Genomic DNA, 115,343 nt, shown 5'->3' on the forward strand with positions numbered 1-115,343 from the left:
CGCCCTGGCCTGCCCCACAGCCTGGTCGAGCTGGCGCCGACGACACCAACACCGCGCCCGCACCAGCCACTACCAGCGCCAGGAAGCAACCCTCAACTGGCCATAACGATCTACGGCTGGAGTACTAGGGAGCGTCCTCGAAGCCGTTCGGCCTGGCCTGGTTTGATCTTGAGTTGTGGTGTGCAGGCACGAGTTGACCGACGAGCAGTGGCAGGCGGTCGAACTCGACTATCGTCACCACCATCGGCCGTTCGATGGTGCTGCCCCCGAGGCTCCGACCGCGACCGGCGCCCGTCGGCCGCGGGCGGATCCGCTGCGTGGGCCACGGCGATCCGGTCCCGGCCGGGGTCCGGATCGGACGACCTCGACGTCCGTCCCGATGACGAAGGAGCAGCGACATGACGACCGTCGCGGCGGCCCCCCTCACGCCGCAGACCTGGGCGGACTTCGAGAAGGTCATGGGATCGAACGGCGGGGCCCGGGACTGCTGGTGCATGCACTGGCGGCTGTCCTTCGCCGAGTGGGAGGCCGGCCGGGACGGCGGGAACAGGAGCGCGCTGCGGGCACGTGCCGAGCAGCAGCCGCCGCCCGGCCTGGTCTGCTACGTCGACGACGAGCCGGTCGGGTGGGTCGGGATCGGTGACCGCTCCGAGTACCCCCGCCTGCAGCGCTCGCCGGTGACCAAGGCGCTCGACGACACGCCGGTCTGGGTGATCACCTGCCTGTACGTGCGGCGCAGCCACCGCCGGCAGGGCCTGCAGGCCGGGATGATCGAGGCGGCGTGCTCGTTCGCCGCCGAGAACGGTCTGCGGACGGTCGAGGGCTTCCCCGTCGAACCGGCACCGGGCACGAAGGCCGGCGCGGACAACGCCATGACCGGGATGGCGTCCGCGTTCGTCGCGGCCGGGTTCACCGAGGTCGCTCGCCGGAAGAAGGACCGGCCGGCGATGCGCCGCGACGTCGGCCGGAAGGGGTGAGGGCGGCGATGGAGCCGCGCGACCGGCGGGCCCGCCGAGCGGACACGCTGACCAAGCCGGCCACCCCGGCGATCGACGTCCGGGTCTCCAGCGCCCTCCGCGGCCGGCTACGTGTTCCTCGTGCTGCGCCCCTGTCCGCGGGCAGGCCCGCGTGGCGCCGTCGCCGGTCGTCGAGCTGAACCGCGCGGTCGCCGTCTCGATGGCCGACGGTCCGGCGGCCGCCCTGGAACTGGTCGACGGGCTGGGCGGGCGCTTGCGCGACTACTACCTGCTGCCGAGCGTCCGCGGCGACCTGCTGGCCAAGCTGGGCCGCGCGGCCGAGGCCAGGGCCGAGTTCGAGCGGGCCGCCGGGCTCACGGCCAACGAGCGCGAGCGGGACCTGCTGCTCGCCCGGGCCCGCGAGTGTGCGTGAGCAGCGTGCAGCGGGACGCCGTCGCCGAGGCGCCCGTGTGGCCGGGCGGGCGCATCGGACGAGCCGGGCTCGGGGCTGGACGCGGTTGCACCGACGCCCCGCCCGCTGCACAGTGGCGCCGGTGCGACTCGAGAACATCGTCTGGGATGCCCGTGACCCCCACCGGCTCGGCCGGTTCTGGGCGGCCGCCCTCGGCGCGGAGTCGATGACGAACGAGCCGGACCTCTTCGAGGCCCGGCTGCACCTCAGCGACGAGGCGTTCCTCGATCTGTGCTTCCAGCGGGTCGCCTCGCCCTCCACCTCACCGGCCCGCCTGCACCTCGACCTCGCCGGCGGACCGCGCCAGCAGGAGGTCGCGCAACGGCTGCTCGACCTCGGCGCCGAGCACGCCGACATCGGCCAGGGCGGGGTGCCGTGGACGGTGCTCAGCGATCCCGACGGCAACGCCTTCTGCGTGATGGAGGACCGCGAGGTCTACCGCGGCACCACCGGGCCCATCGCGGCGCTGCCGCTCGACAGCGCCGATCCCGACCGGGACACCGCGTTCTGGGCCGAGATCACCGACTGGGTACCGCGGGCGGGGACGACGACGCTGCGCCACCCGTCGGGTGTCGGCCCGCTGCTCGAGCTCTGCCCCGAGCCCGAGCCCAGCCGCGGGAAGAACCTGCTGCACCTCGACGTGCGCCCCGACGCCGGCGACCACGACATCGTCGAACGCGTCCTGGAGCGGGGGGCCACGGCGCTCTCCGACCCGTCCGACCACCCCTGGCGGGTGTTCGCCGACCCCTCCGGCAACGAGTTCTGCATCCTGGCCCGGCAGTCCTGAGGCCGCGCTCAGCCCGTGGGGGCGTCCGAGGAGCGCAGGCCGTGCGAGAGCCGGCGCAGGAGCTCGTCGAGCGCGTCGGTGTCGGGGCCGAGGATCTCCCCGAACTGCTCCCGCACGGTCGCCGCGGCGACGTCCCACACGGCCAGGGCCTGTCGGCCGCGGGCGGTGGCGAAGATCAGGACGCGCCTGCGGTCCTCCTCGTCGACGCGGCGCAGCACGAGGTTGGCCGAGACCATCCGGTCGACGAGCTTGGACAGCTTCGGGGCGAGCAGGAGGGCGTGCTCGGCGACCGCGCTCATCGGGCAGCCGCCCCGCTGCGTGAGCAGCGACAGGATGCGCCACTGGTCGACGTCGCCGCCGGCGGCGCGCAGGGCGTCGTCGAGGCGCTGGGTCGCGGCACGTTCGACGAGCGAGAGCAGGCGCAGCGATTCGTCGCTCACTCGACCCGTCCTCCGAACGGAGCAGTCCGCGAACTGCGGATGTGGCTAGCGTGGCCGGATGGCCCGCTACGAGGCCCCTCAGCATCTCACGATGCCGCCCGTCCGCAGCCGCGACGTGTTGAACATGGCGCTGGTCATCCCGTTGCAGGGGCCGGCGGGCATCTTCGGGCCGTCGTGCGAGAGCTGCGCCTCGCTGGCCGTGGAGGAGATCAACGCTGAGGGCGGCGTGCTCGGCCGCGAGCTGAACCTGGTCCCGGTCGACGGCGGCGCCGCCCCGGCGACGGTGGCCCGCGAGGTCGACGCGCTGCTCAAGGCCGGCTCCGTCGAGGCCGTGACGGGCTGGCACATCTCGGCCGTCCGCGAGGCCGTCGCCCCGGTTATCGACGGCCGGGTGCCCTACGCCTACACCGCGCTGTACGAGGGCGGTGAGCACCGGCCCGGGGTGTTCCTCACCGGCGAGACGCCCGACCTGCAGCTGGGCCCGGCGCTGGACTGGTTCGCCGCGTCGGCCGGGGCCCGGCGGTGGACGATCGTCGGCGACGACTACGTCTGGCCGCGCCGCTCGGCCGCGGTGGCGCGGCGCTACCTGCGCCGCATCGGCGGCACGGTCTGCGACGAGGTGTACGTGCCGCTGGGCACGACCGAGTTCGGGCCGGTGCTGCGGCGCGTGGAGCGCAGCGGCTGCGACGCCGTGCTGATGCTGCTGATCGGCGCCGACGCCGTCGAGTTCAACCGGGCGTTCAGCGCGCTCGGCCTGGACCGCGACATGCTGCGGTTCAGCTCGCTGATCGACGAGAACGTGCTGCTCGCCTCCGGCGCGGAGAACACGCGTGGGCTGATGACCTCGGCGGGCTACTTCGAGGACCTCACGACGGCGTCGAGCCTGGACTTCGCGACGGCGTACTTCCGCCGCTTCGGCGCCGAGGCGCCGGTGCTCAACAGCCTGGGCGAGTCGTGCTACGAGGGCGTGCGGCTGCTCACGGCGCTCATGCGGCGGGCGGGCTCGGCGGAGGTCCCGCCGATGACGGCGGTGGCCGAGGGGCTGTCCTACGAGAGCCCGCGCGGCACCGTCCAGGTCCGCGACCGCCACCTGCGCCAGCGCGTGTTCCTGGCCGCCGCGGACGGCCTGACCTGGGATGTCATCCAGCAGCTCTGATCCAACCCGACCGTTGACACCCCCGCGCCCGACAAGTACTTTCCTGAGAAATAGTTTCCGCACCGGCCGATGACGACCGTGAGGGGCCCCCGATGGCGACGTACACGTACCGCTGCGACGCCGACGGCCCGCTCGACGTCCGCCGACCGATCGGCACCGCCCCGGCGACGGTCCCGTGCCCGACCTGCGGCGCGACCGCGCCGCGGATGATCACCGCGCCCATGCTGGGGCTCGCCGACCGCGGCCGGATGGCCCTGATCGACCGGACCGAGGCCTCGCGGACCGAGCCCGCCGTCGTGTCGACCATCCCGGGCGCACCCCGCCCTGGTCGCGCCGCACCCGCGCCGCGGCTGGACCCGCGCACCCGCCACCTCCCCCGCCCCTGATCCCAGCCCGATCCCGGCCCCCCGGGGCCGCGTCCTCATCGGCCCGTCCGTCGGACGGGCCGCGATCGACCGTGCCACCGAGAAGAGGTGCTCCCGCATGCCCGAGCTCGTGTTCCCGCTCGACTCCGAGAAGAAGTTCACCGAGCAGCGCATCGTCGGCCACAACCGCTGGCACCCCGACATCCCCGCGCAGGTGCGCGTCAAGCCCGGGGACAGCTTCCGGGTGCACTGCCGCGAGTGGTTCGACGGCGCGATCCACAACGACGACTCCGCCGAGGACATCCTCAACGCCCCGCTGGCCGGCGTGCACGTGCTGTCCGGCCCGATCGCCGTCGAGGGCGCCGAGCCGGGCGACCTGCTCATCGTCGACATCCTCGACGTCGGCCCGATCCCGCAGGAGGACTCGGGGCCGCTCGCCGGCCAGGGCTGGGGCTACACCGGCGTCTTCGCCACCCGCAACGGCGGCGGGTTCCTGACCGAGCAGTTCCCGGACGCCTACAAGGTCATCTGGGACTTCCAGGGCGGGAAGGCGACATCACGGCACGTGCCGGGGGTGTCGTTCACCGGCATCGTGCACCCCGGGCTGATGGGCACCGCCCCGTCGGCGGAGCTGCTGGGCCGGTGGAACGCCCGCGAGCAGGCCCTCATCGACACCGACCCGGACCGGGTGCCCCCGCTGGCGCTGCCCCCCAACCCCGACTCCGCGGTCCTGGGCAGCCTGAGCGGCGACGACTTCACCCGGGCCGCGGCGGAGGGCGCCCGCACCGCACCGCCGCGCGAGAACGGCGGCAACCAGGACATCAAGAACCTCACCAAGGGTTCGCGGGTGTTCTACCCGGTCTTCGTCGACGGCGCGAAGCTCTCGATGGGCGACCTGCACTTCTCCCAGGGCGACGGCGAGATCACCTTCTGCGGGGCGATCGAGATGGGCGGGTTCATGGACCTGCACGTCGACGTCATCAAGGGCGGGATGGCGACCTACGGGGTCAGCGAGAACGCGATCTTCATGCCGGGCAACGTCGACCCCCGCTACGACCAGTGGCTCGCGTTCTCCGGCACGTCGGTGACGCTCTCGGGCGAGCAGCGCTACCTCGACTCGCACCTGTCCTACCAGCGGGCCTGCCTGCACGCCATCGACTACCTGCAGAAGTTCGGCTACAGCGCCATCCAGGCCTACATGATCCTGGGCGCCGCGCCGATCGAGGGCCGCCTGTCGGGCGTGGTCGACATCCCGAACTCGTGCTCGACGGTCTACCTCCCGACCGCGATCTTCGACATCGACGTGCGGCCGAGCGCGAACGGGCCGCAGCAGGTCGACCCCGGTCAGGGCGTCCCGATGGCGAAGGCCTGACCGACTCCGGGCGCCCGGCACCGCCGGGCCCCCTGCGGTGACGGGCGGCGCGAGCGCGGCGCCCGTCACCGATCACCCGTGTACCCCGAGAGAGGGACGAGCCATGGGATCGGTCGGACTGCTGTTCGTCGGCGCCGTGCTGTTCATCAACGGGGCGATGCTGCTGGGCTGGGTGGACGCGACGTCCGCCGCGCCGATGAACTTCTTCGTCGGCGCGCTGCAGATCATCACCCCGACATACCTGATCTTCACCGCGAACGGCGACGCCGACACGATCCTGTCGGCGGCGGGGCTCTACCTGTTCGCCTTCACCTACCTCTACGTCGGGTTGAACCTGACGTTCGGCCTCGACGGCACCGGGCTGGGCTACTTCTGCCTGTTCGTGTTCGTCTCCGCGCTGGTCTACTCCGGACTGAACTTCACCCGGCTCGACGACCCCGGCTTCGGCGTGATCTGGCTGCACTGGGCCTTCCTGTGGCTGCTGTTCTTCCTGGTGCTCGGCCTGAAGCGGGAGAGCCTGAGCCGCTACACCGGGGCGGTCTGCGCGATCCAGGGCTGGGTGACGGGGTGGGTGCCCGCGCTGCTGCTGCTCACCGGCACCTACGCCGCGCTCGCGGTCCCGCTGGCCGTGGCCCTCGCCGTGTTCGGTGTGGTCGTCTTCGGGGGCCTGTACGTCGTCATGGTGCGGCGAGCGGGGCACCCGGACGCGCCGGTCGCACCGGACCGGCACGTCGCGGCCTGATACGCCGCCGATATGCCCCGGTCGGGAGGATGGGGGGCATGCGGGTGCTGATCGTCGAGGACGAGCCCTTCCTGGCCGAGGCCGTCCGCGACGGCCTGCGGCTGGAGGCGATCGCCGCCGACATCGCCGGCGACGGCGACACCGCCCTGGAGCTGCTGAGCGTCAACACCTACGACATCGCCGTCCTCGACCGCGACATCCCCGGCCCGTCGGGCGACGAGATCGCCGAGAGCATCGTCGCCTCCGGCAGCGGCACGCCCATCCTCATGCTCACCGCCGCCGACCGGCTCGACGACAAGGCCTCCGGGTTCGGGCTCGGTGCCGACGACTACCTGACGAAGCCGTTCGCGCTGCGGGAGCTGGTGCTGCGGCTCAGGGCGCTCGAGCGCAGGCGCGCGCACAGCAGACCACCGGTGCGGGAGATCGCCGGCCTGCGGCTGGACCCGTTCCGCCGCGAGGTCCACCGCGACGGCCGCTACGTCGCGCTCACCCGCAAGCAGTTCGCCGTGCTCGACGTGCTCGTCGCCGCCGAGGGCGGTGTCGTCAGCGCCGAGGAGCTCCTGGAGCGGGCGTGGGACGAGAACGCCGACCCCTTCACCAACGCCGTGCGCATCACCGTCTCCGCCCTGCGCAAGCGCCTCGGCGAACCCGCGATCATCGCCACCGAGACCGGCGTCGGCTACCGCATCGACACCGAGCGGGGCTCGTCGCGGTGATCGGCGGGGCTTTGCGGACGGGCGCCGGTCGGTCAACCTGGTGGACGACAACGCCGTCAGCCAGGGAGAGCCATGATCGATGGACCCGTCACCGGTGGTGACCACGGCTGGGCCTTCGGCCGGCCGGTCGTCGACCTCGCCGAGCACGGCTACGTCGAGGAGGAGTTCTTCCTCTCCGGCGACGCCACCACCTACCGCCGGATAGAGGGCACTGGGTGGGGTCGCGACGGGCGGTGGCACGCCGAGCCGAAGGGCACGCAGCCGTTCACCACGCGGATGCTCGTCTACCGCCCCGCCGATCCGCGACGGTTCAACGGCACCGCGGTCGTCTGCTGGAACAACGTCACCGCGGGCTACGAGCTCTTCCACGGCGAGACCCCGGAGATCCTGGAGGGCGGGTACGCCTTCGTCGGCGCCACCGCGCAGCGCGTCGGTGTGCACGGCTTCGCGGCCGACCCGCAGGGCCTCGCCGCCTGGGACCCGCAGCGCTACGGGATGCTCGACATCCCGGCCGACGAGTGCTCCTACGACATCTTCGCGCAGGTCGGACGCGCGGTCGGCGCGGACCGCGACACCTCGGGCGTCGATCCGCTCGGCGGGCTCGACGTGCGCAGGGTGATCGCCATGGGGGCCTCGCAGTCCGCCGCCCGGCTGGCGACCTACGTGAACGCGATCCACCCGCTCGGCCGCGTGTTCGACGGCTTCCTGCTGCAGATCTACTTCGGGGCCGGCGCCCCGCTCGAAGGCGGCGACCGCACCGTGTCCCCCGCCGCCGGCCCGGGCCCGGCCCGGCTGCCGCGCGGCGCCAACCTGCTCCGCGAGCTCGACGTGCCGGTGATGGTGGTCAACTCCGAGCTGGAGGCGATCGCCTGCCACGGCGTGCGCCAGCCCGACACCGACCGCTTCGTCACCTGGGAGTCGGCGGGCACCACGCACGTCGCGGTGCAGGCGCAGGCGCTGCGCAACCGGAAGTACGAACGCGAGTTCGGCGTCGCGCCGCCGCTGTCCGAGCGGATGAACCGCATCGCGATCACGCCGTACTACGACGCCGCACTGCACCACCTGAACCGCTGGGCCGGGGGCGGCGCCCCGGCGCCCGGCCAGCCGAAGATCGAGTTCGCCGGCGACGAGCCGACCGTCGTGCGCGACGAGCACGGCATCGCGCGCGGCGGGGTCCGGCTGCCGCAGGTCGAGGCCCCGGTGGCCACCAACAGCTCGGTCCCGGTGAGCACCGACTTCGCCGGCGCGCTCCGCGGGTCCAACCGGCCCTTCACCCCCGAACAGCTCGACGCGCTCTACGGCGACGAGGCCGGCTACCTGGCGCGGTTCGAGGCGGCCACCCAGCGGGCCGTCGAGGCCGGCGTCCTGCTCCCCCGCGACGCCGCCCCCGCGGTGGCGGAGGCCGCCGCGGAGTACCGGCGCGCCCGGGCCGCGCACCGCACCCCGATCGGCGGGTAGGCGGTGCGGTCGCGGGTCGGCGGCCCCGATCCGCGGGGCGCCACCCGCGGTCGACGCGACCTACCGGGCGCGGCCCACGCCGTCGGTCCGGTGCCCAGCGGGCGCCCTGCCGTCGCCCGGCACCACCGCGGCGCCGGCGAGGTACAGCAACCCGGCCGGCAGGAACGCCACGCCGATGCCCAGCGCCAGCAGCAGGCCCCACCCGCCGACGACCGCACCGGCGAGCAGGTCGACGACCCGGGCCGCGACGCCGACCCGCGGAGCCGCCAGCGGGAGCAGGGCGGCGACGACGGGCACACCCAACAGGTAGATCGCCGCGGAGCCGGAGTCCTGCACCGTGGACGGCGCGAGCAGCCCGGCGGTGAGGACGACGATCGCCGCCCCGGCCGGCCGGACGATGCGCCGCGCGTCGGCGGGCCTGCCGATCAGCAGGGCGGCGGCCACCGCCACCACCGCCACGAGTGCGGTCACCACTGCAACGCCGAACACGGGCACCCCCTGCGGCCGTCGCACCCTGCGAGTCGTCCCGGACGCAGGATAGCTCCGGACGGCTCCCCGCCCCTCCCGCTCGCCCGTGCCGACGACGTCCGCGACCACGCCGCCGAGCCGGTGCTGCGCTCCGCGGGCCGGGCTGTAACCAGTCGCTCACACTCGGTGATGATCAGGAGTGACCCGCTCCCCGCGACTCGCCCTCGTCCTCCCCCCGCTCGTGCCGGCCGGCTGCGCCGGCGCCGCGCCGACCCCCGCCGAGGCCCCGCCCGCCCCGCCGGCCCCGGCCGCGACCGCCGCCCGACCCGCGACCGGACCCCTGACTCCGCCGGAACAGCAGTTCGTGGAGCGGCTCGCGGCGGTCGAGCCGGCGCTGGCCGAGCAGCCCGAGCAGGCCGTCGGCCGGGGCGAGAGCATCTGCTTCGGCCTGCAGAACGGCCTGCCCGAGGACAAGCCGGCCGCCAACGCGGTCGAGCGGTTCACCGCCGGCGACCGCCGGCTCTCCGAGGCCGACGCCGCGCAGGTCGTCGAGGCCGCGCGCGAGACGCTCTGCGCGGCCACCTGACCAGCCGCTCGCCGACCGGGTCGGCCCGCGGGCCGCGGCCCGGCCGGATCGGCGCACCCGCGCGTCAGCCCCAGAGCCGCAGCACCTGCTCGGCGAAGGCCTCCGGCGACTCCAGCGGAGGCAGGTGCCCGGCTCCGGCGATCGCCGCGCTCGTACCGCGCGGCATCGCCGCGGCCGCGGCCGCCGCCCGCTCCGGCGACCAGATCGGGTCCTCGCCGCCGGCCACGAACAGGGTCGGTGCGGTGATGCGCGGCAGCCGCTCGCTCAGGTCGGGGCGCTCCAACATCATCGCCGTCATCACCCGGTGCAGGCCGGTGCGGTCGGCCCCGGCGAACGCGTCGGCCACCAGCTGGACGGCGGCCGGGTCGTCGGCGCGGGTCGCCGGGCTCAGCAGGCTGGCCTGGACCGCCGCGCGCAGCGGGCGCGCGGCCCCGGTGACCTTGTAGGCGGCCACGAGCAGCGCGATCCGCTTGTGCTGGGCGGGCGGCAGCGGCGTGGGCGGGGCGGCCACGGCGGTCAGGGTGCGCACCCGGTCGGGGTGCCGGGCGGCGAAGGCCAGGCCCACGTGCCCGCCCCAGGCGTTGCCGACCCAGTCGACGTCGGCCGACCCCAGCGCGTCGAGGACCTGCACCGCGGCGGCAGCGCAGGTGTCCAGGTCGGTGCCGTGGGGCGGGCGACCGCTGCGGCCGTGGCCGGGCCCGTCCACCAGCACCAGCGTGCGGTGGGCACCGAGGCGGTCCCGCACGCGGTCCCACTGCCGGGAGTCGATCAGCATGCTGTGCCACAGCAGCGCGGGCGGGCCACTGCCGACGGTGCTGACGTGCAGCTCTCCGGCGTCGGTGGGGATCGATGCGGTGGTGGCGGGGTTCGTCGGCACGGCTGGTCTCCTCAAGTACTACGGAATCCGAAGTTTCGGCTTCCGTAGTATCATTCCGGGCCATGGCATCGTCAAGTCCGGTCCGCCCGCTCCCGCAGGACCGCCCGGCCGTGGGACAGCTGCTGGTGCGGCTGCTGCACCGGTTCCGGCGGGAGGTCTTCGAGGTCGCGCAGGAACGCGGGTTCGGCGACATCCGGGAGGCCCACCTGCAGGTGTTCGGCAACGTCGGGGTGGACGGCATCCGGCTCACCGCACTGGCCGCCCGGGCCAACCTCAGCCTGGCCGCGGCCGCCGAACTGGTCGACGACCTGCAGCGCCGCGGCTACCTGGAGCGGGTGCCCGACCCCACCGACGGGCGCGCCCGGCTGATCCGGCCCACCCCTCGCGGCCGCGAGGCGCTCGCCGTGGCCGGGCACCGGGTGGCCGAGATCGAGACCCGCTGGGGCGACATCGTCGGCGCGACGGAGTTCGACGAGGCCTGCCGCACCCTCGACCGGCTGCTCGCGGTGCTCGACGCGGAGGCCGACCGGCCGGACCGGCCGCGGTAGGACGCCCCCTCCCCCACGCGGCGCCGAGCGGCCCGGCCGGGCCCGTGCCACGACCCTGCTGGACGGGAGGCGCCGCCGCGCACCTCGGACCGGCGACCGACGATCACGGTCCGTCCGAGTCCGAGTCCGAGTCCGGGTCCGAGTCCGACCACCGCGGCCGGGCCCAGGGCAGGATCGCCACGTCCTGGAACAGGGCGTGGTACACCACGGTCGCCCCGGGCTCGACGCTGAACAGCGGCATCGCCACCGCCTCCCGCAGCTCCTCCAGGCTCAGCAGCCGCAGGTCGCGGTCGAGCACCCGGTGCACCAGCCACCGCTCGTCGTCGGTGATGCCGGACGCGAGGTCGCCGGTGATGACCCGCTCCCACCCGCCGCTCCCGGCCTCCGCGGACCAGGGTGGCGGAGTCGGTGGGCAGGCGACCGGCGACTTCGTGCGCCGACCGCCGCGGGCTCAGCCCGCGCCGTGCGCGACGGGGAGGTCGACGGGGATGTCGAGGACGGCGAGGAAGGCGGTCGCCGCGGGCGAGCAGCCGTCGCGGCTCCAGGCGGCGTACTCGACCCGGACCGGTGCGTCCACGACCTCGACCGTGGTCACGCCGGTGAGCTGGGGGACGTAGGCGGACGGGAGCATGGCGACGCCCAGGCCCTGCTCGACCAGCCGGGCGATGAGGTGCGCGGTGGTCACCTCGAAGGCGACGTCGCGGCTGAGGCCCGCGGCCGAGAAGGCCTGGTCGGACTGGGCGCGCCCGGCCGTCCTGGCCGGCAGGTCGACGAACACCTCGGTGGAGAGCCTGCGGAGGTCGACCGCCGGTTCCCCGGCGAGGGGATGGTCCGGTGCGACCACCGCGACGAGCCGGTCGCGGGCGAGCTCGCGGGCGTCGACGCCGCGGGGCCGCGCCGTGGTCGGCAGCCCGAGGAAGGCCACGTCGACCGCACCCTGCTCCACCTGCTCGACGAGTTCCTCGCTCGCCCGCACGCGCAGGCTGATGCGCACGTGCGGGTACCGCCGGCGGAACTCGCGCAGGGCGCCGGCGACGTCGATCGCGGCGACCGTGGAGATCAGGCCCACGGCGAGTCGCCCGCGCACCTCGCCGACCGCGGCGGCGACCTCGGCGGCGGCGCGCTCGGCGGCGTCCAGGCACTGGCGGGCGGCGGGCAGGAACGCGGCGCCGGCCGGCGTGAGGCGCACCCGGCGGCTGGTGCGCTCGAAGAGCCGGGCGCCCAGTTCCCGCTCCAGGCGCGCGATCTGGTGGCTGAGGGCGGACTGCACGACCAGGCACCGCTCGGCGGCCCGGGTGAAGCTGCTCGTCTCCGCGACGGCGACGACGTAGCGCATCTGCTGGAGCTCCACGGATTCATCGTTCATCGAGATCGATGGGATGACAAGCATGTATTGGATTCATCGCTCGCCTTCGACTGGAATCGCCGGTGACACCCAGCGGACGAAGGAACCACATGGAAACGCAGGAGCGCCGGTACTCGACCCGGAGGGGCTGGTCGGGCGTCGCGGCGATCACGGCCAGCCTCTTCGTCTTCCTCACCACCGAACTGATGCCCATCGGCCTGCTCACCCCGTTGAGCACCAGCCTGGGCACGTCGACGGGGACGGCCGCGCTGATGGTCACCCTGTACGGCATCTCGGCCGGACTGGGCGCGCCGTTCATCGTGGCCTGGACCAGGCGCCTCGACCGGCGCGCGCTGCTGACGGCGCTGCTGGCGGTGCTGGCACTGGGGAACGTGGTCACCGCCGTCTCCCCGGACTACCCGCTGGTGCTGCTCACGCGGCTGGTCACCGGATTCGCCAGCGGCGTGTTCTGGGCCATCGGCGTGAGCATGGCGATGCGCATCGTCCCGGAACGACACGCGAGCAGGGCGGCCGCCGTCGTGATGTCCGGCATCTCGGTGGCCGCCGTCGTGGGCATCCCCTTGGGCACGGTCGTCGAGAGCGTCACGGATTGGCGGAGCACGTTCCTCATCTGGGCCGGTCTCAGCGTGCTGGCGCTCCTCGCGGTCGCCGCGGCGGTCCCGTCGCTGCCCCCGCAGAACACCGTGACGCTCCGGGAGGTCTTCGGGCTGCCGCGGCGGAACGCGCGGCTGCGCCTCGTCCTGCTCGTCGTCGTGCTGTTCGTGCTCGGCCACTTCGGGGCGTACACGTTCGTCCGCCCCTTCCTGGAGGGCGGCGCAGCGGCCACGCCCGCGTTCATCACGGTGTGCCTGGTGGTCTTCGGGGTGGGCGGGGCCGTCGGGAACGCCATCGCCGGGTGGACGGTGCCCAGGAGCCCGCGGACCGGCTACGTCGTCGGCGGCTCGGGACTCGCGGCGACCCTGCTGCTGCTCGCGGTCGGCCGGGGCGAGGTCGCCCCGGTCGTCCTGCTGGCCCTCTGGGGCATCTCCTACGGCATCACCCAGCTCAGCCAGCTCACCATGACGCAGGCCGCCGCACCCGGGACCTTCGAAGCCGCCATGTCGCTCAACACGCTGGCCTACAACACCTCCATCGCGATCGGCGCCTTCGTGGCCGGCCTGCTCGTCGACGGCCTCGGCGTCACCAGCGCCGTCTGGTTCGGGGTGGCGCTGACCGCGGCGTCGGTGCTCGTCGCGCTCAGCACCCGCCGGACGACGTCGGACGAGCCGGCCCCCACCGGGTGAGCCGTCGCCGCCCCGGGCGGTGCGGCCCCGGCGGCGGGGACGCGGACCTCAGCGTGCCCGGATACCGTCGACGATGAGCGAGATGACGCCCTCGGACTCCGCTTCGACCTCGGGGGAGCCCCATTCCGCGACGTGCCTCGGATCGTGGAAGCGGCTGGTCGCGTTCAGGACCGCTCGCGCGATCACCTCCGGGTCGCCCCCGGCGAATGCGCCGTCGGCGATGCCGTCGACGACGACGGCGCGGATCCGGTCGAGCAGGAAGGCGATGTGGGCCGACGACACCGCGCTGTGCTCCGCGGCCAGCACCTGGAAGGTGGCGAACAGTTCCGGGTCCTGGCGGGCCTTCGCCCACTTCGCGGCGAACACCGTGACGAGCAGGCCTCGCAACCGGTCGGCAGGAGCCGTCGCGGGGTCCCCGGCCGCCGCGGCGAGGTCCTCGCGCACCCGGTCGAGCCAGCGGCGGGTCACCGCCTCGCGCAGCGCCGCCTTGGACGGGAAGTGCCGGTAGACGCTGCCGTGGCTCACCCCCAGCAGCCGTGCGACGTCGACCACGGTGGCCTTGTCCGGGCCGTGGCGGCGCAGCACCTCCTCGGTGGCCGACACGATCGCCTCCGCGTCGAGCGGCTCCGCGCGCATCCGGTCTCCTCGTCACTGGCCCGCCGACACGAACGTAAGCCACTGCCCTGACAGATGTCGAACTCTGTCAGGCGAACTGGCGCACACTGACTGACAACTATTGACATCTGTCATTCCACGCACGAGGGTCGACCACGCGACGAACACGAGCGTTCGTCCCGATCACCGAGGAGACCCGCCATCAGCACTCCCACCCGCACCGCCGCGATCGCCGGCCGCGCCGTCGCCCGGATCGGCTACGGCGCGGCCCAGCTCGACCGCCTGCACGACCGCCGCGACGAGGCCGTCGCCCTGCTGCGCCACGCGGTCGACGCGGGCGTGGACCACGTCGACACCGCCGAGTTCTACGGCTTCGGCTTCGCCAACGCCGTGATCCGCGAAGCCCTGCGCCCCACCGACGACGTCATGGTCGCCACCAAGGTCGGCGCCGACCCCGACCCCGGCGGGCGGCTGCCGCTGCGGACCGCGCAGCGGCCCGAGGAGCTGCGCGCCAGCGTCGAGGACAACCTGCGCAGCCTCGGCGTCGACCGCCTCGCGGTGGTCAACCTCCGCCGGCTCGACTCCGGCCCCGGGATGCGCCCCGAGGGCGACCAGGTGGTCGACCTCGACGACCAGCTCGCGGTGATGACCGCCCTGCGCGACGAGGGCAAGGTCGGCGCGATCGGCCTGAGCGGCGTCACCCCCGACGGCCTGCGCCGCGCCCTGCCCGCCGGCATCGCCTGCGTGCAGAACGCCTACAGCCTCGTCGCCCGCGACGACGACGACCTGCTGGGGCTGTGCGCGGCCGAGGGCGTCGCGTGGGTGCCGTTCTTCCCGCTCGGCGGGGCGTTCGCGGGGTTGCCCAAGGTCACCGAGGAGCCCGCCGTCCACGTCGTCGCCGACTCCCTCGGTGTCACGCCCGCCCAGGTGGGCCTCGCCTGGCTGCTGCACCGCGCCCCGAACGTCCTGCTCATCCCCGGCACCGCCGACCACGACCACCTCGACGCCAACCTGGCGGTCGGCGGGATCACCCTCGACGACGCCGCCCTCGCCACCCTGGACGCCGTCGAGTCCCGCTCCACCGACGTCCGGCTCGGCTAGGACCGCCCTCGCCCGTGGTCCGACCGGCGCAGCGACCCGCCGGGGCGGGGATCACCCACCGGACCGGAGTCCTGCGTGCGCCCAGCGCGGTGGTGGGGGTTGCGCTGACCTGCGGACGTGGGGCGTGTTCCCGGGCATCACCGCGAACACCCGGACCAGCCCGTTGAACGCGTGGCTGCTGGCCGCCGGGATGGTGGTCGTCGACCAGCCGCTGCTGGTCGCGAGCGCGGTCGCGGTCGCGTGCCTGGCCGCGGGCGCAGCACGCTGGTGCTCACCGACCGGCGCGGGTGACGCCGGGGGCTCAGCGCAGGGCCGCGTCGAGCGGGACGGCGGTGGGTCGGGGCAGCGGGGCGGCGCCGTCGGCCCGGAACGCCTGCAGCAGGTAGGCCACGAGACGGCGCGACGCGGCCGCGGTCAGCTCCGCCGTCCCGGCCCGCACGCCGCCGTTGGCCAGCAGGATCAGCGACAGGTCGGCCGGGTGGAAGTCGCGGCGCAGGCCGCCCGCCTCCTGCGCGCGCCGGACGAGCTCGGCGAAGCCCCGCTCGGCCCGCTCGCGCAGCGCGCCGAACTCGGTCGTCCTCTGCGAGGCCGTGACGAACGCCGCGGAGAACCCCCGGTCCCTGGCCTGCATCTCGCACAGCTGCGTGACCATCCAGCAGAACGCGCGCCACGGATCGGGATCGGCGAGCGCGGCGTCGAGCAGGCCGGCGCACTCGTCCAGCTGTTCGGTGAAGGCCTCCGCGACCAGGTCCTCCTTGGTGGGGAAGCGGCGGTAGAGCGTCGCGACGCCGAGGCCGGCGCGGTGCGCGATCGCCGTCATCGGGACGTCCAGCCCTTCGGCCGCGAACGCCTCCCGCGCGACCTCCAGGATCCGCGCGCGGTTGGCCGCCGCGTCCGCGCGCAAGCGAGGCAATGCTGTCGGCACGCCTCCCACTTTAGGTCAAGTGGAAGGCACCGTCCGCTTCCGCTGCTAGAAGTGGACCATGGCTTCCACGGCGACTCCCACGACGACGAGGCTCGCGACCTTCGACCGGTACGGCCCACCCGAGGTCCTGACCGTGACCACCGCTCCCGTTCCGCGCCCCGGCCCGGGCGAGGTACTGGTCCGGGTGCGGGCGGTGTCGGTCAACGGGGGCGAGCTGGCGCTCCGCGCCGGGCGGCTGCGCCCGTTCAGCGGCTACCGGTTCCCCAAGCGCATCGGGATCGACCTGGCCGGTGAGGTGGTCGAGCCCGGAAACAGCAGGTTCGCGGCGGGAGACTTCGTCTGGGGGTTGCTCGGGCGGACGATGGGATCGGCCGCGGAGTACGTCGCCGTGCCGGCCCGCCGGCTCGACCACGTCCCGGCCGGGCTCGACGCGGTGCGGGCCGCCGCGCTGCCCGTCGGGACGACGGCGATCACCGCCCTGCGCGACGTGGCGGCCCTCGCGCCCGGCGAGCGGCTGCTCGTGCGGGGGGCCAGCGGCGGGGTCGGCTACGTCGCCGTGCAGCTCGGCAAGGCCATGGGGGCGCACGTCACCGGGCTGGCCGGCGCGGACAACCTCGACCTGGTCACGGAGCTCGGCGCGGACGAGGCGATCGACTACCGCGGCCCGGCCGACCTGGGCCGCTTCGACGTCGTGCTGGACACCGTGGGCAGCGCCCTGCCCTCCTTCCGCCGGGTACTCACCCCGAGCGGGCGGATGGTCGCGATCGCGTTCGACCTCGACCACCCCCTCCGCTCGCTGGGCTTCATCGCGGCGCACGCGCCGCGGCGGCGCCGCTGGGTCCGCTTCTTCAGCGGCAACCCGACCACCCCGCTCCTGGCCGAGCTCGGCCGCTGGGTGCGGTCCGGAGCGCTGCGCCCGCAGGTCGACCGCGTGTTCCCGCTGGCCGATATCGCCGGCGCGCACCGGGCCCTGGAGCGGGGCGGGGTGCGGGGCAAGATCGTCGTCGAGCTCCCCTGAGCCGTGGCGGTCGGTGCCCGCCGCCTCCGGACCGGACCTCAGCGCCGCGGTCCGGGCCCGTGCCGCGGGCCGGACGCGGTGAGGGCCGCGGCGATCCACTGCTCGCTCTCCCCCGGGTCCTGCGGGTCCGGTTCCGGCGGCGGGTTGATGGTGGCCATCAGTGAGATGTAGGTGCCCAGCAGGTCGGTGAACTCCGACACCACGCGATCGGCCTGCTGGTGGGCGGCGCCGGCGGGGTCGGGGGCAGCCATGGAGCGCCGCAGCTCGGCGATGTCGGGCTCGCCGAGCGGGCCCCCGCTCGCGTCGGCGAAGAGCTCGGCGACCGTGGCCAGCAGCCGCTCGGCGATCTCCTGCGCCCGCGGGGAGTCCGGCGGCAGCCCGGCCCGCTGCGCCTCCCATGCCTCGACCTGCACCCGGCGGCACTCCTCGATGAGGTCCAGCCGTCGGGGCGCGGTCAGCTCGAGCGACCGGGGCGAGGAGAAGGCGGTGCGGAAGAACCGGCGGACCTCGCGGCGGAAGGCGTCGTCGCGCACCAGGTCGGCCAGTGCGATCCAGGCCTGGAGCTGCTCGGTGGTCGGTTCCTCCGGCAGGTCGGGCCGCATCCGGTGCAGGTGCTCGACGAACGCGGGGTGCACGGTGAGGCCGTCGGTGATCTCGTCCCAGAACTCGTCGAGGAGCCGGTTGCGGTCGTCGTCGGACATGGAGACGAGGTCGTGCATGAGGGCCACCCGTTCGGTCGTGGTGTGCTGGTCGGCGACGGTCCGCAGGACGGCCCGCCGGGCGCGCAGGTGGCGCAGCTGCCGCTCGACGAGCGCCAGGTGCGTCGTGGCCAGGTCGCGCAGGGTCGTCTCCTCGGCCAGCAGCCGGCGGATGTCGTCCAGACCCGCGCCGAGCTCGCGCAGCGTGCGGACGATCTCCAGCCGCGCGATGGCGTCGACGTCGTAGAGCCGGTGACCGGCGTCGTTGTGGCCGGTGGGCGCGATGACGCCGTCGTCGGCGTAGTACCGGATGGCGCTCACGCTCAGCCCGGTCCGGCGCGCCACGTCCCCGATGGGGTAGAGCTGGTTGTCCTCCACGGCGCCCACTCTGGGGTCTCATGCGGCTTGAGGCGCAAGCCCCTGGCAACGCCGTCGCGGGTCGCGGTGCCACCGGTGGTCCGAACGGTCAGCGGGTGCCGTCGTCGGCCAGGGTGCCGGCGGTGCCGGTGACGCCCTCACCGATCTGGCGCTGCACGGTGACGTCGCTGACCCGACACCGCCGAGTGAAAGGCTGTCTACGTATCGTGACGGCTGCCCCGCCGTTACACGTCCGACACAGACCTCCGCCGGGCCCGGTGCCGCCGCGGCCGGGACGGCGATCACATGCCGCAGCAGGGGGCGATCCCCCAGACTGGGCCGATGGCCGTCGACCCCACCGGCGCGGACCTCAAGGCCTTCCTCGCCGAGGCCCCCGATCAGCCGGTCACCATGCTCAACCTGCTGCGGTTCGCCGACGGCGGCCGCGCCCGCTACGACGAGTACATCGCGCACTTCCACCGGACCTCGGCCCGCTTCGGCGCCGAGGTCGTCTACTACGGCTACGGCCACACCCCCGTGGTGGCCGAGTCCGGGCAGGCCTGGGACGCGGTGCTGCTGGTCCGCTACCCCAGCCGGCGGGCGTTCGCGGACATGGTCCGCGACCCCGAGTACCAGACCGGCACCCACCTCCGGTCCGAGGCGCTGGTGGAGGCGGTGCTGCAGCCGACGACCGCGGCGCCCTGACCGGCGGGGCGCGTCAGGCGCCGTCCAGCAGGTGGTCGAACTCGCGACCGCGGGCGCCGTCGAGCCACGCGGCGAACTCGGCGCGGGTGAACCGCAGCACCGGGCCGCCGCGGTCCTTGGTGTCCCGCACCTCGATCATGTCGTCGTGCGACCGCATCTCGACGCACGAGCCTTCCTCGTTGCTGGCGGATGCCTTGATCCATGGCGTCGTCACGTCGGCCACTCTCCAATCGGTACCGCTCGGTCCATCAAGATCGACCAGACCTGCTCGTAGTGGGCCCAGTCGTGGGGCTTGTCGAGGTAGCGAGCGATCCCGTCGCCCTCGATGTAGACCAGGGACGGGTCGTCGGCGTCCTCGAACGCGAGCAGCGCCCACGACGAGCGTCGCGGCGATGGTCCGGCCCGGAACGGGAGGACCCGCACATCCGCGGCCGACGATCGGAGGCTCTCCAGCTGTGCGGCCATGACCTCGGGCGATCCGGCCACCAACCGGAGCGCCCCCTCGCCCATGATCACTGTGACGCCGTCCATGGACCGCTGCTGTCGCTCCATCCGGAACCGGACCCGCTGCTCGATGATCTCGGGCGCCAGGTCCGGGAGTACCCCGATGACGGCTCGCGCGTACTCCTCGGTCTGCAGCAAGCCGTGCACGAGCTGCGGCTCGAAGCACCTGATCTCGCGCGCTGTGGACTCCAGACCGGCGTACAGACCGAACCACTCGGGCACGACACCCGGATCGGCCTCCCACCAGTCCTCCTGCTGGGTGCCCGGCGCCAACGCCGCGAGGGCGTCCGTGGTGGCGGGGTCGGCGCCGTACAACCAGCACAGCGCACGGATGTCGGCCATCTTCACCGGTCCCTGACCGGCCTCGATCCTGGACATCTTGGCCTTGCTGGCGATGCCCGCCTCGATCACGTCGGTGACCTTCTTGCCGGACGCCAGGCGTAGCTGACGCAGCTTCGAGCCGAGTTGTCGTCGCACGACGACGGATCCGCCCCCGCTCATGACCACCTCCGAAGTGTTTCACGGTGAGCCCCTGGTCTGCGAGCGCCGCGCACGGCAACGTACAGCGGCGAATCGCTGAGCGGTGAGAGTTCCACAGAGAGACCTCGCATCGCCAGTAGTTCCACTGCAATCTGTGACTGTGCGGCCACGCGCATCACGGAAGGGGAACCAGAGCGTGATCACTTACGAGGTCCAGGGACGACGGACGGAGCGCGACGCCGGCGGCGGGGTGCGGGACGTCGTCCGCCTGCGGTCCACCCCGAGCAGGGCCGCGGCGTTCGACATCGCCGAGACCATGACGGCAGAGCGCCTGACGGTGTGGGTGTTCGCGGCCGAGCGGCGGGAGGGGAGGCCGACCTACGTGCTCCTCGGCGTCGTGCCCGCCGCCGACCCGCGGCCGCGGAAGGCATGAGCCGCCTCGGGCCCGGGCGGTCGTTCGTGCTGGTGCGCGGGGCCGACGACGGCATGGCGCACCTCGTCGGGTACCGCCTCTACGAGTCCGGGCTGATCGGCGGCGAGGGCCGGTACCTGGCGGTGTGCGGGCGCACCGTGCTCGCCGCGGCGATGGCCGCCGAGCCCGGTCGGGTGTGCCGGCTGTGCCGGGCGCAGCTCACGCCCTGATCACTCCGGCGGCGACGGGCCGCCCCTGCGCCCTCCGACGGTCAGCGGGTCGCGGTCTCCAGCAGTCCGGCGTCGGCCAGGACCCAGCGCGCGTCGTCGAGCCGGTCGTCGGGGACGAGCAGCCGGGGCTGCGACCCTCCGACCGGCGGGTCGCCGTCGAGCCGGCCCGCCACCTGGTGGTCGATGCCGGATCCGGTCAGCAGCGCGCGGGCGAAACTCAGCATGACCTGGTCCGCGGTCCGCAGCAGTTCCACCATGTCTCGACCGTACTGATGCCCCGCCCCGCTGTCGTTGGCCTTTCCCCACAGCGCCGACCGCCGACCTCAGCGGCACGGGGGTTGACTTCCGCCGGCCGGCCGTCACCGCGCCCTGGCGCGCAGGGCCCGGACCAGCAGCCAGCCGCCGGCGACCAGGGCGAGCAGGCCGATCACCAGCCACAGCCGGGAGCCGGTCATGAAGCTGCCGCCGACCAGGCCGGCGCCCTGCAGGGTCCAGACGACGCCGACCACGGCCAGGACCACGCCGAGGGCGGGGAGGAGGAAGCGCATCCCCGGGATGATGCCCGCCGGCCGCCGCACCGCGCGGTGCCGCGCGCGGGCAGGCTCCCGGGCCCGTCCTCGCAGACTCTCCATGCTCCGCGCAGGTGCGGTGCGCTCTGCGAGGAGCACGCCGCCTCTGCGACGACGCGGTGCCACGAGCCGCGGCCGGCGTTCCGCAAGCTCAGCGCCCGGTCAGGCCGTCGATCTGCTCGCGGAGGATGTCGGCGTGCCCGGCGTGGCGGGCGGTCTCCTGCAGCAGGTGCGCCAGCACCCAGCGCAACGTCGGCGGAGGACCGCTCCCGGGATCGCGGCAGACGTCGTCGAGGTCGGCGCCCTCGATGACGGAGTCGACGCGCGACCACCCGCTGCGATAGGCGTCGAGCGCGGCGGTGACGGTGTCGTCCGGGCCGACCTCGTCATCGGCGACCACGGCACCGCGGCCGGCGAACCGCACCTCCACCCACCACGATTCGACCCACGCCATGTGCCGCACGAGCCAGAGCAGCGAGGTCCCGCTCGGGACGAGTGCGCGGCGGGCGTCCCATTCGTCGACGCCGTCGACCTTGCGGGCCAGCGACTCCCGTTCGTACCGCAGCAGGGTGCCGAGGATCCGGCGGTCGTCGCCGTCGAGCCGCGGGGGACTGGAGTCGGCCACGGACCGGACGCTACTGGCCCGCGGCACCCGCCGGGGCGCTTCGCCGGGATGCGGGCGGATCTTCGCCGGAAACGCGACGCGCCCCCGCGGTCGCGGGGGCGCGTCGGTGTGCGCGGAACGGCGGAACGGTCAGCGGGCGGGACGGCGACGCGAGTAGCCGCGCACCCTCACCGGCCCGCTGCCCACGCCCGCGAGGTGCAGCGCCAGGCAGAGCAGACCGGCCAGCATCAGGACCTCGGCGGTGATGATCGAGAGGCTGATCCCGAAGAGGGCGAAGAGCAGTGCGAGACCGAACAGGACGGCGGAGATGATGGCGGTCACGGGTTTCCTCCCGGTCGGGGGCCACGGCGGCCTGGAACGCTCGGAGGCCGAGTGCCCGTTCCGCCCGACGCTCAATCACGCTCCGTGCATGACGGCGACGGGCCGACCGGGCCGCAGCGCGAGGTGCGTCCCGGGCTCGTTGACAGCTTCTCCGCGGCGCTCGTACGTTTCGCGCTGGTAGGCCCCCCGCCCTCGTCCCCGAGGAGTCCCCGTGCCGATCCCTCCCCCCGACGCCGCCCGTCTCGCCGCGCTGGGCGAGCACTACTCGTTCCGCCTCACCCCCGACGACCTGGCGGCGTACGCGCCTGCGGTCGCCGCGACCCTCGCCGCCTCGGAGCGGGTGGCGGAGCTGTACGCCGCGGGCGCGCCGCAGGCGCCGGAGCGGGCGTGGTCGGAGCCCGCCGACAACCCGCTGGGCGCCTGGTACGTCACGACGTCGATCGAGGGCGCGGCCGAGGGGCCGCTCGCCGGGCGCACGGTCGCGATCAAGGACAACGTGGCGGTGGCCGGGGTGCCGATGATGAACGGCTCCCGGACGGTGGAGGGCTTCGTGCCCTCCCGCGACGCCACGGTGGTCACCCGGCTGCTGGCCGCGGGCGCGACGATCGCCGGCAAGGCGGTCTGCGAGGACCTCTGCTTCTCCGGGGGCAGCTTCACCTCGCACCCCGGGCCGGTGCGCAACCCGTGGGACCCGTCGCGCAACGCCGGCGGGTCGTCCAGCGGCAGCGCGGTGCTGGTGGCCACCGGGGAGGTCGACCTGGCGCTGGGCGGCGACCAGGGCGGGTCGGTGCGCATCCCGAGCGCGTTCTGCGGGACCGTCGGGCACAAGCCGACCCACGGCCTGGTGCCCTACACCGGGGCGTTCCCGATCGAGCAGACCATCGACCACCTCGGCCCGATGACCCGCACGGTCGCCGACGCCGCGCTGATGCTGGGCGTGCTGGCCGGCGTCGACGGGTTCGACCCGCGCCAGCCGACGACCCTGCCCCCGGTCGACTACGCCTCGGCGCTGGCCGAGTCCACGACCGGGCTGCGGATCGGCGTGGTCGGCGAGGGCTTCGGCACGGCGGTGTCCGAGCCCGGCGTCGACGAGGCCGTCCGGGCGGCGGTCGACGTGCTGCGCGGCGCGGGGATGACGGCGCAGGACGTGTCGGTCCCCTGGCACGCCGACGCGATGGCGGTCTGGAACGTGATCGCCACCGAGGGCGCGGCGCTGCAGATGCTCGACGGCAACGGCTACGGCATGAACTGGCAGGGCCTCTACGACCCGGAGCTCATCGCGCACTTCGCGCGGGGCCGGGCGACGCACGGGGCGGAGCTGTCCAAGACGGTGAAGCTGGTCGGGCTGTCCGGGCGCTACACGTTCGAGCTGGGCGGCGGGCGGTACTACGCGATGGCCCGCAACCTGGCGCTCACCCTGCGCCAGGCCTACGACGACGCCCTGACCACCCACGACGTGCTGGTCATGCCGACGCTGCCGTTCGTGGCCCAGCCGATCGTCGGGCTGGACGCCCCGCTGGAGCAGTACCTGCCGACCGCGCTGTCGATGATCGGCAACTGCGCGCCGTTCGACGTGACCGGCCACCCTGCGTGCACGGTGCCCGCGGGGTTGGTGGGCGGTCTGCCGGCCGGGTTGATGATCATCGGGCGGCGCTTCGACGACGCCACCGTGCTGCGCGTGGCGCACGCGTTCGAGCAGGCGGTGGGCGGTTTCCCGGCCCCGCGACCGGCGGCGGCGAACACCGCCTGACCGCACATACGTGCGGATGCGCAAGATCTGCTCGCCCGGAGCCCTCGTGACGGACCGGGGTGATCTGCGACACTCCGTGCGAACGGGACGCCGGTCCGGCTCCGCGGGGGTAGTCGGTGGCGTCCCCGGACGCGCTAGGAGGCGCGGTGGCCGAGAAGACCCAGACCACCCTTCCGAGCAAGTACCTACCGCCGGTCGACTTCCGCGACCTGCCCGAACCGGTTCCCCTGCGCAAGGTCGCCGGGGCGAGCGTCATCATCCTGGCCACGGCCATCGGCTCCGGCGAGGTGATCCTCTGGCCCTACATCACCTCGCAGGTCGGCTTCATCTTCATCTGGGCCGCCGTGGTGGGTTTCGGCATCCAGTTCGTGCTCAACATGGAGATCGAGCGCTACACGCTGGCCACCGGTGAGTCCGCCATCACCGGGTTCGCCCGGTTCTGGAAGCCGTGGTGGTGGCTGTTCGTGGTCTTCGCGCTGCTGCAGAACCTCTGGCCCGGCTGGGCCACCGGCGCGGCCACCACCGCGACGTTCGTGTTCGGGCTCGGCGATGACGCGCCGATCGTCCCGATCACCATCGCGGCGCTGATCGCCATCGGCCTCACGTTGACCCTGTCGCCGGTGGTGTACCAGGCCGTCGAGAAGATCCAGGGCGTCCTGGTGGTGCTGATCATGCTGTTCGTGCTGGTCGCCATCCCGACCGCCACCACCGGGGCGTCGTGGGGCGCGCTGGTCACCGACGGCGTCGGCTTCCCCGTCGGGCAGTCGGACCTGACCATCGCCCTGCTGCTCGGGGCGCTGGCCTTCGCCGGCGCGGGCGGGGCGAACAACCTGGTGCAGAGCAACTACATCCGCGACAAGGGCATGGGGATGGGCCGGCACATGCCCCGGATCGTCTCCCCGATCACCGGCCACGAGGAGGCCAGGCCCTCCCTGGGCTACATGTTCCCGACCGACGCCGAGAACATGCGGCGCTGGCGCGGCTGGTGGAAGGTGGCGAACTGGGAGCAGTTCATCACCTTCTTCCTCATCGGCGTCGCGTCGCTGGTCGTACTGGCGGTGCTGGCGCACTCGACGCTCGGCGTCGGCCAGGTGCAGGAGCGCGACCTCGCCTTCCTTCGGTTGGAGGGCGAGGTCCTGTCCGAGACCGTGGCGCCGTGGTTCGGCATGGCGTTCTGGATCGGCGTCACCATCGCGCTCTTCACCACCAACCTCGGCATCCTCGACTACACCAGCCGCCTCATCGCCGACCAGTTCAAGATCAACGCCCTGCGGGACAGCGCGGTCTGGACCGAGAGCCGGATCTACGCCGCGACCGTCTGGCTCATGATCGCGGTGGGCTCGACGATCCTGCTGGTGGGCGTCGACCGGCCGTTCCTGCTCGTGGTGATCGCGTCCTCGATCGCGGGCGTGCAGATGTTCATCTACTCCGGGCTGCTGATCATGCTGAACCGGCGGGCGCTGCCGGCGGAGCTGAAGGTCCGCGGGTTCCGACTGGCCGTGCTGGGGCTGTCGTTCCTGTTCTTCGGCTTCCTGTCGGTGCTGCTCGTCCTCGATGAGCTGGGGCTCGCCGGTTGACGGTGCGGCAGCTGTGGCTGCGGGTGCTCACGGCCATGACGATCTGGCTGGTCCTCATCGGGCTGATGTGGCTGGTCGGGATCATCTGACCGGCCGGTCGGGCCGGGCGCGCGCGTGCGCGCCCGACCCGACCGGGTGACGGGCGCGCCGCTCAGATGCCGCCGAGCGCGGCGAACTGCCCCGAGCTGACGACGACGCCCGGGCCGACCTGGATCGGGATGGCCACCTCGGTGACCAGGTTGCCGGCCGAGACGACCTCCAGGCTGTTCGCGTTGCCCTTGATGTAGTCCAGCCCGACCCCGCCGCCGTTGCCGCGGATGGCGTTGCCGGTCACCGCGACCTTGCCGTCGCCGTAGTTGCCCTCGACGCGCAGGAACGTGCCGTCACCGTCGTTGAACTTGAGGATGCGGTTGTTGGAGATGGTGCTGGCCGCGTCGCCCTGGACGCGGGCGATGAGCCCGACGGTGCAGAAGTCCTCGATGTAGTTGTCGCTGATGCCCGTGCCGTAGATGCGGTTGGCGCGCAGGCCGTAGTTGCCGTCGACGCCGGCCGCGTTGTCGAGCGAGACGCCGTAGCCGCCGGTGCCCGCGACGTAGTTGTCGGCGAACTGCCAGTCGGTGACGGAGTTGCCCGGGTCCTCCACGTACAGCCCGCTGCCGCCGGAGTCGTTGATCTGCGTGCTGGCGATGCGGCCGTTGACCTGGGTGTTGGTGATCCGGGTGCCGTTCTGCGACAGGCTGGTCACCCGCACCCCGTGGCGCCGGCTGCCGTTGATCTCGATGTCCTCGACCTGGGTCTGCCAGGAGCGGATGACGATCGAGTCCTTGGCGGTCGGGTTGTTCTCGGGGTTGCCGTCGACGGTCAGCGTCCGCAGCGCGAACGGCAGGCCCGTGGTCGTGGTGTTGTCGAGGTAGCCGTCGCTGGCGAAGATCGCGTCGAGGTTCGCCCCGTCGGCCTGCTTGATGACGGTGCCGGTGCGCGAACCGCCCCGGTAGGTGCGTCCGCCCACCAGCTTGATCGTCTTGTTCACCAGGCAGGTGCCGTCGAAGACGGTCTCGTCGCCGGGCCGGCTGTTGGCGATCCGGCGGTTGATCAGGTCGGCGTCGCGGAGGCTGTTGCGGCACGGCACGGTGCGCTCGGCCAGCGAGAGCTTCTGCGGCCCGTCCAGCGGGACCGGGGGCAGCGGTCCGGGCGGGGGCTGCGCCGGGGAGAAGGTGAGCGCCGCCGCGACGACGGCGGTGGCGAGCGCAACGAGGCTTGGCACGTTCGGTACTCCCGGTCGGTCGGTCGCGCGCCCAGGCCGGGACCGGTGCCGTGGGGCGCCGGGCTGGGGGTCGCTGGGGAGCGGCCGGACCGGGAGCGTGGAGCTGGCCTCGACCGGGTGACGCGCGCCCGGTCGGTGAGACGCGAGCCCCGCGACGGCGTCCCTCCCGACCGGTGTGCGACCGACCGCGCGCGGGCTCACCGAGCACGGGCTCCCCGCGTCATCCCCGACGTGACCGATCGAGAAGCCGACTACGTATCGTCGTGGCCCCTCCGCGCTGACAACTCCGCGTGAAGATGTTCTCACCGCTGGTCACTGCGGGTTGCGGGATTTACCCCGATCGTGTCGTCGACGCGACCGGTCGACCACGGGGGGTGCCGTACGCTCCGGCTGCCCCGCGGTCCGCGGACGGCACCCCTCCCGCCGCGCCGAACAGGAGCACCCGATGACGGCGACGAGCCCCGCGCTCACCCGCCCCGCCTCGACCCCGGCCCAGACCGCGCGCCTGGCGCTGGGCGCGTTCGTGCTGGCCAACCTGCTGCTCGTCGAGGTCCTGTTCGTCGTCTACGGCACCGGCAAGAACGGCGTGCTGACCATCGCCAAGTTCTTCGGGCTGCACGCCGGGCTGGTGATGATGGTGCAACTGGTGCTGATCGCCCGGCTGCCGTGGCTGGACCGGCGCATCGGGATGGACCGGCTGACCGCGTGGCACCGCTGGGTCGGGTTCGGGCTGTTCTGGACCGTGCTGCTGCACTTCTCGTTCATCATCGCCGGCTACGCCACGCTCTACGCGATGACGCCGGGGGCGACGTTCCTCAGCCTGGCCGTGGTGCCCGCCTCGCTGTTCGGCATGGTCGCCGCCGCGATCATCGTCGTGGTCGCCGCGACCTCGGTCCGCTACGCGCGCAGGCGCATGTCCTACGAGACGTGGCACGCCGTGCACTTCCTGCTCTACATCACGATCGCCCTCGGGGTGACCCACCAGCTGCTGGAGGGCACCACGTTCCCGGGGTCGCCGATCGCGGCGGGCTACTGGTGGACGCTGTGGGCCGTCGTGATCGCCGCGCTGCTCGTCGGGCGGGTCGGCGTGCCGGTGTGGCGCAACGCCCGCCACCGGTACCGGGTGGCCGCGGTCGTGCCGGAGTCCGACGACGTCGTGTCCGTGCACATCACCGGGCGCCACCTCGAGCAGCTGCCCGCCAGGGCGGGCCAGTTCATGATCTGGCGCTTCGTCGGGCACAACCCCTGGTGGCAGGCCAACCCGTTCTCGCTCTCGGCCGCCCCCGACGGCCGCTCGCTGCGGCTCACGGCCAAGGCCGCGGGCAAGACGAGCGCCGGGCTGCGCAACGTCCCGGTCGGCAGCCGGGTCTTCATCGAGGGCCCCTACGGCGCGTTCACCGGGATGCACCGGGTCCGCCCCGGCGCCCTGCTGGTCGCCGGCGGGGTGGGCATCACGCCGGTCCGGGCGCTGCTCGAGGAGGGCACCGGGCCCACGGTGGTGCTCTACCGCGCGCGCAGCACGACCGACGCGGTGCTGCTCGGCGAGATCCAGGAGCTGGCCCGGTCGCGGGGCGCGCAGCTGCACGTGCTGACGGGGCGGACGGTGCCGGGCAACTCCCCGTTCGACCCGGCCAACCTGCTGGCCCTGGTGCCCGACATCGTCGAGCGCGAGGTCTTCGTCTGCGGCCCGCCCGCCATGACCGAGGCCGTCCTCAGGAGCGTGCGCGCGCTGGGGGTGCCGAACCGGCAGGTGCACGCCGAGCGCTTCGGCCTCGGGTAGCGCCCGACCCGCCACGCGCGCATAGGATCGACCGGTCCCTCCGCCCTGCCCCCGCGGGAGATGCAGCCGTGGTGCGCGCGGAAGGGTGCGGATGAGTGGGGTTTTCGACGTCGGCGATCTCGCCGACGTCCCGGGACCGGGCAGGCGCGGGGTGCTGCTGACCGCCCGGGCCGACCTGGACATGGCCACCGAGGAGGTGGCCAGGGCGCAGATCGCCGCGTCGGTCGGCGCGTCGACCGGCGCCGTGCTGCTCGACCTGGCGCTCGTCTTCGTCGGGGCCGCCGCGGTGCGCTGCATCGAGGACGCGGTCGACCGGGCGCCCGCGGTGGCCGTGGTCGGGGCGCCGCGCTGGCTGGCCGAGCTGGTCGGGGCGGGCATCGGACCGCTGCCGTTCACGCGGACCGTGCGGGAGGCGGTCGCGGTGCTGCGGGCCGCAACCCGGGGACCCGTCCCGCCGGCGGGGCGGACCGCGCCGGTGCACCCCACCTGCGGCGCGCGGCGGAGCACCGACCGCTGAGCGGGGCGGTCAGCCGCCCGCGGCGACGCGCAGGGCCGCCGGCAGCTCCCGGTCGAGCGCGGCGTCGGCCAGGGCCGCGCCGAGCACCGGGGCGAACTTGAAGAGGTTGTCGCCCCACACGACGACCACCGGCCCGGCGACCGCCGCCGACACGCCGTCGCCGAGCCCGGGCGGGGCGGCGCAGTACACGGTCTCGACGACCTCGGGCAGCGCCCCGGTCACGTACTCCTGGACGTAGGCGGTCACCAGCTGGCGCGAGCGCAGCTCGACGGCCTCGCGACCGGACTCCCAGCTCTCGTCGAGCTGGTCGGCGTGCGCGCCGATCGCCCACCGGCCCGGCCCGGCGAGCTGGCCGTAGCTGCCGAACCCGGGCCGCCAGCTCGCGGAGCGGTCGATCCAGGCCGGTGGAACGCGTGCGGGGTCGCGCAGGGGGAAGGTGAACCGGTGGTGGTGGACCAGCGCGTCCGGCACCGCGACGCCCAGCGGCGCGGCCAGCCCCGCCGTCCCCGCGCCCGCCGCGACCACGGCGGCGTCGAAGGTCGCGGTCCCGGTCGTGGAGGCCACCTCGACCAGCCCGCCGGACACCCGCAGGTCCGCCACGGCCTCGCCGACGAGCGCGGCGCCGACGACGTCGAGCAGGAAGCGGCCGGTGTCGGCGGCCCGCACGACGCCACCGCCCGGGTCGAGCAGGAACGGCCCGCCCGGCGCGGCGGCGGGGAGCTCGGGGCGGGTGTCGGTGACCTCGAACGGCGCGCCAGCCGCGGACATGGCGGCGGTCCAGGGGCCGATGTCGCCGCCGACCACGGCGCCCTCGTCGCCGACGAGGGGCCGGCCGGCCCGCTCGCCCCACGCCCGCCACCGCTCGCGGGCCCGTGCCGCCCAGTCGACGAGCTCGGGGCGCTGGTGGAGGAGGCGGAAGATCCGGGTGTCGCCGACCGAGCGGGCCGCCATCGGGGTGTCCGCCTCGTAGCAGCGCACTTCGTGCCCGCGGTCCAGCAGCTCGGTGGCGGTGGCCAGCCCGACCACCCCGGCCCCGACGACGGCGATCCGCACAGGGGGACGATACGCGCCGGTCGTGCCCGTCCGGATGGTTCGACGTCGGCCGCCGCTCACCGAACGTCACCGTCCTGTGATCCAAGCCACAGCGGCGTCAGTGGATGTCGCATTCACCACACCGACGCAACCCGGGCCCGCCCCGAGGACTCTTCACCTTGTCGAAGAGCAGCTCTCTAGGCCGAATGAGCCATTCGCCGACGCTTCTCGTCGATCGTCGGCAATGACGGCGCGCACACCACCCACTACGGAACGTTCCTCTCCGCAGGCCGGTGGATTGGTGCGAGCGCACAGAAACCGGACACCGCGGGCTGTTGCGCTGAACCAGTTCCCCGACCCGGAAGTAACGCCTCGGCGAACGACCGCCTCCCGGCAGGTTGCTAGAGTCCGGCGCCATGACGACGGCGGAGCGGCAGGTCGTGGTTCCCGCTCCCGGCGCCACACCTCGACCGGAGACCCGCGGACGACCCTTGGCGCGCCTCGCCCCCGCCCACCGCGACGGGCTCGCCCTGGTGCTCAGCTCGGGTCTGACCTCGGTCGTCGGCCTGCTCTACTGGGTCATCGCGGCGCGCTTGTTCCCGCCGGCCGTGCTGGGCGTCAACCAGGTCGCGCTGAACACGATGATGCTGCTCGGCAGCGTGGCGCACCTGAACATGACCTACGCGCTGCTGCGGTTCGTGCCCGTCGCCGGCCTGGCGGCCCGCCGCCTCGTCGCGCTGGGCTACCTCGCCGCCATCACGTTCGCCGCACTGGTCGGCGGGGTCTTCGCCCTCGGCGCCGAGATCTGGGCGCCCGAGCTCGTCGAGGGCCTGGGCTACGGCAGGCTGGTCGCCTTCTTCCTGATCGCGACGCCCGTCTGGTCGCTGTTCGTGATCCAGGACTTCGTGCTCACCGCGGTCAAGAAGGCCACCGCGGTACCCGTCGAGAACGCCGTCTTCTCGGTGCTGAAGATCGCCCTGCTGGTGGTGGCGTTCGTCGGCGCCGTCCCCGGCGGCATCGCGATCTCCTGGGTCGTCTCGACGGCGGCCGTCGTGCTGGCGATCAACGCCTGGCTGCTGCTGAAGGTCCTGCCCGCGCACGGTCGGGCGACCGTCGCCAGCGCCACCCCGATCACCCTGGGGGGGTTCACCCGGTTCATCCGGGCCGACTACGCGGGCGCCGCGCTGTGGCAGTGCGCGCTGTTCGGCCTGCCGCTGCTGGTGCTGGCCCGGCTGGAGGCCGAGTCGGCGGCCGTCTACGGCATCGTCTGGACGATCTCCCAGGCGCTCTACACCGTCTCCTCGGGCATGGGCCAGTCGATGGTGGCGCACAGCGCCTCCGACCTGGCCGGCCTGGAGAAGGCCCGCAAGGCCATGGTGCGCCGGGCGATGATGCTGGTCGTCCCGGTGGCCGCCGTCGTCTCCGTCGGCGCGCCGCTGTGGCTGCTGGTGTTCGGCGAGCACTACGCGGCCAACGGCTCGATGGCGCTGATCCTGGCCTCGCTGTCGGCCATCCCGAACGTCATCACCGCCTCGACGGTCAACGCCGCGCGCGTGCGCCAGCGCATGGGCGTGCTGTTCGGGGTGCCCGCCACCCTCGCCCTCGCGGTCATCATCGGGTCCTGGGCGCTGATGCCGCACCTGGGCATCACCGGCGTCGGCCTGTCCTGGCTGGTCGCCCAGACCCTGATGGCGATCGGCATCCTGATCGCCACCGCGCCGTGGCTGCCGCCGCTGCTGAGCACCCGCATCGACGCCGTGCGCAGCGCGGCGCTGGTGCGCCGGGTCCGCCCGCTGGCCCACGAGCACAACGCCTCCTCGCCGGAGGAGTGGGGGCTCGGCGACCTGATCGCCGGCAAGTCCGACTCCATCGTCATCGACTTCAAGAACCTCTCCGGCGGCACCGGCGCGCTGCTCAAGGCGGCCGACAGCGTCGCGGGGCGCTCGCAGCTGCTGCGCCAGACCGAGGTCCTCGACCGGCTGCACGCCGACACCCGCCTCGGCGGCTGGCGCGCGCTGATCCCCACCATCGAACGGGCAGGTCACGTCGGGGGCAGCTACTGCATCGTGGAGTCGCGGCTGCCCGGCGAGCGCGGCGTCGGGGCGCTCTACGACCTGACCCGCACCCGCCGGTTCCGCTCCAGCGCGATCGCCACGATCTCGGAGTTCCACCGGCTCACCTCCACGCCGGTGGTCGCCGGCGACGCCCAGCTCATCCGCTGGATCCACGAGCCGATGGCCGAGGTCGTCGGGGCGCTGCCCAAGGCCCACCGGCCCGCCGCGCTGGCGCTGGCCGACCAGCTCGCCGAGCACGTCCGCGGGGCCGTGGTGGCCACCGGCTGGGCGCACGGCGACTACACCCCCGACAACGTGCTCACCGACCAGGCCGGCCAGGTCATCGCCGTCGTCGACTGGTGCCAGGCCGACGAGCTGGGCATGCCGCTGATGGACGTCAGCGGCTTCCACCTGGTGTCCACGTTCATGGTCACCAGCGGCGCGGAGCTGGGCGCGACCGTGCTCAACCGGCTCACCGACATCCGCCCCGACGACCACCAGCTCTTCGCCCGCACCCAGCGGATGCTCGGCAGCGACGTGCTCGACAGCCGGGTCGTGATGGTGCTGGGCTGGCTGATGCACGTGGCGCACAACATCGAGAAGTCGCCGCAGTTCGCGGCCAACCCGCTCTGGGTGCGCCGCAACCTGGTCACGGTGGTGCAGGGGGCTCCGGAGCTGCTGTCGCGCCCGGTCCGCCCGACGCCGCGCCACCGGCCGCGGCAGCGGGTTCTCGTCCCACCGACGAACGGCCGTGTGTCACGCTGACGAGGACCTGCCGGCCGCCCGGTGACCCCGGGTTGCCATGATGCCCCTCCCGCACAGCACCGGCGCGCTCCCGGCCGGGCCCGGACAGAAGGACCCGGCCTTGTCGCTGCTCCCCCGCTCCCGCCGGTCCTCGACCCCGGAGCGGAACGGCCCCGTGCGCGACGAGGTGGGCGACGAGCCCGCGGCGGCGCAGCCCTCCGCCCCTGAGTCCACCGACGGCGAGGCCGAACCGACCGCGGGCGGGGAGCCGCAGCGCCCGCGCCCGCCGGTGCTGGTCGCGCTCGGCCGGCTGCTGACGGCCCTGGCCGTGCTGCTCGTGCTGGTCGCCCTGCTGGTGCCGGGCCGGTTGGCCGAGCTGACCGTCGGCGCCTTCCTGCGGCTGCCGGCCGAGGCCATCGCCTGCCTCGCGGTGCTGCTCCTGCTGCCCGTGCGGGCGCGGCGGGTGCTCGCGCCGGTGCTGGGCTTCGTGCTGGCCGTGCTGCTCATCCTGCGGATCCTCGACCTCGGCTTCCTGTCCGTGCTCGACCGCCAGTTCAACGTGCTGGTCGACTGGAAGCAGCTCGGCGACGCGCTCAACGTCCTGCGCGACTCGATCGGCGAGACCGGCACGACCGCCGCCACGGTCGGCGCCATCGCCCTGGCCGTCGCGCTGATGGTCCTGCTCCCGCTGGCGGTCGACCGGCTGACGCGCCTCGCCGGGCGGCGCCGGCCGCTCGCGCTGCGGGTGCTGGCCGTCGCCGCCCCGGTGTGGCTCGTCTGCGCCCTGCTCGGCGTGCAGGTCGTCCCGGGCGTCCCGGTCGCCTCGGCCAACGCGGCCGGGATGCTGACCGAGCGCAGCGTCCAAATCGTCGGCAGCATCCGCGACCGCTACGTCTTCGCCGACGAGATCGCCGTCGACGCCTACCGCGACACCCCCGGCGACCAGCTGCTCACCGCGCTGCGCGGCAAGGACGTGCTGTTCACCTTCGTCGAGAGCTACGGGCGCAGCGCGCTGGAGAACCCCGAGTACGCCCCGCAGATCGGTGCCCTGCTCGACCAGGGCACCCATCGGCTGGCAGCCGCCGGGTTCACCGCCCGGACGGGCTACCTGACGTCGTCGACGACCGGGGGCAACAGCTGGCTCGCCCACGCCGCGCTGATGGCCGGGCTGTGGACCAACGACCAGCAGCGCTACAACCAGCTCGTGCAGACCGACCGGCTCACCCTCAACAAGGCGTTCGGCAAGGCCGGGTGGCGCACCGTCGGGGTGATGCCGGGCATCACCAAGGAGTGGCCGGAGGGGCGCTTCTTCGGCTACCAGCACCTCTACGACAAGCCCACGCTCGACTACCACGGCCCGAACTTCGGCTGGGGGCCCGTCCCCGACCAGTTCACCATGCAGCGGCTGCAGGAGGGCGAGTTCAGCTCCCCCGACCACCCTCCGGTGATGGCCGAGATCGCCCTGGTGTCCAGCCACTGGCCGTGGGCCCCGCTGCCGCGCATGGTCGGCTGGGACGAGCTGGGCGACGGCTCGATCTTCAACCCGCAGATCGCCGAGGGCCTCACCTACGAGGAGGTCTGGGCGGACGAGGCCCGGGTCCGCACCGAGTACCGGCGCTCGCTGGAGTACACGCTGGAGGCGCTCCTGTCCTACGTCGAGACCTACGGCGACGACGACACGGTGATGGTCGTGCTCGGCGACCACCAGCCGGCCCCGAACGTCACCGGCGAGGGCGCGAGCCGCGACGTGCCGATCACGATCCTGGCCCGCGACCCCGCGGTCCTCGACCGGATCGCCGACTGGGGGTGGCGCGACGGCCTCGCCCCCGCCCCGGACTCCCCGGTGTGGCGGATGGACGAGTTCCGCGACCGCTTCCTCGTCGCCTACGGGCCGCAGGACGGGACCGACGGCCCGCGCTAGAGCACCGGCCGGGACCGGGCGGTCACGCCACGGCCCGCTCGGGCACCGCGGGCGCCCGCGCCCCGGTGCGCTCCGCGCCGATCCCCGCGGCGACCACGAACGCCAGCCCGACGACCGCCGCCGCCCCCGGCACCTGGTGCAGCACGACCAGCCCGACGACCAGCGCGATCCCCGGCTCCAGGCTCATCAGGGTGCCGAACGCGGCCGTGGTGAGCCGGCGCAGGGCCAGCAGCTCCAGGCAGAACGGGATCACCGGCAGCAGCACCGCGATGCCCAGCCCGGCCACCAGCAGCTCGACGGTCAGCTCGCCGAACATCGACGGCCCGGCCACCGCTGTGGCCAGCAGCCCGGCGACCGGCATCGACACCGCCAGCCCCCGGACCCCGGTGACCTCGTCGCCGACCCGCTGGGTGAGCAGGATGTAGCCGGCCCAGCAGACGGCGGCGGCCAGCGCGAAGGCCACGCCGAGCGGGTCGGCGGTGCCGTGCCACGGCTCGGTCAGCAGCAGCACCCCCACCGCGGCGAGCGCGGGCCACAGCAGCCGACGCGCTCCCCCGCGACCGCGGGCGACCGCCACCGCCAGCGGCCCGAGGAACTCCAGCGCGCTGGCCGTGCCCAGCGGCAGCCGGGCCACCGCGGCCATGAACAGCATGGTCAGCGCGCCGGTGACCAGCCCGAGCGCGACGCAGGCCAGGAAGCTGGAGCGGGTGAACCAGGACGGCCGGGGCCGCACCACGACCGCCAGCAGCACCCCGGCCCAGGCCAGCCGCAACCAGGCGACGCCGTCCGCGCCGAGCTGGTCGAGCAGACCCACCGAGGCGGCCAGCCCCAGCTGGACGCAGGCCATCGCGGCGATGGCGAGGGAGGCGCCGGTGCGGGAGGAGGTGGCGGTCACCGGCCCAGTACACGCACCACCGACCGTCCAGGTCCACGTGCTCATCGTGGACAAACCGTTCACCGAACCTGAACGATGGCGCCGTGGAGACCCGTCGCCTGCAGTTCCTCCTCGAACTGGCCCGGCTCGGGTCCATGCGCGCGGTGGCCGACGAGATGCACGTCACCACGTCGACGGTCTCCCAGCAGATCGCGGTGCTGGCCCGCGAGGTCGGCGCCACGCTCGTCGAGCCGGTGGGGCGCCGCGTGCGGCTCACCCCCGCCGGGCGCAGGCTCGCCGAGCACGCCGTCACCATCCAGGCCGCCGTCGAGGCGGCCCGGCTCGACCTCGACCCGGGCACCGAACCCGCCGGCACGCTGCGGGTGGCCGGCTTCGCGACCGCCGTGCGCGGCACCCTGCTGCCCATCGCCGCCGACATCGCCGTCGACCGCCCCGGACTGCGGCTGCTGTTCCACGAGCACGAGCCGGACGAGGCGTTCGCCCTGCTCGCCGGCGACCGCGTCGACCTGGCCCTGGTCTACGACTACAGCCTGGCCCCCGCGCCGTTCGACCCGGCGCTGGCGGCCACGCCGCTGTGGACGACCCCGTGGTCGCTCGCCGTGCCCACCGGCGCTGCGACCCCCACCGGCACCGCGCCCGCCGTCTTCGCCGCCCACCGCGACCGGGACTGGATCGTCAACTCCCGCGGCACCGCCGACGAGCGCGTCGTGCGGACCATGGCCTCGATGGCCGGCTTCGAGCCCCGCATCGTGCAGCGCATCGACAGCCTCGACCTGGTCCAGGACATGATCGCCGGCGGGTTCGGCGTCGGGCTGCTGCCCGCCGACCAGCCGGTCCGGCCGGGGGTGGAGCTGCTCCCCCTGCACGACCCGGACGTCGTGCTGCGGTCGTACGCGGTCATCCGCCGCGGCCGGGCCGACTGGCCGCCGCTGGCCCTGGTCCTGCGCCTGCTCACCGGTCGTGCGCTCGATGTCGGCGGCACCGAGCGCGGTCACCTCCGGACAGCAGAGCGAGGCCCGGCCTCGTAGTTCGAGCTGCGGTTGGCGGGCCGGGGTGGACGTACTTCCGTCTGTCCTTTCGTGCAGTCACGTTGTGGTCCCGTTGCGCAGTAGTGCCGGTGGCGGAGCCGTCCCGGCACTCAACCCTCGCGCACGACCTCCAGGAGGCCGCGCTCGCGGACCACGCCGAGTGCGAGGGTCTTGTAGCCGACGTCCTCGAACATCACCGTCAGCTCGGCGGGGTCGGAGGAGACGACGACGCCGGCGCCCCACTCGGCGTGCTGGACGGCGCTGCTGACCGGGAACTCGTCGCTCTCGGGCTGGACGTCCTGGGACGTCCCGGCGTCGCAGGTGTCGCAGTCGCCGCAGCGGCGGGGCAGGGACTCGCCGAAGTAGCCGAGCAGGAACCGGCGCCGGCAGTCGGTGGTCTCGGCGTAGCCGCGCATCATCTCGATCCGCGACCGGACCAGCCGCTGCCGGGTCTCGGCCACCTCGATCGCATCGCGCACGGCGTCGGCCGGTCGGGTGTCCTCGTCGAGGTACTCCAGCCTGCCGTTCTCGGTGGTGGTCAGGGCGCCCGCCTCCTCCAGCAGGTTGACCGCGCGGGTGCGCTTGACCGGGGTCGCGTCGACCTCGTGCTTGAGGTCGGCGGGGCGCACCGGGCCGTCGGCCCGCTCGACCGCCCGGGCCACCTCCCGCAGGGCGTCCTCGGGGGCCTTGGCCGCGGTCAGGAAGCGCTGCAGGTTGAGGTCCTCCGGGCGGTAGTGCAGCTCGACGACGGCCGGCTCGCCGTCGCGGCCCGCCCGGCCGACCTGCTGGTAGTAGGAGTCCAGCGACTCGGGGGCCGAGGCGTGCAGGACGTAGCGCACGTCGGGCTTGTCGATCCCCATCCCGAACGCCGACGTCGCCACCACCACGTCCACGCCGTCGTCGAGGAAGCTCTCGTGCACGCGCCGGCGGTCGGCCTTGCGCATGCCGGCGTGATAGGCCTCGGCCCGCAGCCCCTCCGCGGCCAGCGCCTCGGCGTAGTACTCGGCGTCCTTGCGGGTCGCCACGTAGAGCAGGCCACCGTGGGTGGCGGGGTCGGCGTCGAGCTCGCGGACGCGGGCGACCACCTCGCGGCGCTTCTCGTCGTCCCCGCCTGCGGGCACCACGGCCAGGTGCAGGTTCGGGCGGTCGAACCCGGCGATGACCTCGCGGTGCTCGCGCAGGCCGAGCCGGTCGACGATGTCGGCGCGGACGGGCAGCGCGGCGGTCGCCGTCAGTGCGATGACGGTCGGGTGGCCGAGGCGCTCGATGACGTGGCCCAGGCGCAGGTAGTCGGGCCGGAAGTCGTGGCCCCACGCCGAGACGCAGTGCGCCTCGTCCACCACGAACAACGAGATGCCCAGCTCGGCGAGCCGCTCCACCGTCTCGTCCTTGGCCAGCTGCTCGGGCGCCAGGAACAGGTACTTGGCCCCGCCCTCGCGCACGGCGCGCCACGCCTGCTCGCGCTCGGCGGCCCGCTGGGCGGAGTTCACCGCCACCGCGTCCGGGGCCCGGGTGTCGTCGATGCCCTCCAGCTGGTCCTGCTGCAGGGCCAGCAGCGGCGAGACGACCAGCGTCGGGCCGTCCTCCAGCAGGGCGGGAACCTGGTAGATCGCGCTCTTACCGGCCCCCGTCGGCAACACCACCAGCACGTCGTGGCCGTCCACCACGTGCTCCATGGCCACCCGCTGGTCGTCGGTCAGCCGCGACCAGCCGAAGGTCCGGTCCGCCACCCGCTGCAACTCGTCGTCACGCCTGGACACGGCGGCGATCTACCCGGGGCCCCGGGCCGGAAACCGCCGCGGCGGTCAGCGGGCGGTCCAGCCCGTCCAGCGGATCGGCGTGACCACCAGCACCGCGCCCCTGGGCGGTGCCGCGGCGTAGGGCCGGTACTTGCCGACCAGCGCGGCCAACGCGCGGTCGCGCAGCTCGCCGTCGTGGTGGACGGCGGCGGTGCCGTCCACCCGCACCCACCACAGCTGCGACCAGTCGTCGGCGTAGTGGTCGACGACGAGCCCGGCGCGCGGGTCGCGCTCGACGTCGGCCAGGCGGGCCAGGCGGACGGTGCGCTTGGGCTTGACCTCGTCCACCGCCGAGCACACCAGCCCGTCGACCAGCACGAACGTCACCGGCACCAGGCGTGGGGCGCCGTCGGCGCGCAACGTGGCCAGCCGGGCCACCCGGGCGGCGGCGAAGCGGGCGAGCCGGGCGTCCGGGTCGAGGTCGGGCACCGGTCCAGTGTGGCCGCCGGTGGCGGCGAAACGGGGTTGGAACGGCCCGTCGCCATCGTCCCCCGACGATTCCCCCGCAATCGGGCCGTTCCGCGGCGGACGCTACACCGACGGGGAGATCGGCGAATCCGGGTTACCGGCGCCGACCGGACCGCTCGACCCCGCCGGACGCCCGCCCGCGCGTCAACGACGGGCGCTCGGCGCAGCGGCGCCGCTGCGCCGCAGGTCGCGGCCTTCCCACCGGTTGGCGCAGACCCGCCAGCCGCAGCAGCGGACCGCACAGCGGCGGTCGCGCACGGCGCTGCGATGCGACCACCGCCGCCGCGACCACCGCCGCGACCGCCCCGCCTCAGCGGGCGCCCGTCTCGTCGAACAGCTGCGGATCGGGCAGCAGCCGGTCGAGCAGGTCCTGCATCGTGACCATCCCCAGCAGCCGGTCGCCGTCCTCGACGAGCGCGAACTGGTTGCGCCCGCGGCGCAGCGTGCTCAACGCGTCGTGCACGGGCACGTCGGCGGGCAGGGTGGGCACCGGGCGCATCAACCGCGCGGCGGTCGCCCCCGGCTCGACGGCCAGCGTGTCGCGGACGTGCACGACACCGACCGCGTCGCCGCCCCGGCGCACCAGCAGCCGCAGGTGCCCGCTCTCCCGGGAGACCTCCCGCACGCGGTCGACGGTGTCGTCGGCGTCCACCGCGCTGATCTCCGCCGCCGGCCGCACCAGGGTGCGCAGCACGGCGGTGTCCAGCTCCAGCGCGGCGAGCAACTGGTCGCGGCGCTCGCGGTCGAGCGCACCGGCCCGCGCGGAGTGGTCGACCAGCTCGCGCAGCGTCTCCGGGTTGCGCCCGGCGGCCACCTCGTCCACCGGTTCCACCCCGACGGCCCGCAGGCAGCGGTTGGCCAGGCCGTTCAGCGCCACCAGCAGCGGCCGGGTGACGACCATGAACGCGCGCATCGGCAGGGCCAGCAGCGTCGCCGAGCGCTCGGGGTGCGCGATGGCCCACGACTTGGGCGCCATCTCCCCCACCACCAGGTGCAGGAACGTCACCACCAGCAGCGACAGCACGAACGCGAGCACGTCGGAGGTGGCGGCGGGCAGGCCCCAGCCCTCCAGCAGCGGCACGAACAGGTCGTGCACCGCGGGCTTGGCCACCGCGCCGAGCCCGAGCGTGCACAGCGTGATGCCCAGCTGCGAGCCGGCCAGCAGCAGCGACAGGTCGCGGGAGCTGCGCAGCGCGGCGCGGGCCGACGCGCTGGTCTGCGCGGCCTCCTCCAGCCGGTAGCGGCGGGCCGCGACCAGCGCGAACTCGATCGCCACGAAGAACGCGCTCAGCGCGATGAGGGCCGCGCCGACCAGCAGCGACCCGACCGGTCCGATGCCGCTCACGACCGGCTCCCCTCGGTGACGCCCTCACGGGCGGAATCGCGCTCGGGGTCGGGGTCGAGCCAGCGCACCTCGAGCGTCTCGGCGACGCGGCGCTGCACCGTGCGGACCGTCAGCCCCAGCACCCGCTCCGGCTCGTCGGTGGCCCCGCGCAACGGCACCTCCACGGTGTCGCCGGGCTCGGGCAGCCGACCGAGCCGGCTGGTCAGCAGGCCGCCGATGGTCGTGTAGTCGCCCTCGGGCAGGTCGTGGTCGATCAGCCGCTCGACCTCGTCGACGTGCATGGAACCGGACACCTGCCACCCGTCGCGGCCGGTCTTCGGCCCGGTGTCGACGCCGGCCGGGTCGTGCTCGTCGGTGATCTCCCCGACCAGCTCCTCCGCGACGTCCTCGACGGTGATCACGCCGGCCAGCCCGCCGTACTCGTCGAGCACGCAGGCCAGCTCGTCGCCGGTGTCGCGCAACTGCTCCAGCACCGCGGGCAGCGGCAGCGACTCCGGGACGAACACCGGCGGGCGCATCACGTCGCGCACGGTGCGCTCGGCGGCCTCCTCGGCGGTGAGGGCGAGGACGGCGCGCAGGTGCACGACGCCGATGACGTCGTCGACGCCGTCGCCGGTGACGGGGTAGCGGGAGTGCCCGCGCGCCATCTGGGCCACCAGGTCGGGCAGCGGCACGTCGGCGGCGACGGTGCCCACGCGCGGGCGCGGGATCATGGCCTCGCGCGCGGTGCGGTCGGTGAAGTCGAGGACCCGGTCGAGCAGGGTCGACAGCCCCACCGGCAGCTCGCCCTGCTCGCGGGACTCGTCGATGATCGCTTCGAGGTCGCGCGGGGTCGCGGCGTGCTCGACGTCGTGCACGGGCTCGATCCGCACGGCCTTGAGCAGCAGGTTGGACGCCGCGTCGAAGACGTGGATGAGCCAGCCGAGGACCCGCAGGTAGATCAGGGTGGACAGGGCCAGCGCCCGGGCGACCCGCTCGGGGCGGGCGATGGCCAGGTTCTTGGGGAACAGCTCCCCGAGCACCATCTGCACGACGGTCGCGAGCAGCAGCGCCAGCACCGTGCCGATGGCGACGCCGACAGCGGTGGGGACGCCGGCCACGCCCAGCAGCTCACCGACCCCCTCGCCGATCATCGGCTCGGCCACGTACCCGACCACCAGACCGGTGACCGTGATGCCCAGCTGGGCGCCGGAGAGCATGAACGAGGTGCGCTTGGTGACCGCCAGCGCCCGGCGCGCGCCCGCGTCGCCGGTGGCCGCCGCGGCCCGCAGGCGGGACCGGTCGACGGCCATGAAGCCGAACTCCTGGGCGACGAAGTACCCGGTCAACGCGCTGATGGCGATGACGACGAGCACGCCGAGCAGGATCGTGAGAACGGTACCGGTCACCGCGGCGCCCCCACGGGCCGCGAGCCGTCAGATCGGTGGTGCGTCCGGCGGCTCGCGCCGGTACTGGGGGGATCGTCCATGACCTCTTCCGAGTGGGTGTTCTGTCCGTTTTCAGATCTACCACAGACGGTGGTCGGCAAAACCCCCACCGGGCACAACTCACTCACCGCTCACTCCGTCGAGAACGACGTCGTCGTGATCGACAGGTGCGGACGATCAAGGCGAGATCGTCCTCGACGGGGCCTAGGGTGAGCCGGTGAGCGCGCAGACCATCGACGTCATCGAGCCGGCGACCGAGCAGGTGCTGGAGACCGTCGCGACGACCGATCCCGGCGAGCTGGACGCCATCGTCGCCCGGGCCCGCGCCGCCCAGCGGGAGTGGCACGCGGCCGCCCCGCGCGACCGGGCGCAGGCGCTGCGCCGCATCGCCGACGGGCTGGAGGCCGAGCTCGACGAGCTGGCCCGGCTGGAGGCCCGCAACGTCGGCATGCCGATCGGCGACGCGCGGTTCTGCGTGCAGTCCGCGGCCGACACCTTCCGCTACTGCTCCGCCGGGCCCGAGCGGCTGCTCGGGGAGACCATCCCGGTCGCGGGCGGGGTGGACATGACGTTCCGCGAGCCGATCGGCGTGGTCGGGCTGATCACCCCGTGGAACTTCCCGCTGATGATCGAGAGCTGGAAGGTGGCGCCCGCGCTGGCCGCGGGCAACGGGGTCGTGCTCAAGCCCTCGGAGCTGACCCCGCTCACGGCGCACGCGCTGGCCCGCATCGGCGCCGCCGCCGGGCTGCCCGACGGGCTGTTCACCGTCATCCACGGCGAGGGCCCGACGGTCGGGCGCGCGCTGGTCGACCACCCGGGCATCGGCAAGATCGGGTTCACCGGGTCGACCGCGGTGGGCAAGGACATCGCCCGCCGGGCCGCGGAGAAGATCGCCCGCGTCACCCTGGAGCTGGGCGGGAAGTCCGCCTCGGTCGTCTTCGCCGACGCCGACCTGCGCGCCGCCGCCGACGGCCTGCGCGGCGCGGTGTTCGGCAACTCCGGCCAGGACTGCTGCGCCCGCTCGCGGGTGTTCGTCCAGCGCCCGGCCGTGGAGGAGTTCCTGGGGCTGCTCGACGAGGTGGTCGCCGGCACGGTCGTCGGCGACCCGCTCGACGAGGCCACCCACATGGGCCCGCTCATCTCGGCGAAGCAACGCGACCGCGTCCGCGGCTACGTCGACGGCGCCCCCGTGCGCACCACCGGCTCCGCGCCGGACGGGCCGGGCTACTGGTTCGCCCCGACCGTCCTGCACCCCATCGCCGACGACCACCCCGCGGCCCGCGAGGAGATCTTCGGCCCGGTCGTGTCGGTGCTGCCGTTCGACACCGAGGACGAGGCCGTCACCCGGGCCAACGACTCGGTGTACGGGCTGGCCGGCTCGATCTGGACCGGCGACGCGCAGCGCTCGCTGCGGGTGGCCCGCCGGATCGACGCCGGGGCGCTCGCGGTGAACTCCTACAGCGGGGTGCGGGTGCACACGCCGTTCGGCGGGTTCAAGCAGTCCGGGACCGGGCGCGAGCTGGGGCCGCACGCGGTGGAGAGCTACACCGAGGTCAAGAACGTGTTCTTCAGCACCGGGACCTGAACGGACGTCCAGGCGGTCGGCCCATCGTCGGGGCCGGTGCCCGGTGCTTGTATGAGGGCATGGCAACTCCAGCGGTGGAACCCGGGTCCGGCACGTCCGCGCACTGGATCGGCGGCGAGCGCGTCGCCGGCGGCGGCGAGGTCATCGAGGTCGTCAACCCCGCCGACGGCTCGATCGTCGGCACCGTGCCCGCCGGCACCGCCGCCGACGTCGACCGCGCGGTCGCCGCGGCCCGGGCGGCACTGCCCGGCTGGGCGGGCACGCCGGTCGAGGAGCGGATCGCCGTCGCCCAGCGCATCTCCCAGGGCCTGCAGGCCCGCGCGGGCGACATCGCCGCCTCGATCACCGCCGAGATGGGCTCGCCGATCTCGTTCTCCCGCACCGTGCAGGTCGGGCTGCCGATCGGCTCGTCGGCCACCGCGGCCGGGGTGGCGGCGAGCTTCCCGTGGACCGAGGAGATCGGCAACTCGCTGGTCGTGCGCGAGCCGATCGGCGTGGTCGGCGCGATCACCCCGTGGAACTACCCGCTGCACCAGGTCGTGGCCAAGGTCGTGCCCGCGCTGATCGCCGGCAACACCGTGGTGCTCAAGCCCACCGAGGTCGCCCCGCTGACCGCGGCGATCCTGGCCGAGGTCGCCGCCGAGGCGGGGCTGCCCGCCGGCGCGTTCAACGTCGTGCACGGCACCGGCCCGGTGGTCGGCGAGGCGATCGCCGCGCACCCCGACGTCGACATGGTCTCCTTCACCGGCTCCACCCGGGCGGGCAAGCGCGTCTCGGTGGTCGCCTCGGACACCGTCAAGCGGGTGGCCCTCGAGCTGGGCGGCAAGTCCGCGAACGTGATCCTCGACGACGCCGACATGGGCAAGGCGGTCAAGGTCGGGCTGGCCAACGCCTGGATCAACGGCGGGCAGACCTGCACCGCGTGGACCCGGATGCTGGTCCCGGCGAGCCGGCACGACGAGATCGTCGAGCAGGTCGTGGCCGCCGCGGCGAAGTACTCGGTCGGCGACCCGACCGAGGAGAAGACCCGGATCGGCCCGATGTCCTCCACCGCCCAGCAGCAGCGGGTCAACGGCTACATCGAGCGCGGTGCCGCCGACGGCGCCACCGTCGCGTTCGGCGGCCCGGGCGCCCCCGAGGGCCTGGAGTCCGGCGCCTACGTCCGCCCCACGATCTTCGCGAACGTCGACCCGAACGCCGTCATCGCCCAGGAGGAGATCTTCGGCCCGGTCCTGTCGGTGATCCCCTACGCCGACGAGGAGCAGGCCGTCGAGATCGCCAACAGCACCGTCTACGGCCTGGCCGGCGCGGTGTTCGGCGAGCAGGAGCACGCCATGGCCGTGGCCCGGCGGCTGCGCACCGGTCAGGTCGACGTCAACGGCGGCACGTTCAACATCGCCGCGCCGTTCGGCGGCTACAAGCAGTCCGGCAACGGCCGCGAGCTCGGCCGCTTCGGGCTGGAGGAGTTCGTGGAGACCAAGTCCATCCAACGCTGACCCGCTCACGACCCCCGCAGCAGGTCGGTGGCGTCCTCGGCGAGCTGCCGGTAGGTCCGCACGCGGTGCTCCAGGGCGGCCCGGGTGAAGCGCTCCGGGTCGGCCCGGCGGGTCTGCCGGCTGCGCTCGGTCCAGAACGCGGTGTCGGGCAGCTCCGCGGCACCCTCGGGCAGGAACCGCAGCACCTCCCCCGCGACGTCGACGGCGAAGCGCCAGGCCAGCAGCGCCTCCTCGCGCAGGTCGTCGCGGCCACCCGTCACGGCCATCTCCGCCTCGACGGCCTGCTCGACGTAGACCTCGGCCATCTCCAACCACTGGCCGGCGTCGATCAGCGTGGACCGGCCCGGACCGAACCGGACCCCGGTGCGGCGGGCCTCGGCGAGGTCGGCGTAGGCGATCGTGATGCCGAACGGCGCGAACCGCCCGCCCGCGCCGTCGGCGCGCAGGATCCAGGAGATCGGGCCCTCGACGAGGGTCGTCCAGCCCTCCGGGTCGCCCGGGTCGTCGGGGCCGAGGCCGCCGTCGGCGCGCAGCAGGTCGAGGTAGAGGTGCGCCTCGACGATCGTCCGTGCCCGCAGCTCGCCCATGCTCCCCCGTCCGACGGGCCCAGTCTCCCCGTCCCGGGGCCGGTGGCGCCCTCCGGGTCAGGGCGGGCGCGCCGGCCCCGGGAGCAGGAGAGCCACTGGCGGGGCCGCCCGCGCCTACGGACGGCTCGGGCCCCACCGGTACCCGACGGCCGTCCCGGAGAAGGGCAGCTCGACCGCGCCGGTCAGCTGCGAGGAGAACGTGCCCGGACCGCCGGCGGGCCGGTCGATCGTGACGGTCAGCTCGCGCACCGGCCGACCGGAGAAATCCAGGCCCAGCTCGGCGGCGTGGGCGGCGGTCAGCTCCAACGCCCGGTCCGCGTCCCGCACCAGGTACCGCCCGAACACCCGGCCCGACGCCCGCGCGTCGGTGATCGGGTGGTGGCCGAGCACCTGCAGGCCGTCCGCGGTGCCCAGCACCACCAGCACCCCGACGGCGGTGAGCCTCCCGTCGGAGTGCGACTCCCGGGCGAGCAGCACCGCGATGTCGGGGTGCAGGGCGGCCACCGCACGGAGCGCGGACAGGTCGCGCAGCGGCGCCTCCGCGTGCACCCGCGCCTCGGACCAGTCCGGGTGCGCGGCGTGGGTGAGCTCGTGGCGCCACAGCGCGCCCAGCGCCACAGGGTCGAGCACCCCGTTGGCCAGCGCTTCCCACACGCGGTCGTCGACGTGCACCCGGCGGTCCGCTGTCGTCCACATCGCGACGTCGGCCGGACCACCCGAGGACGCCGCGCGTTCGGTGAGATCGCGGTGGACGCACACCTCCTGGCAGCCGGCGCGGTCGAACTCCGCCGGGTCCAGGCCACCGATCCGGGCGGTCAGCTCCTGGCTGCCCACCGCCACCGTCGAGGCGGGGGTTGCGCGCCTCAGGTAGCGGTCGACCGCGAGCGCTTCCCCACGGGTGGGCGCGCGGCCGGAGAACAGCGCCGCCCCACCCCGCGGACCCGCCACCGGCGGGCCACGACCCGCCACCGCACCCACCGGGCGACCGGCCGCGCCGGGCCGGTCGCCGGAGCGCAGACCCCCTCCGGACCGGGTGGCGGGCCGAGCCCGCCCGCGCCGCTGCTGCAGGAGCGAGTCGACCACCACGGCGGTGACCTCCGGCCCGCCCTGGCCGTGCACCGACGTCACGCCCTCCTCATCCAGCATCCCGCCGGTGAGCAGGCTCACCAGCTCGCCGCGGGAGTTGACCACGGCACCGCCGGAGGCGCCGCCGTAGGACCAGCCCAGGAAGCTGAAGTCCTTCAGGTCCGGCCGGTCGTCCGCGTCGAACGGCCGGAACGGGCTGACCGGCCCACCGGCCACGGTCAGGAACTGCGCGGTGTCCGAGGCACCGGGGTAGCCGATGCTCATCACCGGCTCACCCGGCGCCGGACGCACCCGGGCGACCGGCAGGAACGGCAGCGGCCCGCGGTCGTCGTCGAGGGTGAGCCGCAGCGCGCCGATGTCGACGCCGTCGGCGTCCTCGCCGGTGAAGCTCACCGGCCCGGACAACCGACCCGGACCGTGCAGCCGCTCGATCCGGCGCTGCACCGCCTCGGCGTCGGGCATCTCCAGCACCCGCGTCCCGATCGTGCGCCCGTTCCACAGCTCGGCCACGATCGCCTCGCCCTGCTCGCGGGCCCCGTCCAGGACGTGGGCGGCGGTCAGCACCGTCCCGGACGGGTCGACCAGCACCCCGCTGCCCAGGCTGCGGCCCCCGGCCAGCCGCAGCCGCACGACCGCCCGCGTCACCCGCTCGACCAGGTCGCCGGCCAGCACCGGTCCCGCCCCGACGGCACCCGGGGCGGCCGCGGCGTAGTCGGCGGGCACCCGTTGCGACTGCACCAGCCACGCTCCCAGCTCGGTGCGCACCACCAGCAGAGCGACCGTGTGCTCGGACATGCCGGCCCTGTTCGCCGAGGTGGTGAGGTAGGACTCCAGCGCTCCCGCGCGGGCGTAGGGCCGCTCCGCGCGGTTCTGCCACGCCCCCGCGATCTCCAACGGCGTCGCCGACTCCCCGAGGACCCCGGGGCTGAACACGTCGGGGACCAGGTACCGGGAGAACGTCAGGCCGCGCAGCTCGTCGAGCAGCGACATCACCGGGTCGGCCGCCACGCCGATCAGCAGCTCGTCGCCGCGCGCGTCGGGCAGCGCCAGCAGCTCACCGCGGCCCGCCACCGCACCACGGGACACGAACCCCTTCTCGGTGAACTCCGCGGCCAGCTCCCGCCGCTCGGCCTCCTCCTCGCGGACCGCGGCCGGGTCCCGCAACGGCAGGTAGTCGATCACCATCGGCGCGCTGCCGCGCACTCCGCCCAGGAGCACCGCCGCGGCCACCCCGGCCGCCCACCGCCGCACAGCCCGCCACCGGGTCGCCTGCCGGGTCGCGGCATCCGGCGCGGGGTCGGCCGTCGCGGACGCGAACGGCGCTCGGAGGAGGAGCGCCAGTCCGCCGACCCCACCCGCCACGGCCACCGCGATCGCCATCCACCCGCCGGGCCCGGAGGCCTCCGGCGCGGCCGCGGCACCGGCCGACGCCGCCGCGGCCGGGACCGGGTCCAGCACCGCCGTCATCGCTGTCACCGCCGCGAGGACGAGTGCCCGAGCGATCCGCCCACCCCACCCGGTGGCGACCGACCCGGTCCGTGCACCGGGTCCGACAGTGGGCGCATCGGCACCGCCGGTCGCCGGTGCCGATCCACCGGCCTCCACGAGCTGGAACGCTTCCCCTTCGACGGTCACCACCGTTCCGAGCGGCACCGCCGCGACCCCCGCGACCGGCTGCCCACCCACCAGCACCGGCGGTGCCCGAGGCATCGCGGCGACGTGCCAGCCGTCCGCGCGGTGCAACAGCAGCGCCGACACGATCTCCGAGCCGCGGGAGGTCCGGACCGCGGCGGCGACCGACGCGCCGACCGACAGGATCGGCGCGTCCACCGGCTCACGCGTCCCGTCGGCGAGCCGGACCAGCGCGGTCCCGACCGGTGGGGCGATCACGTCGTTCGCGTCGACACCCGCCGGGACGGCCACGACCCCGCGCATCCGGTCGTCACCGTCGGCACCCGGCCGGCCGAGCACCAGCCGCGGCGAACGCTCGGCCGCCGCCAGCACGTCCTCCTCGGCCGCGCCGAGGGGGAAGAGCTCGTTGCCGACCAGGTTGGCGAGCAACGACGAGCCGCCGTCCCGCGTCAACCTGACGACCAGGTCGTGCGCGAGCCGGTCCAGCTCCTCCGGTCGCAGGCCCACGCCGACGACGTCCGCACCCGTGACGCCGCTCGCTCGGGCATACCCGCCCACCACCGGCCCGTCGACGACCCCGGTGAACGGTCCGCGGTGGGGGAACAGCGACAACGGCCTGGCCGGCAACGTCCCGTGGTGGAGCGCAACGATGGTCGAACCGCTCGCGGCCCGGCCGACCCGGCCGACCGGGCCACCGGAGCTGCCCTGCACCGCCCACGGGTTGCCGTCGAGCCGGAGCCCGACGGACAGGTCCTGCCGCTCCTTCGCCACCGCTCGGGCCGCGCTCACCAGCAGGTGGGCGGCACCCGTCGCGAGGTCCGCGACAGCGCCGTCCGGACCGGAGGCCGGGATCACCGTCTTCGGGAACCCGACCACCGCGGCGGCTTCACCCGCGTCGAGGCGGTCGAAGGACAGCGGTGGGAGCTGCATGCCGGTCAGCTGCGGGTGCACGATCCGGACCAGCGCCAGGTCGAACTTCCCCCGGTCGATCTGCCAGCGCGCGTCGCGCAGGTCCACCGCCGCGCCGACCGCGACGAGCGCGGCGGCGAAGTCCTCGTCCTCCGGCTTCGCCACGACCCAACCCGGCACCCGGAGCACCCCGGAGGCGGTGGTGACCTCGACCTGGAGCCTGCCGCCCCGCTTGCCGACCACGTCGGCCACGACGTGCCGGTTCGTCAACACGTACCCGGTGACGCCGTCGACCCGGTGGAGCACCCCGGAGGCGACGAACCGCTCGCTCCGCCCGCCGTCGGCGGGCGGCACGGTGCTGGTGATCCGGACGGTCCGGGCCACCAGCGGGTGCGGCTCGGTCCCCAGCTCGGCGCCCTGCCACGCCGACTCCGCACGCCCGTCGTCGATCTCGACGAAGTGCCGGGGCCGACCGGCGACCGGTGCCACCGCGCCGAACCGCCAGACCACGCGGTTCGAGGCGGACAGGGTCAGCACCGCCTCGAACTGCGCCCGTCGGGCCCCCGCATCCACAGCGCTCGCGGCGGTGCCGGCCCGCGGGTCCAGGTACGCGGTCCCGTCGAGGACGCCCACCGTCGCATCGCGCGGGCCGCCCGCCGCCGCCACCGCCTCCGCCAGCCCGTCGACGACGCACAGCCCGAGGCATCCGGCGGCGCGCAGCTCGTCGCCGGTGAGACCGCTCAGCGCCGTCGTGGCGGGGTCGCCGACGTCGAGCCGGTGCACACCCGCTCGACCGTGTTCGACCTCCGCCGCCAGCCCGGACACGACGTGGGCGACGACGGCGGCGTCCTGGGCCCGGGCACCTTCGAGCAGCCCCAGGATCCGCTGCGCGTCGTGGCTGTGGCCGCCGCGTGCGGCGCGGAGCAGGTGGAAGCGCCGCTCGTGCCCCAGCACCTCGTCCCACAGCCCGTACCGCAGCAGCTCGGCGAACCGCTCCGCCGGCACCACGATCACACCCAGGCCACTCACCCGGTCGCGCCAGCTGAACGCGTACATCCGGGCGGCGAGGTCCACCGCCCGGGCCGGGTCGGCCCCGACGGCGCGGAACGCGCTGACCAACTCGTCGAAACCGACCTCCAGCAGCCGCTCGTCCGACTGCAGCCCCGCCTCCGGCGGGCCGCGCCCCGGCACCGAACCCACCGGAGCGGCCGCCAGCCGGTCCGCCCACCACTCGGCCACCGCCTGCGCGACCAGCGCGTTGTCCTCCGCCTCGTACCCGTCCTCGGCCAGCGCGCCGGGCCGTGCCACGGGCGGCCCGGCGGCGTCCAGCTCCGCGACGCGGCGGGCCACCGCCGCCGACACCGCGGCCCGGATCTCGGCCTTGGTGACCGCGACGTGGAGCCCGGGGCCGTCGCTCGCCGGGGTGAGCCGGTGCACGGCCACCCCCGCCCGACCGACTCCGGGGTAGCGGCTGCGGAACTCGGCCAGCGGTACCGGGCCCCCCGATCCCTCCCACTCCACGAAGGCGGCGTTGATGCGGCGCAGCTTCTTCTCGCTGATCTGGGGGACCATCGCCTTGACCGAGGCCTGCAGCTCGTCGAGCGAACTGGCGGCCATCAGGTACAGCCGATCGAGCAACTGCTGCTCGTGCGCCTGGCGGTACTTGCCCGAGTCGAGCTTGACGCTGACCGACGCCCGCGCGCCGGCCGGACCGACGATCAGATAGTCGATCTCGGCGAGGTCGGCGCCCACCTTCCCCGACTGCGCCAAGGCGAACAGGTGCACGTTCTTGAGCACCGCGTCCGCCGGCCCGGCCAGCTGCTCGACCTCCGGGCGCGCCAGCTCCTCGAGCACCGCCCCCGCGACCTGCCCCACCCAGCCCTGGGCCGTGGTGTAGCGCTGCGGATCGGCGTGGTACTTCGCCCGCTCCGCCGCGGCGAGCAGCACCCCGCCGTACTCGCGAACCTCCGCGTCGGCGATCCCGACGAGCCGTGCGGCACCGGGCGCGAGGGGCGGACCGCGCGGACTGTCCAGCTCGGCGATCCGCTGGGTCACCGCCGGGGCGGCGGCGGTGGCTGCGGTCGGCGCACCGCCGACCGCAGCCCTCCCCTGCCGCCCGATGATCCGGTCGGCGTCCGCACGGTGCTCGGCGCCGTGCGGGTCGTCGTGTCCCCGCAGGTGGAAGCGCCGCTCGTGCTCCAGCACCTCGCCCAACAGGCCCGAGCGCCGCAGCTCGGCGAACCGCTGCGCCGGCACCACGATCACGCCCAGACCGGTCGCCCGATCGCGCCAGCTGAACGCGTGCATCCGGGCAGCGAGGTCCACCGCCCGCACCGGGTCGGCTCCGACGGCGCGGAACGCGCCGACCAACTCGTCGAAGCCCACCTCCAGCAGCCGCTCGTCCGACTGCAGCCCCACCTCCGGCGGGCCACGACCCGGCACCGCACCCACCGGAGCGGCCGCCAACCGGTCCGCCCACAGTTCGGCCAGCGCCTGCGCGACCAGATCGTTGTCGGAAGCCCCGTACCCGCCCTCGGCCAGCGCGCCGCCGCCGCTGAAGCTGCCGGTCGAGGCCGTGCCGCCCAGGTGGGCGCTCGGACCGGGACCCCAGCGGGGCGCCGGGAACGGCGTCCCCTCCGCCCGCGGCACCTCGACGGCGTGCGCACGCTCGCCGTCGATGCCCCATCCGGTGCGGCGAAGACCGGCGAGGTCGTTGGCGAAGGCCGTCAGGTACGCCACGCCCTCCACCAGGTCCGGCAGCACCCGCTCGCTGATGGTGCGGGAGGCCGCGCCGCCGCGGACGACGACCCGGCGCACCGTCAGGTGGTACAGGACCGCGGCCGCGATGGTGCTGGCCGTGCCCTGCTCGTACACCGTGGTCTCGTAGCGCAGCCCGTGCACGGAGTTGCGGCCGTGGCTGGACTGGTCGAACACCGCACCGCCGACGCTCAGCGCGGTCGGGTCCGCCCCGAGGCCGCCCGACAGCGTCGGGAACGGCAGGTGCGAGGTGCCACTGGCCGTGTTGACCTGGTCCTGGTCGCGGAAGACCGTGCGGATCTCGACCTTGCCCCGGTCCAGGACGATGAACCGGTCGGCGCGCAGCTCGGCGCGCAGCTCCACGTCGACGAACTCGCCGGGCCAGCCGGGCACCGGGATCCGGGCCATCCGCACCCCGTCGGGCGTGGCGATGCGGTCGAGGAACACGCTCAGCGCCACCGGGGCCAGCACGTGCTCCAGCAGGTGGCGCTGGTCCGCGGCCACTCCAGGACCGAGGAGGTCGCGGCTCGACAGCGCCTCGACCAGGGGCGCGACCAGAGCGGCGCCCCGGGCGTCGATGCGGACCTGCGCCGGCAGGGTGAACGGCACCCGGGCCGCCGGCTGGGTGCGCCTCCGGGCGGCCTCCGCCTCGGCGACAGTCGTGGGTTGGACCAGACCGTCGGGCAGCAGGCGGATGATCTCGCCGTCGAGCGCGCGCACGACGGCTTGCGTGGGCCCGGCCCGGTGGACCGCGGCCGCGGCCCCACGCCGCAGCCACGCCGGCAGGGTGCGCGGGTTCGGCGTCTCCTGCCACACCTGGAGGCTGAGGGTCACCTGCTGGCGGACGCGGTCGGCGCCCTCCCAGGACGCCACGCCGCGCAGCGTCGTCGCCTGGGCGGACGGCGACGACGACCGGGTGCGGTCGCGGCCGGTGCCCAGCCCGGCGCTGGGGCCCAGGACCGGCGAACCCCACGCCGAGAAGCCCGTGTCGCCCCCGATCTCGGCCCCGGGCCCGCGCGTGTGCCGGCGTGCGGCGTCGCGCTGCTGGTAGGCGTAGTCCTGGATGATCAGCCCGACGGTGTCGGTGCGCCCGGCCAGCGTGGGCAGCCCGGTGAACCGGGCGTCGACCGCGATGTGCAGCCGTCGGGTGCGGGGGAAGAACGCGCCCAGGCCGCCGGTGCGGGTCCGCACCGGCACGGTCAGCTCCATGCCGCCGGAGCTGAACATCCGGTCGAGGTGCCCGCGCCAGCGCTTGCCGGTGAACTGGTTGGACAGCCAGTTCCACAGCATCTGGTCGTCGAGCAGGCCGGGGACGGCCTCGTCGACCGCGCCGACGATCTCGTCGAACAGCTCGGTGTGCCGGCCGCCGTGGTGCAGGTCCGCACGCTCGACGACGGCCTCGCCGACCGTGTCGCGGAACTGCTCGGGCACGTCGACCACGAGCTCGGCCTTGGTCAGCGCCGCGGCGGAGCGCAGCACGTTGCCCAGCGCCAGCGCGCCCGGCGCGTCGCCCGGCACGTTCGGGAGTTTCGCGTCGCGACGGCGCTTGAGCTCGTCGTTCACCTGCTCGACGACGTAGTCGCGCAGGCGGTCCGGCTTGTGGTCGACGGCCATCCGGCCCGCGCCGGCGCTGTCGTCGAGGTAGCGGCGCAGCACCTGCCGCGTCGTTCGCAGGTCGAGCAGGAGGTCCTTGGCGAGCATCCGTTCCACGGCGTCGGCCACCACGTCGATCGGCAGCTCGAACGGCTTGCCGTCCTCGTCGCGGGTGGCCCGTGCGTAGTTGTCGATCACGTCGCGCTCGGGGATCGCGTGCACCAGGTTGACGTCCACCGCCGGCCGGGAGCTGACGAACTCGTCCCCGACCGCCACGTCGATCGACATGTCCATCGTGCTGATGTGGTGCTTGCCCAGCTCGATGCTGAGGAACTCGCGGCCCCAGATCCCCAGCGACGACCAGGAGGCGCTGCGCCCGCGCCCGTAGGTGCCGCCGGGCTTGAACCCCCAGCGGGGCGGCAGCAGCTGGCTGAACCCGAATCCGAACGACCCGCCGGCGCCACCGCCGACGGACCGGCCCTGCTCGGCGCCGAGCGAGTTCAGCGTCAGGTTGATGTCGCCGGTCAGCAGCGACGCGACGGTGAGCAGCTTGCTGTGGCCGTAGCGGCCGCGCAGCGTGACGTCGACCCACTTCGTCCAGCCGATCGGCGTGCGCATCGGCACCCGGACCCGCAGCCCCGACGTGGTGAGGTCGAGCAGCGACGCGCGCAGTCGGTCGGGACCGGCGAGTTCGTGCAGCAGCTGCTCGCCCTCGGGGCCGAGCGTCAGCAGCGGGTGCTTCCTCCTCAGCGCGGCGCGGATCTCCTTGTACAGCCCGCGGGCGTCGAGCGAGAGCGGCACCAACCGGGTGCGCGCCCAGTCCGGGAGCGCCTGCGGGGTGCTCGAGACGTACCCAGGGCTGTCGGGCAGCAGGTCGGCCGCCACCATGATCGACGCGTTGAAGTTCCACCGCGGGTCGCTGAACCGGTGCACGACCTTCCCGTGTCGGCGCACCGTCACCGTGACGACGTGCTCGACCTGGAAGCCCGCGGTCGCGCCCATGCCCTCGACGAGGGTCACGACGTTGACCGTGGTCCCGATGCTCTGGCCGGCGCTGCGGCCCCGGCCGATCCGCGCGTTCAGACCGATGCTGCGGGTGCCCTCGGTCTGCATCCCGGGCTCGGGGCTCTGGTCGAGCCCGACGCTCCCCGCCCGGCCGGCGTCGGCGCTGTAGCCGCTGCCCCACGACGATCCGGCCGACTGGCCCGAGGTGTTGGACTGGATGTCCAGCCCCACCTTCGTCCAGGAAGTCGTGTAGCCCTGGTATCTGGCCCCCTCGTTCCGGACCCCCCACAGCGGTTCGAGCTCGACGACCACCTGCACCCGCTGCGCGGTGCTCAGCCGCAGCCACCGCGACCGGGGCACCTCCAGCGTCATCGCGAGGCCACTGGTGACGGCCTGGTCGTAGCCGGTCTCCCAGCGGTCCGGCGAGATCAGGTCGCGCAGGTCGCGCAGGTTGGCCTGCTGGATGGCCCGCACGGACTTGTTGGGGACCGGCCCGCGGCCCGGGAGGAGACCGGTGCCGCGCAGCTTCGCCTCGACCGCCGCGCGCACCAGCTTGATCTTGTCCCACGGAACGTCGCGGACGAGCCCGTGACCGACCGTGCGGACCTGGCCGACGCCGTTGCCCAGGAAGTCGGGCGCGCGGCCCTCCCGCCCCGGGGGCGCGTCCTTGATCAGCTCGCCGCGCAGTCGGACGGACCCGCCCGTCTTGTCCGCGGCCGCGGGGTCGATGGGCAGGCCGTGCATGTAGGCGTCGTACTCCGCCATGCGCAGCAGCACGTCACCCTTGCCGTGCACCTCCTGCGACGACCCGCGCCGGTTCAGGTGCTCGACGCGCACCGTGTACTTCCAGGGCACCGAGTAGGCCTGGGAGTACCCGGTGTAGCGGTGCACACCGGGGCGGATCGCGGTCTGGTTGCTGCTCAGCCCGGTCGACGCGGTCGTCGACCAGTTGCGGCTGACGCCCGCGGACGGCTTGTACGGCGACGCGTCCTGCAGCGCCGCCCCCGCGAGCTCCGCCGAGAGCGCGTGGGTCCAGCCGGTCGATGCGCCCGCCGACACCGTGGCCGCGACCGTGGAGAACCAGACGTGCAGGTCCTCGAGCAGCTCCTTGCTGGAGGCGCGGCCGACCATCCGGGCGTTGGCCAGGTCCGGCGCCGCCGTCACCACCAGCTGCGCCTTCGGCCGCCCGAGCCGGTCGGTGACCTCCATGCGCAGGTCGTCGGCGTCGGCGGTGTCCAGCCGCGCCCCGAACTCCGCGATGAGGAAGGCCCGCAGCTGGGCGCGGGTCAGCCCACCGACGCGCGCGCCCCGGCCGAGCTTGGCCGCGACCGCGTCCACCAGGTCCTCGAGACCACCGACCGAGATCGGCGCGTAGGCCGGGAACGTTCCGAACCGCGTCCCCGGCGTGTCCTTCCACTCCCGCTGCGGCGGGCCGCGCTCGTCGTAGGCGTGCGACACCCACAGCGTGGTCATCTCGGCCTGGCGGGCGGCGTCGGTGTAACCGCCCTTCAGGGTGGCAGGGCGCGCATTGCCGATCGATGCGACCTGCTCCCAGGTCCGCTCCTGCTTGCGCGTCGTGCGGATCGACAGCTGCCACTGCGCGTCGACCTCGTACAGCGATGACGGGCCGCGGTTGTCGGAGACCCCGCCGCCCAGTGCGTAGCTGCCGGCGGAGATCGACCGCGAGTGGTTGCTCGACCGGTTCTGGGTGAGCGAGAACGTGACGCTCACGGCCTCCCGCAGCTCGGCCAGCCTGCCGTGGACCAGCAGGTCGGCCATGGCGAGCAGGTCCACCTTCGAGGTCACACCGCCCCTGCGCTGGCCCGAGGTGGAGGCGCTGGCCAGCCCACCGCCCTGCGGCATGCTGCCGATCATCAGCTCGGCGGCGACCCGGCCCCAGGCCTGCGCGGGATCCAGCACCGCGCTCCAGCCCAGCGCCTTCCACACGACCTTGATCTCCGCGGCGACTCCGCCGAACACGGGAACCCCCGCCGGCCACTCGAACGCCGGGACCGGCAGCACGAGGCCCTCGGGGGTGGCCGCCCGCCGGAACTGGGCGCGGACCGCCGCGTCCAGATCGGCCTGGGTGTAGCGGTGGCGCAAGCCGCGCTGCTTGAGCAGCGCGTTGACCCGCTTGGTCAGCTCGTCCAGCCGCGGCAGCCGCCCGGTCACGATGCCGGTGGCCAGGGCGATCTCTTCGGGCCTCGTCGCGGCCAGCAGTTCGCGGTACTCCTTGACCCGCTCGCTCGCCGTCTCGGCCAGTCCCACGGCCTGGTCCGCGGGGGCCGCAGCCAGCCGCACGTAGGCCTGCTGCGCGGGCTCCAGTCCGGCGATCGCCGCCTCGTGGGCCGCGACGATGCGCGTCGCCCTGGTCTCGACCTCCTTGGCGAGGTCCAGCTCCGCCTCGGCCTTGCGCACCCCCTCCTTCTGGCTGCGGTCCTTCTTCCCCTTCGCCTCCTTGACGGCCTCCTCCTTGGCCTTCTTCTCCTTCGCGGCCTCCTTCAGCTCCTCGTTCCGGGCGGCGAGAGCCGCTGCGAGCGCTTCCTCCTGAGGGGCGCCCAGCAGGTCGAACATGCGGTCCACCTCGGCGGCCAGGCGCTGCGCGGCGGCGGCGGGGTTCGATCCGGTGAGGTCGCCGGCCGCCTCCTTCACCGCCGAGGCGTCGGCCTCGAGGTCGCGGCGCAGCGCGGCGCGGTGGCGGGCCGCGTCGCGCGCGGCCAGCGTGTCGGGACCGGCGAGCTCCAGGAGGCTGGTGGCCTCGGGGATCAGCGCGCTGTGCTCGGCCGACCGCGCCGACTCCTCGGCGAGGAGTTCGCCGGCCGCGCGGGTGCCCGCCTCGAGGAGGTGCGGCTGGGCGTCCACCTGCTCGGCGAGGGTGTTGAGGGCCGCGACCACAGCCGGCACGTCCTCCGAGCCGACCAGGAGGCCCAGCCGGGCGAGGGCGTGCACCGTGCGCCGCTGCTGGGCCGCCGCCAGCTCCGTGGGGTCGGTCAGCTGCGGCTGCCCCGGGGGTGGGGTCAGGAACGTCGTCGCGGCGACCACGTCCTCCATGGGGACCGTCCACTCGTCACCCGTCGGGACGTACCGGTCGAACCAGCCGCTGCGGGGGCGGACCAGGAGCTGGCCGGGCTTCCAGGACAGCTCCCAGTCCACCGTGACCGCGGCGTCGCGCAGCGCGACCAGGCCCGGCCACCAGCCGCCGGCCAGCGCCTCGGCGTCGACCAGCAGCACGTGCACGCGCTCGAGCAGGGCGCCGCGGAACCGGTGCCGGTCGGCCCAGGCCGCGGTGAACTCGGCCTCGAGCGCGGCCAGGACGCGGTCGCGCTCGGTCGTCGGGCTCGCGTCGGACGCCGGTGTGGCGAGCAGGCGCATCGTGAACGCGTACTCGGCGATCAACAGGTCGACGGTGGCCTCCGGCAGGTAGACCGCGCCGGCGATCCGGTCGATCGCCACGCCGGTCTCCGCGACCCGGTGCATCTGCTCGGAGAGCGGCCAGCGCGTCCCGGCGTCGCCGATGTCGTGCGTGCGGCGGTACTCGGTGAGCTCGGCCAGCGCCGCACGCTGCTTCGCGCGCGCCGCCCTGGCGGCCTTCCACCGCGGCCGGGCCTCGATCAGCCACTTGACGCTCCAGCGGCCGGCGCGCCACGCCAGGTACGCCGTGCCGACGCCGATCGTCCACCTCTCCAGCCAGGCCGCCCAGCCGCCGCCTTCGTCCGCGGATGCCGCGGGCGGGGCAGGCGCGTCCGTGCCCGACGGCGCGGGCGCGGTAGGCGTCGTCTGCTCGACCGAGGTCGTGGGGTCGCCCGACGGCGCAGGCCCGCTCGCCGGAGCCGGCGTGTCCGCCGGAGCCGGCGAGTCCGAGGGGACCGGCAGGCCCGACGGGGCCGGCGTGCCGGTGCCCGACGGAGTCGCGGTGCTCGACGGCGTCGCCGTGCTCGACGGCGCACCCGGCTCGACCGGCGCGTACGCGAGGACGGCGCTGCTGGTCTGGGCCGCCGCTGCGGGGGTCATGAATCCGGATGCCACTGCCGCCACCGGCGAGAACGCCAGGGCGAGGAACATCGCGGCGACGGCGGACCGTCGGGCGAGGGCCGCGGGGGGACCGCGGGCCAGGGCCGGCGCCCACAGCTTGCGCAGCGCGGGAGTCGCGAGGACGACGGTCCCCGCGCCGAGCAGCGCCGGTCCGACGACGGCCCCGGCCGGCAGCACGGCCAGCCCGCCGCCGACGAGGGCGATCGCTGCGCCGGTGGCGACGACGGCACGCGGTCCCTGCGGCCGCGGTGAGCCCGGCGTGCCGTCCGTCCGGCCGGTGCCGGCGCCGGCGTCCGTGCTGGAGTCGGCCGGTACGGCGGCGGCCGGCCCGGCGGCCGCGACCACCTCGGCGATCAGCGCGGCCGCGGCCAGGTCCGAGTAGCCCGCACCGAGGTGGCGCAGCGCGCCCGACGCCTGCTCGACGACGGCGGCGCGCTCCGCCTCGGTGAGCGCATCGGGATCGTCGCGGACCCGACCGAGCAGACCGGTGGCCGTTGGCGAGAGCACCAGCATCCGCTCCACGCCGCTCATCTGCATCAGCGTCGGGACGTCCAGCCCGGCCTGCTCGACCAGGTCGGCGGTGTCCGGCCCACCCAGCCCGAGCGTGCCCAGCAGCACCTGGCGCAGCCCGGCCTCGGTCCACGCCGGCGTGTCGGTCAGGTCGGCGCCGCGCTGCCAGCCGGCCGCGATCCGGTCCCGCTGGGTGGGCCGGCCGAGCAGGGCCCGCACGGCGGCGAGCGCGGCGGCGTCGAGGCCCGCGGCGCGCAGGCCCTCGTCCGTGGTCCCCCGCACCTGGGTGCGGGTGGTCAGCCCGGCCGAGACCAGCGCGGCGTAGACCCCCTCCCGCATCGCCGGCGGCAGCTGGCCGACCATCTCCTCGACCCGCTCGCCGCGGTTCCACAGGGGGCGCTCAGCGCCGTATAGCCCGTCGTCCTCGGCGGTGCGGAGCCGGTCGCGCGCCTCCGCCCACTCCGCGACGAGGCTGCCGGCCTCGGCCGCCACCTGGTCGCGAACGCCGGCCTCGGTGCGCACGCCCCGTCCGTCGCGGGTGCGCAGGAGCTCGATGGCGGTGTCGACGTACCAGGCGACCGCCTGCACGTCGACGCCCATGCCCGCGGCGATGCCCTCGATGTCGACGCCGCGGGCGTAGTCGTGGAAGGCCCGCAGCAACCGGGTCTGCAGCGTGTTCAACCGCAGCGGCTCGCCGTCGGCCGGTCGCTCGGCGGCCGTCGGCCGGGCCCGCCAGCCCTCGCCGCGCTCGTCGAGCAGGCGACCGGCGATCGTCACCGCGGCGGCCACGTCGGCCAGGTCGCTCGCCAGCCGCTCGGCCAGCTCGCTCGAGCGCTCCAGCTCCCGGAACGCCTCCTGCACCTGGGCCATCTCGGTGGTCAGGGCCGCGATGTCGGCCTCGGTGACCGGCTGCGCGACCAGCCGCGGCGCCGGGATGAGCTCGCCCAGCTCCTGGGCGGCCAGCGCCCGCTCCGCCTGCAGCGCGTCGGCGAGCACCGTCTGCGCCAGCGTCCGGGCCCGCTCCAGCTCCGGCTCGGACAGTGACGACAGGGCGGGCACGGGCTCACCGGCGACCAGCGCGGCGAGCGCGGCAGCGTCGAGGTCGGCGGCGTACCCGAACGGCATCGCGTCGAGGTCGGCGAGCCGGTCGTGGGTCAGGACACCGGGCTGCACGTCGGACTCGCGGCCACCGCTGCGTGTCGTGGCGGCCGCCAACCGGGACGCCGTGATCGCGTCGGACTGGGAGCGGGCCAGGTCGAACAGCACGCCCACGGCCGGGGCGTCCATCGCTCCGGCGTAGCCGCCCGCGGGCCGCTCTGCGGTCAGCTCGACCTGCGCCCGCTCGCGCAGCACCTGGTCCTCGAGCGAGCGGTGGATCCGGGTGGTGCCGTTGGCGCCGTTGCGGCCCGACCGCCCGCGCAGTTGCTCCTCGATGCGGGCGTTGCGGGCCGAACCGATGCCGATCATGTGCAGGCCGCCGCCCTCGACATCGAGCTGCGCCCGCTCCGCGGCGATCTGCGCCTTCGCCTGCCGGGTCGCCGCCTCCCGCGCCCGCGCGTAGGCGGGGCCGGCGCTCGGACCCTGGTAGTCGCGCAGCATGATCTCGTCGCGAACCGCCCGGACCTCACCGCCGAGCTTGACGTCGACCGCGCGCCCGGCGATGTCCGTGGCGACCGTGACCGCGCCCCTGCGCCCCGCCCCGGCGGTGATCTCGCTCTCCCGCGCCAGGTGCTCCGCCATCGCGGTGAGCAGCTGCGGCTCGACGCCGTGCCGGCGGAGCAGCGCCTCGACGGCCTTCGCCTCGGCCACGGTGGAGACCCGGATCAGCACCGGATAGCCCTGCTGGTGGGCGGCCAGCGCGTCGACGACCGCCGCCTCGCGCGCCTGCGCCGTCGTCGCGTGGGTGATCGGGTCGAGGTCGATGCGCTTCGAGGCGCGGTACGGCCACACGTGGGTGACCTGCTTGCCGTAGGTCCGCGCGAACAGCCCGCGGCCCGCCGCCCCGCCGACGGTGCCGGTCATGCCGGTCCACTCGGCCTTCTCGAGCAGCTCGTGGGCCTTGATCGAGTCGATGATCCGGGTCGGCGCGCCGACACCGCGTTCGCCGAACTCCTTGAACTCGATCGCCTCGTGCAGCCCGTCGCCCAGCCTGCGCCCGACCAGCGGCCGGTTGTCCTCGGCGAGCAGGACGATCGAGCCGTCCTCGACGAGGTAGTCGTGGTTGCGCCGCTTGCCGTACTCGGCGATCAGCGCGTTCTCCACGCGACGGCGCATCCCGGCGTTCTCGGCCTTGCGCAGGTCGATCGCGCCGCGCTCCAGCCCGGCGATGTGCGCGACACCCGACTCGGTGAGCTGGAAGGTGCGCGGGTCGTAGTGGCCGTTCGGGTTGTCCTTGGAGACCGGCTTGAGCCCGGAGCGCGCGGCCCAGCGGGCCGCGTACAGGTCGGCCAGCGGCCGGACGGCGTCGGGAACCTGCTCGCTGAGGATGAACGGCACGGGGCCGTCGTCCAGCAGGACCAGGTCGATCTCGTCGATCAACCGGAACGCGATCTCGCGCTTCGGCACCACGACGTTCTGGGTGCGCTCCCGCAGCACGTCGAACGCGAACTCGCTGACCGCTCCCACGACGATGTCGGCGCGGTACGCGGCGGCCTTGCCCTCGGCCGACCGCTGCCCGGTCAGCAGCTCCACCTTCAGCCCGAACTGCTCGGCGATGCGCCTGACCTCGGGCACGACGTCGGCCGCGAAGCGGTCGTTCGGACTCCACCACTGCACCGAGGTGCCGTTGCGGCGCTCCAGCAGGGCACGGGCCACGAGAGCGATCGACCCGGTCAGGGTCTTGCCCTCGCTGGTCAGCATCTCCACCACGCGCGCGTCACGCGCGAGCGCGATGGCACCGACCACCTGGTTCGGCCGCGGCGTCCGCTCGGGCTGGTCGCGGCGGGCGACCTCGCAGACGACGGCCACGCACTCGAGCATCGCGTCCGCGACGGAACGCTCCCCGCGCTCGACCTGCTCGGCGAGCCTGTCGGGCCGCTGGCGCAGCGCATCGTCGGTCCACTGGCGGAACTCCCGCCCGTAGCCCGCCGCCGCCCGGAGGTCGGCGCGGTACTGCGCGCGGGCCTGACGCCACTGCTCGATCGCGTCGCGGACGCGCGCCCCCACGCCGGCGGCCTGGGTCGGCGCCTGCGGGGTCGAAGCCGTGTCGTCGGGGATGGCACCGGCGGCTGGTGGGCCGCGGGCGCTGGTCCCGCCGGCGTGCGGGGCCGGGGCCTGCTCGGCGCCGTTGGGGCGCGCCGGAGCGGACGGTTCCAGCGTGCGGCGCGGGGGCAGCGGACCGGTGACGCCCGGCTCCCCGCCGCCGCTGCCGCCCGGCGACGCGGCGGTGCGGCCGCCTGCGCCGACGTTCTCCACCGGCGGCACGGTCGGCTGGCCGTGCGGTGCCCGGCTCGGGTCGCGCGGCGCCTGCGGGGCGCCGCCACCGGAGGGCTGTTCGGGGCTGCGGCCGCCGGGTGGCGCCGCGGCCGGATCGCCGGCGGGAACGCGACCGGTCGGGCTCGCCGACGGCTCGCCCGCCGGGGCCCGGGCACCGGACGCGTCCGCCGCAGCGGCCTGCGCCGACGCAGCCGGTTCGGGCGCTGCGCTCGCGGTCGCGCCGTCAGCGGAGCGCGCTCCAACGGGCTCGCTCGGGCTCTGGACGGTCGGCTCGGCCTCGGCCCGCAGAACTCCCGCCGGAGCGGTCGAGCCGGCCGCGCGACCGTTCGTACCGGCCACGGGCTCCTGCGGCCCGGCGGGGCGGGCCGGCGCGGCCGGCCTGATCGGCCTGACGACCGGCTCGGTCACCGGGCCCGCACCGGCGGCGGCCGGGTCGCCGATCCGGGCCGTCGGGGCAGCCGGCCGGACCACCGGAGCGGCCGGCGCACCGGCGCGCACGGGCGCCGCAGCAGGACCGGCGGCGGGCTGGACGACCGGCTCACCGGCACCGGCGGCCGGGGCCTGCACGCTGCGGGAACCCGGCTGGACCACCGGCTCACCGACAGCCGCGGGAGCCCCACCAGCACGAGCACCCGGCTGGACGACCGGCTCACCAGCGGCCACCGGAGCCGCACCAGCACGAGCGGTGGGCTGCCCCACCGGCTCGGTGGCAGGCGCAACCCGGCTCCCCGCTGCGCCCACCACCGGCTCACCGGCCCGGCTGCCCGCGGAACCGGACGCCGGCTCACCGCCGCGGACGGGGGCGACCACCGGGTCGGCGACCGGCGCGCCGGCCTGTGCGTCGCGGCCGGCGGCCGCGGGGCGCGCGACCGGCTCCGCCGCCCCGGCCTGGCCGGGGACGGGCTCGGTGGCCCGCACCGGGACGTCGCCGGGTCGTCCGGCCGTCTCCTCCGCCATCCGGGCGCCCGACGCGGCAGGCTCGGCTGCCGGGGCTCCGCGCACCGGCGCGGTCGTGGTCGTGTCCCGCGCACCCGTCGGCTCGGCTCCGGGCTCGCGGCCGAGGACGAGCTCGTCGGGAGCCAGCCGCTGCGCGGGGCGCGGCTCCTGCCGGCCCGCGGCCTGCGCCGCGACCTGGACCGGCACGGCGTCGCCGGAGCCCGCGAGCGTGCGGTAGGCCCAGTCCAGCCTGCCCAGGCGCACAGCCGCCATGCGCTCGGGCCCGAACACCTTGGAGGCCACGGAGCTGGGCCCCATGAGGTCGGCGCCTCGGGCCAGGACCTGACCGCCGCGGTAGGCGCTGGTGATCGACCCGGGGCTCGCGTCACGGCCGACGCCGAGCACTGCGCCGGCCGCCTTGGTCGTGACCAGCCCGGTGAGGCCGCGAGTGCCGTAGGTGCCGGCCGTCCAGGCCGCCGAGTCGAGCACTCGGGCGGCCTTGGGCAGGCCCGCGGTCGAGGCGGCCTTGGCCATCGGCGCCAGGGTCGAGGACGCGCGGTTGGCCAGTCCGCGGGTGGCGACGCCCCACGCCCGGTAGGGCATCGACACGATCTGCACCGGCACGTTGATCACTGGCGAGCCGGCGATGCCGGCGAAGCGCTCGGCACGCGCGGCCAGCTGCCCCGCCCGTGCCCAGTTCTGGGCGGCCAGGGCCGGCGTGGCCGCGCTCCGGGCCGCGTTCATGGCAGCCGCGGTGCCCGCGGTGGCGCTGCGCCCCAGGGCCTTGGCCACCAGGCCCGCACCGGCCAGCGGCAGCGTCGGCAGGGCCAGGTCCTCCAGCAGCGCGGAGACCGGCGCCTCCCCGTAACCGTTGAGCCCCCGCTCGGGCGCGCCGTGGACGAGCTTGTCCGTGTCGCCGTGCATGACCAGTGGCTGCCAGCGGTGGTAGGAGTTCACTGCGGCGGTGGCGAACATCCCGGTGAACGGGGCGACGCGCTCCCACTTCTCGCTGAACGACTCGCCCGCGATGCGGTCCTCGGTCCACGGCTTGCCGGTGACCAGGTTCCAGGCGTCGACCGGGATGCTGCCGACCATGTGGGCCAGGCCCTCGGGGGCGAACGTGACCACCCGGACCAGGTCGTCTCCCGCCTTGTCGACCCAACCCCTGTCCTCGGCGGCGATCGGGTCGGTTCCGCTGATCTTGGCCGGCAGGTCGTAGTTCAGCCACTCGTACGCGCCGTAGACCTTCTTCCCGCCCTGGTGCAGGCCGTTCATGAACCAGTTGGGGCGCCCGTCCTCGAAGGCCTTGTCCAGGGTGCCCATCTCGCCGGCGTTGCCCTTGACGTAGTGGGTCGCTCCGTCCCACCACTCCGGGTGGTCGCGACCGTCGCCGAACAGCTCGGTGAAGCGCTTGTCCCGCTCGTAGCGCTGTCGATCGGTGAGCTCCTCCTCCGGCTCGCCCCAGCCGATGCCGGTCAGGTACGACTTGACTTCGTTCGCGGTGTCGAGCTGCGGGCCCTCCCACTGCTCGGCGGTGGCGTAGGCGGCGATGTTCGCCCGCATGTCCGGCGTGAGCTTCGGGTTCCCCCAGTACGACGTCTCCTGCCCCTCCAGCTTGGTGCCGAGGAGCTTCAGGTCCTTCTCGTAGGTCGGCAGCCGGACTGCGGCGTTCTGCGCGTAGACGACGTCGGGCCTGCCGGTCGAGGGCAGCCACAGGTCGCCGAGCGTGTTGGTGCCCGAGCGCGGCCCGCGGGCGATGGAGTCGTAGACGGTCTGGGCGTGGCCGCCGAACTCTCCCAGCTGCTCGGCGGCCTTGCGCTGGACGGGGTCGCCTGCGGCCATCGCGGTGGCGAGACCGTTGACCCGCGTCAGGGTCCGGTTGGCGGTCTGCAGGTTGGTGTAGAGCCCGGGGTCGGCGGCGTGGTGGGTGAACGCGAGGTCGAACGCGCGGCGCTCGGCCTCGGTGGCCGCCGCGTTCTCGGCCGGCGCAGGCAGGTTCTCGCCGATCCGCGTACGGATCCCGTTCATCGCCGCGACGCGGTCGTTGTAGGCCTTGAGATCGGCGTTGAAGGCCTCGGTTTCCTCCTGCGTGCGGCCGGGCGTGGCCTCCAGCGCGGTGCGCCGGGCGGCGATCACGTCGCCGTCCGCGGCCAGCGTCCGCTCCGGCATGATCAGGCTCAGGTCGGCGAGGTTCGCCGCGGCCGACCCGGCCTCGGCCGTGGTCAGCGGCACCCACGGGGCGTTCGGGTCGGCGTCGGGATCGATGCCCAGGTTCTGCGCGACCTTCGCCCGCGCCCGCACCAGCTTCTGCTCGGGGGTCTCATCGGGCAGCGTCGGGCCGACCAGCTCGTCGACCAGGCCGGGCGTGCCGGCGAGCTTCTGGTTGACGTCGGTGATCGACGGGGACGTGTAGGCCGCCCGATCGATGCCGTCGACGATCTGGTGCGCCGCCGCGAGGTCCTTGCCGACCACACCGGCCGCCTCGAGCTGCTTGAACTGCGGGTCCAGCGCCTTGCGCTCGGCAGGCGTCAGCCCGCCCTCGTTCGCCTTCTCGATGGCGTCGAGGCTCTTGTCCAGGCCGGGGTAGCGGCCGACGAGCTCGTCGACGAGGCGGGAGCGCTCGGACTGCTGGCCGACGCTGAGCAGCGCGGCGTCCACGACCTGCTCGTCGGTCAGCGCCTTCAGGCCGGCGTCGTAGCGCTCCTTCTCCTCCGGCGACAGTCGCGCGTAGTCGCTCTTGGTCAGCGGCGGGAGCTGGGCGTTCTCGTCGACGCCGAGGATGCCGGCGAGCTTGCGGTCCATCTCGGTGCCCAGTGTCGGGCGCTTGTAGGTCGGGTCGACGACCGACATCCACGACGGGTCGGGATCGCCCTGCCAGCGCAGCTCCCGGGTGCCCGTGCTGACCCCGCACTTGCCCTCGCCCGCGCGGCAGGCCGCACCGTGGTTCTTCTTGCCGTCCGCGGTCGGGTAGAGCAGCACGCCCTCCCCGTCGAGGGACTCGCCTGCGACGTTCGTGCTGCGGCAGTCCTCACCGAGGCAGAGCGCGCCGCCGCCGGGGCCGTAGTGCATGCCGATCGAGCAGCTGCCCGACCCGGGGGTGCAGGTGGTCGCGTTGCCGTACGGGTCGACCCACCGCTGCGGGTCGAGGCCGCCGACCTTGACCGTCGCCGCCCGGTCCGTCGACTCGCCCTGGCGGATGATCGGCTCGCTCAGGATGCAGTTCGCGCACCGCGGAGTCTCCTGCGCCCAGCTCGGCCGGGTCAGGGTGCAGTCGCCGGTGCAGCCGATCGTGCCGCCGTCGCCGTTGCCGTCCGGGGTGACGACCGTGATCTCGTTGCCGGCCCCGACGACCATGTCCGCCGGGATCCTGATGCCCTGCGCCTGGGCCAGCTTCCGGTCGAGGAGGTCCATGCCGTTGGTGGGCAGGTTGTTCTTGATGGCCGTGCGCAGCTGCTCGTCGGTGTAGTAGACGTTCTTGGCCGCCTGGTTCTGCACGATCGTGTAGCCCTCGCGGGTCAGTGTGATCGCGCCGGTCTGCCCGTCGGCGATGCTGAACCGGCCGGGGTTGCCGAAGGCGTCGCGCGTCGTGACCTTCGTGAGCGCCGTCGAGGCCTTGGTGCCGTCGCCGTTGGCCGTGATGATGTCCAGCTCGTCGGTGACGACGGTGCCCTTGCCCTGGAAGTCCAGGATGGCGGCGTTGCCGAAGCCGTCGCGTCCGCGCAGCAGGTTCGGCGAGTCGACGATGTTGACCGCGTCGCTCCAGGTGCCGCGGCCGATGTCGGGGCTCTTGATCGCGCCGTGGCAGCCGCCGTTGCAGGTCGTGGTGAACGGCGAGCCTGCCGGGCTGGCGAAGTTGCCGCTGTTGTGGGCGTTCTCGTCCCCCTTGTCGGTGTAGGTCAGGGACGAGCGGCTCACCCCGTCGGTGACCGTGCCCTTGCCCTGGCCCCACCAGGTCCCGTTGCCGGCGCCGTCGCGGGCGAGGCCGCAGGCGTGGTCGAGCGTGCAGCGGTCCTGGCCGACGACCTTGCCGTCCTTGCGGGCCGGGTTGTTCGCGGCGGGGCCCTGCTCGGTGATCTGGAACCCCTGGCCGCCCTCGCCCTGGACCTTCGCGTTCGTCGAGTCGATCGAGCACGGCGCCGGGCAGGTGTGCTGGACGAGGGGCTTGTCCTTGTCCTTGACCGCGATCGTGACGCTGCCGTCGGGGTTGACCTGGTAGGTGATGGCGGTCTGGTCGGGACCGAGCTTCTTGATCTCGGCGAGCGGGTCCTGGCCCCGCTCCTGGGCCGCCTTGGCCTGCGCCGCCATCTGGTCGCGGATCGACGGCATCAACGCGGTGAACTGGTTGGAGCCGCCCTGCTTGAACGCCGAGCAGTTGCCCGTGCAGGTGGCGTACCCGCCGTCACCGTCGCCCGGCACCGCGTAGGCGGTGACTCCGCAGCCGCCGTTGCCCGAGCCCGAGCACTGGCCCCAGTGCCGCGCGTCGTGCCGGCCGCCCGGGGTGTCCCACGTGGGACCGACGGTGGCGCTGCGCTGGTCGTGCGCCTCGGCGAAGTAGTCGGCCGAGCAGTTCGGTGCGCCCGAGCAGGAGGCGCTGGCCTCGGCGTGGTTGCCGGCTGCGAAGGCGCGCGCGGAGACCGCGACGCCGCCCCCGCCGACTCCGCCGCCGCCGGAGCCGTGCGCGTTCGCGTGCGCGTTCGAGCCGGTTCGCGGGTCGCGGGCCGAGGCGGAGGCGCTGGCCTCGTAGCGGTGGCTGCAGCGCACGCCCGCCGACCCGCTGCAGGACGCGGACGCGCTCGCGGAGCCCGGAGCGGCGCTGGCCTGCGCCATCACCGAGACGCCACCCGCGCCTTCGCCGCCGCCACCGGACCCGCGTGCCGAGGCGTTGGCGGAGGCGCCCGGTGCCGAGGCCGACGCCTCGGCACCCGCCGAGTACGAGTGTCGGCAGTTGGGCGCTCCGCTGCACGAGGCCGAGGCCGACGCCTGACCCGGGGCGGCTGTCGCCTGCGCGGCCACGGCGACCCCACCGCCGCCCATGCCGCCCTGTCCTGAGCCGCTGGCGGAGGCCCGCGCCCACGCCCCGCGAGCGTAGGCCTCGTCGGAGGCCCGCGCGGAGTACGCGTGGCGGCAGTCGGTCCCGGGGGTGCCCATGCAACTGGCCTGCGCCTGGGCCTGGCCGGGTGCGGCCGCGGCGCCCGCGGCGACCACGACCCCGCCTGCGCCCGCCGCACCGCCGCCCGTGCCCGCTGCCGACGCCTTCGCCTTCGCGCCCGGCGCCGACGCCTTGGTCTTCACCGAGGCCGCGTAGTCGTGCTCGCAGGTGACCCCGGCGGTGCCGGTGCAGCTGGCCTGGGCCTGCGCCTGGGCCTGCCCGTTCCCGGCCACGGCCATGGCGCTGGTGGCGACCTGGCCGGCGCCGGTGGTGCCCTTGCCCTCGCCCGACGCGGACGCCTCGGCGGCCTTGCCGGCCTTGTCCTTGCTCTGCGCCTCGTAGCTGAACCGGCAGCCGCTGCCGGCGCTGCCCTGGCAGCCGCCGGCGGCCATGGCCTGGGTGTCGGTGGTCTCGGCGACCGCGGTGGTCTGGCACCAGCCGTCGCCCGCGCCGCCGTCGCTGCCGCAGCTCGCCTCGGCGGTCGCCTTGTTCCCGGCGGTCCGGCTGGTCTGCTCGCTCGCGGCGGCGATCCGGTGCCGGCAGGCCGACCCGTCCGAGCCGGCGCACTCCGCGGCGACCTGTGCGGCGAGCTCGCTCGCCCCGACCTGGGTGCTGCCCGCGCACTGCCCGGCCGCGCCGGTGGCGGTGCAGGCGGTGTCGGCGGTGGCGGTGTTGCCGTCGTAGACCGCCTCGCCCAGGGTGCTGGTGGCGCAGTCCGCGCCGGCGCACTGCGCGGCGACCTGGGCGCTGTGGTCGGCGGTCATCCCGCTGGTGCCGGAGTGGCAGCCATCGGTGGAGGCGCAGGTCGAGGAGCCCAGGGCCTGGCTGGTGCGGGGCAGGGCGGCGACCGGGCCCGCGGCCAGCTCGGCGGCCTTCTTCGCGGCCTCGCCTGCGGCCGAGTCCGCGGTCTGCTGGGCCCGGCGGGCGGCCTGCTGGGCCTGGTCGGCGGTCTGCTGCACCTGGGCCGCCCGGGCCGCGGCCTGCTCGGCGGCCAGCTCGGCGGCCTCGACGGCGGCCGGGTCGGCGTCGGCGGTCTGCGCGACCCGCGCGGCCTCGGCGGCAGCGGCGGCTTCGGCGGCGGCGGCCTCCGCGGCGTTCTCGGCGGCCGCCTCGGCAGTGGCCTCGGCGGCAGTGGCCTCGGCGGCAGCGGTCTTCGCGGCGGCTTCCGCCGCGGCGGCCTCGTCGGCGTCGTTGTAGGCGGCGTGCAGGGTGGCGCCGATGGTGGCCGGGTCGTCGGTGCTGATGGTGTGGCTCGACGTCGCCGTCGGGCACCCGCCCGCGGCGGTGGTGCAGGCGCCGTCGGCGGTCGCGGTGGTGGTGGCGAACCGGCCGGTCTCGATGTCGCCGGTCGTCGTGGCCGACCCGGAGGTCTGGATCGCCGCCGCGCAGCCGGCCTGCCCGTTGCAGTCGGTCTCGCCGTGGGCGACCGACACGCTGGTCGGGTCGACCTTCGCACCGTTCAGGGCCGGCGCGCCGGGCTCGGGGGCACCGGGCGCGGTCGCTGCCTTCGCGGCGTCGATCGCGGCCGCGGCGCCGCCGTCGGGGGAGGCGGCGGAGTAGGTGTCGCCGGTGACCTCGCCGGTGCACCCACCCGCGCACTGCAGGGTCGCGCCGGCCGACGTCATGCCCGTGACCCCGGCCACGGGCTCCTTCTCGCCCTCGGCGGTCATCCCGGTGGTCGGCTCGGTGGCCGCCGTGGCGTCCGTCCCGGCCACGCAGCCGGTGTCGCCGTCGGCGCACACGCTGCGCGCGACCGAGGTGCTGACCGCGGCGTCGCCCAGACCGGTCGTGGTCGAGGTCGCCTCGGCACCTGCCGCGCAGTCCGCACCCAGGCACTCGGTGATGCCCGTGGACTGCGAGTACGTGATCGGGAACGGACCCTTCGGCAGCTCGACCGCCTGGTCCGCGTCCTTCTCGTCCTTGTCCTGGTCCTGCTCGCTGGTCTGGCTGGTCTGGCTCGTCTGGGCGTTGCGGGCGGTGATCCCGATCCCGGCCGCGGCTTCCACCACGTTGCGGGCCATCAGGTAGTCCACCCCGGCACCGGCCGCCGCGGCGGACCGCGACTGGGCGATGCACCCGTCCGCACCCGTGACGCAGGTCGAACGGAACGTGGTCGTGCTGGTCGACGGGGGACCGCGCACGCCCGTCCCGCCCGGCGGCTCCACGCCGGGAGCGGCGCCGTCGGAGCCGGTGGTCGTCGTCCACGTCCCGCCCATGCAGTCCGCGGCGCACTCGCCGATCGCGTCGGCGTCCGACAGGCTCGACGGACCGCCCGCCGACCCCGCGCTCGCCCCGCCCACGACCGTGACCTGCCCGCTGCGCCCCGGGGCCGGGGTGACCGGCGACGGGCCGTCCTGCGCATCCGACACCGCCGCGGTCGGACCGCCGTCGATGCCCTCGGCCAGCTTCCCGTCGGTGGCCAGGCCCAGCGCCGGCAGCAGGTCGGCGACCGTCGAGTCCGAGGTCGCGGCCGAGCGGGTCGTGCCCTGGCAGGTGCCGGTGCCCATGGCGCAGCCGGCGACGCCGGAGGAGCCGCGCTCGGAGACGCCGTCGGCGCCGGTGGCGTCCGTCGTGACGGTGCCGTCGCAGCCGTCGGCGCAGTCGACGTAGCCGGTCACCACAGCCGCCGCCGACGGGCCAGGCTCGACCTTCGGCTTCGCCTGCCCCGGCGCCGCCGGCTCGCCGGTGCCCCCTGCCATGCCCTGTCCGGCGCCGGCCGCCGCGGCCCGCGCGCCGTCGACGGCCGGGCCGCCCTGCGCGAGGGTCGCCGGGTCGACCGGGCCGGTGCCCAGCCGCTCGCCGAGGATCTTCGCCGCGCCCGGCGAGGCCGAGGCAACGGCCAGCGCCTCGCCCCCGCAGGCGCCGCCGTCCAGCGCGCAGGTGACGGTGCCCGTGGAGGCGCGGGGCTTGCCCGCGACCACGGCACCGTCGGTGCCCTCCGCGGTCGCCGTGGCGGTGCCCCGGCAGCCCTGCGGGCAGTCCAGCGCCGCGCTCGCATTCGCCACGCTGCTCGGCCCCGCGGTGGGCTGGCCCGCCGCCGGACGGCCGGTGGCCGGGTCGATCACCGCGTAGTCCGGCGCGGAGGAGGCGGCCGAGGTCGCCTGCCCCTGGCAGCCGCCGCCGTCCACCGCGCACTCGACGGTGGCCGTGGTGGCGCGCCGCTGCGCGGTCACCCCGGTGTCGCCCGCGCTCGTCTTCGCGCTCGCGGTGCCCCCGCAGGTGCCGCTGGTGCCGTCGCAGGCCACCGCGGCGTCCGCCGAGGAGGTGCTGACCGGACCGGAGACCGGCTGCGGCTCACCCGCGGCGACCGCGACCGGGGCCCGGTCGGCCACCTCGGTCCCGGCCTGGGCCCCGCAGGTGCCGCCGGTGCCGTTCACCGCGCAGGTGGCGGAGGCGTTGCTGTCGCGGATGCCCGTGACGTCGCCGGAGGCGGCCCCGGAGGTCGCCGCGTTGCCGGCGGCCTCGCAGCCCGCGACCGCGCAGTCCGCGGCGGCGGTGGCACCGCTGCTCGCAGCGAGCTCCCGACCGGCCGTCGTGCCGGCCATGGCGCGGACGGTGTCGGCGCGCTCGGCGACCTCGTCCGACACCTCGGAGGTGGCCTCGACGTCGCAGCCGCCTGCGCTCGCCGTGCAGTCGGCGGTGGCCGCGGTCTCGCGCACCGGCGCCGCGTCGCCCGCCTCGGCCGGGACACCGGTCACCTTGCCGGTGGTGGCGACCTTCGCGGTGCCCGTGCAGTCGACGTCGTCGTCGCAGCCGACGCCGGCACCGGCGGTGCTGGTGGCCACGCCGTCGCCGTCGGTCAGCGCGGCGGGCTGGTCGAGGCCGGAGTAGTCGCCGGTCGCCGCGGCGCGCTCCCACGCGGCCCGCTGCGCGGTCCGGTCCTCGGTGAGGGTGTTGTCGACGTCGGTGGTGGCGTGCGCCTCGCAGGAGCCGCCGTCGGCCAGGGTGCAGGACCCGGTGCCGGAGCTGGTGCGCCCCGCCCCGGCGCGCAGCCCGGACGCCGACCCGGAGGTCTTGGTCTGCCCGGCGCCGGTGCATTCCCCGCCGTCGCCCTCGCAGCCGACCTCGACGGCCCCGGCGCCGTGCGCCTCGACCCCGAGCTCGGAGTGCTCGACCTCGGTGCCGCTGCGGGCGTCGCAGCCGCCTGCGGTGACGGTGCAGCTGGTCTCGGCGCTCGCCTCGGCCTCGGGCGCGGCCTTCGCCGTCGCGGCGGCCGCGGTGGCCGGGGCCGGGACGTCGGCGGCCTTGCCGACCGTGCGGGTGTCGGCCTGGCCGGTGCAGCCCGTCCGGGGGCAGTCGACCTCGGCGTCGGCCTCGACGGCCCGGTCGGTGCCGTCGCCGTGCAGGGCGACCGAAGCACCGGTGCGGCAGCCGCCGCCCGCGGTGGTGCAGGACGACCCGGTGGTGCCGGAGGTCTCCACGGCGGAGCCGGGCGCGGTGGCGGCGACCGCACGGGTACCGGCGGGGGCCGCCTGGTCGGTGCGGACGGACTTCCCGGTGCTCTTCGTCGACGCCGAGCCGGTGCAGTCGTCGCACTCGACGGCGGCGGCCGCCTCGACCTCCTCGGCCTTCCAGCCGTCGTCGTCGCGGTGGCCGTGCTCGTCGCCGAGGTCGACGGCGGCGCGGGTGGAGCAACCGCCCGCGGTGCCGGTGCAGGTGGCCGTGCCGTCGCCGGCCCGGGCGCGCTGCTCGTCGGCGGCGCCGTCGCCGGTGCCCGCCTCCAGGGCCCGCTCGCCGGCCGCAGCGGCGGCGCGGGCGGACTCCGCCGTCCGCGCTGCCTTCTCGCCCTCGTTGTCGGCCTTGCCGGTGGCCGCGCTCGTGCAGGTGCCGGCGGCGGTGTCGCACTCGGCATGGGCGCCGCGGCGGTCGGCCTCGCCGCCGAGCTCGCACCCGCCGGTGCAGGACGCGGTCGCGGCGGTCCGGTCGGCGTCGTCGGGCTGGGCCGGTCCGTTCGCGGTGCCGCCGCACGTGCCCGCCACGGTCGCGCACGCGATCTCAGCGCCGTCCGGCTTGGCCCGGCTGCCCTGCTGGCACTCGATGGCCGCGCCCTCGCACGTGGTGCTGGCGGCGGTCGTCGTGGTCCTGCCGGTCCTCTCGTCGACCTTCTTGCTCGACGTCGAGCTGCTGCAGCCCTGCTGCGCACCGGTCAGCGTGCAGGAGGCCGAGCCCTTGTTCTCGCCCGACGACGTCGAGACCGAGCAGCCGGACGACACCCCGCTGATCGCCACGCACTTGTCGGAGTCGCGCTCGCCGTCGGCGTTCTCGCTCGCCGCGCCGCAGGCGACGAACACCCCGCTCGAACCGCACCCGGCCGACGCGCCTTCCCCGTGGGTGTCGGAGTAATCGGCGGCGTTGTCGGTGGCGTCGGCGAGCTGCTCGGTGGCCTCGTACACCTCGTCGCGCTTGGTCTCGTACGCCTTGGTCTTCTTGGCGTACGCGTCCTTGACCTTCTTGCTGGCGCCCTTCTCGGTCGCCTTCTTCTTCTCCGCCGCGAGCGCCTTCTCCTGGGCGGCCAGGTCCTTCTGCCCCTCGACGACCGAGTCGACCAGCTCGGACTGGTCCGACGAGAGCTGCTCCTTGTCCTGCTGCAGCTGCCTGACGAGCTTGTCGTGCGCCGCCTTGTCCTTGGCGTAGGCGTCCTTGGCCTTCTTGGTCGCGCCCTTCTCGGTCGCCTTCTTCTTCTGCTCCGCCAGCTTCTTCGCCGAGCTGTCGACCTTGATCTGGTTCTCGAGGACCTTCTCGGTGTGCTCCGCGGAGTCCTCGTAGTCGAGGTTCTCCTCGTCGCCGTCCTCGGAGTCGTCGCCCTCGTCGGTGGAACCCTTCGGCGGGCCGCGGGGGGCGTCCTCGTCGGCATCGGCCGAGAGCAGCTTCGCGGTGGCCCCACCATCGGTGGCGTCGCCCTTCGCCGGCTCCATGTCGTCGATGGCGCCGAGCACCCGGGTCCACGTGACGTCGTCGACGTCGGCGGGCTTTCCGCCCTTGCCCTTCTTCTCGCCGGCCTTGTCGCCGGCCTTCTTGTCGGCGGCCTTCTTGTCGGCCGCCTCGTCGTCCTTCGCGTCCTTGCCGGTCGACTTCGCCTTCTTGTCGCCGGCCTTCTTCTCGGCGGCCTTGTCGCCGGACTTCCCGTCGGCCTCGCCCAGGTCGGTCAGGACCTGCTTGACGATCGCCAGCCGCGCCTCGTCCTGCTCGTCGCCGTCCTCGGAACCGGCGGCCTTCTCCAGATCGTCGACGTGCTTCTCGGCGAGAGTCGCGAGCTGCGCGCGAACCCGCTTGCCGTCGCCGTCCTCGCCGGCCAGATCGGCGACGAGCTCGTCGAGTTCGCCACCCTCGTCATCGGCCTTCGCGGTCGTCGCCTTCTCGGCGCCGGTCTTCTTCTCCGCCTTCTCGGCCTTCTTGCCGGCGGGCTTCGCGTCGGCGTCCTTGCCGGACTTCTTGCCGTCCTTCTTGTCGTCGGCCTTCTCGGGAGCCGCGGCGGCGGTGTCCTTCGCCGGGGGCTTCGTACCGGTGTCGGCCAACAGTCGAACGTCCTCGTCGCCGTCCTCGCCGTCCTCGGCGGTATCGGCGTCCTTCTCCGGAGCGGACTCCGCGTCGTCGTCGGACTTCGGCTTCGCCTTCTCGTCCTTCTTGGCCGCGGGCTTGTCGGCGTCCTTCTTGGCGGGCTTGTCGACGTCCTTCTTGGCGGGCTTGTCCGCGTCCTTCTTGGCGGGCTTGTCCGCGTCCTTCTTGGCGGGCTTGTCCGCGTCCTTCTTGGCGGGCTTGTCCGCGTCCTTCTTGGCGGGCTTGTCCGCGTCCTTCTTCGCGGGCTTGTCCGCGTCCTTCTTGGCGGGCTTGTCCGCGTCCTTCTTCGCCGGCTTGTCCGCGTCCTTCTTGGCCGGCTTGTCCTTCTTCTCCCCCGACGAATCCGCCCCCGACTGGCCGGATCCCTCGGAGCCCTTCTTGCCACCGGCGGGCCTGGCACTGCCTCCCTTCGCCAGGCCCTGCGCGGCGGCCGTCACCGGGACAGCCGCGGAGGCCGGCGAGGCGGCCAGGAAGGCCGACCCGAACCAGAGCACCACGACGATCCCGGCCACCCACAGCATCCACCGCAGCACCGCCCACATCCGGTCCCGGACCGAGAGCCGCAGCTGCACGGACACGTCGGAACGCACGTCGGGACCACAGGGCCCCGCGTGCGTCTCGACCGGCCGGCTCATGCTGGAGGACTCCCTGATTCGGAAGGGGGAGGGGATGGCGCGGCTCGTCCAGCGGGCGAGAAACCCGCTGGTGGCACACTCCGAAGACGTGCAGGAACACCGGGCCTGCGCACGTCGCGCCTGGGGCTGCGACCTGCGCCGGACGGTCGTGTACACGTCCAGCGGCCCTGCTCCGGCGACCGGTCGTTGCGGCGACTTCAGCAGCGACTGTCTTCCGGTGAACCCCGACTGCACACCTGGAGTTCACCGGGAACGTAGCAAGGGCCACCCGATCCGGGCAAGACCCACTTCGCCGTATCCCGCCGAGTACCCCACCCGCAGCCGCTCCGAACCCTCCACCGGCCGGGCCCGCGACGCCTCCCGCCTGCGCCCCGAACCCCTCCACCGGCGCCGGCGGGAGCGGCCCGGCGACGCCTCCACCCCTCCGCCGACACCGCCCGCGACGCCTCCACACCGCTCGGGCACACCATTCAGAAGGCCGCAGCGGAATCTGCTCGGCAGCCAGGCCGTCGAAATAGGGGACTGCCGACCACCACACGAGCCCGGCCACAGGCACCATTCCGTGCCGTCCACGTGTCCGCGAGCGCGTCCCGACTGGTGGCTCGACCCGGCCCCACACCCACATGGCCACCCCTCGGCCGGCGCCACCGTCCGATACGTCGACTCGCACCACCCAGGACATGCGGGAGATCGACGGACGCCTCCGGCTCGATCCGGTACCGCCTCCCCGGCGCTGAGGCCCGCAGCGCGGGGAAGTCGGGAATCGCCGTCGGCGCCACCACCTGACTCGACCCGAGGCATCGGCCGAGACGCCGCGGGGGCGCGACGACCGCGATACCGGAGATGTCGACCCGTCCGGCGCCAGACGGGCGCGCGAATCGTCGACGACCGGCACGTCCGACGAACACGGTGCGAGCCCACTCCGGATCGCCCAGTTCTCGACTCTCCGTAGGGCGGCCGCGACAACTCCGGCCAGTCGTCGCACCGCGAGCCACACGGATCGACCGACCGGCAGAGCACAGGAACGATCGCGACCGCACAGCGCCGGTCGCGATGTCACGACCGGATGCTCGCGGGCTCGAACCAACCAATCCCCCAAGGTTTGCAGTCGGACGCATCGGTCACGCATCGGCGACACCACGCGGATCCGTTCCGCCTCGATGCCGTCCGCCGCACCGGCAGCCCGCGACGCGGATTCTCTGCTCCCGCGTGCAGTCGTGTCGTCATGCGGTGCCGATGTCCGCCGAACCACCCGCCGGGCCACACTCCCCACACCGCGAGGAGCGCTCGGCATCTCGATCCGACCCGATCGGCCTCCGCCCTTCCACCCCTTCCCCGACCGACCGCGCGGACGTTCCGATGCGAGCGGGATCCCGCCCCACTCCACCGTCCGAGATCACGCCTATCCGCACCCTCTGCTCTCCTCCGCCCCCTCTCGGTTCAGGAAAGCCACCTTCGTGAACTCGCAGGTTCAGGAAGGTGGCCTTCCTGTCCCGTGAGGACCTGAAGGTGGCCTTCCGGAACTTCCGGGTTCAGGAAGGTGGCCTTCCTGAACTCCGGGCGGCGGGCGCTCACCGGGTCGGAGATCCGCAGACGCATGGGAGCCACCTCGTGAGCGAGTGCAGTCGCGTGAGGCGGTGAGGCGGTGGCGTTCCCGGGCATCTCAGCAGGAGACAGGGCGCGATCGCCGACTCAGTTCGGGAGGTCGCGCGCCCGCTTCGGGTCAACCATCGTTCCGCAAGCGGCGCCGCCGATTTCCCGTCGCCGCACGGCACGGGTCCGGCGCCGACGGGGGCTCCGGGCCGACCCGAATGCCACGGCGGTCGACCGACTCCAGCACACCGCACTCGCATACCGCGGCGAGAACAGCGGTGAGCATCGGCGTGCGCCGGCCGCGGCACGGAGGACGAGCGGTCCGCGAATGTCGACGCGCGCCCAGATCACCCACCTCCGGCGGGGTCGATCCGGCCGGGCAGGACCGGCCACGACTCACCGGCGAGCACCCGGATCGAATCCACGAGCCGCCCGTCACCCTCCACCGGGATCGCCCCACGGTTCGACCTGCGCCATGCGCGCGCCACGTCGGTGTTGAGCGTGGCCGTTCGACCTCGGTCGGGCCGGCGGGAATGGCGTACACGCGACTACGTCGAGAAGCCCACGGCGTCTACCGTCGTCAGGCACCCGTTCGGCCGTGCGCACGGTCGTGCCAAGCCGGCGGCGCGCACTGCGCGAGGGGTCCATCCCCCGGTTGATACCTCCACGCGGACCTTCCCACTAGCAGTCAGCACAGACGGTCAGTGCCGGGCCGGTCACGCACCGCAGTACGATCGATGCCTTGCCGGGGATCGAGAGGGGAACGACGCGGTGGCCGACGACTGGTCGGGCGCGGGTGACCCTCCGCCGGTGGACGTCACCCGGCCCTCGATGGCGCGGGTGTTCGACTACCTGCTCGGGGGCCGGGAGCACTTCGCCTCCGACCGCCGCGCCGCCGAGGCGGTGCTGGAGCGCTTCCCGCGCGCTGGCGAGCTGGCGAAGGACACGCGCGATCTGCTGCGCCGCGCGGTCGAGCACCTGGCAGGCTCGGTGGGCATCCGGCAGTTCATCGACCTGGGGTCGGGGTTGCCGTCCACCGGGAGCGCGCACGAGGTGGCGCACCGGATCGACCCGACGGCCCGCGTCCTGTACGTCGACCGGGATCCGATGGTCCTCACGCACGCCCGCACGCTCGGCACCGACGAGGCGACCACGGCCGCGCTGTCCGCCGACGTGCGCGACACGGCCGCCGTGTTCGACCACCCGCTCACCCGCGGGTTCATCGACTTCGACCGGCCGTTCGCCGTGCTGGCGTCGGGGATCCTGCACCACATGAAGGACCCGGCCGCCGCGGCGGCGGCCGGCACGATCGTGGATCGCCTGACCCCGGGCTCGTACCTGCTGGTGGGCCACTTCGTCGACGACGGCGCCTCCGGGGGCCCGCGGATCGAGGCGGCGATCAAGAACATGGGGCTGGGCACCTACCGGTACCGCACGTGGGAGGAGCTGCGCCGCTTCTTCGACGGGCTGGAGCTGGTCGAGCCGGGCCTGGTCTACGGCAACGCGTGGCGTCCCGACGAGCGCACCGCGACCGACAGCCCGAGCCACACGCTGTACGCGGCCGGGCTGGGGCGCAAGCCCGGCTGAGCCGGGCCTCAGTACCGGGAGGCGAGCAGGTCGCTCACCGCGGTGCGCGTCTGCGCGGGGGTGAGGGCCTGGACGCTGACCTGTTCGATGACGCCGAGGTAGTCCTCGACGTCCTCGCGCTTGTCGACGTAGACGGCGCTGTTGAGCTGCTCGAGGTAGACGACGTCGGGCAGGTCGGGCTCGGCGAAGCGCAGGATGGTGAAGGGCCCGCCCGCGGCGGCGTGGCTGCCCGCGGTGAACGGGAGCACCTGCACCGTCACGTTCGGCAGGGCGGCCATCTCCAGCAGGTGCTCCAGCTGGCCGCGCATGACGTCGACCGAGCCGAACGGCCGCTGCAGCGCGCCTTCGTCGATCACCGCCCAGAACTGCGGCCCGCCGGGCTCGGTGAGCATCTTCTGCCGGTTGATCCGCAGCTGGACGCGCCGGTCGACCTCGTGGGCGGACTCGGCGCCGTGCCCGGCCAGGATGACCCGGCGGGCGTAGTCCTCGGTCTGCAGCAGGCCGGGCACGAACTGCACCTGGAAGCACCGGATGGAGCGGGCCTCCTGCTCGAAGCGCAGGTACATCTCGAACCAGCTGGGCAGCAGGTCGCTGTCCTGCTGCCACCAGCCTCGCTGGTTGGCCGGGGCCACCATCTCCTGCAGGGCGGCCCGCTCGCGCGGGTCGGTGACGCCGTAGAGGGTGAGCAGGTCGCGCAGGTCGCGCTCCTTGACCCCGACCCGGCCCAGCTCCAACCGGCTGATCTTGGCGTGCGAGGCGCGGATGGCCTCGCCCGCGTCCGCCCGGCTGATCCCGGCGATCTCGCGCAGCCGGCGCAGCTGGGTGCCCAGCATCATCCGCGCCGCCGTCGGACCGCCGCCCTGCTGGGTGGCGACCACCGGCGGGCGGGGGTCGGTACTGCTGTACTCCTCGGTCAACGGCTCAACCTTCACGACGGGTCCGTCCTCACGACCGGTCACCGGGGCGACCACCCGGAGCGACCGGCCGGCTGCGGGGAGCGCCGGCGGACAGGAGCATAGCTCCGTCGTGCGGCCCGCGGGACCCCGTCCGGGCCATCCGCGTCCGGGAATCCGCACAGGCGGTCGGTGGCGCGCCTCGGAAGTGCGCCGCGGGGCCGGGATGACCCGGCCCCGCGGCCCTCCGAGCGCCTTGGCTGCGGCCTCAGACGCCCAGGTCGTCGAACTCCCCGGCCTTGGCCCCGGCCAGGAACGCGGCGATCTCGGCCGGTGTGTAGATCAGTGCGGTGCCGTCGGGCTCGCGGGAGTTGCGCAGGGCCACCGCGCCGCCGCCGAGGGCGGCCAGCTCCACGCAGTCGCCGCTGGGGTTGCTCGCGGTGCTCTTTCGCCAGGCCACGTCGCCGAGGGCGGGAGCGGGGAGGCTGGTCAGCCCGCCGATCCGGTCGTGTCCGGGGAGGATGTCGACTTGCAGGTCCACGTGCGTTCTCCGTTGTCGTGCGTGCGTCCTGAAGTGGGACGCGAGTGCAGTACACAGGGGGCGTACATCTGCACGTGCATCTGCAACCACACCTGTACTTACGGATGCTGTTGCAGAGGGGCTTGCGGATGCAACACTCTGTGGGCAGACTGGGCCAGGAGGTAGCGTGTGCGAGACCAGCGGAACGGCGCGACTCCGTCTGGCAGAGCTGCGGAATGGGGAACCGTGAGCAGAGAACACCGACAGTCGCCACGTGGGCAGCTGTTCGATGCCTCCATCAACGATGCGCGCCAGCCGGCTCCGATAAGGCCGCCGTCGACGACGATCCGCATCACCTGCCTGACCGACGGGCTCGCCCACGACGTCCCCGACGCCCAGCTCGCCGCGGCGGCCAACGACCGCGCCGGCTGCTACATCGCCGTCTGCGGGCACGTCGTCACCGCGGCGTCGATGGTGGAGCCCGACGGCAAGCGCTGCTCCCTGTGCGACGAGGTCTTCGGGCTCAACCGGCCGCCCCGGCGCCGCCGCTTCTTCTGACGGCAGCTCCGGTGCGCTGATCGCCCCCAGCGGGTCCGCACCGTTCCGACGCCCCGACCCTGCCCCGGGTCGGGGCGTTCCCGCGTGCTGAGGGCCCGCGCGTCAACCGCGCTGGTCCTCCCCCGCCCACGCGGCCCGCACGAGCCGCCGCAGCGCCCCGCCGCCGACCGGGACGGGGTTGTCGGCCGGCACCGCGGGCTCGGTCAGCCGCGCGGCGTCGTCGATGTCGGACTCGGCCATGCCGAGCTCGCGCAGCCCGCGCGGCACGCCCAGCTCGTCGGCCAGTGCGCGCAGCCCGCGCACCGGGTCGGCCGTGCCGAGCGCACGCGCCGTGCGGGCGACGGCCTCGGGCGCGCCCGGCGCGTTGAGGGCCAGCACGTGCGGCAGCACCACGGCGTGGGTGCGCGCGTGCGGCAGGTCGAAGGTGCCGCCCAGCACGTGGCAGAGCTTGTGGTGCAGCCCGGACCCGGCCACCGCGAACGCGGCGCCGCACAGCCAGGCCCCGCGCAGCAGGTCCGCCGGGTCGTCCGCGCGCAGACCGGACGCCAGCGCCGCGATCCCCTCCTCGGCGATCACGCTGCTCACGGGGTTGCGCCGGGGCGCCCAGAACGCCTCGACGCCGTGCGCCATCGCGTTCAGCCCGCTGGCCACGGCCAGCTCGCGGGGCAGCGACGCGGTCAGCTCGGGGTCGTAGACGACGACCCGGGGCAGCACGGCCGGGTCGACGCCGGTCGTCTTGCGGCCGTTCTCGGTCATCCCCCAGATCGGCGTGACCTCGGAACCCGCGTAGGTGGTGGGGACGGCCAGCACGGGGATGCGGGTGGTCAGCGCGACGGCCTTGGCCGCCCCCACGGTGGACCCGCCACCGATGCACAGCACGGCGTCGGCGTCGGCCCGGGCGGCCGCCTCCCGAGCGGCCTGCGCCGTCTCGACGGGAACGTGCTCGCGGACCGCGTCGAACGTGCCCGCGATCCGCCCGCGGAACGGCTCGACCATCGCCGCCACGACGTCGGCGGAGCGTCGCGAGGCCACCAGCAGCAGCCGCCGCGCCCCCAACCGCTCGACCTCGTCGGCGAGCCGGGTGCGCGCGACGCCGGGCCCGAACACCACGCGACCCGGCAGCGCGTCGTAGGAGAACTCCACCACCGCGCCACGCTCACCCATCGGCTGCCGTTCGTCAAACACGGGACCGGGACATCAGCCGGCCCAGCACGGCGAATGTCCCCACCACGATTCACACCCGGCCGAGCGAGCCCTCCTCGCTCGACACCGCCGAGCGAACGGCGCCCCCGCCCAACGAGCCCCGGCCCACCGCGCCACTCGCTCGCCAGGCGGGACGAGAGTCGCGCTCGCTCCACCGGACGCAACGAAAGTCGCGCTCGCGCCCCGGCGAGGCGGCGCCCAGCGCCGCGAGCCGGGGCAAGCCCCCCGGGCGCGCAGCGCCCACCCCACCCCCAGACGCGAGCGACTCCCGCCCGCGCGACGCCAGTGACCACCCGGATTGCACCGCCCGCCCGCGGCACCGGCTCGTCGCAGAGGCGGCGTACTCCGCGCAGACGCCACAACACCTGCGAGGAGTACGGAGAGTCTGCGAAGACGGACCCCGAACCGGCGGGACGATCACCTCACCGGCGCCGCCACCGCATCAGCTCGCGGCGAACCGCCGCAGGCGCAGGCTGTTGGTCACCACGAACACCGAGCTCAGCGCCATCGCGGCCCCGGCGAGCATGGGGTTGAGCAGGCCCGCGGCCGCGATCGGCAGCGCGGCGTAGTTGTAGGCGAACGCCCAGAACAGGTTGCCCTTGATCACCGCGAGGGTGCGCCGGGACAGCCGGATGGCGTCCACCGCGGCGGTGAGGTCGGCGCGGACCAGGGTGAGGTCGGAGGCGTGGATGGCGACGTCGGTGCCGGTGCCCATGGCCAGGCCGAGGTCGGCCTGGGCGAGCGCGGCGGCGTCGTTGACGCCGTCGCCGACCATCGCCACCGTGCGGCCCTCGGCCTGCAGGCGGGCGATGACGTCGACCTTGTCGGCCGGTCGGGCGTCGGCGATCACGGTGTCGATGCCGACCTCGTCGGCGACGGCGCGGGCGGCGGCCTCGCCGTCGCCGGTCAGCAGGACGGGCTCCAGCCCGAGCCCGCGCAGCCGCGCGATCGCGTCCTTGCTGGTGGGGCGGGGGGTGTCGGCCACGACCAGCACCGCGCGGGCCCGGCCCGACCAGGCCAGCAGGGCCGGGGTGCGGCCCTTCGCGGTGGCGTCGTCGAGGGCCTCGCGCAGCTCGGCGGGGAGCTTGACGCCGCTGTCGAGGACGGTCTGCGGGCGCCCGATGACGGCCTGCCTGCTGCCGAGCACGCCGCGCGCGCCCAGGCCGTCCAGGCCGGCGGGGCGGGTGACCTTGGGCAGCGCGGTGAGCCGCTCCCGGCCGTACCCGGTGATCGCCCTGGCCACCGGGTGCGTCGACTCGGCCTCCAGCGCCGCGGCCACCCCGAGGACCCGCTCGAGCTTCTCGCCCGCCGCCGGCACGACGTCGGTGACCGCCATCTCGCCGGTGGTCACGGTGCCCGTCTTGTCGAGCACGACCGTGTCCACGGCCCGCGTGGACTCCAGCACCTCGGGCCCGGTGATCAGGATGCCGAGCTGGGCGCCGCGCCCGGTGCCCACCAGCAGCGCGGTGGGCGTGGCCAGGCCGAGCGCGCACGGGCAGGCGACGATCAGCACCGCGACGGCCGCGGAGAACGCCACCGTGGGACCGGCGCCCGCGCCGGCCCAGAAGCCCCCGGCGATGGCGGCCAGCACGAGCACGCCGGGCACGAACCGGCCGGAGACGCGGTCGGCCAGGCGCTGGACCTCGGCCTTGCCGGTCTGGGCTCGCTCGACCATCGCGGCCATCTGGGCGAGCTGGGTGTCGGCGCCGACCCGGGTGGCCGCCACGACCAGCCGCTCGCCGACGTTGACGCACCCGCCGACGACGGCGTCGCCGCGGGTCACGTCGGCCGGGACCGGCTCCCCGGTGACCATGCTGGTGTCGACGGAGGACGCGCCGTCGACGACCGTGCCGTCGGTGGGGATCTTCTCCCCGGCCCGCACGACGCACCGGTCGCCGACGACGAGCTGCTCGACCGGCACGCGCCGCTCGGCCCCGTCGCGCAGCACGGTGGCGTCCTTGGCCGCGAGGGACAGCAGCGAGCGCAGCGCCTCCCCGGACCGCCGCCGCGCCTTGGCCTCGGCGTACCGGCCGGCCAGCACGAACGTGATGACGCCGGCCGCGGTCTCCAGGTAGATCTGGGAGGTGCCGTCGGACCAGCCGAGCGAGAAGTGGAAGGGGTGGGTGAAGCCGGGCGCGCCCGCCCCGCCCAGCAGCAGGGCGTAGAGCGACCAGCCGAACGCGGCCAGCGAGCCGATCGACACCAGCGTGTCCATCGAGGCGGCGCCGTGGCGCAGGTTCGTCCAGGCGGCGCGGTGGAACGGCTCGGCCCCCCACACGACGATCGGCAGGGTGAGGGCCAGCGAGACCCACTGCCAGTACGGGAACTGCAGCGCCGGGACCATCGCCGTGGCCACCACGGGCAGCGAGAACGCGGCGCAGAACAGCATCCGGAACCGGTGCTCGCGCAGCGCCTCCTCGGGGCCGTCGTCGGGCTCCGCGTCGGGGGACGGCGGCAGCGCCGCGGTGTAGCCCGCCGCCTCGACGACGGCGATCAGCTCGGCCGCGCCCAGCCCCGCCGGGTGGGTGATGGAGGCCTTCTCGGTGGCGTAGTTGACCGTGGCCCGCACCCCGTCGAGCTTGTTGAGCTTGCGCTCGATGCGGTTGGCGCAGGCCCCGCAGGTCATGCCGCCGACGGCCAGGTCGGTGGTGGCGGGGGTGTCCGCGGTGGTGGCGCGGTCGATCGCCGGGGCGCTCACGGCGTGCCGCCCACGTGGTGCTCCTGGTGGTCGACCTGGCTCGCGTCGACGCCGAGCTGCAGGCTGAGCAGCCGGCCCGCGCCCCACGCCGCGCCGGCGGCCAGCACGAGCACCAGCACGAACAGCGCGATCCGCAGCCGGGCCTCGCGCGCCGCACCGGCCGCTGCGCTGCCTTCGGGGACGGCGCGCGGCGGCGCGGACGGGGAGGGAGCGGGGGCCACGGAGAAGGACCCTAAGCAAGACCGCCTCCGGGGGGTTGTCATGCTGAGGGCAGCAGACGGCACGCGCGGCCCCGAACGCGCCGAGCGGCAGTCCGCCACTCCCCGAAAGCAGTAACGACTACTCCAAATGCCGGGACGCGTCTCAGGTTCGGACCGTCCGTCGCCGACGGGCGCCGTTGGTCGCGCCCGGCTGAACCCCACCACGGCGGTGGCCGTGTCCAGGGGCGGAACGTCGAGCACCACTGAACTACGAGTGACGACCCTGCGGCCGGGACCGTCCGGCCGGGATCCGGAGGTTTTCCATGTCACGCGCCCCCGTGCTGGCCGCGGTGGCCGCAATCGCGGCCCTCGCGCTCACCTCGTGCAGCAGCGAAGGCGACGGTGTGTACAGCGGAGGCGGGAACGGCCAGGCGCCGGTGCTCAGCGCACCCAAGGGCGTCTACCTCAGCTCCAACAGCACCGGCCAGCTGGGCACGACGGTGATCGACGCGGTCGGCTTCACCGTCTACCGCTCGGACAAGGACAGCGCCGACCCGCCCACCTCGAACTGCGCCGACGCCTGCACCCAGACCTGGAAGCCGATGGTCTACGAGGAGCCGGTCGTCCTGGAGGGCGTGCAGCAGGGCGACGTCGGGCGCATCACCCGCGCCGACGGCGTCGAGCAGGTCACCCTGGGCGGCTGGCCGGTCTACACGAAGGTCGGCGAGCAGACCGGCGCCACCACCGGGCACGGCCAGGACGGCTGGTTCGCGGTCCAGCCCGACGGCGACAAGGCCGCCAAGAGCTGACCGCGGCCGCGGCGGGTCCCCGCGGGGAACCACCGCCGCGGCCGCCGAGTTGGACGGGTGTGGTCACCGAGCTGGTCGCGGGCGCCAACCTCGCGCTCCCCGGCGCCCGCGCCGGCTTCGCCGTCCCCGGCCCGTTCGACCTGTCAGCGCTGGTCCTGGGCGCGGACGGGCGCGTGGCGGGCGACGGCGACATGGTCTTCTACAACCAGCCGTCGGCGCCGGGCGTCGGCCTGCGCGGGGCCGCGATCGACGTGGCCACCGACCGGCTGCGCCCCGGCGCCGAGCGGGTGGTCGTGCTGGCCAGCCCGGAGGCCGCCGGACTCGCGTTCGGCTCGCTGCCCGCCCCCGAGCTGACCGCCACCGGGCCCGACGGTCGCCCGTTCGCCCGGTTCCGCGCCGGCGGCCTGCGCACCGAGACCGCCGCCCAGCTCGTCGAGGTGTACCGGCGGGCGGGGCGGTGGCGGTTGCGCGCCATCGGCCAGGGCTACGCCGACGGCCTCGGCGGCCTGGTGCGCGACTTCGGCGTCGACGTCGCCGAGGAGCCGCCTCCGCCCGCGCCCGCTCCCGGTGGGGGTCCCCTCGCCGAGGTGGTGGCCGCCACGAACGTCGAGCGCGCCCGCCACGGCCTGCCCGCGCTGACCGTCGACGCCCGGCTGGGCGCCGCCGCCCAGGACCACAGCGACGACATGGTCCGCCGCGCGTTCTTCAGCCACGACAACCCCGACGGCGCCCAGGTCTGGGACCGCGCCCTGGCCCGCGGCTACCGCTACCGCAAGGTCGCCGAGAACATCGCCGCCGGCCAGCGCAGCGCGGCCGATGTGGTGGCCGGCTGGATGGACAGCCCCGGCCACCGCGCCAACATCCTCGACCGCGAGCTCACCCAGATCGGCGTCGGCCACGCCCTCGGCGGTGGCTACGGCACCACCTGGACCCAGGTCTTCGGCACCCCGCTCTGACCCGGGTGAGCGTGGCCGCTGACTGACCAGGCGGTGCAGGGCGAAGCGCGCCAGCGGCGGGTACGCCACCAGCACCACCGCCGGGCCGTGGGCCGTGAGCCACGTGCGGGTGCCCGGCCCGTCCGGGTCGACGCCGTGGCGCAGGTGCAGCCGGATCGGCCCGCCCGCGCGTCCCACGCCCACCGCCGCGCGACCTCGTCGACGGCGGTGATCATGAACCGGACGGGCAGCCCCAGCGGCCCGCGGACCGTTCCGGTGACCCGGGGGCGATCCGCGCGGCCGCCGTCTCCACGCCCCGGATCTGCGGCGCCCACCCCGGCCACCGCGACGGCTGCGCGTACCGCTCCCACACGACCGGTACCGGCGCCGGACCGCTCGCCCGCGTGCTCGCCTCCACCGCCCCATCGTCGACGACGCCCCCGTTCCCGCGCGCCGAACGACCCCCGCCGGCCGGTCAGGCGGTCCGGTGGGCCAGGAACACGAACTCCCGGCCGGGGCGGTCGGGGGCGTCGCGGACCTCGTCGAGGGTGAAGCCGTGCGCGGCCAGGTCGGCCTCGACCTCGGGGCGCTCGCGGAAGCGCAGCGTCGAGTCCGAGGTCAGCACGGTGCCGTCGACGGCGAAGACGTACGTCGAGCGGAAGGTGACCAGCGGCGGGTCGACCGCCACCACCTCGGGCCATGCCTCGACCACGCCCGCGCCGGGGACCTCGACCGACCGGTACGACCGCTCCCGGGTCCACTCCTCCCACGCCCGGCGGGCCGGGTCGCGGGTCTCGAACACGAGGTGGCCGCCCGGGCGGAGGGCGCGGTGGGCGCCGCGCAGGGTGATCGCCCAGTCCGCGGGCTCGACGACGGCCTGGGCGACGTTGCCGGTCATGACGGCCAGGTCGGCGGCGAGGTCGGGCACCGCGGCGGCGTCGCCGTGGACCCAGCGCACCCGCTCGCCCCCGGGGCGCTGCCGGGCGTACGCGATCGACCCCGCGGCTGGGTCGACCCCGGTCACCTCGCGCCCGCCCGCGGCCAGGGCCACCGCGAGGACCCCGGTGCCGCAGCCGATGTCCAGCACCCGGCGCGCGCCGAGCTCGTCGGCTATGGCGGCGTAGGCGCCGAGGTCGGCCCGGTCGGCCTCGAGGGCGTCGTAGACCCCGACCAGCCGGGGGTGCTCGTAGTGCGCGTCGGGCATCGGCCGACGCTAGCCCGCCGGGCCGGCGCGCTCACCCGGATTCGGCGTCCTCGCAGAGGCTGTGCGGTCCGCGCAGAGCCCACGGCACCTGCGAGGACCCGGCGCTACTCGACCCCGGTGTCGTGCGGGTCGGTGGCGGCCAGGGCGGCCAGGGTGGCGAGCGCGGTGTCGAGGGCGGCGGTGGTGGGGCTGCCCAGCGCGAGCCGGACCGCGTTCGGGGCGTGCGAGGCGCCGACCGCGAACGCCGCGGCGGGGGTGACGGCGACGCCGCGGCGGGCGGCGGCGGCCACGAACGTCTCGGCCCGCCACGGCGCGGGCAGCTCCCACCAGCAGTGGTAGGCGGCGGGGTCGGCGCGCACGGTGAAGCCGGCGAGCCGGTCGGCGACCAGCCGCTGGCGGGCCGCGGCGTCGGCGCGCTTGTCGCGCTCGATCCCGGCGACGGCACCGTCCGCGCTCCACCGGGTGGCCACCTCGACGGCGAACGCCGTGGCGGCCCACCCGCCGCCGCGGACCGCCGCGGCGACCCGGGCGACCAGCGGGGGCGGCGCCACCAGGTAGCCGAGGCTGAGACCGGGGGCGACCCGCTTCGAGAGGCTGTCCACGACGACCGTGCGCCGGGGCGCCCACACCGCCAGCGGCGGCGGGTCCGGGCGCAGGAAGGCGTTGACCCGGTCCTCGACGGCGGGCAGGTCGAGCTCGTCGAGGACGGCGGCGATCTCGGCCCGGCGCCGCGGCGACATCGTCGTCCCGAGCGGGTTGTGCAGCGTGGGCTGCAGGTAGACCGCGCCGACCGGGCCGCAGGCGGCGAGCGCGTCGGGGCGCATGCCCTCGGCGTCGACCGCGACGGGCACCAGGTCGACGCCGAGCCGGGCGGCGATCCCGCGGACCACCGGGTAGGTCAGCGCCTCGACGGCGATCCGCCCACCCGGTCCGACCAGCGCGCTGACCGCGGCGGCGACCGCCTGGCGGCCGTTGCCCGCGAACACGACGCCGTCGGGGTCGGGGCTCCAGCCCGGGACCGACAGCACCCCGACCGCGGCCGCGCGGGCCGCCGCGGTGCCGGTCACCCCGACCGCCCGCAGTCCGACGTCCAGCGCGTCGGCTCGGAGCAATCCCCGCACCGCCCCGAGGAGCTGCTCGGCCTGGCCGGGCAGGATCGGGAAGTTGAGCTCGAGGTCGACCGCGGACGTCACGGGCTCGGTGGGCACCGGCGCCGGGTCGCCGCCCCCGGCCCGGACGAACGTGCCGCGGCCGACCTCACCGACCACCACCCCGCGCCGGACCAGCTCGCCGTACACCCGCGACGCCGTCGACACGGCCACTCCCCGGTCGCGCGCGAACCGGCGCTGGGTGGGCAGCCGGTCGCCGGGACGCAGCCGCCCCGCGCCGATGTCCTCGACGACGGCGTCGGCGAGGCGGCGGAAGTCGTCCACTATTGCTCCGAGAACATTGTCGTCATTGAGTTTCCAGAATGCACGGATGATGATCGGAGCGTCAACACCCGGAAGGACGCCCGTGCGCACACTCGCCCTGCCCGCCGCCACCCTCGCCTACGACGACCTCGGCCCCGCCACCGACGCCGCGCCGCTGCTGCTCGTGCACGGCCACCCGTTCGACCGCTCGATGTGGCGCGGCCAGCTCTCCCGCTTCGCCTCCCGCCGCGTCATCGCACCCGACCTGCGCGGCTACGGCGCCAGCACCGGCTCCGTCGAGCGCTGGTCCGACCTCGCCGACGACCTGGTCGACCTGCTGGACGCGCTGCGGGTGCCGCGGGCGGTGGTCGTCGGGCTGTCGATGGGCGGCCAGATCGCCCTCGACCTCGCGGTCCGGCACCCGGCTCGGGTCGCGGGCCTGCTGCTCGCCGACACGATGGCCGGCGCCGACCCCGACGCCCCCGGCCGCCGGGCCGCGGCCGACCGACTGCTGCGCGAGGGCATGGACCCGTACGCGGTGGAGAACCTCTACCGGATGGTCCGGCCCGGCTCGCCGGCCGCGGTCGCCGAGCACGTCCTGGCGATGATGCGCGAGACCGACCCCACCGGCGCCGCGGCCGCCCAGCGCGCCCGCGCCGACCGCCCCGACCTGCTGGCGGCCCTGGGCCGGCTGGACCTGCCCACGACCGTGGTGGTCGGCGCGGACGACGCGTTCACCCCCGTGTCCGACGCCCGCGCCATCGCCGACGCCATCCCCGGCGCCGAGCTCGTCGTGGTCGCCGGCGCCGCGCACATGCCCAACCTCGAGCAACCCGCCGCCTTCGACGCCGCCCTCACCCGCCTCCTGACCCGCATCCCCTGACCCCGCCCACGCCTCTCCCCGCCTCTCCCCGCCCCGCCCCGCGCTCGCCGCCGCCGCCCCCGAATGTCAGGAAAGCCACCATCAGGACGTCTCGTGTCCTGATGGTGGCTTTCCTGACATGGGCGGGGCGGGTGGGGGGCGGGGGGACCGGGTGGAGCGGGACCCCGGGCGGATGGGGTGGGGCGGCTAGCGGGCCAGGACCTGGGAGAGCACTCGGGAGAGCTCGGCGGCCGGGTCGTCGGAGGTGCCGGCGGAGCGCCACGCCACGTGCGCGTCCGGGCGGACCAGCACGCAGCCGGCCTCGTCGACCTCGCGGGCCCGCGCCCAGTCCTCGTACAGGTCGATGTGCTCGCGGCCGGGGCCGATCACGTGCGCGACCAGCTCGATGCCCAGCTGCTCGGCGACCTTGCCCGCCGCCTCCGCCCACGCCTCGCCGGCGATGCCGGTGAGCAGGCAGAACCGGCCCTTGCCCGCCAGGTCGTGGGTGGAGACCTTGCGGCCGTCGCGGGTGCCCAGCCAGGCGTGCGGCAGCCGGGCGCCCGGCCAGGTCGTCGGGTGGTAGTACAGCTCGGGGTCGCGGTCGAACGCCGGCTCCGGGGTGCCGTCGGGCACGACGGCGTTGGACGCGTAGCGCTGCCCGAGCTCGACGCCGTGCGCGTTGAACTCGTAGTCCTTGAGCTCCAGGGCCTTGCGCAGCGCCTCGCGCTGCCCGGCGGCCTGCGGGGTGTTGTCGGCGCGGGCGGCGATGTGCTGCTGCATGAGCTCGGGGTCGCCGCCGTCGACGCCGAGCGCGGCGAAGATCGGCCCGAACTCCTCGATGCTCTTGTTCGCCCGCAGCACGATCTGCTTGCCGATCGGCGAGCGCTCGGCGTCGTAGGAGTCCAGCAGCGCCTCGCCGGCGGTGCCGCGCAGCACGTATGCGAGCTTCCAGGCCAGGTTGTAGGCGTCCTGGATGGAGGTGTTGGAGCCCAGCCCGTTCGACGGGGGGTGGCGGTGGCAGGCGTCGCCCATGCAGAACACGCGCCCGGCCCGGTAGCGGGTGGCGTACATCTTGTTGTTGCCCCACAGCGAGGTGGAGCGGATGGTCACCGGCAGCTCGGGGTCGCCGACCAGCTCGCGGACGATGCTGATGGCCATGTCCTCGTCGACGTCGGGCGGCGGCTGGTTGATGTCGTAGCCCCAGACGATCAGCCACTCGTTCCACGGCCGGACCATGCGGACCAGGCCCAGGCCGATGCCGCCGACGTCGCTGCCGGGCTGCAGCACCCAGTACAGGACGCTGGGCCGGTGCTCGACCAGGTGCGACAGGTCGGCGTGGAAGACGATGTTCATCGAGCCGGCGATGTCCATCTGGCCCTCGAAGGGCAGCCCCACGTCGGCGGCGACCTGGCTGCGCCCGCCGTCGGCGCCGATCACGTACTTGGCGCGGATCGTGTACTCGTGGCCGGTGACGCGGTCGCGGACCAGGACGTCGACGCCGTCGTCGTCCTGGGTGAGGCCGACGTACTCGGTGTCGAACCGGATCCGGCTGCCGTTCGCGGCGGCCTGCCCGACGATGATCGGCTCCAGGAAGGTCTGCGGGATGTCGCAGTGGGTGGAGGGGCTGGCCAGCGTGTAGTCGGCCTTGCGCGCCGGGTGGGTGCCCCAGGTGCGGACCCGGCCGATCTCGTCGCCGGTGAGGCTGGTGCAGAACACGGTGTCGCCCATGAGCTCGTTGGGCGTGCCCTTGGCGATCACCTCGTCCTCGATGCCGAGGTCGCGGAAGATCTCCATGGTGCGCTGGTTGGTGATGTGCGCCCGCGGCGTGTTGGCCGTCCACCGGTACTTGGTGATCACCATGTGCTCGACGCCGAGCGACGCCAGCGCGAGCGCCGCGCCGCCACCGGCCGGCCCGCTGCCGATCACCAGCACGTCGGTCCGCAGGTCCGTTGCTCCGGTGGTGCTTGATGCCGTCACTGAGTGTGCCTCCACCACGTCTCGCCCCACGGGGGGCGGGTTCGCCTCACCCCTGGCGCAGCAGCTTGCCACTCGGCCGGCACGCAGCGCGATGGGCCCGGACCCCGCGCTCCACCCCCCGGTGAGGTGCGCGAGGCCCGGGCCCGGGTGTCGTGCGGGGCCCCCGACCCGCACGACGGGTCACGCGGAGGTGCGCCGCAGGACCAGCCAGCCGGCCCCGCCCAGCAGCGCCGCCAGGACCAGCGGGTAGCCGGTGGTCAGCGCGAGCGGGGGCTGGGCGGCGAGCCACCGCGGGATCGCCGCCCAGCCGTCGGCCAGGGTGATGAGCACGGCCGACCCGCCGAGCACGACGGTCAGGCCGATCACCAGCCCGTAGACGCCGGGCGCCGCCCACCGCGCGAACACGGCGCCGACGAACGCGCCGGCCGCGGCCAGCGCCACGAACGGGACGGCGTAGGCCAACCAGTGCAGCAGCGGGCCGGCGTCCGCGCCGAGGTGCCCCGGCCCGAGGAGCTCCAGCCCGGTCCCCCACCCGTCGGTGGCCTGCTCGACGAGTCGCAGCACGCCGAGCAGGGCGCCGTACCCGGCCGCCTCCAGCACGGCCAGCACCGCGACGGCGGTGGCGAACGCCCGCCGCGTGACCCCCATGCCCAGCACGAACCGGAAGGTCTGCGTCGCGATCTGCAGGTACCCGGTGCCGACGGTGAGGTAGAACGTGAGCCGCGCCGAGGTGTAGGCGGTCGGGTCGGTGCCCGGGCCGTTCGCCGCGAACATCGCCAGGTTGATCGCCATGACCGCGCCCAGGACGCCGAGCGGCACCAGCACTCCCAGTCGGAAGTTGAGCAGCTGCAGCCGCACGACACCGAGCACCTGGTCCATGGTCCCCACCTCCCTACGGGGTCGCCCGGCGGATGGCCAGCCAGCCGCCCGCGCCCAGCAGCAGCGCCAGGACCAGCGGGTAGCCGGCGAGCAGGGCGGGCACCGACTGGGCGGCGAACCAGTCGCCGACCGCGGGCCACCACTGGCCCCAGGTGGCCAGCACGGCCAGCCCGCCGAGGAGCACCCCGGTTGTGGTGCCGACCGTCCACAGTCCGGTCGAGCCCCAGCGCTTGAAGACCACCCCGACGAACACGCCCAGGAACGCCACCGCCACGAACGGGACGGCGTAGACCAGCCACTGCCGGAGCGGGTCGCCGGCCAGCACGAAGTCGATCGCGAAGAACCTCAGCCGCAGCCCCCAGCCGCCGGTCGCCCGCTCCAGCAGGTTGAGCAGCCCGAGCAGCACGCCGAAGCCCGCCGACTCGACCGCGACCAGCAGCGCCACGGCGGTGTAGAACGCACGCCGGGTGACGCCCATCCCCAGCGCGAACGGGAAGGCCTGGGTCATCGTCTGCAGGTACCCGGAGCCGAACACGAAGTAGATCGCCATCAGCCCGCCGGTCGTGCGGCCGGCCGGGGGCACGGCGTCGGCGAGGGTGGCGAACAGCGCCCAGTTGAAGAACCAGACCAGGAAGAGGATGCCCAGCGGCATGCCGAGGGTGATCCGGGCGTTCACGAACAGGACGCGGATGACGGCCGGCACCTGGTTCACCGTCGTCCCCCGTTCCCGTTGCCCGCCCCGACCGGGCCGTCGTCCCTGGTCCGGGCGGCAGTGGCGGCGCGCCGGCTCTGCGCGGTGCGCACCACCAGCTGCTGCAGCGACACCGGCTCGAAGGACAGCCCGGCGAAGTCCGGGCGCTCGCTCACCCCGCGCACCGTGACCCGGGCCATGCCGCCCACCTCCTCGCGGTGCAGCACGTCGTACCCGGCCACGAAGGTGCTGACCGCACCGGAGGGCCCGCTCACCGTGACCGCGTCGCCGCGCAGGCTCTCGGCGTCGCCGTCGAGCAGGACCCGGCCGCGATCGAGCAGCACCACGTGCTCGATGAGGTCGCTGACCTCGTCGATCAGGTGGGTGGACAGCACGACCGTGCGCGGGCGCTCGGCGTAGTCGGCCAGCAGCCGGTCGTAGAACAGCTGGCGGGCGACGGCGTCGAGGCCGAGGTAGGGCTCGTCGAAGATGGTCAGCGGGGCCTGCGCGGCCAGCCCGATCACCACGCCGACCGCGGACAGCTGGCCGCGGGAGAGCTTCTTGATGCGCCGGCCGAGCGGCAGGTCGAAGTCGGCGACCAGGTCGGCGGCGAAGCGCGCGTCCCAGTTCGGGTAGAGCAGCGCGGCGGCCTTGAAGGCGTGCCGGACCGCGAACCAGTCGGGGTAGCGCTGGCTCTCCTTGACGAAGCAGACCCGGCGCAGCACGGCGGCGTTCTCGTAGGGGTGCTCCCCGAACACCCGGACGTCGCCGCCGGTCTCGAAGGCCTGACCGGTCAGGATGTGCATCAGCGTGGTCTTGCCGGCCCCGTTGCGGCCCAGCAGCCCGTGGATCGTGTCCGGCGCGAGCTCGATGCTCACCTCGTCCAGCGCGGCCACCTCGCGGTAGCGCTTGGACACCCCGGTCAGCGAGACCGGGTTCGCGGCGATCATGACTCCTCCTCCCCCCACACGTCGATCATCTTCTTGACCTGCTCGACGTCCATGCCGAGCTTGTGCGCCTCCGCCATCAGCGGGGCCAGGTACTCCTGCGCGAACTCCTCGCGCCTGCGCTCGACCAGCAGCGCCCTGGCGCCCGCCGCGACGAACATGCCGATCCCCCGTCTCTTGTAGAGCACCCCGTCCGCGACGAGCTGGTTGATGCCCTTGGCCGCGGTGGCCGGGTTGATCCGGTGGAAGGCGGCCAGCTCGTTCGTCGACGGGGCCTGCGCCTCCTCGGGCAGCGTCCCGTCGACGACGGCGTTCTCGATCTGCTCGGCGATCTGCCGGAAGAGCGGCCGCCCGTCGTCCTTCACCCCGACCACCCGGCCGCCCGGCTCGTCGGTTCATTACTCATGTAGCTAACCATGCAACCCAGGAAGGGCCGCTGTCAAGCCGCCGGGGTGCCGCCGGATCAGCGGCGGGTGTCGACCCACCAGCTCAGCAGGGCCGCCGCGCCCGCGGCGGCCAGCCCGACCAGCGCGGGCCCCACCGGGATGGCGCCGCCCGAGCTGAGCGCGCGCACCGCCGCTCCGACGGGCGGCAGCCACGGCTGCACCGCCGTCACCACGACGACGGTCGCGGCCAGGCAGAACGACCAGCCGACGCGGCGCACCAGCGGGCGCGCGCACAGCAGCCCGACGGCCGTACCGGCGCTCGCGCAGGCCAGGTGGGCCACCGCGCCCATCGCGACGGTCGCGGGCGGGTACGCGTAGCGGCCGACGACGAGCGGCAGCAGCACCGCCATCGCCACCATCAGCAGGTCGGCGGCCAGCGCGACGAGCACCGTGGCCGTGGCGACGATGCCGCGTCCCCCGGCCGCGGTCACCGTGACCGCCCGCTGGACCGGGTCCTCGACGTTGGCCACGACCAGCGCGACCCACGCCGCGGCCGGGTAGATCGCCAGCGCGGACGCCGCCCACGGGGTGGGCGGCGGGCCGGGGTCGCCGCCGAACAGCACCCCGAGCACCGCCAGGAACGCCACCGGCGGCAGCAGCACCCGCTGCTCGCCGACCAGCAGGGCGAGCAGGTACCCGACCGCGGCCCCGGTGCGGCGCAGCGGGCCGCTCACCCGGCCTTCCCGACGCTGACCACCGAGCAGCCCATGGCCAGGGCGGCGGCGAGCAGCGCGTCGCCGTGGGCCGCGGCCACCCGCAGGCCCAGCAGGCCGTCCTCGTCCCAGGAGCAGGCCACGGGGGGCAGCGCGGCCAGCGTCCGGGCCGCCGGGCCCGGGCAGCGCAGCACGACCGTCGCCCAGGCCTCGGGCCCGCGCGGCGCGGCCGGCTGCTCGACCAGCACCCCGTCGGCCAGCCGGTGCGTCCGCGCGCCCGGCAGCTGCCCGGCGCGCCCGGTGTGGTCGGCGACCAGCAGCGGGCGCCCGGCCGCGACCCAGCCTGCCAACCTGCGCTCCAGCGCGACGGCGGCGCCCGCGTCGAGCGCCGTCCACGGCTCGTCGAGCACCAGCAGGGGCGGGTCCTGCGACCCACCGGCCCCGGCGCAGCCCAGCGCCTGGGCCAGCCCGACCTTCTGCAGGTTGCCGGTGGACAGCGCGGCCAACGGCCCGGCCCGGTCGCCGGTGAAGTCGAGGTCGTCGAGCACGGCGGTGGCGGCCGCGGGACCGGCGCCCGTGCCGTGCATGGCGGCGTGGTGGCGCAGGTAGGCCAGGACGGTCATCCGGGCCGGCGGGGGCATCGACTGCGGCAGGTAGCCCACGACGGCGGGGCGGCCGTCCACCCGTCCCGCGCTGGGCGATGCGCAGCCGGCCGCGATCCGCAGCAGGGTCGACTTGCCCGCGCCGTTGCCGCCGACCAGGCCGACCGGGACGCCGGGCACGATCTGAAGGTCGATGCCGGCGAGCACCTCGCCACGGCCCCGGTAGCGCTTGCGCACCCCGGCCAGCCGCACCACGCGGCCATGCTCCCGCACGCGAGCGCCCCGCGACCCGACGGGTCGCGGGGCGGATCCGGCGTGCGCGCGGTCAGGCGGCGGACGGGGAGGCCAGGTCGGCGACCCGGTCGAGCAGCTCGGCCGGGCCGAACGGGACGGCCAGGAAGGCGTCCGCGCCCGCCTGGAACGCCGCGACCCGGTCGGTGCGCGACCCGACGGTCAGCGTCGGCACCGCGGCGCCGCGCACCCGCAGCACCTGCACCAGCTCCAGCGCGTCGCGGCTCATGTCGGTGATCAGCACGTCGGGGCGGACCGCGCCCAGCACGGCCAGCGCCTGGGCCGGGTCGGGCACCGCGGTGACCTCGAGCCCGGCGGCCCGCATCGCCGCGGCCTTCGCGCGGCGGCCGTCGCCGTCGCCGTCCACGAGCAGGACGCGGGACGCGGAGCGGGGGCGGTCGGCGGGGCGGTCGAGCAGAGCGGTCGCGACGGTCATCGGGGTCTCCCGGGTCGGTGCCGATGTGGGTGGCTGGAGTTCGAGGGGCTGCTGAACTCCACCCTGTCCGCGCCACCTGAGAGGAAGCCGTGAGCCGTCTGGTGATCGGGTGAGAGGGTTGTGCGCGCCTTGTGAAGATCGTCGCGGGGCGCTTCTCGCCGTCAGATCTCGGCGCGCCGATCGACCAGCGTCTGCGCCACCTGGGAGAGCTTGACGTTCAGCGACTGGGACGCCTGGCGCAGGATGTCGAAGGCCTCGTCCGCCGACACGCCGCGGCGCTCCATCAGGATGCCCTTGGCCTGCCCGATGACGTCGCGGCTGCTGATCGCCTGCCGCAGCTGGGCCAGCTCCAGGTCGGCGGTCGAGTGCGCCATGGTCGCGCTGAGCGCGGTGGAAGCGTGCGCGGCGAGCACGAGGGCGAGGTCGCGGTCGAGCTCGTCGAGCCCGCCGACCTCCCGGGAGTAGATGTTGAGCGCGCCGTACCGGGGCGACGCACCGCCCGGGAACAACCCCACCGCCAGCACGCTGCACACCCCGAGCGCGGCGGCCTCCGGACCGAAGCGCGGGTACTCGCGGCCCGCGCCGAGGTCGGCGGAGAAGGTGACGCCCATGCCCGGGGTGCGGGTGGCCTCCACGCAGGGACCCTCGTCGAGGCGGTACTGCACCTGGTCGAGCCGGTGGGCGAGCTCGTCGGTGCGGGCGGGGGTGTGGAAGCCGTCGTCGGCGCGGAGGGTGACGCTGACCAGGTCGGCCCCCGGCACGGTGACCAGCGCGGCCTCGCAGACCCGGCTCAGCACGCCCTGCACGCTCGTCGCCCCGGCCAGGTTCTCGGCCAGCCGGACGAACTGCTCGGCGAGCGGTCCGACCACCGTGGCCAGGTCGTCGACGCTGCCGATGGGCGGGACGACGGCGAACCGCACCCGGTCCTCGCCCCATTCCTGCTCGCTCGCCACGTGCCCACCCGTTGTCGTCCGACAGACCGCGCGGAGCTTCGCGCCAACCGGGCCCGGAAGGCAAGCCCCGTCGCGACGACCGGTGGGCCCCGGCTCAGCTGCCGGCGGGCTCCCGGCTGCGGACCTTGCGCACGATCAGCACGATCAGCCCGACCACCAGCAGCCCGATGACCACGTAGCTGACCGGCCCGAGCCAGCGCTCGACGCTGTCCCACCGCTCCCCCAGCAGCCAGCCCAGCGCGACGAACGCCGCGTTCCACACACCGCTGCCGAGCGTGGTCAACGTCAGGAACTTCACCAGCGGCATCCCCACCACACCGGCCGGGATGGACACGACGCTGCGCAGGAACGGCACGAACCGGCCCAGCAGCACGACCTTGCTGCCGTGGTCCTCGAAGAACTTCTGCCCGCGCTCGAGGTCCTTCTGGCTGGTGATCACGAACCAGCGGTGCCCGGCCAGGCGGTGCAGCCGGTCGTAGCCGAGCCAGGCGCCCAGGCCGTAGAGCAGCGCCGCGCCGACCACGGAGCCTGCCGTCGACCAGATCCACACGGCGACGACGTTGAGCGCGCCGGTGCTGGCCCGGAACCCGGCGAGCGGGAGCACGACCTCCGACGGGATGGGGGGGATCAGGTTCTCCAACAGGATCAGCAGGCCCACGCCCACCGAGCCCATGCGGTCAACGATCGAGAACACCCAGTCGGCCACCTGCCAGATTGCCCGATTCCGCTCCGCCTGAACCTCGACGTTCGGCGAAGACCGCCAGTGGGCACTATCTGCGCGTGCGCAGTGTGGGGGTCGAGGAAGAGTTCCTGCTCGTCGATCCGGAGTCGGGGACTCCGGTCGCGATGAGCGAGGCGGTGCTGGCGGTGGCCGAACGGACCGGGGACGGGGAGGTCGAGGACGAGCAGGGCGCGGGGCTGACCAAGGAGCTGCAGCGCGAGCAGCTGGAGACGGGCACCCGCCCGTGCACCGAGCTCGACCAGCTCGCCGCCGAGCTGCGGGCGGTGCGGGCCACGGCGGTGGCGGCGGCGGGCGACACGGGCACCGCGCTCGTCCCGCTGGGCACCTCGCCGCTGCCCGTCGAGCCCACGCTCACCCCGGCGCGCCGCTACAACGAGATGGCCCGCCGGTTCGGGCTGACCGTCAACGAGCAGCTCACCTGCGGCTGCCACGTGCACGTGGCCATCGACTCCGCGGAGCAGGGGGTCGCCGTGCTCGACCACATCCGCCCGTGGCTCGCCCCGCTGATCGCGCTCAGCGCCAACTCGCCGTTCTGGCAGGGCGAGGACTCCGGGTACGCGAGCTTCCGCAGCCAGGTGTGGACGCGCTGGCCCTCCGCCGGGGTCTACGAGCCGTTCGGGTCGGTCCAGGGCTACCGCGACTTCGTCGCGACCGCGCTGGCCACCGACACACTCCTCGACGAGGGCATGCTCTACCTCGACGCGCGACTCTCCCGCACCCACCCGACCGTCGAGGTCCGGGTGGGCGACGTCTGCCGCGACCCCGACGACGCCGTCCTGCTGGCCGCGCTGGTCCGCGGCCTGGTGGAGACGGCCATCGCCGAGTGGGGGGCCGGCACCCCGCCGCAGGCGGTGCGGACCGAGGTGCTGCGGCTGGCGACGTGGCGCGCCGGCCGCGACGGCGTGCGCGGCGCCCTCCTGGATCCCCGCACCTGGCGCCCGGCCCCGGCCGGGGAGGTCCTGCCGGCGCTGGTCGACCGGGTCGCCCCGGCCCTGGAGGCCTACGGCGACCTGGGCCCGGTGCGGGAGCTGCTGCGGGCGACGCTGGAGCGCGGCTCCGGCGCGGACCGCCAGCGTGCGGTGTTCCAGCGGACGGGCTCGCTGTCCAAGGTCGTCCTGGACGCGCTGCCCGGCGCCTGACGCGGTCAGCCGAGGAGTTCGGCGACCGCTTCCACCGCCTCCTGGCGGTCGGCGCCGTACCGGAAGTGCCCGGTGCCGGTGGCGCCGCGCTGGCAGACGTTGTCGTCGCGGTTGCAGAACGACACGACCGAGTCGGTGAACCGGCCGAACGCGCCGGTGGCCCGGGGGAGGACACCGTTGGTGCCGGCCCGGAAGCTGCCGGTCACGAACGGCTCGCGGCTGTTGAAGGCCGGGTCGCCGAACATCGCGATCGCGCCGATCCGATCGGCGGCGGGCACGGTGCCCGACGACAGCGCGTCGCCGATGACGTCGGCGCCCTGCGAGTAGCCGATCAGCACGAACCGCGTGTCCGGGCAGGCGGCCGAGGTCTGCTGCAGCCGCGCGCGCAACGCGGTGACGCCCTGGCGCTTGCTGCTCTGGTAGGCGAACGACGCAGGGTAGACCAGGTCGTGCGTTCGCACGGTCTGATCCAGTTGGTCCTGCAGTGCGGAGGCCAACGGGCCGGCGACGATGCCGCCGCCCTGCCGCTCGGTGGTGCCGCGGACGGCGATCGTCTCGACCTCCGCGCAGCCGTCGGCGGGCGCGTCGGCGACGAGTTGCGGCGCGGCGACGACGGTCGGCGCGGGGGCCGCGGCCGGCGCGGGGACGACCACGACGGCCAGGGTCCCGGCGCCGATGGCGACGGCCGCCCCGGTCAGGAGGGTGGCCAGACGGCGCCGCGGGTGGGGGGAGCGCTTCATCTTCTGCAGACCTGCTTCCTCGGTCGAGCCGCCGCGCTCTGTGCGGCGGGCCTACCGAGAAGTACGCACCACCACTGCAGCTTTCTCGGCGGTGGCGGCGATGCGCCCGTTCATCACGGACGCGTAACACCGACGGCCCGCGTTCCGATGGCGCAGGAACGCGGGCCGCCGGCTACCCCGGACGGGTCAGGCCGCAGCGACCTGAGCGGCCCTGGAGCGGAGGCTGTCCGGCACCCGGAAGCGCTCGCCGTACTTCTCGGCCAGCTCGTCGGCGCGGGCGACGAACCCGGCGACCCCGCCCGGGTAGCCCTCGACGTACTGCACGACGCCGCCGGTCCAGGCCGGGTAGCCGATGCCGAAGATCGAGCCGATGTTGGCGTCGGCGACGGCGGTCAGCACGCCCTCGTCGAAGCACTTCGCGGTCTCGATGGCCTCGATGAACAGCATCCGCTCGGACAGCTCGTGCAGGTCGACGTCGTGGTTGGTGGCGCCGAACCGCTCGCGCAGCCCCGGCCACAGCCGCACCCGCTTGCCCTCGGCGTACTCGTAGAACCCGGCGCCGCCGGACTTGCCCGGCCGCCCGGCCTCGACCAGCCCGTCGATGATCCGCTCGGACGGGTGCGGCTGCCAGGTGCCGCCGGCCGCCTCGACCGCGGCCTGGGCCTCCTTGCGGATCTTCTGCGGCAGGGTGAGCGTCAGCTCGTCCATCAGCTGCAGCACCGGGGCCGGGTAGCCGGCCTGCGCGGAGGCCTGCTCCACGGTCTGCGGGTCGATGCCCTCGGCGACCATCGCCACGCCTTCGTTGATGAACGTGCCGATGACCCGGCTGGTGAAGAAGCCGCGGCTGTCGTTGACCACGATCGGCGTCTTGCGCATCCCCAGCGTCACGTCGAACGCCTTGGCCAGCGCGGCGTCGGAGGTGCGCTCGCCCCGGATGATCTCCACCAGCGGCATCTTGTCGACCGGGGAGAAGAAGTGCAGGCCGATGAAGTCGCTCGGCCGCTCGACCCCGGCGGCCAGCTCGGTGATCGGCAGCGTGGAGGTGTTCGAGCACAGCAGCGCGTCGGGCTCGACCACCTTCATCGCCTCGGCGAAGACCTGCTGCTTGAGCTCGACCGACTCGAACACCGCCTCGATGACGATGTCGCAGCCTGCGAGGTCGTTGTAGTCGTCGGTGGGGGTGATGCGCTCCAGCAGCGCCTCGCCCTTCTCCAGCGTGGTCTTCCCGCGCTTGACGCCCTTGGCCACGAGCGACTCGGAGTAGGCCTTGCCCTTCTCCGCGGCCTCCAGCGTGACGTCCTTGAGCACGACCTCCCAGCCGGAGAGCGCGCAGGTGTAGGCGATGCCCGCGCCCATCATCCCGGCGCCGAGCACGGCGACCTTGCGCGGCTGCCACTTCTCGTACCCGTCGGGCCGGGAGCCGCCGCCGTTGATCGTCTGCAGGTCGTAGAAGAAGGCCTTGGTCATGTTCTTGGCGACCTGGCCGGTGACCAGCTCGGTGAAGTACCGGGCCTCGATGCGGAACGCGGTGTCGATGTCGACCTGGGCGCCCTCGACCGCGGCGGCCAGGATGTTGCGCGGCGCCGGCATGGGCGCGCCCTTGAGCTGCTTGCGCAGGTTGGCCGGGAACGCCGGCAGCAGCCCGGCCAGCTGCGGGCTCGACGGGGCCCCGCCGGGCATCCGGTACTTGGGCTTGTCCCACGGCTGGGCGGCGTCGGGGTTGGCCGCGATCCAGGCCCTGGCCTTGTCCAGCATCTCCTCGGGCGACGACGCCAGGTCGTCGAGGATGCCGACCTCCTTCGCGGCGGCCGGCTTGTGCCGCTGGCCCTGCGAGAGCACGTTCAGGAAGCCGTTCATGATGCCGAGCATCCGGGTGATCCGGACGACCCCGCCGCCGCCGGGCAGCAGGCCCAGGGTCACCTCGGGCAGCCCGTAGACGACGCCGGGCGCGTCCAGCCCGATGCGGTGGTGGCAGGCCAGGCCGATCTCCAGGCCGCCGCCGAGCGCGGTGCCGTTCATGGCCGCGACGACGGGCCTGCCCAGCGTCTCCAGCCTGCGCAGCTGGTTCTTGATCGTCATGGACTGCTCCATGACCGCGGGCGCGTCGGCCGGGGTGGCCTTGCTCATCGAGTCCAGGTCGCCGCCGGCGAAGAAGGTCTTCTTGGCCGAGGTGACGATCACCCCCTCGACTGTGTCTTTTGATGCGACCAGCTCGTCGACGCACTCGCCCATCGCGGTCAGGTACCGGTCGTTCATGGTGTTGGCGCTGCGGCCCGGGTCGTCGAGGGTGACGACGACGATCCCGTCGGCACCCTTCTCCCAGCGCACGGCCTTCTGCTCGCTCACTTCTCGCGGTCCCTTCGGGGGTTCAGACGCGCTCGACGATGGTGGCGATGCCCATGCCGCCGCCGACGCACAGCGTGGCCAGGCCGTAGCGCAACTCGCGGCGCTCCAGCTCATCGATCAGCGTGCCCAGGATCATGGCGCCGGTGGCGCCGAGCGGGTGGCCCATGGCGATCGCGCCGCCGTTGACGTTGACCTTGTCGGGGTCGAGGTCGAGGTCGCGCATGAACCGCAGCGCGACCGCGGCGAACGCCTCGTTGATCTCGAAGAGGTCGATGTCGCCGACGCTCAGGCCGGCCTTGGCCAGCGCCTTGCGGCTGGCCGGGGCCGGACCGGTGAGCATGATGGTGGGGTCGGCGCCGGACAGCGCGGTGGCCACGATCCGGGCGCGCGGGCGGATGCCCGCCGCCTGCCCGGCGGCCTCGGTGCCGAGCAGGGTGAGCGCGGCGCCGTCGACGATGCCCGACGAGTTGCCGGCGTGGTGCACGTGGTCGATCTTCTCGACCCAGTGGTAGCGCTGCAGGGCCACGGCGTCGAAGCCGCCCTGGTCGCCGATCATCGCGAACGACGGGGGCAGCTTGCCCAGCGCCTCCAGCGTGGTGCCCGCCCGCACGTGCTCGTCGCGGTCGAGGACGGTGAGGCCGTTGCGGTCCTTCACCGGCACGACCGAGCGCGAGAAGTAGCCGTTGGCCCAGGCCTTGGCCGCGCGCGTCTGCGACTCGACGGCGAAGGTGTCGACGGTCTCCCGGGTGTAGCCCTCCAGGGTGGCGATCAGGTCGGCGCCGATGCCCTGCGGCACGAACCCGGTCTGGTAGCTGGTCTCGGGGTCCATCGCCCAGGCGCCGCCGTCGGATCCCATCGGCACCCGCGACATCGCCTCGACGCCGCCGGCCAGGACCATCTCCTCCATGCCGGAGCGGACCTTCTGGGTGGCGACGTTGACCGCCTCCAGCCCGGACGCGCAGAACCGGTTGAGCTGCACGCCGGCCACGGTGTGCGGCAGCCCGGCGGCGATGGCGGCGGTCTTGGCGATGTCGCCGCCCTGGTCGCCGACGGGCGAGACCACGCCGAGCACGACGTCGTCGATGGTGTTCGGGTCGAGCTCCGGGAAGCGCCTGCGGACCTCGTCGATCAGGCCGGTCACCAGCGAGACCGGCTTGACCTCGTGGAGCGAGCCGGAGGCCTTGCCCCGGCCGCGCGGCGTGCGGATGGCGTCGTAGACGTATGCCTCGGGGATCCCACTCATGCCACCTTTGTTACAGCAGTACTGTCACATAGGTCAAGGATCCGCGTACCCTCCTCACCCATGGCCGCCGCACCTGAGCCCCAGCACTCCGGGGAGGAGCTGCTCACCGTCGACCAGTTGGCCGAGCGCACCGGCATCACGGTGCGCACCATCCGCTTCTACGCCGGGCGCGGGCTGATCCCGCCGCCCACGCTGCGCGGGCGCACCGGCCTCTACGGCTCCGACCACGTCGCCCGGCTCGGGCTGGTCAGCGAGCTGTCCGCGCTGGGGTTCACGCTGGCGGCCATCGAGAGCCACCTGCGCGCGCTGCCGGTCAGCGCCGGGGCCGAGGAGCTGGCGCTGCGCCGGGCCCTGCTGACCCCGTGGGCAGGCGAGCAGACCGAGGAGATCGACGGCGCCGAGCTCGAACGCCGCGCCGGCCGCGCGCTGAGCACCGCGGAGATCGACGCGCTGGCCGACCTGGGCGTGCTGGAGCGCACCGACGGCGGCGTCCGGCTGCGCGGCCCGACCACGCTGCGCGAGGGCCTGGCCCTGCTGGACTCGGGGCTGCCGATCGAGCTGTGGACCCGCGCCCACCGCGTCGTCGAGCGGCACACCTCGGCCATGGCCGAGGAGCTGATGGAGCTGTTCCAGGCCGAGGTCCTGCAGCCCTACCGCGACCGCGGCCGTCCCCCGGCCGAGCGCGGCCGGCTCGCCGCGGCCCTGCAGCAGCTCAAGCCGATCACCATCGGCGGGGTGGTGACCGCGTTCGGCCGGGCCGTCAACCGGACCATCCGTGACCGGTTGGGCGAGCGGTAGCCTCCCGCGCATGGCCGAGCCACGGGGTTCCACCCCCATCGGCACCGTGTTCGAGCACCCGTTCACGGTGCGGTACTTCGAGGTGGACGCCCAGGGCGTCGTGTTCAACGGCTGGTACCTGGGCTACTTCGACGAGGCCATGTCGCACTTCCTGGTCGCCCGCGGGCTGCCCTACCAGGTGATGCTCGACGCGGGCTACGACGTGCAGCTGGTCCGTTCGGAGATCGACTGGAAGGCCGGGCTGCGCTGGCAGGACCGGGTCGCCGTCGCGGTGTCGACCGCGCGGATCGGGCGCACGAGCTTCGCCCTGGACTTCGAGGTCCGCCGCCGCCCCGCCGAGGACGACCCCGCGGCCGACGGCGCCGCGCACGAGGTCACCTGCACCGGCCGCACGTTCTACGTGGTCGTCGCCACCGACGGCTCCGGCAAGCGCGAGATCCCCGACCTGATCGCGGCCGCGCTGGGCGCCCCGGCGCCGCTGCTCCCGGCCTGACGAGCGGTGAGGATGACCGAGACGACCACCCACCCGCCCATCCCCCGGCTACCCGAGCTGGCCCCCGAGCCGCCGCCCGCTGGCGACCCGGCCGGGCGCGCGGCCCGCACCCGGACCGCGATCATCGACGCCACCCGCGCGCTGTTCCTCGAACGCGGCTACGCCGGCACCCGCATCAGCGACATCACGGCGGCCTGCGGGATCTCCCGGGCCGGGTTCTACAACTACTTCAAGGACAAGCGCGACGTCTTCATCCTGCTCGGGTCGGCCGCGTTCCGGGAGCTGCTCGACGTCGTCGCGCGGTGGGACTCGCTGCCCACCCCGGCCACTTCGGCCGACGTGATCGGCTGGGTGCGCGACTACCTCGCCTTCATGGACCGCCACGGCGCGTTCCTGCACGCCTTCAGCTGGTCGGCGCCCGAGGACGACGAGTTCCGCTCCGGGGCCCGGCGCATGCAGATGCGGGTGGCGTTCCAGCTCGGCCTGCGGCTGCGCGCCCGGCAGCCGCGCCCGACCAGCGCCCCGGAGGCGCTGGGCCTGGTCGTGCTGGCGATGCTCGACCGCACCTGGTACGGCAGCCGGGTCACCCGGCTGCCGGTCGACGACGCCGACATGGTGCGCACCGCGGCCGCCCTGATCCGCTGCTGCCTCACGGCCGAGCCCGCGGCCGTCGCCGTCGGTCCCGACCGCGCCCGGCCTGCCGCGGGGGCCGCGCCGCAGCGGCCCGCCGACCCGGTGCTGGACGCCGCCCGCCGGCTGTTCGTGCAGCGGGACGTCGCCGACGTGGCCGTCGCCGACGTCGTCGCGGCATGCGGCGTCGACCGGGCGGAGTTCGCCGCCCGGTTCGGCAGCACGAAGGCGCTGTTCCTGGCGACCGGGAGCGCGTCGTTGCAGGAGGTCCTGGACGCGATCGACGGCTGGGACCGGCTGCCCCGACCGTGCTCGACCGACGACGTCGCGGGCTGGGTGGACGCCTGGTTCGACACCCTCGACCGGCACGGCGTCTTCGTCTACCTGTTCGCGCTCGCGGTCCGGCCCGGGACCGAGTTCGCGGCGCACGGGCTGAGCAGCCTGATGAAGGTGGCGTGGGCGCTGGGCACCCGGCTGCGCTCGCGCCAGGCCGTCCCCAGCGTCGCGCCCGACGCGCTGGGCCTGGCGGTGCTGGGCATGGTCAGCGACACCTGGGCGCATTCCCGGGCGGAGCGCCTCCCGATCGGCCACGCCGACCTCGTCGCCGTGCTCGCCGCGGCCCTGCAGGACCTCCTCACCACCCGGGAGTGACCGCGCACCCCCTTGAAGCACTTGCATCACAACCTGATGTGCCTGCATGCTCGGTCCACGCGCACGCGAGGAGGCGAGCATGTGGGATTTCGAGACCGAGCCCGAGTACCAGGCCAAGCTCGACTGGGTCGAGGAGTTCATGCGGGAGAAGGTCGAGCCGCTCGACTTCCTCGACGCCAGCCCCTACGACAAGTCCGACGAGCGGATGATGCGCGTCCTGCGCCCGCTCCAGCAGGAGGTGCGCGACCAGGGCCTGTGGGCCTGCCACCTCGGCCCCGAGCTCGGCGGGCAGGGCTACGGCCAGGTCAAGCTGGCCCTGCTCAACGAGATACTGGGCCGGTCGCGGTTCGCGCCGAGCGTGTTCGGCTGCCAGGCGCCCGACTCGGGCAACGCCGAGATCATCGCCCACTTCGGCACCGAGGAGCAGAAGGCCCGCTACCTCGAGCCCCTGCTGGACGGCGAGATCTCCTCGGCGTACTCGATGACCGAGCCCCACGCCGGCGCCGACCCCACGCTGTTCACCACCCGCGCCGAGCGCGACGGCGACCACTGGGTGATCAACGGTGAGAAGTGGTTCACCAGCAACGCGAAGTACGCCTCGTTCTTCATCGTGATGGCGGTGACCAACCCCGACGCCGGCCCGTACGACCGGATGTCGCAGATCATCGTGCCGCGGGAGACGCCGGGCATCGAGGTCGTCCGCAACGTCGGCGTCGGCTCCGAGTCGAGCCGGGAGGGCGGGCACGGCTACATCCGCTACACCGACGTGCGCGTGCCCGCCGACCACGTCCTCGGCGGCGAGGGCAAGGCGTTCGCGATCGCCCAGACCCGGCTGGGCGGCGGGCGCATCCACCACGCCATGCGCACGATCGCCCAGGCCCGCCGGGCGTTCGACATGATGTGCGAGCGCGCGCTGTCGCGGCAGGTCCGCGGCTCGCGCCGGGACACCGACCGGACGCCGCTGTCCACCCTGCAGATGACCCAGGAGAAGATCGCCGACAGCTGGCTGCAGATCGAGCAGTTCCGGCTGCTGGTGCTGCGCACGGCGTGGCTGATCGACAAGCACGGCGACTACCTGAAGGTCCGCAAGGACATCGCCGCGGTGAAGGTCGCGATGCCCGCGGTGCTGCACGACGTGGCCCAGCGGGCGCTGCACCTGCACGGCGCGCTCGGCGCGTCCAACGAGATGCCGTTCGCCGCCATGATGATCGGCGCCGAGGTGCTCGGCATCGCCGACGGCCCCACCGAGGTCCACAAGATCACGCTGGCCAAGCAGGTGCTGCGGCAGTACGCCCCGCACGAGGGCCTGTTCCCGTCCGGGCACCTGCCCAGCCGCCGCGAGCAGGCGCAGGCCCGGCTCGCCGAGTTGCTCGAGCACGAGGCCGCTCAGGTCTAATACCCCGATGTCGACCCCGTCGTCGCCGCGCTCGGACACCAGGGCCAAGCTGCTCTCCGCGGCCGAGCACCTGTTCGCCGAGCGCGGCGTCGACGCGGTCAGCCTCCGCGAGATCACCCGCGTCGCCGGCGCGCGCAACGTCATCGCTGTCCAGTACCACTTCGACGACCGCGCGGGCGTGCTGACCGCGATCCTGGCCAAGCACCTGCCCGACGTCGACGCCCGCAGGCACGCCCTGCTCGACGAGATCGACGCCACCGACGGGGTCCCGACCGCGAGGGCGCTGGCCGGTGCACTGGTCCGCCCGCTGGCGGCCAAGCTCGCCGACCCCGACGGCGGCCCGGCGTTCCTGCAGATCTACGCCGAGCTGCTGAACCGGCCCAGCCCGCAGTTCCGGTCGGCCGACGGGGAGTCGCGCAGCCTGCGCCGCTGGCGGACCGCGGTGGAACCGGTGATCGACCCGCAGGCGCGCCGGCTGCACCGGCGGCTGACCGCCATCGTGCACACCGCCGTCGAGCTGGCCCGCCGGGCCCGCTCCGCCCCGCACACCGACGACCGGCTGTTCACCAGCTACCTGGTCGACGTCGTCGCCGCCATCCTCACCGCCCCCGTCTCCGCCGAGACCACCCGCCTCGCCGACGAGCGCGACGCCGCCCGTTCCCCCTGACCCCCCGTGGAGAACGAACTTGCCGTCGTTGTGGACCGGCAAACCGACGATGTCTTCGTTCTCGACGGGCTGGGGGTGGATCAGCGCGCCCAGGCCGGCGTCCAGGTGCCGGGCCCCGGCTCGGAGCGCGTGCGGGCGAGGTGGGCGCGCAGCCGGGCGAGCACGGGGTGCGGGTCGTCGACCCGCCACAGCAGGCAGTGCGGGTAGACCGGGACCGGGTCGCGCACCGGGATGCACCGCAGGTCGTGCCCGCCCGGCCAGAGCAGCCGCGAGCGCCCCCCGATGAACGTGGCCACCTCCCCGGAACCGGCCAGGACGTCGGCCAGCGCCTCGAAGCCGAAGTCGGGCCCGGTCGTGTCGAGGGTGAGCCCGAACTCGGCGGCGAGCCGGGCGTAGTACGCCGCCCACTCGGTGCTCCCCGCGCCCGCGGGCATCCAGATGCGGTGCCCGGCCAGCTCGGCCGGGGTGACCGCGCAGGCACCCGCGAGCCGGTGGGTCGGGCCGGTCAGCAGCTGCAGCGGCTCGTCGAGCACCCGGACGGCCGCGACGTCGTCGGGCAGCCCCCGCCCGGGAGCGCCGAGGGCGCGGAAGGACGCGTCCACCGCGCCGGAGCGGACCGCGGCGACCGCGGCGTCGGCGTCGGGCAGCGTCACGACGTCCAGGTCGGTGTCGGGGTGCGCGCGGTGGAACCCGCGCAGCAGCTCCGCCGGGGCGAGCCTGCGGCCCAGGACGTCGACCTTCAGCGCGCGCCGGTCGGGCCGCAGGGCGGCGGTGGCCGCCTGCGCGGCCCGCAGCAGGTCGCGGGCGTGCGGCAGGAAGGTGCACCCGTCGTCGGTGAGGCGGGCACCGCGCGCGGTGCGGGTGAACAACCGGGTGCCGAGATCGCGCTCCAGCGCGGCGATGCGCTTGGACACCGCCTGCTGGGTCAGCGCCAGGTCGTCGGCGGCGTCGGTGAACCGGCCGGCGTCGACGACGGCGAGGAAGGTCCGCACGCCGTCCAGGTCCATGGCGGTGGACGTTAGCGGCCCCGGTGCCGCGGGCCGTCAGTTGACCAGCCGCAGGTCGCCGATCCAGCCCGCCGAGACCGACATGATGTAGACGTCGGTGAGCGTCACGCTGATCAGCGACGCCCAGGCGAAGCTCTGGTGGCGGGCGTTGAACCAGGACAGCCGGGTCCACAGCCGGTAGCGGACGGGGTGCTTGGAGAAGTGCCGCAGCCGCCCGCCCAGCAGGTGCCGGCAGGAGTGGCAGCCCAGCGTGTACGCCCACAGCAGCAACACGTTCACCACGATGATCAGCGAGCCGAGCCCGATGCCGAAGCCGCCGCGCTGGGGGAAGAAGCTGAGCACCGCGTCGTAGGTGTTGATCAGCAGCAGCAGCGTGGCGCCGTAGAAGAAGTAGCGGTGCGAGTTCATCCCGATGAGCGGGAACCGGCTCTCGCCCCGGTAGCGCTTGGCCGGCTCGGCCACCGCGCACGCCGTCGGGCTCTGCAGGATCGAGCGGTAGACGGCCTTGCGGTAGTAGTAGCAGGTGCCGCGGAACCCGAGCAGGATCGGGAACACGATGATCGGCAGCGGGATCCAGAACGGCAGCTCGCCGAAGATCGTGCCGAAGTGCGAGGAACCCGGGGTGCACAGGGTGCTGATGCAGGGCGAGTACAGCGGGGTCAGGTAGTTCAGCTCCGGCACGAAGTACCAGCTGCGCATGAACAGCCGCACCACGACGTAGCCCAGCAGGACCGTGAGGGCGGTGGCCTGGACCGCCGGGGTCAGCCACCAGCGGTCCTTGCGGAACGTCCGGGCGGTGAGCTCGGCGCGACCGGCCGACGGATCCAGGGTCGACGACACCTCGGATTCCCCCGTCCTCGTGCTGCCCGGGCGCGCCGGGCGTCTGCTGGGAGCGAAGAGCCTAGCCCGGCCGACGGCGCGACCGCTGCGCCGAAGAGGGCTGTATCGCTCCGGTTCGGGTCGGCCCCTGGGTCCCACGTCGGGACGGGAGCGCACGACGTCCGGTTGTGGCTCGCCGGTGGTCCGGTTGTTGGCCCGCGCGACACCGCGCGCGGTCTGCTCGGCACCGTGGCGCGACGGGCGTTGGGACGGCGGTTCGGGTGGTTGTGGGCGGCCTACGCGGCGAGCGCCGCGGGCACCGGGCTCGCGTTCGACGCGCTTCCGCTGATCGCGATCCTGGTGCTGCACGCCGGCCCGGCGCAGGTGGCGGCGCTGGCCGCGGTGGGACGGGCGGCCGGGGCGGTGCTGGCGCTGCCGCTGGGACCGTGGGTGGAGTTCCACCGCAAGCGCCCGGTCATGGTGGCGATGGACCTCGTCCGGTGCGCGGCGCTGCTGAGCGTGCCCGCCGCGTTCCTGCTCGGCCGGCTGGGCTTCGCCCAGCTGCTGGTCGTCGCGGTGGTCGCCACCGCGGCCGAGCACGCGTTCCGGGCGGCCGCTGGCGCGTACCTCAAGGCGCTGGTGGCCCCGGCCGACCTGCTGGTGGCCAACGCCCGGTTCGAGGCCACGACGTGGACCACCACCGCGCTCGGCCCGCCGCTGGGCGGGGCCGCGATCGGGCTGTTCGGCCCGATGACCACCGTGCTCGCCAATGCGGCCGGCTTCCTGCTCTCGGCGGCGGGGATCCGGGCGATCGGCGGCCGGGAGCCGCGCCCGGCGCGCACCGGCGCCACCCGGATGCGCGCCGCCGACCTGCTCGACGGGTGGCGCCACCTGCTCTCCGACCCGGTGCTGCGGCCGCTGTTCCTGAACACGGTGCTGGTCAACGGCCTGGTCCTGGCCGCGGCGCCACCGCTGGCCGTGCTCATGCTGGGGCCGCTCGGGTTCGCGCCGTGGCAGTACGGCCTGGCGCTGGCCGGGCCGTGCCTCGGCGGCCTGCTCGGCGCCCGGCTGGCCGGCCCGCTGGTGGCCCGGTTCGGGCGGCACCGCGTGCTGCGCGCGGCCGGGACCCTGCGCGTGCTCTGGCCGGTCGGGCTGGCGTTCGTCGGTCCCGGCACGTCCGGGCTGCTGCTCGTCGTCGCGGTGGAGCTGGCCCTGATCACCTGCATCGGCGTGTACAACCCGGTGCTGGCCACCACCCGCCTCGAGCGCACTCCGACCGGCCTGGTCGCGCGCACGCTGGCCGCGTGGTCGGTCACCGGCGGCCTGGTCACCGCGGCCCTGACGGCGCTGTGCGGCCTGCTGGCCGAGGCGGTGGGCCCCCGGCAGGCGATCGCGGCCGCCGGCCTGGCGCTGCTCGCGACGCCGCTGCTGCTGCCGCGCGCCCGTCAGAGCGCGTAGTCGAAGGTGTAGGTGTGCTCGCCGTCGACCATGGCGATCGTCATCGTCCCGGTGAGCCCGGTCAGCTCACCGGTGCCCGAGTTCGGCACCACGTCGACCAGCATGTCGCCCCCGCCGCCCGCCATCAGCGCCGAGTGCCGCAGCAGGAAGCCGCCCTTGCGGCCGTCGACCGCGGCGGTGACCCGCTCGATGGCCACGTAGGTCGCGGTGCCCTCCCCGGCGAAGCCCTGCAGCAGCTCGGTGGCGCTCTCGCCGGTGATCCCGCCCTGGAAGGACTTGGTGTTGCGGGCCCGCACGCGCCTGGTGCCGTCGGCCTCGTCGATGACCTCCTCGTCCCAGGAGGTGAGGTCGAAGCGCCCGGTGGTCGTCGTCATGCGCCCATCCTCGACGCCGTCGGACGGTAGGTATTGGACGAACGCGACAGCCGCCGCGCCGCCCGGGTGAGCATCCCCCGCACGACCACCGGGTGGATCGGGCGCACGAGGGCGAAGTAGGCCCGGCCGCGCCGGTTGCGCAGCCGCACGACCGTGCTGAGCACGACGCGGTCGGGCTCGCGGCGCACGCTCGCCCGGAAGTCCAGGTGCCCGGCGTCGGTGCCGAGCAGCACCTCGTCGTCGGTGCGGTCGAGGGTCGCGAAGGCCGACTCGTCGCCGCGATCGATGCCGACCAGGCCGACCAGCGCCCGGCGCACCCCCATCAGCGCGGCGACCCACGCCGGTGGGTCGCGGAAGACGGCGTCGGCCCAGGCCTGCGGGTCGTCGGGCAGGCCGGGGCGGGCCGCGACGGCGAACGCGTCGGCGAAGTCGACCCGCGGCAGGGCGCCGTCCAGCAGACCGCCGGGCCGGACCTCCGCCTCCCGCGCCCTGGCGTCCTCGGCGAGGACCGCGCGCAGCACCCGCACCCAGGGCGACCAGCGCGCGGGCCGGGCCGGGCCGGTGCCGGCAGCCCGCTCGGCCCGGTCGAGCAGGTCCTCCAGCACCGCGTCGTGCAGCCACCGCACGACCAGCGGCCACAGCAGCACCATCGGCCCGGTCAACCGCCCCTCGGCCACGTGCCGCAGGACCGAGCCGGACCCCCCGTCCGGCTCGATCGAGAACGCGTGCATGCCGTCGAAGCCCGTGCCGGGCTCGAAGGCGAACTCGACGCGGCGCCCGGGCTCGTGCCCGGTGACCCGGTAGCGGATCCGGCCGTGCCCGCCCGCCGCGCCGACCGCGAGCGGCCCGTCGAGGACCATCGGCTCCCACCGGGGGCTGGGCCAGAGCGCGTCCCGCGGCCCGCCGAGGCGCTCCAGCAGCGGCGCCAGCTCCCCCGGCGGCACCGGCAGCCGCCGCTCGTGCACGTTCCGGACCATGTCCCCCGCCTCCGTACGCCACCGTATGGCTAGACCGTACGGTAGCGTACGGAAGTGGCGGAGCGGAAGCGGCTGAGCGCGCGGGACTGGGTCGACGCCGCGGTGGCCGCGTTGGGCGAGGGCGGCGTCGCCGCGGTGGCCGTGGAGCCGCTGGCCACCCGGCTCGGCACCACCAAGGGCAGCTTCTACTGGCACTTCGCCAACCGCGACGCGCTGCTGACCGCGGCGCTGGAGTCCTGGGAGCGCACCGACACCGAGGAGGTCATCGCGCTCGTCGCGGCCGAGCCCGACCCGCGCACCCGGCTGCACACGCTGCTGACGCTCGCCGTCGGCGGTCGCCACGACGATCACGGGGAGCAGCCCGGCGGCCGGGTCGAGCTGGCCCTGCTGGCCACCCGCGACCACCCGCTCGTCGCCCCGGTGCTGGCCAGGGTGACCGCGCGGCGGATCGACTACCTCGCCCAGCTCTTCGCCCGGATGGGCCTGCCGCCCTCCGACGCCCGCCACCGCGGCCTGCTCGCCTACTCCGCCTACCTGGGGCACGCCCAGCTCACCCAGGCCACCCCCGACGCCGTCCCCACCGGCGCCGACCTGGCCGCCTACATCGACGCCACGATCACCCGGCTGACCGGCGACCGCGGCTGAGGCTCACTTCCGGCCGGTCGCCGCGGCGAGGTAGGCGGCGGTCCAGCCGTCGGTGACCCGGCGGACCCACAGCTCGGCCACGCCCGGCGCCTCGTCGGCGTAGCCGTCCATCCGCTCGACGTGCTCGCGGCGCAGCTGGGCCTTGGTCATCGCGAACGTGTCCGGGGGCACGCCGGTGGCCAGCGCACGAGCCTCGGCGACCGCCCGGTCGAGCAGGTCGCCCGCCGGCACGATCTCGTCCACCAGCCCGAACCCGACGGCGTCGGCCGCCGCGTGGGTCTTCGCGCCGATCACCAGCCGGCGGGCCACCTGGTCGCCCACGGCGTGCCGGACGACCTCGATCGGCACCCGCGGGAACGGCACCCCGACCACGATCTCCGGGATCCCGACCCGGCCGGGCCCGTCGGTCATCAGGACGCGGTCGGCCGCCGCGGCCAGCACCGCGCCACCGGCGATGGCGTGCCCGTTGACCGCCGCCACCACCGGCTTGCCCAGCTCGAACGGCGTGCGCAGGGCGGCGTCGAGGGCGGGCAGGAACCGCCGCACGTACTCCTCGCCACCGTCGAGCAGGCGGCGCAGGTCGACCCCGGCCGAGAACGACCGCCCCGCCCCGGTGAGCACGACGGCGACGGCCGGGTCGGCGGCCAGCGCCCCGAACGCGTCGGCGATCGCCTCGCACAGCTCCAGGTCCATCGCGTTCACCGGGCCGTGGGCCAGCCGCAGCACCGCGACCCCGTCGACGTCCTCGCGCTCGATCATGACCGGAACCTACGGGCCGCCCCGCGCCGGGACCAGGATGTCGTTCGTCCCACCGCGGAGCCCGCGGGCATGGAAAGCTCAGCGCCGGACGCGTGTCGAGGGAGCCAGGAGTCGCAGAATGTCGCAGCAGGTACGCGGGGTGGTCGCCCACAAGAAGGGTGAGCCGGTATCCGTCGAGACGATCATCGTGCCGGACCCGGGGCCCGGGGAGGCCGTGGTGCAGGTGCAGGCCTGCGGGGTCTGCCACACCGACCTGCACTACCGCGAGGGCGGCATCAACGACGAGTTCCCGTTCCTGCTCGGCCACGAGGCCGCCGGGATCGTCGAGTCGGTCGGCGAGGGCGTCACCGACGTCGCGCCCGGCGACTTCGTCATCCTCAACTGGCGCGCGGTCGACGGCACCTGCCGGGCGTGTCGCCGCGGCGAGCCCTGGTACTGCTTCAACACCCACA

Annotated in this window: 87 protein-coding genes and 1 pseudogene (1 of these 88 running past the window's edge); 40 read left to right on the forward strand and 48 right to left on the reverse strand. The window is 74.6% G+C overall.

The window, feature by feature from the left end; translation table 11 throughout:
* Nucleotides 1-398: 398 nt before the first annotated feature.
* From KDL28_RS29105 to KDL28_RS29115, 3 genes and pseudogenes are all read left to right on the forward strand, one after another.
* Nucleotides 399-977: a GNAT family N-acetyltransferase gene (locus KDL28_RS29105; RefSeq protein WP_252443724.1), complete on the forward strand. Its 579-nt coding sequence runs from the start codon at nucleotides 399-401 to the stop codon at nucleotides 975-977.
* A gap of 145 nt (nucleotides 978-1,122) precedes the next feature.
* A pseudogene (locus KDL28_RS29110) lies at nucleotides 1,123-1,389 on the forward strand (RNA polymerase subunit sigma-24); the annotation flags it as partial.
* A 121-nt stretch (nucleotides 1,390-1,510) separates the two neighbouring features.
* On the forward strand, nucleotides 1,511-2,215 hold the full coding sequence (locus KDL28_RS29115; protein ID WP_252443726.1) for a VOC family protein: 705 nt from the start codon (nucleotides 1,511-1,513) through the stop codon (nucleotides 2,213-2,215).
* Between the two features lie 8 nt (nucleotides 2,216-2,223).
* Here KDL28_RS29115 and KDL28_RS29120 read toward each other — a convergent pair whose 3' ends face one another.
* On the reverse strand, nucleotides 2,224-2,655 hold the full coding sequence (locus KDL28_RS29120) for a MarR family winged helix-turn-helix transcriptional regulator (protein WP_252443728.1): 432 nt from the start codon (nucleotides 2,653-2,655) through the stop codon (nucleotides 2,224-2,226).
* A 91-nt stretch (nucleotides 2,656-2,746) separates the two neighbouring features.
* Between KDL28_RS29120 and KDL28_RS29125 the strand changes: the two genes are divergently transcribed.
* The 6 genes from KDL28_RS29125 (at nucleotide 2,747) to KDL28_RS29150 (ending at nucleotide 8,464) form a co-directional block, all read left to right on the forward strand.
* Complete coding sequence (locus KDL28_RS29125) at nucleotides 2,747-3,811, forward strand: substrate-binding domain-containing protein (RefSeq protein WP_252443730.1); 1,065 nt, start codon at nucleotides 2,747-2,749, stop codon at nucleotides 3,809-3,811.
* A 92-nt stretch (nucleotides 3,812-3,903) separates the two neighbouring features.
* Nucleotides 3,904-4,197 (forward strand): FmdB family zinc ribbon protein, encoded by a 294-nt coding sequence (locus KDL28_RS29130; RefSeq protein ID WP_252443732.1) that lies wholly within the window; start codon nucleotides 3,904-3,906, stop codon nucleotides 4,195-4,197.
* A 97-nt stretch (nucleotides 4,198-4,294) separates the two neighbouring features.
* On the forward strand, nucleotides 4,295-5,548 hold the full coding sequence (fmdA, locus tag KDL28_RS29135) for a formamidase (RefSeq protein WP_252443734.1): 1,254 nt from the start codon (nucleotides 4,295-4,297) through the stop codon (nucleotides 5,546-5,548).
* A 103-nt stretch (nucleotides 5,549-5,651) separates the two neighbouring features.
* A complete protein-coding gene (locus tag KDL28_RS29140) occupies nucleotides 5,652-6,290 on the forward strand; it encodes an AmiS/UreI family transporter (RefSeq protein WP_252443736.1) in 639 nt (212 codons plus the stop codon).
* 38 nt (nucleotides 6,291-6,328) lie between these two features.
* Nucleotides 6,329-7,006 carry a response regulator transcription factor gene (locus KDL28_RS29145; protein ID WP_252443737.1) on the forward strand — a complete coding sequence of 226 codons (678 nt, stop codon included), beginning with the start codon at nucleotides 6,329-6,331 and terminating at the stop codon, nucleotides 7,004-7,006.
* Between the two features lie 72 nt (nucleotides 7,007-7,078).
* On the forward strand, nucleotides 7,079-8,464 hold the full coding sequence (locus KDL28_RS29150; protein ID WP_252443739.1) for an alpha/beta hydrolase domain-containing protein: 1,386 nt from the start codon (nucleotides 7,079-7,081) through the stop codon (nucleotides 8,462-8,464).
* Between the two features lie 60 nt (nucleotides 8,465-8,524).
* On the opposite strand, the gene KDL28_RS29155 is transcribed toward KDL28_RS29150, so the two are convergent.
* Nucleotides 8,525-8,935 carry a hypothetical protein gene (locus KDL28_RS29155; protein ID WP_252443741.1) on the reverse strand — a complete coding sequence of 137 codons (411 nt, stop codon included), beginning with the start codon at nucleotides 8,933-8,935 and terminating at the stop codon, nucleotides 8,525-8,527.
* Between the two features lie 196 nt (nucleotides 8,936-9,131).
* On the opposite strand from KDL28_RS29155, the gene KDL28_RS41740 reads away from it, so the two are divergent.
* On the forward strand, nucleotides 9,132-9,518 hold the full coding sequence (locus KDL28_RS41740) for a DUF732 domain-containing protein (protein WP_252443743.1): 387 nt from the start codon (nucleotides 9,132-9,134) through the stop codon (nucleotides 9,516-9,518).
* A gap of 64 nt (nucleotides 9,519-9,582) precedes the next feature.
* Here the strand turns inward: KDL28_RS41740 and KDL28_RS29165 are convergent, their stop codons facing one another.
* On the reverse strand, nucleotides 9,583-10,395 hold the full coding sequence (locus KDL28_RS29165) for an alpha/beta fold hydrolase (RefSeq protein WP_252443745.1): 813 nt from the start codon (nucleotides 10,393-10,395) through the stop codon (nucleotides 9,583-9,585).
* A gap of 62 nt (nucleotides 10,396-10,457) precedes the next feature.
* Between KDL28_RS29165 and KDL28_RS29170 the strand changes: the two genes are divergently transcribed.
* Nucleotides 10,458-10,943, forward strand: coding sequence for a MarR family winged helix-turn-helix transcriptional regulator (locus KDL28_RS29170; RefSeq protein WP_252443747.1), 486 nt, complete (start codon nucleotides 10,458-10,460; stop codon nucleotides 10,941-10,943).
* A 103-nt stretch (nucleotides 10,944-11,046) separates the two neighbouring features.
* Here KDL28_RS29170 and KDL28_RS29175 read toward each other — a convergent pair whose 3' ends face one another.
* Nucleotides 11,047-11,250 (reverse strand): hypothetical protein, encoded by a 204-nt coding sequence (locus tag KDL28_RS29175; RefSeq protein ID WP_252443749.1) that lies wholly within the window; start codon nucleotides 11,248-11,250, stop codon nucleotides 11,047-11,049.
* Nucleotides 11,251-11,394: 144 nt separating this feature from the next.
* Nucleotides 11,395-12,294: a LysR family transcriptional regulator gene (locus KDL28_RS29180; protein ID WP_252443888.1), complete on the reverse strand. Its 900-nt coding sequence runs from the start codon at nucleotides 12,292-12,294 to the stop codon at nucleotides 11,395-11,397.
* 104 nt (nucleotides 12,295-12,398) lie between these two features.
* Here KDL28_RS29180 and KDL28_RS29185 point away from each other — a divergent pair, with 104 nt between their 5' ends.
* Nucleotides 12,399-13,592 (forward strand): MFS transporter, encoded by a 1,194-nt coding sequence (locus KDL28_RS29185; RefSeq protein ID WP_252443751.1) that lies wholly within the window; start codon nucleotides 12,399-12,401, stop codon nucleotides 13,590-13,592.
* A gap of 48 nt (nucleotides 13,593-13,640) precedes the next feature.
* Here the strand turns inward: KDL28_RS29185 and KDL28_RS29190 are convergent, their stop codons facing one another.
* A complete protein-coding gene (locus KDL28_RS29190) occupies nucleotides 13,641-14,228 on the reverse strand; it encodes a TetR/AcrR family transcriptional regulator (RefSeq protein ID WP_252443753.1) in 588 nt (195 codons plus the stop codon).
* Nucleotides 14,229-14,408: 180 nt separating this feature from the next.
* On the opposite strand from KDL28_RS29190, the gene KDL28_RS29195 reads away from it, so the two are divergent.
* Entirely contained in the window at nucleotides 14,409-15,308 is a 900-nt protein-coding gene (locus KDL28_RS29195) for an aldo/keto reductase (RefSeq protein ID WP_252443890.1), read from the forward strand.
* A 301-nt stretch (nucleotides 15,309-15,609) separates the two neighbouring features.
* On the opposite strand, the gene KDL28_RS29200 is transcribed toward KDL28_RS29195, so the two are convergent.
* Nucleotides 15,610-16,212: a TetR/AcrR family transcriptional regulator gene (locus KDL28_RS29200; protein WP_252443755.1), complete on the reverse strand. Its 603-nt coding sequence runs from the start codon at nucleotides 16,210-16,212 to the stop codon at nucleotides 15,610-15,612.
* 154 nt (nucleotides 16,213-16,366) lie between these two features.
* Here KDL28_RS29200 and KDL28_RS29205 point away from each other — a divergent pair, with 154 nt between their 5' ends.
* Nucleotides 16,367-17,251, forward strand: a complete 885-nt coding sequence (locus KDL28_RS29205) for an NAD(P)-dependent alcohol dehydrogenase (protein ID WP_443698378.1) — start codon at nucleotides 16,367-16,369, stop codon at nucleotides 17,249-17,251.
* Nucleotides 17,252-17,289: 38 nt separating this feature from the next.
* On the opposite strand, the gene KDL28_RS29210 is transcribed toward KDL28_RS29205, so the two are convergent.
* A complete protein-coding gene (locus KDL28_RS29210; RefSeq protein ID WP_252443759.1) occupies nucleotides 17,290-18,327 on the reverse strand; it encodes a MerR family transcriptional regulator in 1,038 nt (345 codons plus the stop codon).
* Between the two features lie 321 nt (nucleotides 18,328-18,648).
* On the opposite strand from KDL28_RS29210, the gene KDL28_RS29215 reads away from it, so the two are divergent.
* Nucleotides 18,649-19,011 (forward strand): DUF1330 domain-containing protein, encoded by a 363-nt coding sequence (locus tag KDL28_RS29215; protein ID WP_252443761.1) that lies wholly within the window; start codon nucleotides 18,649-18,651, stop codon nucleotides 19,009-19,011.
* 13 nt (nucleotides 19,012-19,024) lie between these two features.
* Here the strand turns inward: KDL28_RS29215 and KDL28_RS29220 are convergent, their stop codons facing one another.
* Nucleotides 19,025-19,225: a DUF397 domain-containing protein gene (locus tag KDL28_RS29220; RefSeq protein ID WP_252443763.1), complete on the reverse strand. Its 201-nt coding sequence runs from the start codon at nucleotides 19,223-19,225 to the stop codon at nucleotides 19,025-19,027.
* The gene (locus tag KDL28_RS29225) at nucleotides 19,222-20,016 is read right to left on the reverse strand and encodes a helix-turn-helix domain-containing protein (protein ID WP_252443765.1); all 795 of its coding nucleotides are present in this window, start codon (nucleotides 20,014-20,016) and stop codon (nucleotides 19,222-19,224) included. The genes KDL28_RS29220 and KDL28_RS29225 overlap by 4 nt, the downstream gene beginning before the upstream one ends.
* 175 nt (nucleotides 20,017-20,191) lie before the next feature.
* Between KDL28_RS29225 and KDL28_RS29230 the strand changes: the two genes are divergently transcribed.
* Both KDL28_RS29230 and KDL28_RS29235 read left to right on the forward strand, forming a co-directional pair.
* Nucleotides 20,192-20,428: a hypothetical protein gene (locus tag KDL28_RS29230; protein WP_252443766.1), complete on the forward strand. Its 237-nt coding sequence runs from the start codon at nucleotides 20,192-20,194 to the stop codon at nucleotides 20,426-20,428.
* Nucleotides 20,425-20,637 (forward strand): hypothetical protein, encoded by a 213-nt coding sequence (locus tag KDL28_RS29235; protein WP_252443768.1) that lies wholly within the window; start codon nucleotides 20,425-20,427, stop codon nucleotides 20,635-20,637. The genes KDL28_RS29230 and KDL28_RS29235 overlap by 4 nt, the downstream gene beginning before the upstream one ends.
* 41 nt (nucleotides 20,638-20,678) lie before the next feature.
* On the opposite strand, the gene KDL28_RS29240 is transcribed toward KDL28_RS29235, so the two are convergent.
* The 4 genes from KDL28_RS29240 to KDL28_RS29255 form a co-directional block, all read right to left on the reverse strand.
* Nucleotides 20,679-20,894 carry a putative signal transducing protein gene (locus KDL28_RS29240; protein ID WP_252443769.1) on the reverse strand — a complete coding sequence of 72 codons (216 nt, stop codon included), beginning with the start codon at nucleotides 20,892-20,894 and terminating at the stop codon, nucleotides 20,679-20,681.
* Nucleotides 20,895-20,996: 102 nt separating this feature from the next.
* Complete coding sequence (locus tag KDL28_RS29245; RefSeq protein WP_252443771.1) at nucleotides 20,997-21,185, reverse strand: hypothetical protein; 189 nt, start codon at nucleotides 21,183-21,185, stop codon at nucleotides 20,997-20,999.
* A 172-nt stretch (nucleotides 21,186-21,357) separates the two neighbouring features.
* The gene (locus KDL28_RS29250; RefSeq protein ID WP_252443773.1) at nucleotides 21,358-21,831 is read right to left on the reverse strand and encodes a DinB family protein; all 474 of its coding nucleotides are present in this window, start codon (nucleotides 21,829-21,831) and stop codon (nucleotides 21,358-21,360) included.
* A 129-nt stretch (nucleotides 21,832-21,960) separates the two neighbouring features.
* Entirely contained in the window at nucleotides 21,961-22,152 is a 192-nt protein-coding gene (locus KDL28_RS29255; protein WP_252443775.1) for a hypothetical protein, read from the reverse strand.
* Nucleotides 22,153-22,363: 211 nt separating this feature from the next.
* Here KDL28_RS29255 and KDL28_RS29260 point away from each other — a divergent pair, with 211 nt between their 5' ends.
* Both KDL28_RS29260 and KDL28_RS29265 read left to right on the forward strand, forming a co-directional pair.
* Entirely contained in the window at nucleotides 22,364-23,902 is a 1,539-nt protein-coding gene (locus tag KDL28_RS29260) for an amidase (RefSeq protein WP_252443777.1), read from the forward strand.
* Nucleotides 23,903-24,048: 146 nt separating this feature from the next.
* A complete protein-coding gene (locus tag KDL28_RS29265) occupies nucleotides 24,049-25,479 on the forward strand; it encodes an Nramp family divalent metal transporter (protein ID WP_252443779.1) in 1,431 nt (476 codons plus the stop codon).
* A gap of 151 nt (nucleotides 25,480-25,630) precedes the next feature.
* Here the strand turns inward: KDL28_RS29265 and KDL28_RS29270 are convergent, their stop codons facing one another.
* Nucleotides 25,631-26,743 carry a right-handed parallel beta-helix repeat-containing protein gene (locus tag KDL28_RS29270; RefSeq protein ID WP_252443781.1) on the reverse strand — a complete coding sequence of 371 codons (1,113 nt, stop codon included), beginning with the start codon at nucleotides 26,741-26,743 and terminating at the stop codon, nucleotides 25,631-25,633.
* Nucleotides 26,744-27,188: 445 nt separating this feature from the next.
* Between KDL28_RS29270 and KDL28_RS29275 the strand changes: the two genes are divergently transcribed.
* Both KDL28_RS29275 and KDL28_RS29280 read left to right on the forward strand, forming a co-directional pair.
* Nucleotides 27,189-28,523, forward strand: coding sequence for a ferredoxin reductase family protein (locus KDL28_RS29275; protein ID WP_252443783.1), 1,335 nt, complete (start codon nucleotides 27,189-27,191; stop codon nucleotides 28,521-28,523).
* A 91-nt stretch (nucleotides 28,524-28,614) separates the two neighbouring features.
* Complete coding sequence (locus KDL28_RS29280; protein ID WP_252443785.1) at nucleotides 28,615-29,040, forward strand: hypothetical protein; 426 nt, start codon at nucleotides 28,615-28,617, stop codon at nucleotides 29,038-29,040.
* A gap of 9 nt (nucleotides 29,041-29,049) precedes the next feature.
* On the opposite strand, the gene KDL28_RS29285 is transcribed toward KDL28_RS29280, so the two are convergent.
* Complete coding sequence (locus tag KDL28_RS29285) at nucleotides 29,050-30,093, reverse strand: FAD-dependent oxidoreductase (protein ID WP_252443787.1); 1,044 nt, start codon at nucleotides 30,091-30,093, stop codon at nucleotides 29,050-29,052.
* 470 nt (nucleotides 30,094-30,563) lie between these two features.
* On the opposite strand from KDL28_RS29285, the gene KDL28_RS29290 reads away from it, so the two are divergent.
* Together KDL28_RS29290 and KDL28_RS29295 are read left to right on the forward strand one after the other, a co-directional pair.
* Entirely contained in the window at nucleotides 30,564-32,891 is a 2,328-nt protein-coding gene (locus KDL28_RS29290; RefSeq protein WP_252443789.1) for a phosphotransferase, read from the forward strand.
* Between the two features lie 100 nt (nucleotides 32,892-32,991).
* Nucleotides 32,992-34,791, forward strand: coding sequence for a sulfatase-like hydrolase/transferase (locus tag KDL28_RS29295; protein ID WP_252443791.1), 1,800 nt, complete (start codon nucleotides 32,992-32,994; stop codon nucleotides 34,789-34,791).
* 22 nt (nucleotides 34,792-34,813) lie between these two features.
* Here KDL28_RS29295 and KDL28_RS29300 read toward each other — a convergent pair whose 3' ends face one another.
* Complete coding sequence (locus KDL28_RS29300) at nucleotides 34,814-35,686, reverse strand: EamA family transporter (protein WP_252443793.1); 873 nt, start codon at nucleotides 35,684-35,686, stop codon at nucleotides 34,814-34,816.
* An 83-nt stretch (nucleotides 35,687-35,769) separates the two neighbouring features.
* On the opposite strand from KDL28_RS29300, the gene KDL28_RS29305 reads away from it, so the two are divergent.
* Nucleotides 35,770-36,714 carry a LysR family transcriptional regulator gene (locus tag KDL28_RS29305; RefSeq protein ID WP_252443795.1) on the forward strand — a complete coding sequence of 315 codons (945 nt, stop codon included), beginning with the start codon at nucleotides 35,770-35,772 and terminating at the stop codon, nucleotides 36,712-36,714.
* Between the two features lie 110 nt (nucleotides 36,715-36,824).
* On the opposite strand, the gene KDL28_RS29310 is transcribed toward KDL28_RS29305, so the two are convergent.
* The 4 genes from KDL28_RS29310 to KDL28_RS29325 form a co-directional block, all read right to left on the reverse strand.
* Complete coding sequence (locus KDL28_RS29310) at nucleotides 36,825-38,474, reverse strand: RecQ family ATP-dependent DNA helicase (RefSeq protein ID WP_252443797.1); 1,650 nt, start codon at nucleotides 38,472-38,474, stop codon at nucleotides 36,825-36,827.
* 45 nt (nucleotides 38,475-38,519) lie between these two features.
* Nucleotides 38,520-38,942, reverse strand: a complete 423-nt coding sequence (locus KDL28_RS29315) for a TIGR03668 family PPOX class F420-dependent oxidoreductase (protein ID WP_252443799.1) — start codon at nucleotides 38,940-38,942, stop codon at nucleotides 38,520-38,522.
* Nucleotides 38,943-39,291: 349 nt separating this feature from the next.
* Nucleotides 39,292-40,326: a hemolysin family protein gene (locus KDL28_RS29320; RefSeq protein WP_252443801.1), complete on the reverse strand. Its 1,035-nt coding sequence runs from the start codon at nucleotides 40,324-40,326 to the stop codon at nucleotides 39,292-39,294.
* Nucleotides 40,323-41,714: a hemolysin family protein gene (locus KDL28_RS29325; RefSeq protein WP_252443803.1), complete on the reverse strand. Its 1,392-nt coding sequence runs from the start codon at nucleotides 41,712-41,714 to the stop codon at nucleotides 40,323-40,325. The genes KDL28_RS29320 and KDL28_RS29325 overlap by 4 nt, the downstream gene beginning before the upstream one ends.
* A gap of 256 nt (nucleotides 41,715-41,970) precedes the next feature.
* Between KDL28_RS29325 and KDL28_RS29330 the strand changes: the two genes are divergently transcribed.
* Together KDL28_RS29330 and KDL28_RS29335 are read left to right on the forward strand one after the other, a co-directional pair.
* Nucleotides 41,971-43,338 (forward strand): aldehyde dehydrogenase family protein, encoded by a 1,368-nt coding sequence (locus KDL28_RS29330; RefSeq protein WP_252443805.1) that lies wholly within the window; start codon nucleotides 41,971-41,973, stop codon nucleotides 43,336-43,338.
* Nucleotides 43,339-43,397: 59 nt separating this feature from the next.
* Nucleotides 43,398-44,834 (forward strand): aldehyde dehydrogenase family protein, encoded by a 1,437-nt coding sequence (locus KDL28_RS29335; RefSeq protein WP_252443806.1) that lies wholly within the window; start codon nucleotides 43,398-43,400, stop codon nucleotides 44,832-44,834.
* A 5-nt stretch (nucleotides 44,835-44,839) separates the two neighbouring features.
* Here KDL28_RS29335 and KDL28_RS29340 read toward each other — a convergent pair whose 3' ends face one another.
* Both KDL28_RS29340 and KDL28_RS29345 read right to left on the reverse strand, forming a co-directional pair.
* Nucleotides 44,840-45,421: a hypothetical protein gene (locus KDL28_RS29340; protein WP_252443808.1), complete on the reverse strand. Its 582-nt coding sequence runs from the start codon at nucleotides 45,419-45,421 to the stop codon at nucleotides 44,840-44,842.
* Between the two features lie 114 nt (nucleotides 45,422-45,535).
* Nucleotides 45,536-75,613 carry a preprotein translocase subunit SecA gene (locus KDL28_RS29345; RefSeq protein ID WP_252443896.1) on the reverse strand — a complete coding sequence of 10,026 codons (30,078 nt, stop codon included), beginning with the start codon at nucleotides 75,611-75,613 and terminating at the stop codon, nucleotides 45,536-45,538.
* A gap of 2,448 nt (nucleotides 75,614-78,061) precedes the next feature.
* On the opposite strand from KDL28_RS29345, the gene KDL28_RS29350 reads away from it, so the two are divergent.
* Entirely contained in the window at nucleotides 78,062-78,838 is a 777-nt protein-coding gene (locus KDL28_RS29350) for an SAM-dependent methyltransferase (RefSeq protein ID WP_252443810.1), read from the forward strand.
* Nucleotides 78,839-78,846: 8 nt separating this feature from the next.
* On the opposite strand, the gene KDL28_RS29355 is transcribed toward KDL28_RS29350, so the two are convergent.
* Together KDL28_RS29355 and KDL28_RS29360 are read right to left on the reverse strand one after the other, a co-directional pair.
* The gene (locus tag KDL28_RS29355; protein WP_252443892.1) at nucleotides 78,847-79,674 is read right to left on the reverse strand and encodes a Sco1979 family transcriptional regulator; all 828 of its coding nucleotides are present in this window, start codon (nucleotides 79,672-79,674) and stop codon (nucleotides 78,847-78,849) included.
* A 325-nt stretch (nucleotides 79,675-79,999) separates the two neighbouring features.
* A complete protein-coding gene (locus KDL28_RS29360) occupies nucleotides 80,000-80,233 on the reverse strand; it encodes a DUF397 domain-containing protein (protein WP_252443894.1) in 234 nt (77 codons plus the stop codon).
* Nucleotides 80,234-80,497: 264 nt separating this feature from the next.
* On the opposite strand from KDL28_RS29360, the gene KDL28_RS29365 reads away from it, so the two are divergent.
* Nucleotides 80,498-80,809: a hypothetical protein gene (locus KDL28_RS29365; protein WP_252443812.1), complete on the forward strand. Its 312-nt coding sequence runs from the start codon at nucleotides 80,498-80,500 to the stop codon at nucleotides 80,807-80,809.
* 102 nt (nucleotides 80,810-80,911) lie between these two features.
* Here KDL28_RS29365 and KDL28_RS29370 read toward each other — a convergent pair whose 3' ends face one another.
* The 3 genes from KDL28_RS29370 to KDL28_RS29380 all read right to left on the reverse strand — a co-directional run bounded on the left by KDL28_RS29370 (nucleotide 80,912) and on the right by KDL28_RS29380 (nucleotide 84,931).
* The gene (locus KDL28_RS29370; RefSeq protein WP_252443814.1) at nucleotides 80,912-81,973 is read right to left on the reverse strand and encodes a maleylacetate reductase; all 1,062 of its coding nucleotides are present in this window, start codon (nucleotides 81,971-81,973) and stop codon (nucleotides 80,912-80,914) included.
* A gap of 481 nt (nucleotides 81,974-82,454) precedes the next feature.
* Nucleotides 82,455-84,710: a heavy metal translocating P-type ATPase gene (locus tag KDL28_RS29375; RefSeq protein ID WP_372497105.1), complete on the reverse strand. Its 2,256-nt coding sequence runs from the start codon at nucleotides 84,708-84,710 to the stop codon at nucleotides 82,455-82,457.
* Entirely contained in the window at nucleotides 84,707-84,931 is a 225-nt protein-coding gene (locus KDL28_RS29380) for a hypothetical protein (RefSeq protein ID WP_252443815.1), read from the reverse strand. Before KDL28_RS29380 ends, KDL28_RS29375 begins: the two co-directional genes overlap by 4 nt.
* 302 nt (nucleotides 84,932-85,233) lie before the next feature.
* On the opposite strand from KDL28_RS29380, the gene KDL28_RS29385 reads away from it, so the two are divergent.
* A complete protein-coding gene (locus tag KDL28_RS29385) occupies nucleotides 85,234-85,719 on the forward strand; it encodes a hypothetical protein (protein ID WP_252443817.1) in 486 nt (161 codons plus the stop codon).
* Nucleotides 85,720-85,778: 59 nt separating this feature from the next.
* The gene (locus KDL28_RS29390; protein ID WP_252443819.1) at nucleotides 85,779-86,675 is read left to right on the forward strand and encodes a CAP domain-containing protein; all 897 of its coding nucleotides are present in this window, start codon (nucleotides 85,779-85,781) and stop codon (nucleotides 86,673-86,675) included.
* A 454-nt stretch (nucleotides 86,676-87,129) separates the two neighbouring features.
* On the opposite strand, the gene KDL28_RS29395 is transcribed toward KDL28_RS29390, so the two are convergent.
* Nucleotides 87,130-87,858, reverse strand: a complete 729-nt coding sequence (locus KDL28_RS29395; RefSeq protein WP_252443820.1) for a class I SAM-dependent methyltransferase — start codon at nucleotides 87,856-87,858, stop codon at nucleotides 87,130-87,132.
* A 104-nt stretch (nucleotides 87,859-87,962) separates the two neighbouring features.
* Nucleotides 87,963-89,291: an aminotransferase-like domain-containing protein gene (locus tag KDL28_RS29400; RefSeq protein WP_252443822.1), complete on the reverse strand. Its 1,329-nt coding sequence runs from the start codon at nucleotides 89,289-89,291 to the stop codon at nucleotides 87,963-87,965.
* 82 nt (nucleotides 89,292-89,373) lie between these two features.
* On the opposite strand from KDL28_RS29400, the gene KDL28_RS29405 reads away from it, so the two are divergent.
* Nucleotides 89,374-90,153: an alpha/beta fold hydrolase gene (locus KDL28_RS29405; RefSeq protein ID WP_252443824.1), complete on the forward strand. Its 780-nt coding sequence runs from the start codon at nucleotides 89,374-89,376 to the stop codon at nucleotides 90,151-90,153.
* A gap of 186 nt (nucleotides 90,154-90,339) precedes the next feature.
* Here the strand turns inward: KDL28_RS29405 and KDL28_RS29410 are convergent, their stop codons facing one another.
* The 10 genes from KDL28_RS29410 to KDL28_RS29455 all read right to left on the reverse strand — a co-directional run bounded on the left by KDL28_RS29410 (nucleotide 90,340) and on the right by KDL28_RS29455 (nucleotide 98,701).
* Nucleotides 90,340-92,109: an FAD-dependent oxidoreductase gene (locus KDL28_RS29410; RefSeq protein ID WP_252443826.1), complete on the reverse strand. Its 1,770-nt coding sequence runs from the start codon at nucleotides 92,107-92,109 to the stop codon at nucleotides 90,340-90,342.
* Between the two features lie 180 nt (nucleotides 92,110-92,289).
* A complete protein-coding gene (locus KDL28_RS29415) occupies nucleotides 92,290-92,988 on the reverse strand; it encodes a hypothetical protein (RefSeq protein WP_252443828.1) in 699 nt (232 codons plus the stop codon).
* A gap of 13 nt (nucleotides 92,989-93,001) precedes the next feature.
* Complete coding sequence (locus KDL28_RS29420) at nucleotides 93,002-93,691, reverse strand: hypothetical protein (protein ID WP_252443830.1); 690 nt, start codon at nucleotides 93,689-93,691, stop codon at nucleotides 93,002-93,004.
* A 5-nt stretch (nucleotides 93,692-93,696) separates the two neighbouring features.
* Entirely contained in the window at nucleotides 93,697-94,629 is a 933-nt protein-coding gene (locus KDL28_RS29425; RefSeq protein WP_252443832.1) for an ABC transporter ATP-binding protein, read from the reverse strand.
* The gene (locus tag KDL28_RS29430; protein WP_252443834.1) at nucleotides 94,626-94,991 is read right to left on the reverse strand and encodes a GntR family transcriptional regulator; all 366 of its coding nucleotides are present in this window, start codon (nucleotides 94,989-94,991) and stop codon (nucleotides 94,626-94,628) included. The genes KDL28_RS29425 and KDL28_RS29430 overlap by 4 nt, the downstream gene beginning before the upstream one ends.
* A gap of 98 nt (nucleotides 94,992-95,089) precedes the next feature.
* Nucleotides 95,090-95,746, reverse strand: coding sequence for a hypothetical protein (locus KDL28_RS29435; RefSeq protein ID WP_252443836.1), 657 nt, complete (start codon nucleotides 95,744-95,746; stop codon nucleotides 95,090-95,092).
* Entirely contained in the window at nucleotides 95,743-96,582 is an 840-nt protein-coding gene (locus KDL28_RS29440; RefSeq protein WP_252443838.1) for an ATP-binding cassette domain-containing protein, read from the reverse strand. The genes KDL28_RS29435 and KDL28_RS29440 overlap by 4 nt, the downstream gene beginning before the upstream one ends.
* Before the next feature lie 70 nt (nucleotides 96,583-96,652).
* Nucleotides 96,653-97,054, reverse strand: coding sequence for a response regulator transcription factor (locus tag KDL28_RS29445; protein WP_252443840.1), 402 nt, complete (start codon nucleotides 97,052-97,054; stop codon nucleotides 96,653-96,655).
* A 161-nt stretch (nucleotides 97,055-97,215) separates the two neighbouring features.
* Nucleotides 97,216-98,007: a GAF and ANTAR domain-containing protein gene (locus tag KDL28_RS29450; RefSeq protein WP_252443842.1), complete on the reverse strand. Its 792-nt coding sequence runs from the start codon at nucleotides 98,005-98,007 to the stop codon at nucleotides 97,216-97,218.
* Nucleotides 98,008-98,101: 94 nt separating this feature from the next.
* Nucleotides 98,102-98,701, reverse strand: a complete 600-nt coding sequence (locus tag KDL28_RS29455) for a DedA family protein (RefSeq protein ID WP_252443844.1) — start codon at nucleotides 98,699-98,701, stop codon at nucleotides 98,102-98,104.
* Nucleotides 98,702-98,787: 86 nt separating this feature from the next.
* Between KDL28_RS29455 and KDL28_RS29460 the strand changes: the two genes are divergently transcribed.
* The gene (locus KDL28_RS29460; protein WP_252443846.1) at nucleotides 98,788-99,888 is read left to right on the forward strand and encodes a carboxylate-amine ligase; all 1,101 of its coding nucleotides are present in this window, start codon (nucleotides 98,788-98,790) and stop codon (nucleotides 99,886-99,888) included.
* A gap of 5 nt (nucleotides 99,889-99,893) precedes the next feature.
* On the opposite strand, the gene KDL28_RS29465 is transcribed toward KDL28_RS29460, so the two are convergent.
* From KDL28_RS29465 to KDL28_RS29475, 3 genes are all read right to left on the reverse strand, one after another.
* Nucleotides 99,894-100,628, reverse strand: a complete 735-nt coding sequence (locus KDL28_RS29465) for a cutinase family protein (RefSeq protein WP_252443848.1) — start codon at nucleotides 100,626-100,628, stop codon at nucleotides 99,894-99,896.
* Nucleotides 100,629-100,814: 186 nt separating this feature from the next.
* Nucleotides 100,815-102,974: a 3-hydroxyacyl-CoA dehydrogenase NAD-binding domain-containing protein gene (locus tag KDL28_RS29470; protein WP_252443850.1), complete on the reverse strand. Its 2,160-nt coding sequence runs from the start codon at nucleotides 102,972-102,974 to the stop codon at nucleotides 100,815-100,817.
* A 22-nt stretch (nucleotides 102,975-102,996) separates the two neighbouring features.
* Nucleotides 102,997-104,217: an acetyl-CoA C-acetyltransferase gene (locus tag KDL28_RS29475; protein WP_252443852.1), complete on the reverse strand. Its 1,221-nt coding sequence runs from the start codon at nucleotides 104,215-104,217 to the stop codon at nucleotides 102,997-102,999.
* 60 nt (nucleotides 104,218-104,277) lie between these two features.
* On the opposite strand from KDL28_RS29475, the gene KDL28_RS29480 reads away from it, so the two are divergent.
* The 5 genes from KDL28_RS29480 to KDL28_RS29500 all read left to right on the forward strand — a co-directional run bounded on the left by KDL28_RS29480 (nucleotide 104,278) and on the right by KDL28_RS29500 (nucleotide 108,852).
* Nucleotides 104,278-105,015 carry a MerR family transcriptional regulator gene (locus KDL28_RS29480; RefSeq protein ID WP_252443854.1) on the forward strand — a complete coding sequence of 246 codons (738 nt, stop codon included), beginning with the start codon at nucleotides 104,278-104,280 and terminating at the stop codon, nucleotides 105,013-105,015.
* Between the two features lie 10 nt (nucleotides 105,016-105,025).
* Nucleotides 105,026-105,508 carry an acyl-CoA thioesterase gene (locus KDL28_RS29485; protein ID WP_252443856.1) on the forward strand — a complete coding sequence of 161 codons (483 nt, stop codon included), beginning with the start codon at nucleotides 105,026-105,028 and terminating at the stop codon, nucleotides 105,506-105,508.
* Between the two features lie 12 nt (nucleotides 105,509-105,520).
* Nucleotides 105,521-106,789, forward strand: coding sequence for a TetR/AcrR family transcriptional regulator (locus KDL28_RS29490; RefSeq protein WP_252443857.1), 1,269 nt, complete (start codon nucleotides 105,521-105,523; stop codon nucleotides 106,787-106,789).
* Nucleotides 106,790-106,868: 79 nt separating this feature from the next.
* Nucleotides 106,869-108,185, forward strand: a complete 1,317-nt coding sequence (locus KDL28_RS29495) for an acyl-CoA dehydrogenase family protein (RefSeq protein ID WP_252443859.1) — start codon at nucleotides 106,869-106,871, stop codon at nucleotides 108,183-108,185.
* A gap of 7 nt (nucleotides 108,186-108,192) precedes the next feature.
* The gene (locus KDL28_RS29500) at nucleotides 108,193-108,852 is read left to right on the forward strand and encodes a TetR/AcrR family transcriptional regulator (protein WP_252443861.1); all 660 of its coding nucleotides are present in this window, start codon (nucleotides 108,193-108,195) and stop codon (nucleotides 108,850-108,852) included.
* 80 nt (nucleotides 108,853-108,932) lie between these two features.
* Here KDL28_RS29500 and KDL28_RS29505 read toward each other — a convergent pair whose 3' ends face one another.
* Nucleotides 108,933-109,859: a LysR family transcriptional regulator gene (locus tag KDL28_RS29505; RefSeq protein ID WP_252443862.1), complete on the reverse strand. Its 927-nt coding sequence runs from the start codon at nucleotides 109,857-109,859 to the stop codon at nucleotides 108,933-108,935.
* A 36-nt stretch (nucleotides 109,860-109,895) separates the two neighbouring features.
* Nucleotides 109,896-110,699 carry a succinate dehydrogenase subunit SdhC gene (gene sdhC / locus KDL28_RS29510; protein WP_252443864.1) on the reverse strand — a complete coding sequence of 268 codons (804 nt, stop codon included), beginning with the start codon at nucleotides 110,697-110,699 and terminating at the stop codon, nucleotides 109,896-109,898.
* A 243-nt stretch (nucleotides 110,700-110,942) separates the two neighbouring features.
* Between sdhC and KDL28_RS29515 the strand changes: the two genes are divergently transcribed.
* Nucleotides 110,943-112,136 carry an MFS transporter gene (locus tag KDL28_RS29515; protein ID WP_252443866.1) on the forward strand — a complete coding sequence of 398 codons (1,194 nt, stop codon included), beginning with the start codon at nucleotides 110,943-110,945 and terminating at the stop codon, nucleotides 112,134-112,136.
* Here the strand turns inward: KDL28_RS29515 and KDL28_RS29520 are convergent.
* Both KDL28_RS29520 and KDL28_RS29525 read right to left on the reverse strand, forming a co-directional pair.
* On the reverse strand, nucleotides 112,124-112,510 hold the full coding sequence (locus KDL28_RS29520; RefSeq protein WP_252443867.1) for a DUF3224 domain-containing protein: 387 nt from the start codon (nucleotides 112,508-112,510) through the stop codon (nucleotides 112,124-112,126). The genes KDL28_RS29515 and KDL28_RS29520 overlap by 13 nt on opposite strands.
* Nucleotides 112,507-113,487 (reverse strand): DUF2867 domain-containing protein, encoded by a 981-nt coding sequence (locus KDL28_RS29525; protein ID WP_252443869.1) that lies wholly within the window; start codon nucleotides 113,485-113,487, stop codon nucleotides 112,507-112,509. Before KDL28_RS29525 ends, KDL28_RS29520 begins: the two co-directional genes overlap by 4 nt.
* 54 nt (nucleotides 113,488-113,541) lie before the next feature.
* Between KDL28_RS29525 and KDL28_RS29530 the strand changes: the two genes are divergently transcribed.
* The gene (locus KDL28_RS29530; RefSeq protein WP_252443870.1) at nucleotides 113,542-114,132 is read left to right on the forward strand and encodes a TetR/AcrR family transcriptional regulator; all 591 of its coding nucleotides are present in this window, start codon (nucleotides 113,542-113,544) and stop codon (nucleotides 114,130-114,132) included.
* 3 nt (nucleotides 114,133-114,135) lie between these two features.
* Here the strand turns inward: KDL28_RS29530 and KDL28_RS29535 are convergent, their stop codons facing one another.
* Nucleotides 114,136-114,891: an enoyl-CoA hydratase/isomerase family protein gene (locus tag KDL28_RS29535; protein WP_252443872.1), complete on the reverse strand. Its 756-nt coding sequence runs from the start codon at nucleotides 114,889-114,891 to the stop codon at nucleotides 114,136-114,138.
* A gap of 118 nt (nucleotides 114,892-115,009) precedes the next feature.
* On the opposite strand from KDL28_RS29535, the gene KDL28_RS29540 reads away from it, so the two are divergent.
* Nucleotides 115,010-115,343, forward strand: partial view of an S-(hydroxymethyl)mycothiol dehydrogenase gene (locus KDL28_RS29540; protein WP_252443874.1) — the 5' portion only. It continues 752 nt past the right edge of the window; only the first 334 of its 1,086 coding nucleotides appear in the window; it begins with the start codon at nucleotides 115,010-115,012; its stop codon lies off the right edge, out of view.

Origin of the sequence: Pseudonocardia humida (genome assembly GCF_023898865.1) — a bacterium.
GTDB lineage: Bacteria > Actinomycetota > Actinomycetes > Mycobacteriales > Pseudonocardiaceae > Pseudonocardia > Pseudonocardia humida.

Excerpts from the sequence above, each read along its gene's own strand:
- KDL28_RS29105 (WP_252443724.1), top strand. The coding sequence starts at position 399 with ATGACGACCGTCGCGGCGGCCCCCCTCACGCCGCAGACCTGGGCGGAC.
- KDL28_RS29125 (WP_252443730.1), top strand. The coding sequence starts at position 2,747 with ATGCCGCCCGTCCGCAGCCGCGACGTGTTGAACATGGCGCTGGTCATC.
- KDL28_RS29130 (WP_252443732.1), top strand. The coding sequence starts at position 3,904 with ATGGCGACGTACACGTACCGCTGCGACGCCGACGGCCCGCTCGACGTC.
- fmdA (WP_252443734.1), top strand. The coding sequence starts at position 4,295 with ATGCCCGAGCTCGTGTTCCCGCTCGACTCCGAGAAGAAGTTCACCGAG.
- KDL28_RS29140 (WP_252443736.1), top strand. The coding sequence starts at position 5,652 with ATGGGATCGGTCGGACTGCTGTTCGTCGGCGCCGTGCTGTTCATCAAC.
- KDL28_RS29145 (WP_252443737.1), top strand. The coding sequence starts at position 6,329 with ATGCGGGTGCTGATCGTCGAGGACGAGCCCTTCCTGGCCGAGGCCGTC.
- KDL28_RS29150 (WP_252443739.1), top strand. The coding sequence starts at position 7,079 with ATGATCGATGGACCCGTCACCGGTGGTGACCACGGCTGGGCCTTCGGC.
- KDL28_RS29170 (WP_252443747.1), top strand. The coding sequence starts at position 10,458 with ATGGCATCGTCAAGTCCGGTCCGCCCGCTCCCGCAGGACCGCCCGGCC.
- KDL28_RS29185 (WP_252443751.1), top strand. The coding sequence starts at position 12,399 with ATGGAAACGCAGGAGCGCCGGTACTCGACCCGGAGGGGCTGGTCGGGC.
- KDL28_RS29190 (WP_252443753.1), bottom strand. The coding sequence starts at position 14,228 with ATGCGCGCGGAGCCGCTCGACGCGGAGGCGATCGTGTCGGCCACCGAG.
- KDL28_RS29215 (WP_252443761.1), top strand. The coding sequence starts at position 18,649 with ATGGCCGTCGACCCCACCGGCGCGGACCTCAAGGCCTTCCTCGCCGAG.
- KDL28_RS29225 (WP_252443765.1), bottom strand. The coding sequence starts at position 20,016 with ATGAGCGGGGGCGGATCCGTCGTCGTGCGACGACAACTCGGCTCGAAG.
- KDL28_RS29235 (WP_252443768.1), top strand. The coding sequence starts at position 20,425 with ATGAGCCGCCTCGGGCCCGGGCGGTCGTTCGTGCTGGTGCGCGGGGCC.
- KDL28_RS29240 (WP_252443769.1), bottom strand. The coding sequence starts at position 20,894 with ATGGTGGAACTGCTGCGGACCGCGGACCAGGTCATGCTGAGTTTCGCC.
- KDL28_RS29245 (WP_252443771.1), bottom strand. The coding sequence starts at position 21,185 with ATGCGCTTCCTCCTCCCCGCCCTCGGCGTGGTCCTGGCCGTGGTCGGC.
- KDL28_RS29275 (WP_252443783.1), top strand. The coding sequence starts at position 27,189 with ATGACGGCGACGAGCCCCGCGCTCACCCGCCCCGCCTCGACCCCGGCC.
- KDL28_RS29280 (WP_252443785.1), top strand. The coding sequence starts at position 28,615 with ATGAGTGGGGTTTTCGACGTCGGCGATCTCGCCGACGTCCCGGGACCG.
- KDL28_RS29335 (WP_252443806.1), top strand. The coding sequence starts at position 43,398 with ATGGCAACTCCAGCGGTGGAACCCGGGTCCGGCACGTCCGCGCACTGG.
- KDL28_RS29340 (WP_252443808.1), bottom strand. The coding sequence starts at position 45,421 with ATGGGCGAGCTGCGGGCACGGACGATCGTCGAGGCGCACCTCTACCTC.
- KDL28_RS29355 (WP_252443892.1), bottom strand. The coding sequence starts at position 79,674 with ATGATGCTGGGCACCCAGCTGCGCCGGCTGCGCGAGATCGCCGGGATC.
- KDL28_RS29370 (WP_252443814.1), bottom strand. The coding sequence starts at position 81,973 with ATGGGTGAGCGTGGCGCGGTGGTGGAGTTCTCCTACGACGCGCTGCCG.
- KDL28_RS29385 (WP_252443817.1), top strand. The coding sequence starts at position 85,234 with ATGTCACGCGCCCCCGTGCTGGCCGCGGTGGCCGCAATCGCGGCCCTC.
- KDL28_RS29395 (WP_252443820.1), bottom strand. The coding sequence starts at position 87,858 with ATGCCCGACGCGCACTACGAGCACCCCCGGCTGGTCGGGGTCTACGAC.
- KDL28_RS29415 (WP_252443828.1), bottom strand. The coding sequence starts at position 92,988 with ATGGACCAGGTGCTCGGTGTCGTGCGGCTGCAGCTGCTCAACTTCCGA.
- KDL28_RS29425 (WP_252443832.1), bottom strand. The coding sequence starts at position 94,629 with ATGATCGCCGCGAACCCGGTCTCGCTGACCGGGGTGTCCAAGCGCTAC.
- KDL28_RS29445 (WP_252443840.1), bottom strand. The coding sequence starts at position 97,054 with ATGACCGTCGCGACCGCTCTGCTCGACCGCCCCGCCGACCGCCCCCGC.
- KDL28_RS29465 (WP_252443848.1), bottom strand. The coding sequence starts at position 100,628 with ATGAAGCGCTCCCCCCACCCGCGGCGCCGTCTGGCCACCCTCCTGACC.
- KDL28_RS29475 (WP_252443852.1), bottom strand. The coding sequence starts at position 104,217 with ATGAGTGGGATCCCCGAGGCATACGTCTACGACGCCATCCGCACGCCG.
- KDL28_RS29480 (WP_252443854.1), top strand. The coding sequence starts at position 104,278 with ATGGCCGCCGCACCTGAGCCCCAGCACTCCGGGGAGGAGCTGCTCACC.
- KDL28_RS29485 (WP_252443856.1), top strand. The coding sequence starts at position 105,026 with ATGGCCGAGCCACGGGGTTCCACCCCCATCGGCACCGTGTTCGAGCAC.
- KDL28_RS29490 (WP_252443857.1), top strand. The coding sequence starts at position 105,521 with ATGACCGAGACGACCACCCACCCGCCCATCCCCCGGCTACCCGAGCTG.
- KDL28_RS29495 (WP_252443859.1), top strand. The coding sequence starts at position 106,869 with ATGTGGGATTTCGAGACCGAGCCCGAGTACCAGGCCAAGCTCGACTGG.
- KDL28_RS29500 (WP_252443861.1), top strand. The coding sequence starts at position 108,193 with ATGTCGACCCCGTCGTCGCCGCGCTCGGACACCAGGGCCAAGCTGCTC.
- KDL28_RS29505 (WP_252443862.1), bottom strand. The coding sequence starts at position 109,859 with ATGGACCTGGACGGCGTGCGGACCTTCCTCGCCGTCGTCGACGCCGGC.
- KDL28_RS29520 (WP_252443867.1), bottom strand. The coding sequence starts at position 112,510 with ATGACGACGACCACCGGGCGCTTCGACCTCACCTCCTGGGACGAGGAG.
- KDL28_RS29525 (WP_252443869.1), bottom strand. The coding sequence starts at position 113,487 with ATGGTCCGGAACGTGCACGAGCGGCGGCTGCCGGTGCCGCCGGGGGAG.
- KDL28_RS29535 (WP_252443872.1), bottom strand. The coding sequence starts at position 114,891 with ATGATCGAGCGCGAGGACGTCGACGGGGTCGCGGTGCTGCGGCTGGCC.